General features: G+C 51.5%; 105 protein-coding genes, 1 tRNA gene and 1 pseudogene (1 of these 107 cut by a window edge). 55 read left to right on the top strand and 52 right to left on the bottom strand.

All coding sequences use genetic code 11. From position 1 onward, the window contains the following. Positions 1-73 precede the first annotated feature (73 nt). The gene (locus FDW92_RS21195) at positions 74-376 is read right to left on the bottom strand and encodes a YsaB family lipoprotein (RefSeq protein ID WP_042311680.1); all 303 of its coding nucleotides are present in this window, start codon (positions 374-376) and stop codon (positions 74-76) included. 172 nt (positions 377-548) lie between these two features. Here FDW92_RS21195 and FDW92_RS21190 point away from each other — a divergent pair, with 172 nt between their 5' ends. Continuing rightward, on the top strand, positions 549-1,544 hold the full coding sequence (locus tag FDW92_RS21190; RefSeq protein WP_042311996.1) for an acyltransferase: 996 nt from the start codon (positions 549-551) through the stop codon (positions 1,542-1,544). Here the strand turns inward: FDW92_RS21190 and yiaB are convergent. From yiaB to xylA, 3 genes are all read right to left on the bottom strand, one after another. Further along, on the bottom strand, positions 1,541-1,906 hold the full coding sequence (gene yiaB / locus FDW92_RS21185) for an inner membrane protein YiaB (protein WP_042311678.1): 366 nt from the start codon (positions 1,904-1,906) through the stop codon (positions 1,541-1,543). The two genes, FDW92_RS21190 and yiaB, sit on opposite strands and share 4 nt — an antisense overlap. A gap of 166 nt (positions 1,907-2,072) precedes the next feature. Then, complete coding sequence (gene xylB / locus FDW92_RS21180; protein ID WP_042311675.1) at positions 2,073-3,527, bottom strand: xylulokinase; 1,455 nt, start codon at positions 3,525-3,527, stop codon at positions 2,073-2,075. A 72-nt stretch (positions 3,528-3,599) separates the two neighbouring features. Further along, entirely contained in the window at positions 3,600-4,922 is a 1,323-nt protein-coding gene (xylA, locus tag FDW92_RS21175) for a xylose isomerase (protein ID WP_042311674.1), read from the bottom strand. Between the two features lie 357 nt (positions 4,923-5,279). Here xylA and xylR point away from each other — a divergent pair, with 357 nt between their 5' ends. Continuing rightward, positions 5,280-6,458 (top strand): D-xylose utilization transcriptional activator XylR, encoded by a 1,179-nt coding sequence (gene xylR / locus FDW92_RS21170; protein ID WP_042311672.1) that lies wholly within the window; start codon positions 5,280-5,282, stop codon positions 6,456-6,458. Positions 6,459-6,527: 69 nt separating this feature from the next. Here the strand turns inward: xylR and FDW92_RS21165 are convergent, their stop codons facing one another. Beyond that, a complete protein-coding gene (locus FDW92_RS21165; RefSeq protein ID WP_042311671.1) occupies positions 6,528-7,352 on the bottom strand; it encodes a protein bax in 825 nt (274 codons plus the stop codon). Between the two features lie 316 nt (positions 7,353-7,668). On the opposite strand from FDW92_RS21165, the gene malS reads away from it, so the two are divergent. Continuing rightward, positions 7,669-9,699, top strand: coding sequence for an alpha-amylase (gene malS / locus FDW92_RS21160; protein WP_137400696.1), 2,031 nt, complete (start codon positions 7,669-7,671; stop codon positions 9,697-9,699). A 134-nt stretch (positions 9,700-9,833) separates the two neighbouring features. Next, positions 9,834-11,126 (top strand): valine--pyruvate transaminase, encoded by a 1,293-nt coding sequence (avtA, locus tag FDW92_RS21155; protein WP_227255157.1) that lies wholly within the window; start codon positions 9,834-9,836, stop codon positions 11,124-11,126. Between the two features lie 35 nt (positions 11,127-11,161). Here avtA and FDW92_RS21150 read toward each other — a convergent pair whose 3' ends face one another. After that, on the bottom strand, positions 11,162-11,635 hold the full coding sequence (locus FDW92_RS21150; protein ID WP_042311665.1) for a 4Fe-4S dicluster domain-containing protein: 474 nt from the start codon (positions 11,633-11,635) through the stop codon (positions 11,162-11,164). A gap of 117 nt (positions 11,636-11,752) precedes the next feature. After that, a complete protein-coding gene (yiaJ, locus tag FDW92_RS21145) occupies positions 11,753-12,568 on the bottom strand; it encodes an IclR family transcriptional regulator YiaJ (protein ID WP_038642923.1) in 816 nt (271 codons plus the stop codon). 217 nt (positions 12,569-12,785) lie between these two features. On the opposite strand from yiaJ, the gene yiaK reads away from it, so the two are divergent. The 8 genes from yiaK to araD all read left to right on the top strand — a co-directional run bounded on the left by yiaK (position 12,786) and on the right by araD (position 20,359). Next, positions 12,786-13,784 (top strand): 3-dehydro-L-gulonate 2-dehydrogenase, encoded by a 999-nt coding sequence (gene yiaK, locus FDW92_RS21140; RefSeq protein ID WP_042311663.1) that lies wholly within the window; start codon positions 12,786-12,788, stop codon positions 13,782-13,784. An 11-nt stretch (positions 13,785-13,795) separates the two neighbouring features. Next, on the top strand, positions 13,796-14,260 hold the full coding sequence (locus FDW92_RS21135) for a YhcH/YjgK/YiaL family protein (RefSeq protein ID WP_042311660.1): 465 nt from the start codon (positions 13,796-13,798) through the stop codon (positions 14,258-14,260). A gap of 13 nt (positions 14,261-14,273) precedes the next feature. Then, the gene (locus FDW92_RS21130) at positions 14,274-15,206 is read left to right on the top strand and encodes a DUF4862 family protein (protein WP_042311658.1); all 933 of its coding nucleotides are present in this window, start codon (positions 14,274-14,276) and stop codon (positions 15,204-15,206) included. 26 nt (positions 15,207-15,232) lie between these two features. Then, positions 15,233-16,552 carry an MFS transporter gene (locus FDW92_RS21125; RefSeq protein WP_042311656.1) on the top strand — a complete coding sequence of 440 codons (1,320 nt, stop codon included), beginning with the start codon at positions 15,233-15,235 and terminating at the stop codon, positions 16,550-16,552. 100 nt (positions 16,553-16,652) lie between these two features. Further along, positions 16,653-18,155 carry an FGGY-family carbohydrate kinase gene (locus FDW92_RS21120; RefSeq protein WP_042311654.1) on the top strand — a complete coding sequence of 501 codons (1,503 nt, stop codon included), beginning with the start codon at positions 16,653-16,655 and terminating at the stop codon, positions 18,153-18,155. Continuing rightward, positions 18,155-18,817, top strand: a complete 663-nt coding sequence (gene ulaD / locus FDW92_RS21115) for a 3-keto-L-gulonate-6-phosphate decarboxylase UlaD (RefSeq protein ID WP_042311650.1) — start codon at positions 18,155-18,157, stop codon at positions 18,815-18,817. Before FDW92_RS21120 ends, ulaD begins: the two co-directional genes overlap by 1 nt. Beyond that, a complete protein-coding gene (locus FDW92_RS21110) occupies positions 18,810-19,670 on the top strand; it encodes an L-ribulose-5-phosphate 3-epimerase (RefSeq protein ID WP_042311646.1) in 861 nt (286 codons plus the stop codon). The genes ulaD and FDW92_RS21110 overlap by 8 nt, the downstream gene beginning before the upstream one ends. Then, positions 19,664-20,359 (top strand): L-ribulose-5-phosphate 4-epimerase, encoded by a 696-nt coding sequence (gene araD, locus FDW92_RS21105; RefSeq protein ID WP_042311643.1) that lies wholly within the window; start codon positions 19,664-19,666, stop codon positions 20,357-20,359. The genes FDW92_RS21110 and araD overlap by 7 nt, the downstream gene beginning before the upstream one ends. A 40-nt stretch (positions 20,360-20,399) precedes the next feature. Here the strand turns inward: araD and FDW92_RS21100 are convergent, their stop codons facing one another. Continuing rightward, positions 20,400-22,325, bottom strand: coding sequence for a methyl-accepting chemotaxis protein (locus FDW92_RS21100; protein WP_042311641.1), 1,926 nt, complete (start codon positions 22,323-22,325; stop codon positions 20,400-20,402). A 177-nt stretch (positions 22,326-22,502) separates the two neighbouring features. Next, positions 22,503-22,892, bottom strand: coding sequence for a helix-turn-helix domain-containing protein (locus tag FDW92_RS21095; RefSeq protein WP_042311638.1), 390 nt, complete (start codon positions 22,890-22,892; stop codon positions 22,503-22,505). A 423-nt stretch (positions 22,893-23,315) separates the two neighbouring features. Between FDW92_RS21095 and FDW92_RS21090 the strand changes: the two genes are divergently transcribed. Continuing rightward, positions 23,316-24,116, top strand: coding sequence for a winged helix-turn-helix domain-containing protein (locus tag FDW92_RS21090; protein ID WP_052511198.1), 801 nt, complete (start codon positions 23,316-23,318; stop codon positions 24,114-24,116). Beyond that, positions 24,106-24,579, top strand: coding sequence for a hypothetical protein (locus FDW92_RS21085; protein ID WP_137349121.1), 474 nt, complete (start codon positions 24,106-24,108; stop codon positions 24,577-24,579). Before FDW92_RS21090 ends, FDW92_RS21085 begins: the two co-directional genes overlap by 11 nt. Positions 24,580-24,583: 4 nt before the next feature. Here FDW92_RS21085 and FDW92_RS21080 read toward each other — a convergent pair whose 3' ends face one another. After that, on the bottom strand, positions 24,584-25,396 hold the full coding sequence (locus FDW92_RS21080) for an AraC family transcriptional regulator (RefSeq protein ID WP_042311635.1): 813 nt from the start codon (positions 25,394-25,396) through the stop codon (positions 24,584-24,586). Between the two features lie 252 nt (positions 25,397-25,648). On the opposite strand from FDW92_RS21080, the gene FDW92_RS21075 reads away from it, so the two are divergent. Next, positions 25,649-27,049, top strand: a complete 1,401-nt coding sequence (locus FDW92_RS21075) for an MFS transporter (protein ID WP_042311634.1) — start codon at positions 25,649-25,651, stop codon at positions 27,047-27,049. A 10-nt stretch (positions 27,050-27,059) separates the two neighbouring features. Continuing rightward, positions 27,060-29,015 (top strand): glycoside hydrolase family 127 protein, encoded by a 1,956-nt coding sequence (locus FDW92_RS21070; protein ID WP_042311633.1) that lies wholly within the window; start codon positions 27,060-27,062, stop codon positions 29,013-29,015. Between the two features lie 87 nt (positions 29,016-29,102). Here FDW92_RS21070 and FDW92_RS21065 read toward each other — a convergent pair whose 3' ends face one another. Further along, positions 29,103-29,843, bottom strand: coding sequence for a MipA/OmpV family protein (locus tag FDW92_RS21065; protein ID WP_038635252.1), 741 nt, complete (start codon positions 29,841-29,843; stop codon positions 29,103-29,105). Between the two features lie 121 nt (positions 29,844-29,964). Between FDW92_RS21065 and FDW92_RS21060 the strand changes: the two genes are divergently transcribed. Then, positions 29,965-30,915: a LysR family transcriptional regulator gene (locus FDW92_RS21060; protein WP_042311631.1), complete on the top strand. Its 951-nt coding sequence runs from the start codon at positions 29,965-29,967 to the stop codon at positions 30,913-30,915. A 16-nt stretch (positions 30,916-30,931) separates the two neighbouring features. Here the strand turns inward: FDW92_RS21060 and FDW92_RS21055 are convergent, their stop codons facing one another. The 9 genes from FDW92_RS21055 to FDW92_RS21015 form a co-directional block, all read right to left on the bottom strand. Continuing rightward, on the bottom strand, positions 30,932-32,068 hold the full coding sequence (locus FDW92_RS21055; RefSeq protein WP_042311628.1) for an HlyD family secretion protein: 1,137 nt from the start codon (positions 32,066-32,068) through the stop codon (positions 30,932-30,934). A gap of 5 nt (positions 32,069-32,073) precedes the next feature. Continuing rightward, complete coding sequence (locus tag FDW92_RS21050; RefSeq protein WP_042311625.1) at positions 32,074-32,397, bottom strand: DUF3302 domain-containing protein; 324 nt, start codon at positions 32,395-32,397, stop codon at positions 32,074-32,076. A gap of 331 nt (positions 32,398-32,728) precedes the next feature. Next, entirely contained in the window at positions 32,729-34,267 is a 1,539-nt protein-coding gene (gene aldB, locus FDW92_RS21045) for an aldehyde dehydrogenase AldB (protein ID WP_038635264.1), read from the bottom strand. Between the two features lie 92 nt (positions 34,268-34,359). Beyond that, positions 34,360-35,511: an L-threonine dehydrogenase gene (gene yiaY / locus FDW92_RS21040; protein WP_042311623.1), complete on the bottom strand. Its 1,152-nt coding sequence runs from the start codon at positions 35,509-35,511 to the stop codon at positions 34,360-34,362. A 188-nt stretch (positions 35,512-35,699) separates the two neighbouring features. Further along, positions 35,700-37,544: a selenocysteine-specific translation elongation factor gene (selB, locus tag FDW92_RS21035; protein WP_042311620.1), complete on the bottom strand. Its 1,845-nt coding sequence runs from the start codon at positions 37,542-37,544 to the stop codon at positions 35,700-35,702. After that, entirely contained in the window at positions 37,541-38,932 is a 1,392-nt protein-coding gene (gene selA / locus FDW92_RS21030) for an L-seryl-tRNA(Sec) selenium transferase (protein WP_042311619.1), read from the bottom strand. The genes selB and selA overlap by 4 nt, the downstream gene beginning before the upstream one ends. 98 nt (positions 38,933-39,030) lie before the next feature. Then, positions 39,031-39,639, bottom strand: a complete 609-nt coding sequence (locus FDW92_RS21025) for a glutathione S-transferase (protein WP_006687581.1) — start codon at positions 39,637-39,639, stop codon at positions 39,031-39,033. Between the two features lie 70 nt (positions 39,640-39,709). Beyond that, positions 39,710-40,846 carry an HlyD family secretion protein gene (locus FDW92_RS21020; RefSeq protein ID WP_042311616.1) on the bottom strand — a complete coding sequence of 379 codons (1,137 nt, stop codon included), beginning with the start codon at positions 40,844-40,846 and terminating at the stop codon, positions 39,710-39,712. A 2-nt stretch (positions 40,847-40,848) separates the two neighbouring features. Next, positions 40,849-41,211 carry a DUF3302 domain-containing protein gene (locus FDW92_RS21015; RefSeq protein WP_042311614.1) on the bottom strand — a complete coding sequence of 121 codons (363 nt, stop codon included), beginning with the start codon at positions 41,209-41,211 and terminating at the stop codon, positions 40,849-40,851. Positions 41,212-41,741: 530 nt separating this feature from the next. Between FDW92_RS21015 and mtlA the strand changes: the two genes are divergently transcribed. From mtlA to mtlR, 3 genes are all read left to right on the top strand, one after another. Next, a complete protein-coding gene (gene mtlA / locus FDW92_RS21005) occupies positions 41,742-43,658 on the top strand; it encodes a PTS mannitol transporter subunit IICBA (protein ID WP_038635284.1) in 1,917 nt (638 codons plus the stop codon). Between the two features lie 220 nt (positions 43,659-43,878). Further along, complete coding sequence (gene mtlD, locus FDW92_RS21000) at positions 43,879-45,027, top strand: mannitol-1-phosphate 5-dehydrogenase (protein ID WP_042311610.1); 1,149 nt, start codon at positions 43,879-43,881, stop codon at positions 45,025-45,027. Then, entirely contained in the window at positions 45,024-45,614 is a 591-nt protein-coding gene (mtlR, locus tag FDW92_RS20995) for a mannitol operon repressor MtlR (protein WP_005120486.1), read from the top strand. Before mtlD ends, mtlR begins: the two co-directional genes overlap by 4 nt. Positions 45,615-45,626: 12 nt before the next feature. Here mtlR and FDW92_RS20990 read toward each other — a convergent pair whose 3' ends face one another. Then, on the bottom strand, positions 45,627-45,833 hold the full coding sequence (locus FDW92_RS20990) for a hypothetical protein (RefSeq protein ID WP_003827334.1): 207 nt from the start codon (positions 45,831-45,833) through the stop codon (positions 45,627-45,629). A 292-nt stretch (positions 45,834-46,125) separates the two neighbouring features. On the opposite strand from FDW92_RS20990, the gene FDW92_RS20985 reads away from it, so the two are divergent. From FDW92_RS20985 to trmL, 6 genes are all read left to right on the top strand, one after another. Next, the gene (locus FDW92_RS20985; RefSeq protein WP_042311608.1) at positions 46,126-46,488 is read left to right on the top strand and encodes a YibL family ribosome-associated protein; all 363 of its coding nucleotides are present in this window, start codon (positions 46,126-46,128) and stop codon (positions 46,486-46,488) included. 260 nt (positions 46,489-46,748) lie between these two features. Further along, positions 46,749-48,404: an L-lactate permease gene (lldP, locus tag FDW92_RS20980; protein WP_042311606.1), complete on the top strand. Its 1,656-nt coding sequence runs from the start codon at positions 46,749-46,751 to the stop codon at positions 48,402-48,404. Continuing rightward, a complete protein-coding gene (gene lldR / locus FDW92_RS20975; protein ID WP_042311604.1) occupies positions 48,401-49,177 on the top strand; it encodes a transcriptional regulator LldR in 777 nt (258 codons plus the stop codon). Before lldP ends, lldR begins: the two co-directional genes overlap by 4 nt. Next, positions 49,174-50,364, top strand: a complete 1,191-nt coding sequence (gene lldD, locus FDW92_RS20970; RefSeq protein ID WP_042311602.1) for an FMN-dependent L-lactate dehydrogenase LldD — start codon at positions 49,174-49,176, stop codon at positions 50,362-50,364. Before lldR ends, lldD begins: the two co-directional genes overlap by 4 nt. Before the next feature lie 321 nt (positions 50,365-50,685). Next, on the top strand, positions 50,686-52,026 hold the full coding sequence (locus tag FDW92_RS20960; RefSeq protein WP_042311600.1) for an aromatic acid/H+ symport family MFS transporter: 1,341 nt from the start codon (positions 50,686-50,688) through the stop codon (positions 52,024-52,026). Positions 52,027-52,072: 46 nt separating this feature from the next. Beyond that, positions 52,073-52,546: a tRNA (uridine(34)/cytosine(34)/5-carboxymethylaminomethyluridine(34)-2'-O)-methyltransferase TrmL gene (gene trmL, locus FDW92_RS20955; RefSeq protein WP_003827329.1), complete on the top strand. Its 474-nt coding sequence runs from the start codon at positions 52,073-52,075 to the stop codon at positions 52,544-52,546. Between the two features lie 93 nt (positions 52,547-52,639). Here the strand turns inward: trmL and cysE are convergent, their stop codons facing one another. The 5 genes from cysE to FDW92_RS20930 form a co-directional block, all read right to left on the bottom strand. Then, entirely contained in the window at positions 52,640-53,461 is an 822-nt protein-coding gene (gene cysE / locus FDW92_RS20950; protein ID WP_016154965.1) for a serine O-acetyltransferase, read from the bottom strand. A gap of 78 nt (positions 53,462-53,539) precedes the next feature. Then, the gene (gpsA, locus tag FDW92_RS20945; protein ID WP_008786462.1) at positions 53,540-54,559 is read right to left on the bottom strand and encodes an NAD(P)H-dependent glycerol-3-phosphate dehydrogenase; all 1,020 of its coding nucleotides are present in this window, start codon (positions 54,557-54,559) and stop codon (positions 53,540-53,542) included. Next, positions 54,559-55,026: a protein-export chaperone SecB gene (gene secB / locus FDW92_RS20940; protein ID WP_003024155.1), complete on the bottom strand. Its 468-nt coding sequence runs from the start codon at positions 55,024-55,026 to the stop codon at positions 54,559-54,561. Before secB ends, gpsA begins: the two co-directional genes overlap by 1 nt. Before the next feature lie 46 nt (positions 55,027-55,072). Then, positions 55,073-55,324: a glutaredoxin 3 gene (grxC, locus tag FDW92_RS20935; protein ID WP_003024152.1), complete on the bottom strand. Its 252-nt coding sequence runs from the start codon at positions 55,322-55,324 to the stop codon at positions 55,073-55,075. A 52-nt stretch (positions 55,325-55,376) separates the two neighbouring features. After that, positions 55,377-55,808, bottom strand: a complete 432-nt coding sequence (locus FDW92_RS20930) for a rhodanese-like domain-containing protein (RefSeq protein ID WP_003024148.1) — start codon at positions 55,806-55,808, stop codon at positions 55,377-55,379. Positions 55,809-56,057: 249 nt separating this feature from the next. Here FDW92_RS20930 and gpmM point away from each other — a divergent pair, with 249 nt between their 5' ends. Genes gpmM through FDW92_RS20915 form a run of 3 tightly spaced genes read left to right on the top strand, consistent with a single transcriptional unit; the run spans position 56,058 to position 59,822 of the window. Beyond that, on the top strand, positions 56,058-57,602 hold the full coding sequence (gpmM, locus tag FDW92_RS20925) for a 2,3-bisphosphoglycerate-independent phosphoglycerate mutase (protein ID WP_042311597.1): 1,545 nt from the start codon (positions 56,058-56,060) through the stop codon (positions 57,600-57,602). A 33-nt stretch (positions 57,603-57,635) separates the two neighbouring features. Next, entirely contained in the window at positions 57,636-58,895 is a 1,260-nt protein-coding gene (envC, locus tag FDW92_RS20920; RefSeq protein WP_233639320.1) for a murein hydrolase activator EnvC, read from the top strand. A 3-nt stretch (positions 58,896-58,898) separates the two neighbouring features. Further along, positions 58,899-59,822, top strand: a complete 924-nt coding sequence (locus FDW92_RS20915) for a divergent polysaccharide deacetylase family protein (RefSeq protein ID WP_042311592.1) — start codon at positions 58,899-58,901, stop codon at positions 59,820-59,822. On the opposite strand, the gene FDW92_RS20910 is transcribed toward FDW92_RS20915, so the two are convergent. From FDW92_RS20910 to kbl, 3 genes are all read right to left on the bottom strand, one after another. After that, positions 59,823-60,860 (bottom strand): glycosyltransferase, encoded by a 1,038-nt coding sequence (locus tag FDW92_RS20910; RefSeq protein WP_042311591.1) that lies wholly within the window; start codon positions 60,858-60,860, stop codon positions 59,823-59,825. Between the two features lie 192 nt (positions 60,861-61,052). After that, positions 61,053-62,078 (bottom strand): L-threonine 3-dehydrogenase, encoded by a 1,026-nt coding sequence (gene tdh, locus FDW92_RS20905; protein WP_005120462.1) that lies wholly within the window; start codon positions 62,076-62,078, stop codon positions 61,053-61,055. A 9-nt stretch (positions 62,079-62,087) separates the two neighbouring features. Beyond that, positions 62,088-63,284, bottom strand: a complete 1,197-nt coding sequence (gene kbl, locus FDW92_RS20900; RefSeq protein WP_042311589.1) for a glycine C-acetyltransferase — start codon at positions 63,282-63,284, stop codon at positions 62,088-62,090. 214 nt (positions 63,285-63,498) lie between these two features. Here kbl and rfaD point away from each other — a divergent pair, with 214 nt between their 5' ends. From rfaD to FDW92_RS20865, 7 genes are read left to right on the top strand one after another with little or no spacing between them, the layout of a single operon-like run. Then, on the top strand, positions 63,499-64,431 hold the full coding sequence (rfaD, locus tag FDW92_RS20895; RefSeq protein WP_003827312.1) for an ADP-glyceromanno-heptose 6-epimerase: 933 nt from the start codon (positions 63,499-63,501) through the stop codon (positions 64,429-64,431). A gap of 9 nt (positions 64,432-64,440) precedes the next feature. Continuing rightward, positions 64,441-65,487, top strand: a complete 1,047-nt coding sequence (gene rfaF / locus FDW92_RS20890) for an ADP-heptose--LPS heptosyltransferase RfaF (protein ID WP_042311587.1) — start codon at positions 64,441-64,443, stop codon at positions 65,485-65,487. A gap of 3 nt (positions 65,488-65,490) precedes the next feature. Beyond that, positions 65,491-66,459, top strand: coding sequence for a lipopolysaccharide heptosyltransferase RfaC (gene rfaC / locus FDW92_RS20885; protein ID WP_042311585.1), 969 nt, complete (start codon positions 65,491-65,493; stop codon positions 66,457-66,459). Between the two features lie 16 nt (positions 66,460-66,475). Next, complete coding sequence (locus tag FDW92_RS20880) at positions 66,476-67,756, top strand: O-antigen ligase family protein (RefSeq protein ID WP_137400695.1); 1,281 nt, start codon at positions 66,476-66,478, stop codon at positions 67,754-67,756. Beyond that, a complete protein-coding gene (locus tag FDW92_RS20875) occupies positions 67,753-68,766 on the top strand; it encodes a glycosyltransferase family 2 protein (protein ID WP_042311583.1) in 1,014 nt (337 codons plus the stop codon). Before FDW92_RS20880 ends, FDW92_RS20875 begins: the two co-directional genes overlap by 4 nt. A gap of 1 nt (position 68,767) precedes the next feature. Next, complete coding sequence (rfaQ, locus tag FDW92_RS20870; protein WP_042311581.1) at positions 68,768-69,823, top strand: lipopolysaccharide core heptosyltransferase RfaQ; 1,056 nt, start codon at positions 68,768-68,770, stop codon at positions 69,821-69,823. Then, positions 69,824-70,768 (top strand): glycosyltransferase, encoded by a 945-nt coding sequence (locus FDW92_RS20865; protein WP_042311579.1) that lies wholly within the window; start codon positions 69,824-69,826, stop codon positions 70,766-70,768. It abuts the gene before it with no gap. A gap of 27 nt (positions 70,769-70,795) precedes the next feature. Here FDW92_RS20865 and FDW92_RS20860 read toward each other — a convergent pair whose 3' ends face one another. From FDW92_RS20860 to FDW92_RS20845, 4 genes are read right to left on the bottom strand one after another with little or no spacing between them, the layout of a single operon-like run. Further along, a complete protein-coding gene (locus FDW92_RS20860; RefSeq protein ID WP_042311576.1) occupies positions 70,796-71,806 on the bottom strand; it encodes a glycosyltransferase in 1,011 nt (336 codons plus the stop codon). A 46-nt stretch (positions 71,807-71,852) separates the two neighbouring features. Continuing rightward, positions 71,853-72,872 (bottom strand): glycosyltransferase, encoded by a 1,020-nt coding sequence (locus FDW92_RS20855; RefSeq protein ID WP_042311575.1) that lies wholly within the window; start codon positions 72,870-72,872, stop codon positions 71,853-71,855. A gap of 30 nt (positions 72,873-72,902) precedes the next feature. Then, positions 72,903-73,700 (bottom strand): lipopolysaccharide core heptose(I) kinase RfaP, encoded by a 798-nt coding sequence (gene rfaP, locus FDW92_RS20850; RefSeq protein ID WP_042311573.1) that lies wholly within the window; start codon positions 73,698-73,700, stop codon positions 72,903-72,905. Next, positions 73,693-74,817: a glycosyltransferase family 4 protein gene (locus FDW92_RS20845; protein ID WP_042311572.1), complete on the bottom strand. Its 1,125-nt coding sequence runs from the start codon at positions 74,815-74,817 to the stop codon at positions 73,693-73,695. The genes rfaP and FDW92_RS20845 overlap by 8 nt, the downstream gene beginning before the upstream one ends. 395 nt (positions 74,818-75,212) lie before the next feature. Here FDW92_RS20845 and waaA point away from each other — a divergent pair, with 395 nt between their 5' ends. Together waaA and coaD are read left to right on the top strand one after the other, a co-directional pair. Next, positions 75,213-76,490 carry a lipid IV(A) 3-deoxy-D-manno-octulosonic acid transferase gene (gene waaA / locus FDW92_RS20840; protein ID WP_042311570.1) on the top strand — a complete coding sequence of 426 codons (1,278 nt, stop codon included), beginning with the start codon at positions 75,213-75,215 and terminating at the stop codon, positions 76,488-76,490. Positions 76,491-76,498: 8 nt separating this feature from the next. Continuing rightward, complete coding sequence (coaD, locus tag FDW92_RS20835; RefSeq protein WP_003024099.1) at positions 76,499-76,978, top strand: pantetheine-phosphate adenylyltransferase; 480 nt, start codon at positions 76,499-76,501, stop codon at positions 76,976-76,978. Between the two features lie 48 nt (positions 76,979-77,026). On the opposite strand, the gene mutM is transcribed toward coaD, so the two are convergent. From mutM to radC, 4 genes are all read right to left on the bottom strand, one after another. Beyond that, complete coding sequence (mutM, locus tag FDW92_RS20830; RefSeq protein WP_042311567.1) at positions 77,027-77,836, bottom strand: bifunctional DNA-formamidopyrimidine glycosylase/DNA-(apurinic or apyrimidinic site) lyase; 810 nt, start codon at positions 77,834-77,836, stop codon at positions 77,027-77,029. A gap of 98 nt (positions 77,837-77,934) precedes the next feature. Then, the gene (rpmG, locus tag FDW92_RS20825; protein WP_003024094.1) at positions 77,935-78,102 is read right to left on the bottom strand and encodes a 50S ribosomal protein L33; all 168 of its coding nucleotides are present in this window, start codon (positions 78,100-78,102) and stop codon (positions 77,935-77,937) included. 20 nt (positions 78,103-78,122) lie between these two features. Then, a complete protein-coding gene (gene rpmB, locus FDW92_RS20820; protein WP_003024071.1) occupies positions 78,123-78,359 on the bottom strand; it encodes a 50S ribosomal protein L28 in 237 nt (78 codons plus the stop codon). A 218-nt stretch (positions 78,360-78,577) separates the two neighbouring features. Further along, positions 78,578-79,243, bottom strand: coding sequence for a DNA repair protein RadC (radC, locus tag FDW92_RS20815; RefSeq protein ID WP_042311565.1), 666 nt, complete (start codon positions 79,241-79,243; stop codon positions 78,578-78,580). A gap of 171 nt (positions 79,244-79,414) precedes the next feature. Between radC and coaBC the strand changes: the two genes are divergently transcribed. The 3 genes from coaBC to slmA all read left to right on the top strand — a co-directional run bounded on the left by coaBC (position 79,415) and on the right by slmA (position 81,784). Next, complete coding sequence (gene coaBC, locus FDW92_RS20810) at positions 79,415-80,635, top strand: bifunctional phosphopantothenoylcysteine decarboxylase/phosphopantothenate--cysteine ligase CoaBC (protein ID WP_094300993.1); 1,221 nt, start codon at positions 79,415-79,417, stop codon at positions 80,633-80,635. Continuing rightward, positions 80,613-81,071: a dUTP diphosphatase gene (dut, locus tag FDW92_RS20805; RefSeq protein WP_006687626.1), complete on the top strand. Its 459-nt coding sequence runs from the start codon at positions 80,613-80,615 to the stop codon at positions 81,069-81,071. The genes coaBC and dut overlap by 23 nt, the downstream gene beginning before the upstream one ends. Before the next feature lie 116 nt (positions 81,072-81,187). Further along, positions 81,188-81,784 carry a nucleoid occlusion factor SlmA gene (slmA, locus tag FDW92_RS20800; protein ID WP_003024060.1) on the top strand — a complete coding sequence of 199 codons (597 nt, stop codon included), beginning with the start codon at positions 81,188-81,190 and terminating at the stop codon, positions 81,782-81,784. Between the two features lie 64 nt (positions 81,785-81,848). Here slmA and pyrE read toward each other — a convergent pair whose 3' ends face one another. Together pyrE and rph are read right to left on the bottom strand one after the other, a co-directional pair. Next, positions 81,849-82,490 carry an orotate phosphoribosyltransferase gene (gene pyrE / locus FDW92_RS20795; RefSeq protein ID WP_020996052.1) on the bottom strand — a complete coding sequence of 214 codons (642 nt, stop codon included), beginning with the start codon at positions 82,488-82,490 and terminating at the stop codon, positions 81,849-81,851. A gap of 65 nt (positions 82,491-82,555) precedes the next feature. Then, the gene (gene rph, locus FDW92_RS20790) at positions 82,556-83,272 is read right to left on the bottom strand and encodes a ribonuclease PH (protein WP_003024054.1); all 717 of its coding nucleotides are present in this window, start codon (positions 83,270-83,272) and stop codon (positions 82,556-82,558) included. Between the two features lie 125 nt (positions 83,273-83,397). Between rph and FDW92_RS20785 the strand changes: the two genes are divergently transcribed. Together FDW92_RS20785 and FDW92_RS20780 are read left to right on the top strand one after the other, a co-directional pair. Beyond that, the gene (locus FDW92_RS20785) at positions 83,398-84,261 is read left to right on the top strand and encodes a YicC/YloC family endoribonuclease (RefSeq protein ID WP_042311560.1); all 864 of its coding nucleotides are present in this window, start codon (positions 83,398-83,400) and stop codon (positions 84,259-84,261) included. Positions 84,262-84,518: 257 nt separating this feature from the next. Beyond that, positions 84,519-85,136, top strand: a complete 618-nt coding sequence (locus tag FDW92_RS20780; RefSeq protein WP_038635410.1) for a trimeric intracellular cation channel family protein — start codon at positions 84,519-84,521, stop codon at positions 85,134-85,136. On the opposite strand, the gene ligB is transcribed toward FDW92_RS20780, so the two are convergent. Further along, positions 85,133-86,812, bottom strand: coding sequence for an NAD-dependent DNA ligase LigB (gene ligB, locus FDW92_RS20775; protein WP_042311558.1), 1,680 nt, complete (start codon positions 86,810-86,812; stop codon positions 85,133-85,135). The two genes, FDW92_RS20780 and ligB, sit on opposite strands and share 4 nt — an antisense overlap. 261 nt (positions 86,813-87,073) lie before the next feature. On the opposite strand from ligB, the gene gmk reads away from it, so the two are divergent. The 5 genes from gmk to recG are packed head-to-tail and all read left to right on the top strand — an operon-like array spanning position 87,074 to position 92,938. After that, entirely contained in the window at positions 87,074-87,697 is a 624-nt protein-coding gene (gene gmk / locus FDW92_RS20770; RefSeq protein ID WP_042311556.1) for a guanylate kinase, read from the top strand. 54 nt (positions 87,698-87,751) lie between these two features. Next, the gene (gene rpoZ / locus FDW92_RS20765; RefSeq protein ID WP_000135058.1) at positions 87,752-88,027 is read left to right on the top strand and encodes a DNA-directed RNA polymerase subunit omega; all 276 of its coding nucleotides are present in this window, start codon (positions 87,752-87,754) and stop codon (positions 88,025-88,027) included. An 18-nt stretch (positions 88,028-88,045) separates the two neighbouring features. Then, entirely contained in the window at positions 88,046-90,157 is a 2,112-nt protein-coding gene (spoT, locus tag FDW92_RS20760) for a bifunctional GTP diphosphokinase/guanosine-3',5'-bis pyrophosphate 3'-pyrophosphohydrolase (RefSeq protein ID WP_137400694.1), read from the top strand. A 4-nt stretch (positions 90,158-90,161) separates the two neighbouring features. Then, on the top strand, positions 90,162-90,851 hold the full coding sequence (trmH, locus tag FDW92_RS20755; RefSeq protein WP_042311553.1) for a tRNA (guanosine(18)-2'-O)-methyltransferase TrmH: 690 nt from the start codon (positions 90,162-90,164) through the stop codon (positions 90,849-90,851). Positions 90,852-90,856: 5 nt separating this feature from the next. Further along, the gene (gene recG / locus FDW92_RS20750) at positions 90,857-92,938 is read left to right on the top strand and encodes an ATP-dependent DNA helicase RecG (RefSeq protein WP_042311552.1); all 2,082 of its coding nucleotides are present in this window, start codon (positions 90,857-90,859) and stop codon (positions 92,936-92,938) included. A 39-nt stretch (positions 92,939-92,977) separates the two neighbouring features. Here the strand turns inward: recG and gltS are convergent, their stop codons facing one another. Beyond that, complete coding sequence (gltS, locus tag FDW92_RS20745) at positions 92,978-94,183, bottom strand: sodium/glutamate symporter (protein ID WP_042311549.1); 1,206 nt, start codon at positions 94,181-94,183, stop codon at positions 92,978-92,980. A gap of 225 nt (positions 94,184-94,408) precedes the next feature. On the opposite strand from gltS, the gene xanP reads away from it, so the two are divergent. After that, a complete protein-coding gene (xanP, locus tag FDW92_RS20740; RefSeq protein ID WP_038635433.1) occupies positions 94,409-95,800 on the top strand; it encodes a xanthine/proton symporter XanP in 1,392 nt (463 codons plus the stop codon). A gap of 121 nt (positions 95,801-95,921) precedes the next feature. Further along, on the top strand, positions 95,922-97,631 hold the full coding sequence (locus tag FDW92_RS20735) for an AsmA family protein (RefSeq protein ID WP_042311548.1): 1,710 nt from the start codon (positions 95,922-95,924) through the stop codon (positions 97,629-97,631). Positions 97,632-97,669: 38 nt separating this feature from the next. Here the strand turns inward: FDW92_RS20735 and FDW92_RS20730 are convergent, their stop codons facing one another. The 9 genes from FDW92_RS20730 to FDW92_RS20690 form a co-directional block, all read right to left on the bottom strand. Beyond that, positions 97,670-98,347: a D-lyxose/D-mannose family sugar isomerase gene (locus FDW92_RS20730; protein WP_042311546.1), complete on the bottom strand. Its 678-nt coding sequence runs from the start codon at positions 98,345-98,347 to the stop codon at positions 97,670-97,672. Positions 98,348-98,396: 49 nt separating this feature from the next. Further along, the gene (locus FDW92_RS20725) at positions 98,397-99,257 is read right to left on the bottom strand and encodes a ketose-bisphosphate aldolase (RefSeq protein WP_042311545.1); all 861 of its coding nucleotides are present in this window, start codon (positions 99,255-99,257) and stop codon (positions 98,397-98,399) included. Between the two features lie 80 nt (positions 99,258-99,337). After that, entirely contained in the window at positions 99,338-100,189 is an 852-nt protein-coding gene (locus tag FDW92_RS20720) for a class II fructose-bisphosphate aldolase (protein ID WP_042311544.1), read from the bottom strand. Positions 100,190-100,200: 11 nt separating this feature from the next. Beyond that, positions 100,201-101,292 (bottom strand): PTS fructose transporter subunit IIC, encoded by a 1,092-nt coding sequence (locus tag FDW92_RS20715; RefSeq protein WP_042311543.1) that lies wholly within the window; start codon positions 101,290-101,292, stop codon positions 100,201-100,203. A 26-nt stretch (positions 101,293-101,318) separates the two neighbouring features. Continuing rightward, positions 101,319-101,639, bottom strand: a complete 321-nt coding sequence (locus FDW92_RS20710; RefSeq protein ID WP_042311542.1) for a PTS fructose transporter subunit IIB — start codon at positions 101,637-101,639, stop codon at positions 101,319-101,321. A 19-nt stretch (positions 101,640-101,658) separates the two neighbouring features. Further along, positions 101,659-102,129, bottom strand: a complete 471-nt coding sequence (locus FDW92_RS20705; RefSeq protein ID WP_003024008.1) for a fructose PTS transporter subunit IIA — start codon at positions 102,127-102,129, stop codon at positions 101,659-101,661. A 26-nt stretch (positions 102,130-102,155) separates the two neighbouring features. After that, positions 102,156-103,709 (bottom strand): PRD domain-containing protein, encoded by a 1,554-nt coding sequence (locus tag FDW92_RS20700; RefSeq protein WP_042311540.1) that lies wholly within the window; start codon positions 103,707-103,709, stop codon positions 102,156-102,158. Between the two features lie 321 nt (positions 103,710-104,030). Further along, on the bottom strand, positions 104,031-106,349 hold the full coding sequence (yicI, locus tag FDW92_RS20695; RefSeq protein ID WP_042311538.1) for an alpha-xylosidase: 2,319 nt from the start codon (positions 106,347-106,349) through the stop codon (positions 104,031-104,033). 10 nt (positions 106,350-106,359) lie between these two features. After that, on the bottom strand, positions 106,360-107,742 hold the full coding sequence (locus FDW92_RS20690) for a glycoside-pentoside-hexuronide family transporter (RefSeq protein ID WP_038635456.1): 1,383 nt from the start codon (positions 107,740-107,742) through the stop codon (positions 106,360-106,362). Positions 107,743-108,032: 290 nt separating this feature from the next. Between FDW92_RS20690 and FDW92_RS20685 the strand changes: the two genes are divergently transcribed. Together FDW92_RS20685 and FDW92_RS23320 are read left to right on the top strand one after the other, a co-directional pair. Then, positions 108,033-108,127: transfer RNA gene (locus FDW92_RS20685), tRNA-Sec, on the top strand. A gap of 168 nt (positions 108,128-108,295) precedes the next feature. Beyond that, positions 108,296-108,424 (top strand): annotated as a pseudogene (locus FDW92_RS23320) (hypothetical protein); the annotation flags it as partial. A 136-nt stretch (positions 108,425-108,560) separates the two neighbouring features. On the opposite strand, the gene misL reads toward FDW92_RS23320, so the two are convergent. Next, positions 108,561-111,404, bottom strand: a complete 2,844-nt coding sequence (gene misL, locus FDW92_RS20680) for an intestinal colonization autotransporter adhesin MisL (RefSeq protein ID WP_042311536.1) — start codon at positions 111,402-111,404, stop codon at positions 108,561-108,563. 74 nt (positions 111,405-111,478) lie between these two features. Then, on the bottom strand, positions 111,479-112,096 hold the full coding sequence (locus FDW92_RS20675) for a helix-turn-helix transcriptional regulator (protein ID WP_042311535.1): 618 nt from the start codon (positions 112,094-112,096) through the stop codon (positions 111,479-111,481). 577 nt (positions 112,097-112,673) lie between these two features. On the opposite strand from FDW92_RS20675, the gene FDW92_RS20670 reads away from it, so the two are divergent. The 3 genes from FDW92_RS20670 to FDW92_RS20660 all read left to right on the top strand — a co-directional run. Then, entirely contained in the window at positions 112,674-113,447 is a 774-nt protein-coding gene (locus FDW92_RS20670; protein ID WP_042311989.1) for a transcriptional regulator, read from the top strand. After that, a complete protein-coding gene (locus FDW92_RS20665; protein ID WP_042311533.1) occupies positions 113,444-113,908 on the top strand; it encodes a hypothetical protein in 465 nt (154 codons plus the stop codon). Before FDW92_RS20670 ends, FDW92_RS20665 begins: the two co-directional genes overlap by 4 nt. Before the next feature lie 340 nt (positions 113,909-114,248). Beyond that, positions 114,249-115,343, top strand: the 5' portion of a protein-coding gene (locus FDW92_RS20660; RefSeq protein WP_042311531.1) for a C69 family dipeptidase. Its footprint extends 402 nt past the window's final position; the window shows 1,095 of its 1,497 coding nt (coding positions 1-1,095); its start codon is at positions 114,249-114,251; its stop codon lies beyond the right edge, outside the window.

The following is a 115,343-nucleotide window of genomic DNA, read 5'->3' as shown; positions in this document are numbered from 1 at the left end:
TGGATTTAAAGGAAGCGGTCAGTATACCCGCTGGCTGCAAGATATACAGTACGAAACGGGAAAAAGGGGGAACTTAGCGCATGGAAAGGTGCAAAAACTGCCCGTCTGCATCAAAAGAGCAGACAAAACTCTCTTTACGGAAGGTCGAACCACGCATCTCATAGCTGCCCTGGAATTGTTCCAGGCCGGAGATATCAATTTTCTGCGCGCCGGTGTTATAAAGCTCTGCCGCTTCACTTTTGCACAATGCCGCCATATCGAGCGAACGTGCGGCATTCACCTTTTGCGCCTTCTGCGCAGGTGCAGGCGGCTGTGTGTCGGCGCAGGCTACCAGCATGAGGGTAGCGATCGCGGGAAAGAAATACTTCATCATCATTTTATTACCGCCTGGTTTGCTGGTCAGTCTTATTATTAGTGTCTGGAAACAGATCCTATTTTGAGAATCTCATCAGACCATCTCAAGCTTTAGCGTAAAAACTCAGATTATTCCAGTGAGTTACGTACGCAAAATATCGGTCAGACTTTTTTTAATGGAGACAGAGGAACTGATGCAGCCCAAAATTTTCTGGATTGATAATCTGCGCGGAATAGCTTGTCTCATGGTTGTGATGATCCACACCACGACCTGGTACATCACCAATGCGCACAGCGTCAGCCCGTTGAATTGGGATCTGGCCAATGTGCTCAATTCCGCCTCTCGCGTCAGCGTCCCGCTGTTCTTCATGATTTCGGGCTATCTGTTTTTTGGTGAGCGCAGCGCCAAACCGCGCCATTTCACGCGCATCACGCTGTGCATTCTTTTTTACAGCAGCGTGTCGCTGGCCTATATTCTGTTGTTTACCTCGATCAATGCTGAGCTGTCGCTGAAAAACCTGCTGCAAAAACCGGTGTTCTATCACCTGTGGTTTTTCTTCGCCATCGCTGTCATCTACCTGGTTTCCCCGCTGATACAGGTGAAAAATATCAGCGGCAAGATGCTGCTGGCGCTCATGGTAGTGATTGGGGTGATTGCCAATCCCAACACCGTCTCGCAAAAAATTGGCGGTTTTGAGTGGCTTCCCATCAACCTGTACATCAGTGGCGATACCTTCTATTACATCTTGTACGGCATGTTGGGTCGGGCGATTGGCATGATGGATACGCAAAAGCGTGCGCTCACCTGGCTCTGTGCGGCGTTGTTCATCACCGCGGTGTTTGTTATTTCTCGGGGCACGTTGCATGAACTGCGCTGGCGCGGCAATTTTGCCGATACCTGGTACCTCTACTGCGGCCCGGCGGTGTTTATTTGTGCCGCCTCGCTCCTGACGCTGGTCAAAAATACGCTCAGCAAGCGCACTCTACCGGTACTGGGCCTTATTTCCCGCCACTCGCTGGGCATTTATGGCTTTCATGCGCTGATCATTCACGCGCTGCGCACCAACGGCCTTGAACTCAAAAACTGGCCACCGCTGGACATGCTGTGGATTTTTAGCGCCACGCTGGCGGGTAGCCTGCTGTTGTCCATACTCTTGCAGCGTATCGATACGCGCAGGTTGGTGAGTTAAGACTCACCCTTTTGTTCATTCGGCCCTGGACGCAGGAGTAAAACTTGTCCGGCCAAACACACAAAGAATGCTGCCAGGTATAGCCCCTTTTCGAGGGGCGTTAACGGTATATTCCATATCCCCACCAGCAGTAGCCCTAGCGTTATCAATGCCACCATCTGACACACGGAAGCGAAGCGTTCGTCGTTCTGATTGAGATTTTCAGCACGCTGATAAGCGTACGTCACAAACATTCCCGTCATCAGCGCACCCAGAAAATAGCCTTTGCCGCTTAATAACGGACATGCTCGCCATAAGCCGATAACGTAAATCAGTATGCCAGAGAAAAATAATATCCATGGCAACAGCCTGGTCGTCTTCATTGGGATCTCCTTATCCATCATGGATACAATATGAATAACCCGCTAAAGACAACACAGAAATATGCCACCACACTGGATTTTCAGAATAAATCCATTCGCATCAATTATTTATTTCATTGAAATATATATTTGATAAATCCCCTCTGCTATTCAGAGGGGAAAATCGTCAGGACATCAGCGGCTGTAATTGCTGATAAATACGACGGAAGGTTTCCCGACGCTGTAGGTAAAGCGCATGGCGCTCAGCATCAGGATAATGCGCCTGTTCCAGCGTAAGCTGAGGCAGTATGTCTGCTAACGGCTGCTGCGGATTCATAGCGATTTGCGCCAGTCGCGCCGCACCAAGTGCAGGGCCGACATCACCGCCGGTACGGTAATCCAGCTGCAATCCGCTGATGTCAGACAACATCTGACGCCAGTATGCGCTGCGCGCCCCGCCGCCAATCAAGGTAATGCTGGCAGGCTGCACGCCGCACGCATGCACCACATCCATACCGTCAGCCAGCGCAAAACCCACACCTTCCAGTACCGCTCGCGCCAGTTCTGCCGGACCATGCTGATGCGTCAGACCGAAAAATACGCCCTTCGCCTGCGGGTTATTATGCGGCGTACGTTCACCGGACAGATAAGGTAAAAACCAGACCGGCTCGGCGTCTTCATTCGCCTGTTGCGCTGCGGCGATCAACGCAGGTACGCTCGCCTGTCCGGTTAATTTCGCTGCCCAATCCAGGCAGGATGCTGCGCTCAGCATCACGGACATCAGGTGCCATCGTTCCGGCAAAGCATGACAAAAACTGTGTACCGCGCTTTCCGGTTTGCTGAGGAAGCCGTCGCTTACCGCAAAATAGACGCCGGATGTACCCAACGAAAGCATCGCCTGACCGGCATTCATCATGCCCACGCCAACCGCCCCCGCCGCGTTATCACCGCCCCCGGCAACGACCGCAACCTCACTCATTCCCCAGTTCCGGGCGACTTCTGGCAGCAATGTTCCGGTAATCGCACAACCTTCGTATAGCGCAGGCATATGCGCACGAGACAGCTTACAGGCCGCCAGCATGACATCACTCCAGTCACGTTTGGCGACATCCAGCCACATCGTACCTGCCGCATCAGACATATCGCTGGCAAAATCGCCGGTCATACGCAGACGCAGGTAATCTTTCGGCAACAGCACTTTATCAATCTGGCTGAAAATCTCCGGTTCGTGGCGCTGCACCCACAGCAACTTTGGCGCGGTAAAGCCAGGCATCATCAGGTTGCCAGTAATAGCACGAGACTGCGGAACCTTGTTCTCCAGCATTATGCACTCTTCACCGCAGCGGCCATCGTTCCACAGGATAGCGGGACGTAATACTTTCTGTTGCTTGTCCAGTAACGTCGCGCCGTGCATCTGGCCGGCAATCCCTAACGCTTTCACCTCACTGAGCGAATGCTGCTGGCCCAGCGCTTTTACGGCGCGATCCGTTGCCAGCCACCATTGTTCAGGGTCCTGCTCTGACCATAACGGATGCGGGCGCGAGACCGTGAGTTTCTCCGTTTGCGAAGCGATCACATCGCCCTGCTCATTCAGCAGAATGGCCTTTACGCCTGAGGTGCCTAGATCTATCCCGATATACATAGCGTATCGTTCCTTAAAGAAAGGCCCGGCAGCGCGTAGCTTTCCGGGCTTACGGACGTTCTCAGAAACCTGTTATTTGTCGAACAAATAATGGTTTACCAGATTTTCCAGCAGTTCCTGATGACCGCTCTGGTGCACTGGCGCCAGGTTATGTTGTTCAGCGTACTGCGCAATTTCCGTCAGCGTCATCTGCCCTTTCAGAATTTGCTGGCCCAGCTCACCATTCCAACCGGCATAGCGCTTGGCCACGCGCTGATCCAGGCCACCGTCCTCAATCATACGGGCCGCAATTTTCAGCGACAGCGCCATGGTATCCATTGCGCCAATATGACCATAGAACAGATCGTATTTATCGGTGCTCTGACGACGGACTTTGGCGTCGAAGTTCAGACCGCCGGTGGTGAAGCCGCCCGCTTTGAGGATTTCGTACATCACCAACGCATTCTCTTCTACGCTATTCGGGAACTGGTCAGTATCCCATCCCAGTTGTGCGTCACCGCGGTTGGCATCGACAGAGCCAAACAGACCCAGCGCGATAGCAGTGGCGATTTCATGATGGAAGGAGTGACCCGCCAGCGTGGCGTGGTTGGCTTCGATATTCAGTTTGATCTCTTTTTCCAGGCCAAACTGCTTGAGGAACCCGTAAACGGTCGCTGCATCGTAGTCGTACTGGTGTTTGGTTGGTTCCTGTGGCTTCGGCTCGATAAGTAAAGTGCCCTGGAAACCCGTTTTGTGTTTGTGCTCTACCACCAGTTGCATAAAGCGGCCAATCTGTTCACGTTCCTGACGCAGATCGGTATTCAGCAGCGTTTCATAGCCTTCACGACCGCCCCACAAAACATAGTTTTCGCCGCCTAGCTTATGCGTGGCATCCATCGCCGTGACCACCTGCGTGGCAGCCCAACTGAACACTTCCGGATCCGGGTTCGTGGCCGCGCCCGCGCCGTAGCGTGGATTGGTGAAGCAGTTTGCCGTTCCCCACAGCAGTTTCACACCACTCTGTTCCTGTTTTGCCGCCAGCACATCAACCATCTGCGCAAAGTTGTTTTTGTACTCTTTCAGCGACGCGCCTTCCGGCGAGACATCCACGTCATGGAAGCAGTAGTAAGGGACGTTCAGCTTGTGAAAGAACTCAAATGCGACATCCGCTTTGCGTTTCGCCAGCGCCAGTGCTTCTCCGGGCTGCTGCCACGGGCGATCGAAAGCGCCCATGCCGAACATATCCGCACCGTTCCAGCAGAATGTATGCCAATAGCAGGCGGCAAAACGCAGATGATCTTCCATGCGTTTGCCCAACACGATTTCGTCAGGGTTGTAATGGCGAAATGCGAGCGGGTTAGTAGATTTAGTCCCTTCAAAACGAACACGATCGAGTTGGTCGAAATAAGCCTGCATAATAAGCTCCATAATCAGGTAATACGGCGAGTAAACTGCGATATAGCTATACTGGAATTTCCTGATTTATTGCTCAATTACGTTATTTCACACCGCCATTAAGAGAATACCCAAACGTGCGCTGGCTCCCAAAAAATCGCATTGAAAAAAGAATTAAAAAAGCGATCGCGATCGAAGGTTCATCATTAAACAAAAAACCATAATGCGCAGATAAAAAATGGCAATTGTCATCCCGCGTTCAGTATGTGAATTTTGCGTAGAATCAGAAAATAAAAATTTGTCACGCTTCATCAAGCAGTCGTACCTGCGGTTTTGCTAGTATCGACAGGCCACGTTAACCTTCCAGGACAGGTTCTTATGTTTGATAAACGTCACCGCATCACTCTATTATTTAATGCCAATAAAGCCTACGACCGCCAGGTGGTAGAAGGGGTGGGTGAATATTTACAGGCATCGCAATCAGAGTGGGATATATTCATTGAGGAAGATTTCCGCGCCCGCATTGATAATATCAAAGACTGGTTAGGCGATGGTGTTATTGCTGATTATGACGACGATGACATTGCACAATTACTTGCCGATGTGGATGTTCCTATCATCGGCGTCGGGGGTTCCTACCATGCGGAAAAGGATTATCCGCCGGTACATTACATTGCCACCGATAACCACGCGCTGGTAGAAAGCGCTTTCCTGCATCTGAAAGAAAAAGGGATCAACCGGTTCGCATTCTACGGACTGCCCGCTTCAAGCGGCAAACGCTGGGCCGCTGAACGTGAATATGCGTTTTGCCAACTGGTCGCGAAAGAAAAGTACCGTGGGGTTGTCTATCAGGGATTGGAAACCGCGCCGGAAAACTGGCAGCACGCGCAAAACCGTCTGGCGGACTGGCTGCAGACTCTGCCGCCGCAAACCGGCATTATCGCCGTCACCGACGCGCGAGCGCGGCACGTCCTGCAAGCTTGCGAACACCTGCATATTCCAGTCCCGGAAAAACTGTGCGTGATTGGTATCGACAACGAAGAACTGACCCGTTACCTGTCGCGGGTGGCGCTGTCATCCGTTGCTCAGGGGGCCAGGCAGATGGGGTATCAGGCCGCTAAGCTTTTGCACCGCTTACTGGCGAGTGAAGAACTACCGCTGCAACGCATACTGGTCCCTCCAGTGCGCGTCATTGAACGCCGTTCAACTGACTACCGTTCATTGACCGATCCGGCGGTGATACAGGCGATGCACTTTATCCGCAACCATGCCTGCAAAGGCATTAAAGTCGAACAGGTACTGGATGCAGTGGGGATTTCGCGGTCGAACCTGGAGAAACGTTTTAAAGAAGAGGTCGGAGAAACTATCCATGCGGTGATTCATGCCGAAAAGCTGGAAAAAGCGCGCAGCCTGTTGATTTCGACCACGCTTTCAATCAACGAAATTTCACAAATGTGCGGCTATCCATCTTTGCAATACTTCTATTCCGTCTTCAAGAAAGAGTACGACACGACGCCAAAAGAGTATCGCGATGTGAATAGTGAAGTATTGCTATAGAGGGAATTGCCGGATGGCAGCTTCGTCTGATCCGGCCTACAAGATGATTTGTAGACCGGATTACACACGTTACATATGCGCGGCGATTAAGCGCTGGTTATCCTGATACATTGCGAACAGATAGTTGTTGTAGCTCTGTCCCTTAGTGGAATAACCCTTCAGCTTATGGATCATCGCAGTAGCGGTGACTTCCTGATCGGCTTTACGCAGTTGCGCGCGTGACTTACGGAAAGAAGAGTAAGCAGGGTGCGTATTCAGGTTAATGACATAGGCATTGACTGACTCTTTCACTGATTCAAACTGTGAGTAGCCTTTCACCTTACCCGGGGCATTGTTACAACGCCCTTTGCCACATTTCATGCCAAACAGGTTGTTGTTGCTCCGCGCCAGCTTCGATGTCCCCCAGCCGCTTTCAGCCGCAGCCATGGTTGCCACCATACTGGTCGGGATAATGTCTACACGCTCAAGCAGCGTATTCCACGGAATTTTACGCGTGTTACCTGACCAGCTCACCTTATAGCGCTTGGCGATGTCTTTCATCCGCGTACGCTCTGTCGGCGACCAGCGATTCTGGTACTGTTTTGAAATCAGCCAGTTACGATCCGCCGTAATGGCAGCATTTTGGCTGGTAATATAAGGCATAACCGTCCGGAGAAACGCTTTTTTCCTTGGTGTTCCGGAAGGGTATTTTCGCAAATCAGGAAGTGAACTACTCTTTGCACTATTGCGAGAATACTCTTGTTTACTGCTAACCTGTTTATTACTTGCCTTGATTACCTGGGGCTTGTGACTCGTTGTCGCCGTGTGTGTCTTTGCCAGCACCTCACCCGAAAATGCAACGGTGAGTAACATAAGAATCATTGCCCCATATCGTCGAATGGGAGTCAATATCATTAGGTCTCCTGGTCGGATTTATACATTCCAACACCTTATATTTTTCACAAAAATGAGAGATGAATCTCAAATCATATCAAAAATAACGGTCAAGAGCACCCAAAGGAATAGTCCAATTCTGAAACTATGTCACGCGTTAACGATTCGGGGCGCCATTAATTTGATGAAAATGTGGGGGTTATCGCAAAATTAGTTCATTTTTTGCGCGCATTAGCTCACCCTCACTTCTCCTCCTGGCGGAATCAGCTCAAAGGAGGAGTTTCCGGCCTGATTTCACTGGCAAACTGGCGAAAATCGCAGCATCAAGGACAGCATTATGAAACTTGCCGCCGTTGCGCTGGCGCTACTACCCGGAATTGCCATCGCCTCAACATGGACCTCTCAGGGACTTCCCACCTTCGAAGCGGAAGGTACGGGTAAATTCGTCAGCCATGCAGCGTTGACGAAGGGTACTCGTCCTTTAATTCTGAATTTTGACCAACAGTGCTGGCAGCCCGCTGACACGATAAAACTCAATCAGATGCTGTCGCTCAAACCGTGTGAAGGCGCGCCGCCGCAGTGGCGTTTATTCAAGGACGGCGATTACACGCTGGAAGTCGATACCCGCTCCGGCACGCCAACGCTGATGCTCTCAGTCAAAAGCGCCGCTGACCCCGTCAGTACTCAAATTCGCCAGTGTCCGAAATGGGATGGTTCGCCATTAACGCTCGACGTCAGTCAGACCTTCCCGGAAGGCACCGTAGTGCGCGACTACTATAGCAACCGAACGGCAACGGTAAAAAACGGGTCGATTACCCTGCAGCCCGCCGCAACCAGTAACGGGTTGTTGCTGCTGGAACGGGCGGAAACCAACGCCCCCGCCGCTTTCGACTGGCATAACGCGACGGTGTATTTCGTCCTGACGGACCGCTTTATGAATGGCGATCCGGGCAATGACCACAGCTACGGTCGGCGCAACGACGGTATGCAGGAAATTGGCACCTTCCACGGCGGCGATTTACGCGGTCTTGCCAGCAAACTCGACTATCTGCAACAACTGGGCGTCAATGCGCTATGGATCAGCGCGCCGTTTGAGCAAATCCACGGCTGGGTCGGCGGTGGCACCAAAGGCGATTTTCCCCACTACGCCTATCATGGCTACTACACTCAGGACTGGACCACGCTCGACGCTAATATGGGCAACGAAAACGATCTGCGCGCGCTGGTTGACGGCGCTCACGAGCGCGGTATCCGTGTCCTGTTCGATGTCGTGATGAACCATGCTGGTTACGCCACGCTGGCGGATATGCAGGAATATCAGTTTGGGGCGTTGTACTTATCAGGCGATGAGCTGAAAAACACGCTCGGCGAACGCTGGACGGACTGGAAGCCAGCCGCCGGGCAGAGCTGGCATAGCTTTAATGATTACATCAACTTCAGCGATAAAACCGGCTGGGAAAAATGGTGGGGCAAAAACTGGATCCGCACCGATATTGGCGATTACGACAACCCTGGTTTTGACGACTTGACCATGTCGCTGGCTTTCCTGCCCGATCTGAAAACCGAATCCACCACGCCTTCCGGCCTGCCTAATTTTTATCAGCACAAACCAGATACTCACGCCAAAGCTATCGCCGGCTACACGCCCCGTGACTATCTGACCCACTGGCTCAGTCAGTGGGTGCGCGATTATGGAATTGACGGCTTTCGGGTCGATACCGCCAAACACGTTGAGCTGCCCGCCTGGCAGCAGCTCAAAACACAGGCCAGCGCGGCGCTGGTCGAATGGAAGAAAGCCAACCCGGACAAAGCGCTGGATGATAAACCCTTCTGGATGACCGGTGAAGCCTGGGGTCACGGCGTCATGCAAAGCGACTATTATCGTCACGGTTTCGACGCGATGATCAATTTCGACTATCAGGAGCAGGCGGCGAAAGCCGTTGATTGTCTGGCAAATATGGATCTCACCTGGCAGCAGATGGCGGAAAAACTGCAGGGTTTCAACGTCCTGAGCTATCTCTCCTCCCATGATACCCAGCTGTTTCGCGAGGGTGGAGACAAAGCCGCCGAGCTATTGCTACTGGCGCCTGGGGCAGTACAACTGTTTTACGGTGACGAGTCGGCCCGGCCTTTTGGCCCCACGGGTTCCGATCCCTTGCAGGGTACGCGCTCAGAGATGAACTGGCAGGATGTGACCGGGAAATCTGCCGCCAGCGTCGCCCACTGGCAACGTATCAGCCAGTTCAGGGCCAGACATCCCGCCATTGGCGCCGGTAAACAAACCACGCTGACATTGAAGCAGGGATACGGATTCGTCCGTGAACATGGCAACGATAAAGTTATGGTGGTGTGGGCCGGTCAGCACTGATCCTGACGGGCTTCTCGTACTCGCTGATGCGAGAAGCCCAATTCACGATAAAACACCACCCCGACAAAAATCTGCAGCACAAAACATCAATCCAGCCTGATACCCCTGATTTGCACCCCGCCATAGGTAGCGTTATGGTTAGCCACTTTACTACTCAGTTCGACAGACCACCTGCTATGACATTCTCACTTTTTGGCGACAAATTTACCCGCCATTCAGGCATCACACGCCTGATGGAGGACCTCAACGATGGCTTACGCACACCAGGCGCCATCATGCTCGGCGGCGGTAATCCGGCGCAAATCCCAGAGATGAAAAATTACTTTCAGTCTCTGCTGGCAGATATGCTGGAAAACGGCAAAGCCACTGATGCGCTTTGCAATTATGACGGTCCACAAGGTAAAACCGAGCTACTGGCCGAGCTGGCGAAACTGCTACGTGAGAAGCAGGGTTGGGATATCGAGCCACAAAATATTGCACTGACAAATGGCAGTCAGAGCGCATTTTTCTACTTATTCAATCTCTTCGCCGGACGCCGCGCCGACGGAACAACACAAAAAGTGTTGTTCCCATTAGCGCCGGAATATATTGGCTATGCCGATTCCGGGCTGGAAGAAGAACTCTTTGTCTCTGCACGCCCAAACATCGAACTGTTACCAGAAGGGCAGTTTAAGTATCACGTTGATTTTGAACATCTGCACATCGGTGAAGAAACGGGGATGATCTGCGTGTCGCGCCCGACTAACCCGACAGGCAACGTGATCACCGACGAAGAGCTGATGAAGCTGGATCGGCTGGCCAACCAGCACGGCATCCCGTTGGTGATCGATAACGCGTATGGCGTACCGTTCCCTGGCATCATTTTTAGCGAAGCGCGACCGCTGTGGAACCCAAACATTGTGCTGTGCATGAGCCTTTCTAAGCTGGGTCTGCCAGGCTCCCGCTGCGGCATCATTATCGCCAATGAAAAAATCATCACCGCCATCACCAATATGAACGGCATTATCAGCCTTGCGCCCGGCGGAATGGGACCAGCGATGATGTGCGAAATGATTAAACGTAACGATCTTCTGCGCCTTTCTGAGACAGTGATCAAACCGTTTTATTACCAGCGCGTTCAGCAGACTATTGCGATCATTCGCCGCTATTTACCTGAAGATCGCTGTCTCATCCATAAACCAGAAGGGGCGATTTTCCTGTGGTTATGGTTCAAAGATTTGCCGATCACCACCGAGCTGCTGTATCAGCGCCTGAAAGCGCGCGGCGTGCTGATGGTTCCCGGTGACTACTTCTTCCCGGGGCTGGATAAACCCTGGCCGCATACTCATCAGTGCATGCGCATGAATTACGTTCCAGAGCCGGAGAAAATCGAAGCTGGCGTGAAGATTCTGGCGGAAGAGATCGAGCGCGCCTGGCTGGAAGGCTAACGCAAATCCCGACCCGAGCGTGGGTCGGGATCGCTTCACAGAGGCTGTGAACGCAGACGCTGTCGCTGCATACTGACAGCATCAATACACTGCAAGGCATTGGTCGGGCAGGCTTCTACACATGCAGGTCCCGTCTCGCGATGCCAGCACAAATCACATTTTATCGCCTGCGCCCGTGCCGTTCGTGCGACAACATTCATCGCCCCAAACGGACATGCGATCATGCAGCTTTTACAGCCAATACACTGCGCCTGTTCAACGAAGATATGCCCATGTTCACGACGAATAGCGTGCGTTGGGCACACATTAGCGCAGGGAGCATCTTCGCACTGATGACAGGCTACTGCCGTCGTAAAGGCATCGTCTTTAATCACCCGAATCCGCGGGATAAACGCCGCGGAGGAGACCGATGCGCAATCCTGATTTTCCTGATGTGCGACAACGCAGGCAACTTCGCAGGTACGACACCCAATACATTTTGCCGCATCCGCCATAATAAACTCGTTCATTGCCTCCTCCGTCAGAGTGAAAACCACAGATTGCCAGAGAGAGACTCCCTGCTGCCTTGATCGGACAGGGGAAACGGTTAAATTTTGTCAGGTGACTGAACGACGCCAGGCATGCGCCTAATCGCGAACGGTAAAGCCCAGCTCATTGGAAATTGCCTGAGCGGTTTCGCGCAGCGGCTTAAGTAAATTCTTTTCCCCTACCTGCTTCAGACGTGAGGTAGAAAGTGAAATCGACACCGAATACGGCACCCGACCGTGAATATCAAACACCGGCACGGCAATACAGGAAACCCCCAGCTCGTTCTCTTCTCGATCCATCGCCATACTGCTTTCGCGGATTTGCGCCAGTTCGTCATACATCGCCGGTAAACCGGTAATGGTATTGCGGGTCAGAGGCTGAATCAGATCCTGATGGCTCTCCCAGTAGGACGCCACGTAATCCGCATGCCCAAACGCCATATAGATTTTGCCCATCGCGGAGCAGTACAGCGGCATATGCTGGCCGATATAGGCGCGGGTACGCAGCATGCCCGTTGTCGGCTCGAGCTTATAGATCAAAATAGCGTGGTCATCTTCACGGCTGGAGAAGTTGATGGTTTCGCCGGTGGCAATATTCAGCGCTTCAAGGTGCGGCGCGGCGACATGGATAATATTCAGTGACGACAGCGCCTTCTGCCCAACGGCGATAAATTTAGTGGTCAGCCGATAGCTGCCCGCAGCGGGTGCGGGTGTGACATAGCCGCAGGACTGCAATCCTTGCAGGAGTCGATGCACGGTACTTTTGTTCAGCCCCGCCAGTTCAGACAGGTGGGCCAGCGGGCACCCATTCGGATAGTTGCTCAGGATCTCAATCAACATCAAACCACGGAACAGGCTCTGACTTCCTGCTGGCCTCTCTTTGTCTTGCGTCATTTCACTCTCTTTTGTGCCCATTTTTTCCGCTCCCCTTTTCGTCGCGCTCTGATGGTAGCGCAAAGTGTGTTTCAGTTCACGATCTGAACCAAAAAAACACAACTATTTGATTTTGCAGATTTTAAAAAACAGACCACCCCGTTGATCTGTTAAATTTTGATCGCTATATTTGAAATCAGATTTCGCATAGTGAAATTTAGAGATAAAAAAGCGATCAAATTTAAACAAGGAAACAGGAATGAAAGTCACCTTTGAACAGTTAAAAGATGCGTTCAATCGGGTACTGCTGGCACGCGGTATCGCCGTTGAAACCGCCGATGCCTGTGCCGAAATGTTCGCGCGCACCACCGAATCCGGCGTCTATTCGCATGGCGTCAACCGTTTTCCCCGCTTCATTCAACAACTGGATAACGGCGACATCATTCCTGAAGCCAAACCACTGCGCATCACCAGCCTGGGGGCGATTGAGCAATGGGATGCCCAGCGTTCGATCGGCAACCTGACGGCGAAAAAGATGATGGACCGGGCCATTGAGCTGGCCTCCGATCACGGTATTGGTCTGGTGGCGCTGCGTAACGCCAACCACTGGATGCGTGGCGGCAGCTATGGCTGGCAGGCCGCGGAGAAAGGGTACATTGGTATCTGCTGGACCAACTCAATTGCCGTCATGCCGCCGTGGGGTTCGAAGGAGTGCCGCATTGGTACTAACCCGCTGATTGTCGCCATCCCCTCCACGCCAATCACCATGGTTGATATGTCGATGTCGATGTTCTCCTACGGCATGCTGGAAGTGAATCGCCTGGCCGGTCGCGAACTGCCGGTAGACGGTGGCTTTGACGATGAAGGCAATCTCACCAAAGAGCCTGGCATTATCGAAAAAAATCGTCGCATTCTGCCAATGGGTTACTGGAAAGGTTCAGGTCTGTCGATTGTGCTGGATATGATTGCCACCCTGCTTTCTGACGGCTCTTCCGTTGCGGAGGTCACTCAGGATAACAGCGACGAATATGGCGTTTCGCAGATTTTCATCGCCATTGAAGTGGATAAGCTGATCGATGGCGCCACGCGCGATGCCAAACTACAGCGGATTATGGATTTCATCACCACCGCCGAACGCGCGGATGAAAACACGCCTGTTCGTCTGCCAGGCCACGAGTTTACAAAGCTACTGGAAGAAAATCGCCGTAACGGTATCACCATTGATGACAGCGTCTGGGCAAAAATTCAGTCGCTGTAAGGAGCAACACCATGATCTTTGGACATATTGCTCAGCCTAATCCGTGTCGTTTGCCCGCAGCGATTGAAAGGGCGCTCGACTTCCTGCGCACCACGGATTTCCGCAAACTGGAGCCGGGCGTGGTGGAGATAGACGGTAAAAATATCTTCGCGCAAATTATCGATTTAACCACGCGTGACGCTGCCGAAAATCGCCCTGAAGTACATCGCCGCTATCTGGATATTCAGTTTTTAGCCTGGGGTGAAGAAAAAATCGGTATCGCCATTGATACCGGAAATAACCAAATCAGCGAATCGTTATTAGAACAGCGCGATATTATTTTTTATCACGCCAGCGAACATGAATCTTTTATTGAAATGATTCCGGGAAGTTACGCCATATTTTTCCCGCAGGATGTTCATCGTCCAGCATGTCATAAAACTGTCGCCACGCCGATCCGCAAAATAGTCGTGAAGGTTGCTATTTCAGTTTTATAAAAGGAGCACAAAAATGAAAGCTAACACTACCGGTTATATTATCGGTGCGTACCCTTGTGCACCCTCATTTCACCAAAAGAGTGAAGAGGAAGAGAAGGACTTCTGGCGTCAACTCTCCGATACCCCGGATATTCGCGGACTGGAGCAGCCCTGCCTTGAGCATCTGCATCCGTTAGGTGACGAGTGGTTATTGCGCCATACGCCAGGCGAGTGGCAAATCGTGGTCACAGCGATTATGGAGACCATGCGCCGTCGTGGTAACAATAGCGGTTTTGGGCTGGCCTCCAGCAACGAAGAGCAGCGTCAGGCCTGTGTGGCGTATTACCGCCATCTGCACCAGAAAATCAACCATATTAATGCGGCCAGTGCCGGGAAAATAATCGCCCTTGAACTGCATGCCGCTCCACTGGCAAGCAACCCAAATGTCGCTCAGGCCACCGACGCGTTTGCCCGTTCGCTCCAGGAAATTACCCGTTGGGACTGGTCCTGCGATCTGGTACTGGAACATTGCGATGCTATGACTGGCCCCGCACCACGCAAAGGATTTTTGCCGTTAGAAAACGTACTGGACGCGATCGCCGGTTACGACATCAGCGTGTGTATTAACTGGGCGCGATCGGCGATTGAAGGGCAGGACCTCGCCCTACCGCTGGCCCACACGCAGCAGGCCAAACGGGCCGGGAAACTGGGCGCGCTGATGTTCTCCGGCACGACGCTGACAGGAGAATACGGCGAGTGGCAGGACCTTCACGCACCATTTGCCCCTTTCTGTCCGCAGAGCCTGATGACCACGGACCATGCCCGCGAATTATTCGCCTGCGCAGGAAGCGATCCATTGCAGTTTGCCGGTATTAAATTGCTGGAAATAAATGCCAATGCAGATGTGAACCATCGCGTAGCGATATTACGCGACGGCATCGCTGCATTAAACAAAGCAAAACTATAAAAATACGACCCTACGAGAATATTAATATGAACATGACCTCTCGCCCTACACTCAAAGATATACCCCGTCAGCGCTGGCTGCGGATTATTCCCCCGATTTTGATCGCTTGTATTATCTCTTATATGGACCGCGTTAATATCGCATTTGCGATGCCCGGCGGTATGGATGAAGAATTAGGTATTTCCGCCACCATGGCCGGTCTGGCTGGCGGGATTTTCTTCATCGGTTATCTGTTTTTACAGGTTCCCGGCGGAAAAATTGCCGTACACGGCAGCGGCAAGAAATTTATCGGCTGGTCGCTGGTTGCCTGGGCGGTTATTTCCGTACTGACGGGATTGATCACTAATCAGTATCAACTGCTGGTTTTGCGTTTCTTACTCGGCGTGGCCGAAGGCGGCATGCTGCCGGTGGTGCTGACGATGATCAGTAACTGGTTCCCCGACGCCGAACGCGGTCGCGCCAATGCGATTGTAATTATGTTCGTGCCTATTGCCGGGATCATTACCGCCCCGCTCTCAGGCTGGATAATCACCGTACTCGACTGGCGCTGGCTGTTCATCATTGAAGGTTTACTCTCCGTCGTCGTTCTGGTGCTGTGGGCCTATACCGTTTACGACCGACCGCAGGAAGCACGCTGGATCTCTGACGCCGAGAAAAATTACCTGGTAGAAACCCTGGCCGCCGAGCAAAAAGCGATTGCCGGAACAGAGGTCAAAAATGCCTCTCTGGGCGCGGTGCTGTCCGACAAAACCATGTGGCAACTTATCGCGCTGAACTTCTTCTATCAGACTGGGATTTACGGTTACACCCTGTGGCTGCCGACCATCCTCAAAGAGTTGACCCACAGCAGCATGGGGCAAGTTGGCATGCTCGCTATTCTGCCGTACGTCGGCGCGATTGCCGGGATGTTCCTGTTCTCTTCCCTCTCTGACCGGACCGGCAAACGCAAACTGTTCGTCTGCCTGCCGCTGATTGGCTTTGCCCTGTGCATGTTCCTCTCTGTAGCACTGAAAAATAACGTCTGGCTGGCTTATGCCGCACTGGTTGGCTGCGGATTCTTCCTGCAATCGGCTGCAGGCGTGTTCTGGACTATTCCGGCGCGTTTGTTCAGCGCGGAAATGGCCGGTGGCGCACGTGGGGTCATCAATGCGTTGGGTAACCTCGGCGGTTTCTGCGGTCCTTACGCGGTCGGCGTACTTATCACCCTGTACAGCAAAGATGCAGGCGTTTACTGCCTGGCCGTCTCACTGGCTCTGGCCGCGCTGATGGCGCTGCTGCTGCCAGCGAAATGCGACGCGGGCTCCGCACCGCTCAAAACACTGAACCCACATAAACGCACGGCGTAAAACAATGCCCGGGGGCGCTGCGCTTACCGGGCCTACAAAATCAATAAATACCCAAGGCCGGATACGCGCAGCGCCATCCGGCAAAAATGAGATAACTAAGATGAGTGATAGAGAGACCTTTTGGCTGGGGATCGATTGTGGCGGTACCTATCTGAAAGCCGGTTTGTATGATGCCAAAGGTCATGAGCATGGAATTAACCGGCAATCGTTGCAGACTGTATCGCCATTACCGGGTTACGCCGAACGCGATATGCACCAATTGTGGCAACAGTGTGTTGCCACCATTGCCGGGCTGTTGAAGCGCACTGGCGTATCCGGTGAACAAATCAAAGGCATCGGTATTTCCGCTCAGGGCAAGGGACTGTTCCTTCTCGATAAACAGGATAAGCCGCTGGGCAATGCCATTCTCTCTTCCGACCGACGTGCGATGGGCATCGTTCAGCGCTGGCAGCAGGATGGGATCCCCGAGCAGCTCTACCCGATCACCCGCCAGACATTATGGACCGGACATCCCGCATCCCTCCTGCGCTGGGTGAAAGAAAATGAACCGCAACGCTACGCGCAAATCGGCAGCGTCATGATGGGCCATGACTACCTGCGCTGGTGCTTAACCGGCGTGAAAGGCTGCGAAGAGAGCAACATCTCTGAGTCCAACCTCTACAACATGACGACAGGCCAGTACGACCCGCGTCTGACCCAGTGGCTGGGCATCAGTGAAGTCGACAATGCGCTACCGCCTATTGTCGGTTCAGCAGAAATATGCGGGGAAATCACCGCTCAAACAGCCGCCATAACCGGTCTGGCGGCGGGTACTCCCGTCGTCGGCGGTCTGTTTGATGTGGTTTCCACCGCACTCTGCGCCGGGATCGAAGATGAACACACCCTCAACGCGGTGATGGGAACCTGGGCCGTCACCAGCGGGATCGCTCACGGCCTGCGCAACCACGAAGCGCATCCTTACGTCTATGGCCGCTATGTCAATGATGGGCAGTACATCGTTCACGAAGCCAGCCCGACCTCTTCCGGCAATCTGGAGTGGTTTACCGCCCAGTGGGGCGAACTCTCTTTCGATGAGATCAACCAGGCCGTTGCCAGCTTGCCAAAAGCCAGTAGCGATCTTTTATTCCTGCCTTTTTTGTATGGCAGTAACGCCGGGATGGAGATGACCAGCGGTTTTTATGGCATGCAGGCTATACACACCCGTGCCTACTTGTTACAGGCCATCTACGAAGGCGTGGTTTTCAGCCATATGACCCACCTCAACCGTATGCGTGAGCGCTTTACCAAGGCGCATACCCTGCGCGTTACCGGTGGTCCGGCGCATTCCAACGTCTGGATGCAAATGCTGGCGGACGTCAGCGGTTTACGTATCGAACTGCCTCAGGTTGAAGAGACAGGCTGCTTTGGCGCAGCGCTCGCCGCCCGCGTAGGCACCGGTGTTTATCACAATTTCAGCGATGCCCAGCGCAGCTTACAGCACCCGGTACGTACCCTGTTGCCGGACGCCGCGGCGCATGCGAACTATCAGCGCAAATACCGCCAATACCAGAATTTAATTACCGCACTGCAGGGCTATCACGCCCGTATTAAGGAGCACGAATAATGAGTCGACCATTACTGCAACTGGCGCTTGACCACACGAATCTGCAAGCGGCCCAACGCGATGTCGCGCTGCTACAGGAAAGTGTCGATATCGTTGAGGCAGGCACTATTCTCTGCTTAACCGAAGGCCTTTCCGCCGTGAAAGCGCTGCGAGCACAGTGCCCGAATAAAATCATCGTCGCCGACTGGAAGGTGGCCGATGCGGGCGAAACTCTCGCACAGCAGGCGTTTGACGCAGGCGCCAACTGGATGACCATCATCTGCGCCGCACCGCTCGCTACGGTGGAAAAAGGCCATGGCGTCGCGCAGTCCTGCGGCGGCGAAATTCAGATGGAACTGTTCGGCAACTGGACCCTGGATGATGCCCGCGACTGGTATCGCGTCGGCGTTCGCCAGGCGATTTACCATCGTGGACGCGATGCGCAGGCCAGCGGTCAACTGTGGGGGGAAGCGGATCTGGCGCGGATGAAGGCGCTTTCTGATATCGGTCTGGAGCTGTCGATTACCGGTGGAATTACGCCCGCCGACCTGCCGCTGTTTCGCGACATCAACGTCAAAGCCTTTATCGCCGGACGCGCGCTGGCGGGAGCACAAAACCCGGCGCAGGTGGCCGCCGAATTCCATGCGCAAATCGACGCCATCTGGGGAGCAAAATATGCGTAACCATCCGTTAGGTATCTATGAAAAAGCGCTGGCCAAAGACCTCACCTGGCCGGAGCGGTTAGTGCTGGCGAAAAGCTGCGGTTTTGATTTCGTTGAAATGTCGGTAGATGAAACCGATGAACGTCTGTCGCGCCTTGACTGGACTCCTGCCCAGCGCGCATCGCTGGTGAGCGCGATGCTGGAAACCGGCGTGGCCATTCCTTCTATGTGTCTGTCGGCCCACCGCCGTTTTCCCTTTGGCAGTCGCGATGAAGCCGTCCGCGCCCGGGCACGCGACATCATGACCAAAGCCATCCGCCTGGCCCGGGATTTAGGTATTCGCACAATTCAACTGGCCGGTTACGACGTCTATTACGAAGAACATGACGAAGGTACACAGCAGCGCTTTGCCGAGGGGCTGGCATGGGCAGTTGAGCAAGCCGCCGCCGCGCAGGTGATGCTGGCGGTAGAAATCATGGATACCGCATTTATGAACTCGATCAGCAAGTGGAAAAAGTGGGATGAAATGCTCTCATCGCCGTGGTTCACCGTCTACCCGGACGTGGGCAACCTCAGCGCATGGGGTAATGACGTTACGGCTGAATTGACGTTGGGCATCGACCGTATCGCCGCGATCCATCTGAAAGACACGCTGCCGGTAACCGAAACCCATCCGGGCCAGTTTCGCGATGTCCCCTTTGGCGAAGGATGTGTGGACTTTGTGGGCATCTTCAAAACGCTGCATCAATTGAACTATCGCGGATCGTTTCTGATTGAAATGTGGACGGAAAAAGCAAAAGAACCGGTGCTGGAAATTATCCAGGCCCGACGCTGGATAGAAGACCGTATGCAGGAAGGAGGTTTCCCATGTTAGAACAACTGAAAGCCGAGGTACTGGCGGCGAATCTGGCGCTGCCGGCACATGGTTTAGTCACCTTTACCTGGGGTAATGTCAGCGCAGTAGATGAAACACGCAAGCTGATGGTGATCAAGCCATCCGGCGTGGAATATGACGTGATGACCGCCGATGATATGGTGGTGGTGGATATCGCCAGCGGCAACGTGGTTGAAGGCAGTAAAAAACCCTCTTCCGACACGCCAACTCATCTGGCGCTGTATCGCCGTTACCCTGAGATCGGCGGCATTGTGCACACGCACTCACGCCACGCGACAATCTGGTCGCAAGCGGGTCTTGATCTCCCGGCATGGGGCACCACGCATGCCGACTACTTTTACGGCACGATCCCATGTACCCGACTGATGACCATGGAAGAGATCAACGGTGAATATGAATACCAGACCGGCGAAGTGATCATTAAAACGTTTGAGCAACGGGACCTGAACCCGATGCAGGTTCCGGCGGTACTGGTGCATTCACACGGCCCGTTCGCCTGGGGTAAAAACGCCGCGGATGCTGTGCATAACGCAGTGGTACTTGAGGAGTGCGCCTATATGGGGCTGTTCTCACGCCAGTTGGCCCCGCAGTTACCGGATATGCAGCCTGAGTTACTGGATAAACACTATCTACGTAAACATGGCGCGAATGCCTATTACGGGCAGTAGCATAAGTGATAGCCGCTGCCAGTTAGCAGCGGCTAATTATTTAGAATTTAACCCAATTATTGTGATTACTTTCCTGCTTCACAGCTTCTACACTCATTTTTCGAATGCCCATTAGAGTCTGTGGGATGTTATTATATTCATGTAATACGTGGAAAACAGAAATAGCCTCTTCAAGCTTAAGCGCCTGTTCCTCTAACGAACTCGCTGCTGCAGAGGACTCCTCAACCAACGCCGCATTTTGTTGTGTAGTCGTATCCATTTCCGTCATTGCCTGAGCAATTTGAGTAACACCCCGACTTTGCTCACTGGTTGCCAGTGCAATATCCGCCATAATATCGCGCATCCGAATGACTGATTGCTCAATATCCGCAATCGCAATCCCCGAACGTTCAACCAATGCAAAACCGGAATCAACCTGTTTAACCGAATCAGTGATCAATTCCTCAATCTCTTTAGCTGATTGCGCGCTGCGCTGGGCAAGATTACGAACCTCTCCTGCAACAACTGCAAACCCTTTCCCCTGCTCCCCAGCGCGTGCTGCTTCAACGGCAGCATTCAACGCCAGAATATTCGTCTGAAAAGCGATCCCATTAATTACAGAGGTAATTTCCGAAATACGGTGTGAGCTAGTTCGGACGTTTTTCATTGATTCAATAACAACCTGAGAAATTTGGCATCCTTCATTGGCTTTTTTCGCTGCAAGTTCAGACAGCTTTAGCGCATCGTTGGCATTTGCTGCATTAAGTGCAATAGTTGAAGTTAATTCTTCCATACTCGCCGCAGTTTCAACCACAGCAGCCGCTTGTTCTTCTGTACGAGAAGATAAATCAATATTTCCCGATGCTATCTCTGATGAAGAGCGTGCGACACTATCTACACCTTCTCTCACGTCATGAATAATCGTTTTCAGATTGTTATTCATTGTATATATCGACTGCATTAATGAACCCAGTTCATCGCGTCGTTCAGTCTTCAGATCGTGAGTCAGATCCCCTTTGGCAATCTGTTCTGCCAAACGTAAAGTATCCTGAATTGGCAACGTTATCGAGCGCGTAATCAGCCATGCCAATAAAATCCCGATACCAATTCCCACTAAAGCCACAATCTCCATTTGCCATTCAACCGTAGTAGAAACTTCCACCACCCTTTGTTGCATAAGCGCATTAATATCATGAATTCCGTGCGCTAATTCAGCCGCATTTTTTGCCAGCTTACTGGATACTTCAAGCACCTCATTATTTAATTGGCGATAAGGCACAATATCACTGGCGTAACCTTTTATTTCCTTAATAATTTTGTCAAGATAGGATTGCCTCTCGCTTGATAATAATGATTTGAATCGCTCGCCAAGAGCCAGACTTTCATCAATACGGGTTTGTAGCGTATGCAATTTATTTTCTGTCGGTGACTTCAAATATTCACTGAGCAATGTATCCAAATCACTCATCGCAAAACTAAATTGAGATATCATCATCCCGAGTTCTGGCTGCAAAGCTATATCATAGCTCCAGCGGTTTAAGCTCGTTGATTTAGTGTAAAAATCCTGACTATCAAGCCGTTGTTGCATTGCTACCTTTTTCGTCATTAATGAGTCAAACACTTCCCAATCTTCGAAACAATTTTTCAGTGCGCGTTTGCTTCGATTAAGAATATCCAGACCACTTTCAGACCATGTGAAAGCAAACAAATTTTCAAGATGCTGTGACAATTGCGCCATAGCAACCTTATTTTGTTTAACATAAGCGGCATCTCCAGATAACTCATAGCTAATTCGGCTAAGTTTTGCTGCTGCCAAACTTTCGAGGAGTTTGATACTAACTGCATTTTTATCAACACGTTCCTGGATTTGCCTTAAGCCAAACAATCCTGAAGCCATAATAGAAATCATGATGATAAACATCGCAGAAAAACCTAATAGCATCTTTTTATTTAATTTTAAATTTAGAAAAAAGTACTTTATTTTCATATTTATGCCATCCAGTAGAAATGCCCAGAGAAGTGATTAATATTTTCCACTTGATACAGAAACCGGAGTAAGAAATGTTTACCCTGTAAAAAGACCCTGGGCATTACTGCCCAGGATAATATTTCGGAGGCGACATCACGCTCACGAAAAAAACTTTCCACAGGTGTCGGACTTATATTAAAAATCAACTAAACCATATAGCGGTTTTATATTATTCAGTCTTATAATGTAGCCACTGCCTTTAACATTAACAATGGTATCTGCAGGCAACCCTAAAAGGCTCAATTTTTTATTCAAATTACTTACTACTTTGCATAACCGTTGTGTTGAGGCACTTAAGTCATATTTTTCCCAGATATTGCTAAGTAATTCATCTCGCGATACATATCGATTCTCGGCGTTTATCAAAAGATAGATCAACAGACGAAACATCGTACTATTCAGAAATATACCACCAAATAAAATGATGCTATCCATCTTATGTACCGGAAGTCTAAATATTCTGGCTTCTTTAACATCGAAAAAAATTTCTCTACCAATCATAAATCCCTGTAATTGATATTTCATAGTTCAGCGACTCACTTTAACATCAGCCGATGATATCCAGACATTCTCATTCCTCCTTTACTTTCACACTGCAAGTGTAAAGTGATGAAAATTAATTTCAATATACATTCTGTGCACCCTTCCTCTAGCAACATTCCAGCCAAAATCAGAATAAAATGTAAAATAATATACCGGTTAATAAAATGATACTTTTTCAAGCAGCAAATTTACAGAATAAATCTCTAACAAATCGTACGCACTCATAATGACAATGCAAAACCAATTATTTATCTCAAATCACGGATAATAATTCTGTTTGAGTTTCACTGAAGCATTCTGTTGCGTGATAATCACTTCGTTGAGATTGACCTTAAGCCATTCCACTGAAACTGGGTAATGATGTTTGATGATTTATTCTGATTCAGAACGGACTCTCTTTGTTACATGTTGGGCATGAAAGTGAAAAATGTCATCATTATCAATAAATTAATTGTTTTTGAACCTGATAAAAATCGTCTAACTTCTCTAAAGGATTACCCAGAAAGAAACATCTCGCTGCACGCGCCAGTGTCTGCCTGCCTTTTACTGCTGCTACAGCATAACCATCAGCCCGTTACCCAGAAGTATCTGTTCAGTGAAGTATGGGAAAAAAATGGGGCGATTGTCTCCACCAATGCGATATATCAGAGTATTGCGTTGATCAGGAAAGCTCTCAGAGGAGTGGGTCTGGATGAGGAAATCATATTCACTCTGCCAAAAATAGGCTTCAAAGCTGAAGCTCATGTAGTGACAATTCCTTTCGATGAGTTCATGACCGCTCGCACTGCCCGGCAGGTTGCCGTTCCGGTAGAACTCTCCCCCCCGGCAACCGCTGCAAAAAAAAATGTATTCAAGAGTAATTTTCTTCAGCGAACTATATTCATACCACTTCTTGGTGGCATATTTTTACTATTTTTCATTCTCTACTCACATCAGCATGAAAACTCTTTTTATGCTCATTACATAGATATTGGTAAATTACATGGCTGCCAGGTCTACTCGTCATGGTCAGGCAAGGAGAAAAGTACTCAAGTCTTTAACCAGTTCTACGCCAAACAAAACTTAACCTGCCCACCAGCAAAGACTGTATATATGACACTTAATAACTCACAATCCGGAACGTCTATTCTGATATGCCGCGATAAAATAAACTCCTCTCTCGCAAAGTGCAAATCATTATTTTTCATGGAGAAATATGATGACTAAGAAAATTTCTTTATTCTTATGGATTATATTTTTAGCAGGACTGGCGGCCACATTTATCATCCGCTGGCGCACGTCTACCGCGCATAAATATTTTTCCTGTGAAGCCCAATTAACATTGCAGGACCAAATCTCATCTTATGAAGTACTCATGAACTTCACTTTTTCTGGTGATTCGGGTAAATATGAAGCAACCGGTATTTACAGAGATCGACAGGGTCATGAAATAAAAACCAGTAATAAAGTGACTTTTGATTATTGGCGTAAAGGGCAAAATCTTTACCTGTTCTCAAAATCAACAAACGAACTACCTAAAAGGGATATTCCTATCCTTAGCTGGAAACCTGATTTCTTCAGGAAACACAATCGAGGACTTGCCCTGCAAGTCATACAACAGAACGCCGATGGATATTTATTTCTCTACGACCATACCCCTTTATTCTATTGTACACGTAACAACAACTGATCGATTATGAGTTTATATGTTCCTTACAATAGCGCCGTTTCCAGGCCGCTGGAGTCAGGCTGGTATGCTTGCGGAAGATTTTGCGAAAATAGCCCACGTCGTTAAATCCACATCTCCGCGCCACTTCAGTGAGCGACAGCGAATCGCTGATTAACAGTTTTTCTGCCGCCCTCACCCGTTGACGATGCAACGCTTCGGTGAGTGTCAGCCGAAAAGCGCCGCGGAAAACACGTCCCAGATAGTCGGCATTGCAATGCAGTTCTCTCGCCAGCGTTGAAGCACCAATCGGCAGGTGGAACTGGGTGTGGATCATTTGTTGCGCTTTCCATGCCAGCGCATTCCCAGGGCTATCAACAGGTTGCTCACCGGCGGCCGCGGATATTTGCTGCAAAATCAACAACAGGATCAGTTCCAGCGCCATGCTGCGATGAATGTTCTCCTGCTCGCGTAAAAACTGGCGAAACAGCGAAATAATATATTGCGGCTCGCTCACCCTGGTATGCTGAGGAATCGCAAGTAACGGTTCTGTTGATGAAGCATCGTTTCCTGTCGTTAACTCAAAGTGCAGCCAGTAAAATTTTAAATCGGGTGGAAATTGCCCGACGCCAATATGTAAGCGATGCGGCCACAGCAGCAAACTTTCTCCGGCATTCACGCAAAAAACAGTATGGCCTTCGCGAATCGTTAATGTCCCTTTTTCGACAAAGATTATTTCCCAGGATTGCAATTGCCGTGCAGGATGACTGCCGACGCCACGAGAAATAAATAACCCGCCGTTTTGCACTTTAATCGGAAGAGACATGGACAATTCGAGCATATATATTCAAATTCCCGCTTTTTGCATTAATTAAACCGACATTTACCTTTGATTATTCACGATAAAATTGCTTTTCGCCGGATCGAAATCACATTTTCCCAATGAAGTCGGAATTGTCACCTTTTTATACTTTTCTCTTCCCTTGTTGACTCAAACATATCGTGCAAAATTAATCAGGTATTTTGCAAATTACATCCAAATAACCCGCAGCGTAGCGGGACACTTTCCGAACATCACTTCCGGGAGTTATTTATGACTTCGGCTCCGATTACGACATCTGATTTGGCACAGCGTGCACAAGACGACAAATTATCCCTGCGTGAAAAAATAGGTTATGGGTTAGGTGATGCAGGTGGGACGGTCATTACCTGCCTGATCATGAACTTCCTGACGTTCTTCTACACGGATGTCTTCGGGTTAACACCCGCGCTGGTCGGCACATTGTTTATTGCCCTGCGCGTGTTTGATGCGATTTCCGACCCCATTATGGGCGTTCTCGCCGATCGGACGCAAAGCCGCTGGGGACGCTTTCGCCCCTGGCAGCTGTGGGTCGCGGTTCCGATTGGCATTATCGGCGTGCTGACCTTTACCGTCCCAGACGCCAGCATGGGCGTAAAAATCGCCTGGGCATTCTGCACCTATCTGTTGCTCTCCGTCGGCTATACCGCCATCAACGTACCATACTGTGCGCTGATTAACACCATGACCACCCGCCACAATGAGGTGATCGCCTGCCAGTCCTGGCGCTTTGTGTTGTGCGGCGTGGCGGGATTCCTTGTCTCCGTCGGCCTGCCGTGGATGGTGGATGTGCTGGGCCAGGGCAATGCCGCGCAGGGTTACCAGTTCGGTGTCGGCGTGCTCTGCGCCGTTGCAGTGGTCATGTTCCTGTGCTGCTTCTTCTGGGTGCGTGAGCGCGTTCCGCTGGCGATGATGGGGAAATTTACCCTGCGCGAACATATTAGCGGTCTGCGCAAAAATGACCAGTTGCTGCTGATGCTGGTGATGTCGTTCCTGCTGATCAACGTCTTTAATATTCGCGGCGGCGGGTACATGTATTTCATTACCTATGTGCTGGAAGGCAGCACCGCTTACACGTCGCTGTTTTTCACCATGGTAACCTTTGCCTCTATCATCGGTTCAGTGCTCGTCAGCCCGCTGACCCGACGCATTGATACCGTCAAACTCTATTACTACACCAACCTGATGTTGGCCGCGCTGGCGGTGCTGATGTGGTTCCTGCCAACCGGCCCGGCTTATCAGACATTGTGGCTGGCGATTATCCTCGGTAACGGCATTATCCTGGGCTTCACGCTACCGCTGCACTTCTCGCTGATGGCCTTCGCCGATGATTACGGCGAGTGGAAAACCGGCGTGCGCTCTTCCGGCATGAATTTCGCCTTCAACCTGTTCTTCATCAAACTGGCCTGGGCCTCCAGTGCGGGGATCATCAGCCTGTTGTTTATTTTTGTCGCCTATCAGCCCGGCGCCGGTAATCAAACCGCCAGTTCGCTGCAAGGGATTACTGCCATGGAGACGCTGCTGCCCGCACTGTTCCACCTGCTGCTGGCGCTGTCTGTCCGCATCTGCAAACTCAATAACCCGATGATGTCGCGCATTGCTACCGATCTGCGTCAACGTCATGTACAGCCTTAAGGAGCACGAAATGAATGTACTGGAAGTCGACCTGCATAAGCTCACGGTCAGCGATCCGTTCCTCGGACAATATCAGCAGTTGGTGCGTGACGTGGTGATCCCCTACCAGTGGGATGCGCTCAATGACCGCATTACAGAAGCGGAGCCAAGCCATGCGATCGAGAATTTCCGCATCGCCGCAGGCCTTCAGCAAGGCGAGTTTTACGGGATGGTTTTTCAGGACAGCGACGTGGCGAAATGGCTGGAAGCCGTCGCCTGGTCGCTGTGCCAGAAGCCCGATGCGGAGCTTGAGAAAACTGCCGATGAAGTTATTGAACTGGTCGCCGCCGCCCAGTGTGATGATGGCTACCTCAATACGTATTTTACGGTCAAAGCCCCAGATGAACGCTGGACTAATCTCGCTGAGTGCCATGAGTTGTACTGTGCGGGTCATTTGATTGAAGCGGGCGTTGCTTTCTACCAGGCGACGGGAAAACGTCGTCTGTTAGAGGTGGTGTGCCGCCTGGCAGATCATATCGACAGCGTTTTTGGGCTGGGAAAGAATCAACTGCGCGGCTACCCCGGACACCCGGAAATCGAGCTGGCATTAATGCGTTTGTACGAAGTCACTCAGCAACCACGCTATATGGCGCTGGTAAATTACTTTGTTGAGCAACGCGGTGCGCAACCTCATTTTTATGACGAAGAGTACGAAAAACGCGGCCAAACGTCTTACTGGCACACCTACGGTCCGGCGTGGATGGTGAAGGATAAGCCCTATAGCCAGGCACACCAGCCTGTTTCAGAGCAGCAAGAGGCTATCGGTCATGCCGTACGTTTTGTTTATCTGATGACCGGCGTGGCGCATCTGGCACGCCTAAGTCAGGACGAAAGCAAGCGTCAGGATTGTTTGCGTCTGTGGAACAATATGGCCCAGCGTCAGTTGTATATTACCGGCGGGATCGGTTCGCAAAGCAGCGGCGAAGCGTTTAGCAGCGATTACGATCTACCCAACGATTCCGTCTATGCCGAAAGCTGCGCCTCAATCGGGCTGATGATGTTCGCCCGCCGGATGCTGGAAATGGAAGCCGACAGCCAGTATGCCGACGTGATGGAGCGCGCCCTGTATAACACCGTACTTGGCGGCATGGCGCTGGACGGGAAGCACTTCTTCTACGTTAACCCGCTGGAGGTGCATCCTAAATCTTTAAAATTCAATCATATTTACGACCATGTGAAGCCCGTTCGCCAGCGCTGGTTTGGCTGCGCCTGCTGCCCGCCCAATATCGCCCGCGTACTCACTTCTATTGGCCATTACATCTATACGCCACGTCAGGACGCACTGTATATCAACATGTATGTGGGCAATAGCATGGAAGTTCCTGTGGCAGACGGCGTGCTTAAACTGCGCATTAACGGAAATTACCCGTGGCATGAGCAGGTAACAATCGCCATTGAATCACCGCTGCCGGTCGATCATACCCTGGCGTTACGCCTGCCGGACTGGTGTACCGCGCCGCAGATTTTGCTGAATGGTCAACCGGTTGCACAAGATGTACGTAAAGGCTATTTGCACATCAGCCGAACCTGGCGGGAGGGGGATACGCTAAGCCTGACCCTGCCGATGCCCGTGCGTCGCGTATACGGAAACCCACTGGTGCGCCATGTTGCCGGTAAGGTCGCCATTCAGCGTGGGCCGCTGGTGTATTGCCTGGAGCAGGCCGACAACGGCGAAGAGTTGCATAACCTGTGGCTGCCAAAAGAGAGTGAGTTCAGGGTCTTTGAGGGTAAGGGACTGTTCAGCCATAAGATGTTAATTCAGGCGGAAGGCGTGAAGCAAAGTACCCACAATGCGGCACAACAAGCGTTGTGGCACTACGATATTTCACCAGCTTCGCGTCAGGCGCATACGCTGACGTTCATTCCGTGGTTTAGCTGGGCAAACCGTGGTGAAGGCGAAATGCGAATCTGGATAAACGAGCAGTAACGATGACGACGGATGGCGGCAGTTAGCCCCATCCGTCAAAGCATCATGAAAAGATTGCCCTCCTCCCTGAGGACAAACGGGTGAGAATCAGAAACGCCAGGTCAGACCGGACATCAAGGTAAAGCTGTCATCGCGATCAACCATCGGGCTATTTTTAATGTCATCCGGCAGCACGCTATAGTTGGCGCTGGCCAGCAGCGTCAGGTTGCTGGTCAACGCGTATTTAGCGGACAGGCCAACATACGGTGTCCAGCTGTCCCCTGGGGAGTAGCTTGATAACCCACTACGGCGGGATTCATTGCCAGAGATGCCGTAGTAATATTCGTTGAAGTTTTCGTCATAGTAGAGCACGCCAATCGCCGGCGTCAGCGTCAGCTTGCCCATTGGCATTTGGCGGAACATAGACATTTCCGCCACCCAGCCATTGCTGTTATCCAGCACATCCGCTGCGGCAGAGACCTTCACACTGCCCCATTTTTCATGGTGATACCATGCGGCACCCGCCATCGCGGTTGCATCACGCTTGTCCAGCTGCTTCATCGCATGATCGTCGTTATCACCGGGATCAAACTCAAGCGGCATGTAAGAAGCAGTAATGCTAAATTCATTACTTTCACTTTTTGAAAGAATATAGCCTAACGTTGTTTGCCTAAAATAAAATGATTCACTTTCATAACTGATAAGCGGTACTGCATGAACATTATCATTATATCCACGATAAGGAGATTCATTATATACAGCGCCACCGCCAATAGAAAACTCTGCGGCAGTTGCACTCGCCATAAAAGAAAAGGCGAACAGCGCCACAATATTGCGTTTAATTAACATGCCAACATTCCATTTTAAAATAAGCCACAAAGCGGGTGCATAATAATGCTTACAATTTCATCGATGCAACTTCCATATTTATATAGTAATATATACAAACATATATATATTGGGTTTGGCGATGAACAAATTACAACTCAAACACCGGGAACTGAAGATTATTTCGGTAATTGCTGCCAGTGAAAACATCAGTCATGCCGCTACGGTTCTCGGCATCGCACAGGCTAATGTCAGCAAGTACCTTGCTGATTTTGAATCAAAAGTTGGGTTAAAGGTCTTTGATCGCACCACCCGACAGTTGACCCTGACGCCCTTTGGTGTAGCGCTGCTACCTTACATCAATGACATGCTGGACAGAAACGATCAGCTAAATAGTTTCATCGCTGATTATAAGCATGAAAAACGTGGCAAGGTAACGGTATATGCACCAACCGGAATTATTGCTTACTTATCGCAACATGTTATTGCAAAAATTCAGGATATCGGTGGTATTACTCTCTCGCTGAAAACCTGCAATCTTGAACGGAAAGCATTTTATGAAGGTGTAGACTTCCCGGATGATTGTGACGTTTTAATTACCTATGCGCATCCTAAAGATGAATCACTGGTCGCCAGCTTTATTACCAAATATGCAGTGATGGCGTTTGCCAGCCCTGAATATATCAAACAGCATCCCATTAACAGCCCTGATGAGCTGGAAAATCATTCCTGTATTTTAATCGATTCCATGATGATTGATGAGGCCAATATCTGGCGCTTCAGCTCCGCGGGCGGCAAGGAAATGCATGATTATCGGGTGACCGGAAACTACGTCTGTGACAATACGCAATCCGCGCTGGCGCTGGCGCGTAATCATCTGGGCATTGTTTTTGCGCCTTATGCGAGTATACAAAAAGATGTTCAGTCCGGATTGTTGGTTCCCTGTTTCTCCGAACAGCACGAATGGTGGCTGGATTTGGTGGCGATTTTCCGCAAGCGTGAATATCAGCCCTGGCGTGTACAGTTTATTCTCGACGCAATGTTAGCGGAGATACGTCAGCAGCTTACTCAGACGCTACAGCTGTCTGAGTAAGCAAAATAGCCTGCACCTAGTGGTCGAGATACAGGTAATGCACCCAACTGGTCATCCGCAACAAGACTTTGCGCATGATTGACACATGTTCGAAGTGGTCAGAGTAAACGGCGACCTGGGCGTAAATCCCATCAGGTAACGCGCTCACGTCCGCATTGTCGTTCAGTTCAATCGTGGCGATCACCCCTTCTGAACCGGGCGTAGAGTTTAATGATTGCAACGCCCCGTTCGACTGGTATGTACCACCCGGTACAGCCGGGCTGATAGCAGCCAGTTTGCCGCTAAATACCTTCCCCGGCAGGGCGTTAAACACCACTTCTGCTTCATCGCCTGGCTCCAGTCGCAGCAGCGAGTTTTGACGGAACTGGGCGATAATTTGCCGTTTCTGTTCCGGGATAAACACCATCACCGGACGCATAGGCAGCGCGGCGGCATAGGTTCCGGGGCGCATCAGCACCTGCGTAACGTAACCATCGCTGGGCGCACGAACCACGGTCTGGTCAAGGTTAAACTCCGCTTCGGCGAGTTGTGCCTTCAGGCTGGCAATTTGCGAATTTTCACCCAGTACCAGGCTGTCTAACTGGCTCTGGATTTGCTGTTGCTCCGCAATAGACGATTTCACCGATGCTTCCTGCGCCAGATAGTTTTGACGAGCCGCATCGATATCGCGTTCAGAAAAAGGGTTGACCTTCGCCTGACTCCCCTGCGCATAGCGCTGGTAATCTTTTGCCAGCTTGTCACGCGTCGCCTTTGCCCGCTGCGTATTAGCTTTCATTTCGTCTAGCTGCGCAACCAGTGCCTGCTCTTTATGCTGAGCGGTGACAATGTCGGCTTTCAGACGATCAACCCGCGCCTGATAACGTCCTGGATTAAGTTTAAACAGAACTTCGCCTTTTTTGATCAGCGTATTCTTCTTATCCGTCACTTCCGTTACAACACCCGTGACCTGCGGCACCACGGGAATAGAAATTACCGCTTTTTGCGCCTTAAAGGTATACGGATGGTTATAATTCATCAGTAATATAAGTCCGCAAACAATGAAAATACCACCCAATGCCGCAGTGGGTACCGTCCATTTATTTACAGGAATTTTAAAAATTTTAAATATCGACCATGCGCATGCCACATAGGTCAGAACAATCAGTAAATCCATCGATATTACTCCGCCGGAGAGGTCTTAACCTCACCCAGTTTCTTTTCCAGATCGGCAACCCGCGCCTGAAGCTGGATCAGGGAAGAATCCGCGCTCTGCATACCCCACCCGCGCTCCGGGCGATAAAGCGTTGCCCAGATCCATAAAAAGGGCCAAATAACATGTAAGGTAAACAAGCTAACCCAGCCCGCAACATGTATAGCGTCGGCATGAGGATGGTTACGTTTCTTTGCAATAAGATAGGGAATATCATGCAGAATAATAATCCCGTAAAAAATGACCAGGAATACAAAAATAAGCACTCCTAATGCAAAATAATCAAGGAACATATTTGCCTCAGGGATTTAAATTAAAGAACTTGGCTGCTATTTATTTAAAAAATAGAGTTGATAATAGTAGTGGAATGACCAGATTGGATGCAATGGGGTTATTTATATAACGATATATGACTTTCTATATACCCGTCGTCTTTCGAACTGCTTCTTTGTTGGCTGCGTACGTTCACCCCAGTCACTTACCGGAGTAAGCTCCTGGGGATTCCCTCTCTTACCGCCTCGAAGCAACACGAAATCCATAGGGTATATTTTTCATACTTTAAGCTGCAGGACATAACTTGATGCCCGGTACGCTAAATGCGACCGGGCAGTAAGTGACGGGATATTAAAACAGCCCCAGCGGTTTATCCGAGTAGCTCACCAACAGGCATTTGGTTTGCTGATAGTGCTCAAGCATCATTTTGTGTGTCTCGCGCCCAATGCCCGACTGCTTATAGCCGCCGAACGCCGCATGTGCCGGATAAGCATGGTAGCAGTTGGTCCAGACACGCCCCGCCTGAATCCCGCGGCCCATCTTGTACGCGAGATTTCCGTTACGGCTCCAGACGCCAGCGCCAAGTCCATATTGGGTGTCATTGGCAATTTCCAGCGCTTCGTCCATAGTTTTAAAGGTCGTAACAGCCAGTACCGGGCCGAAGATCTCCTCCTGGAAAACCCGCATGTTGTTCTTGCCAAACAGAATGGTCGGTTCGAGGTAGTAACCCTCCTTTAACTCACCATCCAGCTGCTTACGCCGTCCACCGGTCAGGACATCCGCCCCTTCTTTCTTACCAATATCGATGTAATTCAGGATGGTTTCCAGTTGACCATGTGAAACCTGCGCCCCCATTTGCGTCACGCTGTCTAACGGGTTGCCGCTACGGATACTCTCCACCCGGCGGATGGCTCTTTCCATAAAGCGTTCGTAAATGGATTCCTGCACCAGCGCGCGGCTCGGACAGGTACACACTTCGCCCTGGTTAAAGGCAAATAGCGCAAAGCCTTCCAGCGCTTTGTCAAAGAACGCATCTTCTTCATCCATCACGTCCGCGAAGAAGATATTGGGCGATTTCCCACCCAGCTCCAGCGTGACGGGAATAATGTTCTGCGTGGCATACTGCATGATCTGCTGGCCGACTTCCGTTGAGCCGGTAAACGCCACTTTTGCGATACGTTTAGACGTCGCCAGATACTCACCGATTTCCCCACCCGCGCCGTTTACCACGTTCACGACACCAGGCGGGAGCAGATCGCCGATGACCTCCATCAGCAGCAGCACAGACAGCGGCGTCAGGCGCGCAGGTTTAAGCACCACGCAGTTACCCGCCGCCAGCGCGGGCGCCATCTTCCAACTGGCCATTAGCAGCGGGAAGTTCCACGGGATAATTTGCCCGACCACGCCAAGAGGCTCATGGAAATGATAAGCCACGGTCTCACTATCAACCTCGCTGATCCCCCCTTCCTGCGCACGAATACAGGAGGCGAAATAGCGGAAATGGTCAATCGCCAGCGGCACGTCTGCCGCGCTGGTTTCACGGATGGGCTTACCGTTATCCCAGGTTTCTGCCGTCGCCAGCAGCTCCAGGTTTTGTTCCATACGATCGGCGATTTTGAACAGAATCGCCGCTCTGTCCTGTACGGATGTTTGCGCCCATTTATCTTTTATTTTGTGCGCGGCATCCAGTGCCAGATCGATATCCTTCTTACCGGAAGAGGCCACTTCGCACAGCAATTGCCCGGTGACCGGCGTCAGGTTTTGGTAATACTCGCCGTCCACCGGCGCGACCCAGTCTCCGCCGATAAAGTTATCGTATCGGGCTTTTAACTTCAGAGGGTAACCATACTCGCCGGGATAAATACGCGTTGAAGGGGGGTTATTGGTCATGACCGTCTCCTTGCTGTAGGGGTACTACAAGGGTAGACGGGGCTGGCGAATAATTCGCCAGCCTTTTACTGCTTTACGACAGGTATCACGAATTACATCGCAGCACGATAAATCGCCATGATTTCTTCATGTGTCGCCTGAATCGGATTAGTGAAACCACAGGCATCTTTCAGGGCATTGGTCGCCAGAACAGCAAAATCTTCTTCCTTCACGTTCAGCTCACGCAACCCGGCCGGAATATTCACTTTCTGCGCCAGTTCACGGATCGCCGCGATACAGGCTTCCGCCCCTTGCTCTGCACTCAGTCCAGCAACGTTAACGCCCATCGCAGTCGCGCAATCACGCAGACGAGCGGCAGCAACTTTGCTGTTGAAAACCTGCACATGCGGCAGCAGCACGGCGTTACATACACCGTGTGGCAGATCGTAGAAGCCACCCAACTGGTGCGCCATGGCGTGCACGTAACCCAAAGAGGCGTTGTTAAATGCCATACCTGCAAGGAATTGCGCATAAGCCATGGCTTCACGCGCCTGAGCATTGCTGCCATCTTCAACGGCAACTGGCAGGTTTTCCGCAATCATGGTGACCGCTTTCAGCGCACACGCATCGGTAATCGGGGTCGCAGCAATAGAAACGTAGGCTTCGATAGCGTGGGTCAACGCATCCATACCGGTGGCCGCCGTCAGAGATTTCGGCATACCGACCATCAGCGAGGAGTCATTGACCGACAGCAGCGGAGTGACGTGCTTGTCGACAATCGCCATTTTAATATGGCGTTCTTCATCGGTAATGATGCAGAAACGGGTCATTTCAGATGCTGTACCCGCCGTGGTGTTAATGGCAATCATCGGCAACTGCGGTTTTGCAGAGCGGTCAACGCCTTCGTAATCACCGATATAGCCACCGTTAGCGGCCACCAGCGCGATGCCTTTCGCACAATCGTGTGGCGAACCACCGCCGAGAGAAATAACGCTATCACAGTCGTTTTCTTTCAGCATTTGCAGGCCAGCAGCAACGTTGCTGGTCGTGGGGTTAGGATGCGTACCATCGTAAATTACGCTGAAAATACCATGTTCCTGTAATGCCTTTTGAATCTCACCAGCCATACCTAATTTGGTCAACATGGCATCCGTGACAATTAGCGTGCGGCGAAAACCATATTCAGCCATGGTTTTCATCGCATCTTTTAATGAATCAGCGCCGATTACATTCACGGAAGGAATAAAAAATGTTGAAGCAGCCATTGTACGATCCTTAATTACTCAAAAGAGTCAGGAAGCATACGTGTGAAATTTCCAACAAAATATGATCGAGGTTGTTATTTTAATAACATTCAGAATAAAAAAGCACATTAGGTTCATAATCTAATGTGCTGATTTCAATCAATATATATATTGTATTAATTCATTTGATTTCTGAATTAATTGTTTCATTATTTTTCAGGAAACAGTAATGCATCGCGTAATAAATGATCATTTCCGCGACGACGCGTAAAACCAATCCGGTCAAAATATTCCAGAATCTGGATAGCTAATTTACGCCCCACATTAAGCCTGTCGCGAAAATCGGCGGCGCAGGTCGATCCTTTCTCCTGATCCAGTTCGCGGATCATGTTGGCGAAGGCCACAATCCGATCGTTACGGTAATAACGATCTTTCACGATCGCAGTAATAATGCCTTGCTGCGCCGCTTGTCGTAATGCCACGCGCATCATTTGCTCATCCGTTCCCGTTTGTTTTGCCAGGTCGCGCACCCACCACGGCTCATCGCCAAAAAGCGGTTCTGCTTTTTGCCAGATAGCCTGCTGTTCATCGCTGAAACCCGCCTTGTGATCCGGCAAATGCAGCCAACCGTGATGGCTATGGATAGCGCCGCTCTCGCGCATCTTTTCAATCAGCAGCAATACCAGCGCTTCATCTTCCATCGGCAACGCCATACGACGCAGGCGTTCGCGCCCTGGCCCTGGCTCATCACGGTGCTGTTCGTGATAGGTCGCCAGCGTATCGAGGACTTTTCGCTGCCAGCGCGCGGCAACGGGCGCATTCAACAGGCTGTACCCCGCCTGAATAAAACCATGTTGCTCAATCAACGGGCGCATCCCATTGCCGTTGAGCTGGCGCGCCCAGGCAAAGTCAGGAATATTCACCGCCCCACGCGTCAGATGCAGCGCCAGGGCGTCGCCGTCGCTGCGTGCATTTTCGAGCGCCGACAGCCACTGCAGATATTCCGGTTTACGCTTTCCGCGGCGCGGTGGGTTGAGCGTGACGACGCGTGCGCCAGCCAGCGTCGTGCGGGCAGAAATATCGCGCAGCACCAGGCGGTCGTTATCGGCGAGCCACAACGGTGTATCAAACACCAGTTCCGCCAGCGTTCCTTCAAGCAGTGAGATGCGCCCGGTGACATGGCTGGCCGCGTGGTGAATATGCAGCGGTTGCCACTGCGTCAGCGGCGCGGCATGTTCTAAAGAGACAATCACGCGGTTAAAAGCCTCTGGCGGGACATCGGAAAGCAGCCAGTCGCCGCGGTTAAGCTCTTCTTTTTGCGCATCACCGGCAATATTCAGCGCAATACGCTGCCCGGCATGAGCATGCTCAGTGGCCTGGTTTTGCGCATGCAGGCTACGTACGCGCATTGGCTTGTTGACGCCCGTCAGCCACAGCGTATCCCCGACATTCACTTCACCGCTGAGCGCCGTCCCGGTCACCACCAGCCCTGCGCCCTTGACCGTAAAAGCACGGTCAATCGCCAGGCGGAAGCTGTGATCGCGGGCATGCTCGCGTGAGGTTAATTGCAATAAATGGTCGCGCAGTTCTTCGATCCCACGGCCTTCACTGGCGGCAGTCACAAACAGAGCCGCATCGGCAAAACCATAGTTTTCCAGCGTGGTGCGTACCTCTTCACGCACCGTATTGATGCGTTCCTCATCCACGCGATCGGCTTTTGTAAGCGCCACGGTGATTTGCGGATTGCCCGTCAGTTGCAGAATTTGCAAATGTTCACGCGTTTGCGCCATCACGCCGTCATCACAGGCGACGACCAGCAGCGCGTGGTCGATACCGCCTACACCCGCCAGCATGTTGGACAAAAACTTTTCGTGTCCGGGAACATCAATAAACCCCAACACCTGCCCATCCGGCTGCGGCCAGTAGGCATAGCCGAGATCGATGGTCATGCCACGCTTTTTTTCCTCCGGCAGACGGTCGGCATTCACGCCCGTAATTGCCTGTAATAACGTTGTTTTTCCGTGGTCAACGTGTCCGGCGGTTGCAATAATCATTTCAGCATCATCTCCATAAACCGGGTCTCGTCTTCAAGGCAGCGCAGATCCAGCCACATGCGGCCATCATAAATTCGCCCAATGATCGGCACGGGCAGCGCACGCCAGCGGGCGGCCAGTGCGTCGAGGCGGCTACCGCGCCCGTCATGCGGGGTAAAGGTCAATGCCGCGCTGGGTAACCTGTCAACGGGTAACGAACCGCTACCAATCTGCGACAGGCAAGGCATCACATTCAAAGCAAACTCGTCGCTGTAACGATCGGCAAGCTGCGCCTGTAATTGCTGGGCCTGCGCGTAAATCGCCTCTTGCGAGCGGGTGAGCTGGCGTAACGTCGGCAACTTCGCCGCCAGCGCTTCCGGGTGCAGATACAGACGCAGCGTTGCTTCCAGCGCCGCCAGCGTCATTTTATCTGCCCGTAACGCACGTTTCAGCGGATGGCTCTGTAGGCGAGCGATCATCTCTTTTTTACCAACGATAATTCCGGCCTGCGGCCCCCCCAGCAGTTTGTCGCCAGAGAAGCTCACCAGACTCACGCCTGCGGCAATCAGTTGCTGCGGCATCGGCTCCTGCGGCAAACCATACTGACTGAGATCGACCAGTGAACCGCTGCCGAGATCCGCCACCACCGGAACATCCAGCTCCCGGCCAATGGCGGCCAGCTCAGCCTCATCCACCGACTTCGTAAAGCCTTCGATGCTGTAATTACTGGTGTGCACCTTCATCAGCAGGCCGGTATTTTCATTCACCGCCTGGCGGTAATCTTTCGCGTGGGTGCGGTTGGTGGTCCCCACTTCGCGTAGCGTACATCCGGCCTGACACATCACATCAGGAATACGAAACGCGCCGCCAATTTCCACCAGCTCACCGCGCGAAACGACCACCTCTTTGCCGTTAGCCGTGGCGGCCAGCATCAGCAGAACCGCTGCCGCATTGTTATTCACGATACAAGCGTCTTCGGCCCCCGTCAGGCGACAGAGTAAATCCGCCAACGCCCGATCCCGATGTCCGCGCCCGGCATCATCCAGGCTGTATTCCAGCGTCACCGGCGTGCGCATCGCCTGCACCACCGCATCGATGGCTTCCTCGGCCTGCGACGCACGACCCAGGTTAGTATGCAGCACCGTTCCGGTCAGATTAATCACTGGACGCAACGCGCTTTGCGATTCACGTTCCAGCCGGGCTCTGGCTTCTTGCGCCCAGTCCTCACACCATGCCGGGAGCGCGTGGGCGTCGCGAATGGCTTCTCTGGCTTCGTCGAGCATGTGACGCAGCAGGTCAACTACCCGGGTATGACCGTTGGATTCACGTAAGGCGGAGAAAGCGCTATCGCGCAATAGACGATCGATAGCAGGAAGCTGGCTGTAGAGTGAACGCATGTCGGTTGTCATGAAAGGGCCTGGCTGTTGGTGGCCCTCTCCACCGCGGAGAGGGCTATCGATATAGGAAGGATTGTATCGTGACTTTGCTCAGGCGGACATAACGTGTATCAAGCCTTTGGCGGTTCCGTACGGGCAAAACTTTCGCGTTGAAAGAGCGTTTCCACCAGTTTGACCAGACGCGGGCGGTCCACACACCAGCCGGGCGCGACCCGACGGAAATTGAGATAGCCGACAGCGCAGGCAATCGCAATGGTGGCCAGGTTAACCGTATCAGTTTTCAGCGTACCGTCCGCCAGATAGCCTTCCAGCACATCCAGACTGCGGGTGATCTTCTCCCGCTGGCGTAACAACTCTGTTTCTGACTGCTGTGCGGCGGGGCGAGCCTGTTCGCGTACCGAGACTAAACCGGCATCCATAATGCCGTCTGCCAGCGCCTCCAACTGCCGTACCTTCAGCGCCGCCAGCGGTTCACGCGGCAACATAGCTGGCGCAATATCCAGCAGCTCTATGTATTCCGCGATGATTGGAGAATCAAACCAATACTCACCCTCATCAGTAACCAGCGCGGGCACTTTTCCTAACGGGTTATAGCGCGCCACGCCGCTATCCGCGTTGTAGGGGAGTTCATTTACAAATTCGAAGGTGATGCCCTTTTCCAGTAACAGAATAGAAATTTTACGCACAAAAGGGCTGGTATAGCTGCCAATGAGTTTCATGCCGGGTCCTTTTTGCCAACAAAAATATCAGTATGGCTCAGGACAGCGCAAATGGCAGGTGATGACGTTCTCAATGATCCAAATAAAGATAATGCATCCAGCTGGTCATGCGCAGCAGCACTTTACGCATCACCGACACGTGGGCGAAATGGTCGGAATAGACCGCCACCTGGGCATAGATACCGTCCGGCAGCGCCTCCACATCGGCATTCGGATCCAGTTCAATGGTTGCCAATACGCCATCGGTCCCCGGCACCACCGTTAAGGACTGTAATGCCCCCTGCGCCTGATAAGAACCTCCCGGCACAACGGGAAGGATACTGGTTAGTTTGCCGCTGAACACCTGGCCTGGCAGCGCGTTGAATACCACTTCGGCTTCATCGCCCGGCTCAAGACGCAGCAGTGAGTTCTGGCGAAATTGCGCCACGATTAGCCGTTTTTGTTCAGGAATAAATACCATAACTGGTCGCAGAGGCAACGCGGCGGCGTAAGTCCCCGGGCGAATAAGCACCTGCGTCACGTAACCGTTGCTGGGCGCACGCACAACGGTCTGCTCAAGATTATATTTGGCTTCGGCAAGCTGGGCGCGCAGGGAGGCGACCTGGGATTGCTCACCATTGACCATACTGTCTAACTGGCTCTGAATCTGGGTCTGTTCCGCTACTGAGCCTTTCACCAGCGCATCCTGAGCCAGATAGTTCTGGCGGGCATTGTCGATATCACTTTCGGAAAACGGGTTAACCTTCGCCTGACTACCCTTCAAATAACGCTGATAATCTTTATACAGGCGGTCACGTTCCGCAGACACGCGAGTGGTATTCGCGACCGCTTCCAACAGTTGCGCTTTCAAATTGTCGATATTGTGGGTCGCGGTGACCAGGTCAGCCTGGAGTCTGTCAACCCGCGCCTGATAACGCACAGGATCGAGTTTAAATAACACTTCGCCTTTTTTAATCAGCTGATTATTTTTATCTGTCACCTCACTAACAATTCCTGTGACCTGTGGGGTGACGGGAATTGAAATAACCGCTTTTTGCGCCGTAAAGGTATATGGATGGTTATAGTTCATTAATAAGATGAGTCCCGCAACAATAAACACCCCACCTAATGCTGCGGTGGCAAGCGTCCACTGGTTTACCGGAATACGGAATATTTTAAAGATGGCCCAGGCGAATGCCACATAAGTCAGGACAATTAACAAATCCATGATTAAATCTCCGGAAAGGTGGAGTTATCGATTCTTTTTTCCCCATCCAGCTTTTTTTCCAACTGGGCGATGCGCGCTGCCAGCACGGCTATCTCAGGGTCAGGTTCCTTTCCGGTCGGCGTGATGTGCGACTGCATTCCCCACCCCTTTTCGGGCTGGTAGAGCGTGGCCCAAATCCACAGGAACGGCCAAATAACATGCAACGTAAAAAGACTTACCCACCCTGCCGTGTGGATAGCATCGGCGTGGGGATGGTTGCGCTTTTTAGCGATGTTATAGGGAATGTCATGGATGGCGATGATTCCGTAAAACAGAACCAGAAAAACGAAGATCAGCACGCCTAACGCGAAATAATTTAGAAACATACCTGCCTCGAATTCACGCTAATTAGAGTTTTTTTATGCCGGCAGCCGTATGCATCCTGGCTGATGCTTTGAACATAACTGCAGTTTGCGGTTTTCGCCATACCATAAAAAAAATATTTTTTCTGGTTTTAAGTTGCTTTATTTGGCAAGAAAAATGTGAGTTCCAGAACCCGTCGCAGATCACATTTGGTTAAACCGAGACAAAAATACTTTGTGAATCACATCACAAAAATCCAACAAACAGCAAATACAAAAACGTGAACAAGTTCACATTTAACCGCCATTTTTAGCGATTTCTTGCGCTGTGATGTTTTTTTGTACCGGTGTTTTGTGATTGGAGTCACATTAACTAGCGCCACACACCCTATATTTACGTGACAAACATCACATAAAAGGCCGTCGACTGGACAGTTGAACGATTCAGTGCCAGATTTCGCAGTATCTACAGGGTCCGGCTACCTCCTGCCGCTACATTAACAAACCTCGGGCTTTCAGCCTGCGCGATAGCAAACATAAGAAGGGGTGTTTTTATGTCATCCGATATTAAGATCAAGGTGCAAAGCTTTGGTCGATTCCTCAGCAATATGGTGATGCCAAATATCGGCGCGTTTATCGCGTGGGGTATTATCACCGCATTATTTATTCCGACAGGGTGGTTGCCGAACGAAACGCTGGCGAAGCTGGTCGGTCCGATGATCACCTATCTGCTGCCGCTGCTGATCGGTTATACCGGTGGTAAGTTGGTAGGCGGTGAGCGTGGCGGCGTGGTTGGTGCTATCACCACCATGGGCGTTATCGTCGGTGCGGATATGCCGATGTTCCTTGGCTCCATGATCGCAGGCCCGCTGGGCGGCTACTGCATCAAGAAATTCGATAACTGGGTAGACGGTAAGATCAAATCCGGTTTTGAGATGCTGGTGAATAACTTCTCCGCAGGCATCATCGGTATGATCCTCGCCATCCTGGCTTTCCTCGGCATTGGCCCATTGGTTGAAGGTCTGTCCAAAATTCTGGCGGCAGGCGTTAACTTCATGGTTGTCCATGACATGCTGCCGCTGGCGTCTATCTTCGTTGAACCGGCAAAAATCCTGTTCCTCAACAACGCCATCAACCACGGTATTTTCTCACCGCTGGGTATTCAGCAGTCCCATGAGATGGGCAAATCCATCTTCTTCCTGATTGAAGCTAACCCAGGTCCGGGTATGGGCGTCCTGCTGGCGTACATGTTCTTTGGTCGCGGCAGCGCTAAGCAGTCTGCGGGCGGCGCGGCTATCATCCACTTCTTGGGTGGTATCCACGAAATTTACTTCCCGTACGTGCTGATGAACCCACGTCTGATCCTGGCCGTTATCCTTGGCGGTATGACTGGCGTATTCACCCTGACCATCCTGAACGGCGGTCTGGTTTCTCCGGCTTCTCCGGGTTCTATCCTGGCCGTACTGGCGATGACGCCGAAGGGGGCTTACTTCGCTAACATCGCCGCTATCTGTGCCGCCATGGCGGTCTCCTTTGTGGTCTCAGCCATTCTGCTGAAAACCAGCAAAGTGAAAGAAGAAGACGATATTGATGCGGCGACCCGTCGTATGCAGGACATGAAAGCGGAATCTAAAGGCGCATCTCCGCTGGCGGCTGGCGACGTAACCAACGACCTGAGCCATGTACGTAAAATCATCGTGGCTTGCGATGCCGGTATGGGTTCCAGCGCCATGGGCGCAGGCGTATTGCGTAAGAAAGTGCAGGATGCGGGTCTGTCTCAGATTTCCGTCACCAACAGCGCGATTAACAATCTGCCGCCGGATGTGGATCTGGTCATTACCCACCGTGACCTGACCGAACGTGCGATGCGTCAGGTGCCTCAGGCACAGCACATCTCGCTGACTAACTTCCTCGACAGCGGTCTGTATACCAGCCTGACCGAACGTCTGGTCGCTGCACAGCGCCACAACGTGAACGAAGAGAAAGTCCGCGATCATCTGAAAGACAGCTTTGATGAGGGTGATACCCACCTGTTCAAGCTGGGTGCGGAAAATATCTTCCTTGGCCGGAAAGCCTCTAACAAAGAAGAAGCGATTCGCTTTGCCGGTGAACAACTGGTGAAAGGCGGCTATGTTGAGCCGGAATACGTCGATGCCATGCTGGACCGCGAAAAACTGACGCCGACTTACCTCGGTGAATCCATCGCAGTACCGCACGGTACGGTAGAAGCCAAAGATCGCGTGCTGAAAACCGGCGTGGTGTTCTGCCAGTACCCGGAAGGCGTACGCTTCGGTGAAGAAGAAGACGATATTGCCCGTCTGGTCATTGGTATCGCCGCACGTAACAATGAGCACATCCAGGTCATCACCAGCCTGACCAACGCGCTGGATGATGAATCCGTGATCGAACGTCTGGCCCATACCACCAGCGTGGATGAAGTTCTGGAACTGCTGGCAGGTAAAAAAGCTTAACAGTTAAGTATCCCCAAAATAGTTCGAGCTGCAGGAAGGCGGCAACACAGTGAATCCCCAGGAGCGTACATAAGTACGTGACTGGGGTGAGCGAGGAGAGCCAACGCATCTGCAGTTCGAAATATGAAGGCGATATCCTCTCCCTTGTGGAGAGGGTTAGGTTGAGGGAAAAGCCTCACCCCAGCCCTCTTGGGTAAAAACATTAATGAAGGTTAATACTATGAAAGCATTACATTTTGGCGCAGGTAATATCGGTCGTGGCTTTATCGGCAAACTGCTGGCGGACGCGGGGATACAGCTGACGTTTGCGGATGTAAACCAGGTCGTGCTCGATGCCCTGAATGCCCGTCATAGCTATCAGGTTCATGTTGTAGGTGAAAACGAGCAGGTTGATACCGTTTCCGGCGTCAACGCCGTCAGCAGCATCGGCGATGATGTCGTCGACCTGATTGCCCACGTTGATTTAATCACCACTGCCGTGGGTCCGGTTGTGCTTGAGCGTATCGCTCCGGCCATCGCTAAAGGGCTGGTAAAACGCAAAGCGCAGGGCATCTCTACCCCGTTGAATATCATTGCCTGTGAAAACATGGTGCGCGGAACCACACAGCTGAAAGGCCACGTCATGAACGCGCTGGCAGATGAAGACAAAGGCTGGGTTGAAGAACATGTTGGCTTTGTCGATTCCGCCGTGGATCGCATCGTGCCGCCATCTGCTTCTGCGACCAACGATCCGCTGGAAGTTACCGTTGAAACATTCAGCGAGTGGATTGTCGACCAAACGCAGTTCAAAGGCGAGCTGCCAAACATCCCGGGAATGGAATTAACTGATAACCTGATGGCATTTGTCGAACGTAAACTCTTCACGCTGAACACCGGGCATGCTATAACCGCGTACCTCGGAAAATTGACCGGTCATCAGACCATCCGTGACGCGATTCTCGACGAGAAAATCCGCGCAGTGGTCAAAGGTGCGATGGAAGAGAGCGGCGCGGTACTGATCAAACGCTATGGCTTTGATGCAGCTAAACATGCAGCATACATTCAGAAAATCCTCGGTCGTTTTGAAAACCCGTATCTGAAAGATGATGTTGAGCGCGTAGGACGTCAGCCGCTGCGTAAACTGAGCGCGGGCGACCGCCTGATTAAACCGCTGCTGGGCACGCTGGAGTATGGTTTGCCGCACGTTAATCTGGTTACCGGTATTGCTGCTGCAATGCACTATCGCAGTGAAGAAGATCCGCAGGCACAGGAACTGGCCGCGCTGATTGACGAAAAAGGTCCACAGGCCGCGCTGGCGCAGGTATCCGGTCTGGATGCCAACAGTGATGTGGTGGCGGAGGCGGTTAACGCATATAACGCGACCAAATGATAGAGAATGTGGCGCAGGTCAGCCTGCGCCCGAATGACAGATTGTCAGATATGCAGGCAATAATGGAACAAACGCAGGCCTTTGAAAATCGTGTGCTTGAGCGTCTGAATGCTGGCAAAACCGTACGCAGCTTCCTCATCACCGCCGTAGAACTGCTCACTGAGGCGGTGAATATCCTTGTGCTTCAGGTATTTCGCAAAGATGACTATGCGGTGAAATATGCCGTAGAACCGTTGCTCGACGGCGACGGTCCATTAGGCGATCTTTCGGTTCGTTTGAAGCTAATCTATGGTCTGGGCGTACTCAGCCGCCCGGAGTATGAAGATGCGGAGCTTCTGATGGCGCTGCGGGAAGAGCTGAATCACGACGGCAATGAATATGCGTTTACCGACGACGAGATTCTCGGGCCGTTTGGCGAGCTTCACTGCGTGACGGCACTCCCGCCGCCGCCACAGTTTGATACCTCAGACTCAGGTTTGCACGCCATGCAGATCCAGCGCTACCAGCAAATGGTACGCTCCACGATGGTACTTTCCCTGACCGAGCTGATTTCTAAAATCAGCTTAAAAAAAGCCTTTCAAAAATAAGTCCATGCAGGCTTATTTCTCTTCCTGCTGCGGTCGATACAGCTGTCGATAGTACGCCAGACGTTGCAGATACAGCTGCGCATTCTCCTGCGGTATTTCAGAAGGGACAACGTTGCGCGGCGGTGTTTTATTCAGATACTCGCGAAAAGCCTGGCTTGAGGCCATGAAATCAACAGTCTTATCAATAAGGACCGAAACATTCTCACCTATTTTCGCCATAATCTTCCCTCCTCCATGTATTAACCACGCTTAGCCTGCGCGGTTGATCATTTAAGTTTAGGATCGGTTGGGCGATTATATTGAGGAAAACGTGCTTCGCTATCAACCCGCCAACAGAAAGCGCCATGGCCGATCTTATTGCTTAAAATTCCTTATCAATCAAAAGCGTAATATTATCATTAGCTGATTAATACTTGCGGCATTTGATTATTTATCTTCGATTTGTTGTGAAGAATCCCGCTCTGCGCGCATACTATAGGATATACATTCTATTTTTATCAGAAGCTATCCTATGAAAGAAGTCGAAAAAAACGAAATTAAACGCCTGAGCGATCGTCTGGACGCTATCCGCCATCAGCAGGCTGACCTGTCGCTGGTTGAAGCAGCAGACAAATATGCCGAGCTGGAAAAAGAGAAAGAAACCCTGGAAACCGAGATCGCGCGCCTGCGTGAAGTCCACGGCCAGAAGCTGAGCAAAGAAGCGCAAAAGCTAACGAAACTTCCCTTCCGCCGTGCCATTAGCAAAAAAGAACAGGCCGACATGGGCAAGCTGAAGAAAAGCGTACGTGGCCTGATTGTCGTCCACCCGATGACCGAACTTGGCCGTGAAATGGGCCTGAAAGAGATGACAGGCTTTGCAAAAACCGAGTTCTGATCTCCTGCCGGGCAACATCCGTTTGCCCGGTCTTTCCTGCCCCGCCAATTGGCCCTACCAATTATAACCAGATCCTACCATCACCTCACATTTCATTAAAATTCGCGTACAATACCGTTGCCAATAAATAACATCTGATTAACCATTCATTGTCATTACCCCTACACAACAATATTGGCAGGGCCACTTTTACACATAATGTGACGAAGAGATGAGCAAAGACTCATTTCATTATGTCTAAGGCCCCCAGGAGACCTGCAATGAATCTCTGGCAACAGAACTACGATCCGGCCGGTAACATCTGGCTTTCCAGTCTGATCGCATCGCTCCCAATCCTGTTCTTTTTCTTCGCCCTGATTAAGCTCAAGCTGAAAGGCTATGTTGCGGCGTCATGGACGGTAGTGATCGCTCTGGCTGTCGCCCTACTGTTCTACAAAATGCCGGTCGATCACGCTCTGGCCTCGGTGGTATACGGCTTCTTTTATGGTTTGTGGCCGATTGCCTGGATAATCATCGCAGCAGTATTCGTTTATAAAATCTCGGTAAAAACCGGGCAGTTCGACATCATCCGTTCATCAATACTCTCCATTACCCCAGACCAGCGTCTGCAAATGCTGATCGTCGGTTTCTCCTTTGGAGCATTCCTTGAGGGGGCGGCAGGCTTTGGCGCACCGGTCGCCATTACCGCCGCGCTGCTGGTGGGTCTGGGCTTTAACCCGCTGTACGCGGCCGGGCTGTGCTTGATCGTGAATACCGCGCCAGTCGCCTTTGGCGCAATGGGCATTCCGATTCTGGTTGCCGGCCAGGTTACCGGACTGGACAGCTTTGAGATTGGCCAGATGGTCGGTCGTCAGTTGCCGTTCCTGACGATTATCGTGCTGTTCTGGATTATGGCGATTATGGATGGCTGGCGCGGCGTGAAAGAAACCTGGCCTGCGGTAATGGTCGCTGGCGGCTCGTTTGCTATCGCCCAATACCTCAGCTCGAACTTTATCGGGCCGGAACTGCCGGACATCATCTCTTCGCTGGTCTCACTGGTGTGTCTGACGCTGTTCCTGAAACGCTGGCAGCCGGTACGTATCTTCCGCTTCGGCGATATGGGCGCTTCGCAGGTCGATATGGACCTGTCGCGCACCCGCTACACTGCGGGGCAAATCATCCGCGCCTGGTCCCCGTTCCTGTTCCTGACCGCCACCGTCACGCTGTGGAGCATACCGCCGTTTAAAGCGCTGTTTGCGCCGGGTGGCGCGATGTACCACTGGGTGGTCAATATTCCGGTTCCGTTCCTCGACAAGCTGGTAGCCCGTATGCCACCGGTCGTACACGAAGCCACAGCCTACGCGGCGGTGTACAAATTTGACTGGTTCTCCGCGACCGGTACCGCGATTCTGTTTGCCGCTCTGCTGTCTATCGTCTGGCTGAAGATGAAGCCGTCCGCTGCGCTGCAGACCTTTGGCAACACGCTGAAAGATCTGGCGCTACCAATCTATTCCATCGGGATGGTGCTGGCATTCGCGTTTATCTCTAACTACTCCGGGCTGTCATCAACCCTGGCGTTGGCCCTGGCGCACACTGGCAGCGCGTTTACTTTCTTCTCGCCGTTCCTCGGCTGGCTGGGGGTATTCCTGACCGGGTCCGATACCTCATCTAACGCCCTGTTTGCCGCCCTGCAGGCCACCGCAGCTCAGCAAATCGGCGTTTCGGATGTGCTGATGGTGGCGGCAAATACCACCGGCGGCGTGACCGGCAAGATGATCTCTCCACAGTCTATCGCTATCGCCTGTGCGGCAGTGGGATTAGTGGGGAAAGAGTCTGATCTGTTCCGCTTTACCGTGAAACATAGCCTGATTTTCACCTGCATGGTGGGAGTGATTACCACCCTGCAGGCCTATGTCTTAACCTGGATGATTCCATGATAGTGATGCCCAGACGCCTGTCCGACGAAGTCGCTTCTCGTGTGCGGGCGCTGATTGAAGAACAACAGCTGGAGGCGGGCATGAAGTTGCCCGCTGAGCGCCAGTTGGCCGTACAGCTCGGCGTGTCGCGCAACTCGCTGCGCGAGGCGTTAGCAAAGCTGGTGAGTGAAGGCGTGTTGATCAGCCGTCGCGGCGGCGGGACGTTTGTTCGCTGGCAGCATGAAGCCTGGTCTGAACAAAACATCGTTCAGCCGCTGAAAACCCTGCTGGCGGACGATCCTGATTACAGCTTCGATATTCTGGAAGCCCGCCACGCCATTGAAGCCAGTACCGCCTGGCACGCAGCCATGCGGGCCACCAGCGCCGACAAAGAGAAGATCAGACTCTGTTTCGAGGCTACGCAAAGCGAAGATCCAGATCTCGCCTCACAGGCGGACGTGCGCTTTCATCTCGCCATTGCGGAAGCCTCGCATAACGTGGTGCTGTTACAGACCATGCGCGGTTTCTTCGACGTATTGCAGTCTTCGGTAAAACAGAGCCGCCAACGTATGTATCTTGTGCCGCCCGTATTTTCACAGCTTACAGAACAACATCAGGCCGTGCTGGACGCCATTGTCGCCGGTGATGCTGATGGCGCGCGTAAGGCCATGATGGCGCACCTCAGCTTTGTCCACACCACGATTAAACAATTTGACGAAGATCAGGCCCGCCAGGCGCGTATCACCCGCCTGCCCGGTGACCCTGGTGAGAATAGCAGGGAGAACAACACATGATTATTTCAGCAGCCAGCGACTATCGCGCCGCAGCCCAACGTATTTTGCCCCCTTTCTTGTTCCACTACATTGACGGCGGCGCGTATGCAGAGCGCACTCTGCGCCGCAACGTCGAAGACCTGTCGGAAGTGGCGCTGCGCCAGCGTGTGCTGAAGAATATGTCCGATCTGAGCCTCGAGACAAAGCTGTTCAACGAAACGCTCTCCATGCCCGTGGCTCTCGCGCCTGTCGGCCTGTGCGGAATGTATGCGCGCCGGGGCGAAGTGCAAGCCGCCGCTGCCGCTGACGCCAAAGGCATTCCGTTTACGCTTTCCACGGTTTCCGTATGTCCAATTGAAGAAGTCGCTCCGACCATCAAGCGTCCGATGTGGTTCCAGTTATATGTTCTGCGCGATCGTGGCTTTATGCGTAACGCCCTGGAACGCGCCAAAGCGGCGGGCTGCTCTACGTTGGTCTTTACCGTCGATATGCCAACACCTGGCGCACGCTACCGTGACGCCCATTCCGGGATGAGCGGTCCCAACGCCGCGCTGCGCCGTTACTGGCAAGCGGTTACCCATCCGCAGTGGGCATGGGACGTGGGCCTGAACGGTCGCCCACATGACTTAGGTAATATCTCAACCTATCTTGGCAAACCTACCGGCCTTGAGGATTACATTGGCTGGCTGGCGAATAACTTCGATCCGTCGATTTCCTGGAAAGACCTCGAGTGGATCCGTGAATTCTGGGACGGCCCGATGGTGATCAAAGGGATCCTCGATCCGGAAGATGCCCGCGATGCCGTCCGTTTCGGCGCGGATGGCATTGTCGTTTCTAACCACGGTGGCCGCCAGTTAGATGGCGTGCTGTCTTCTGCTCGCGCGCTACCCGCCATTGCCGATGCGGTGAAAGGCGACATCACCATTCTGGCAGACAGCGGGATCCGTAACGGTCTGGACGTTGTGCGCATGATTGCACTGGGTGCGGATAGCGTGCTGCTGGGGCGTGCTTATCTGTACGCGCTCGCCACCCACGGCCAGGCCGGTGTGGCGAACCTGTTGAACCTAATCGAGAAAGAGATGAAGGTGGCGATGACCTTAACCGGTGCGAAATCGATTAACGAAATCAGCCGCGATTCTCTGGTACAGGAGCTGGGTAAGAGCCTGCCTGCTGCATTAGCGCCTCTGGCTCAGGGTAGCGCTGCGTAACACTCTCTCCCGTAAAAATCGTGTTTTCTGCATGGTCGGCCTGTTCTCAGTCCGGCCATTTTTTATGCAAAAATAACGACCAGTTAACATTTACAACCAATATATTTGACAACTTTTTATCCACCTGCCAAATGTATATACAAGCTAATACAAGGGCATTTTATACAGATACCCAAATAATTCGAGCTGCAGGAAGGCGGCAACGCAGCGAATCTCAGGAGCGTACATAAGTACGTGACTGGGGTGAGCGAGGAAAGCCAACGCACATGCAGCTTGAAGTATGACGGGTAGATAACAACCATCATAACGGGCGAGGGTGACATGGCTTATTCCGGTAAAGTGAATATCCAGCAGGCGATAGACGACAGTCCTTTTTCACGCTTTCATTGGGTGATTATTGTCCTGGGCTTTCTGGTGTTAGCCATTGACGGCTTCGATACCGCGGCGATGGGTTATATTGCGCCCACGCTCTCTGCCGACTGGGGCATCCAGAAGCAGGATCTCGGGCCTGTTTTAAGCGCCGCATTATTGGGTCTCTCATTTGGCGCATTATTAGCCGGACCGATTTCCGATCGGATGGGCCGTAAGCGCGTTCTGGTCTTTTCCTGTTTGTTCTTTGGTCTCGCCAGTCTCGGCACCGCCTATGCACAGACGCTGAATATGTTGACCTTCTGGCGCTTTCTCACCGGGCTTGGACTCGGCGCGGCAATGCCTAATGCCATTACCCTTGTGTCAGAATTTGCGCCCAAACGCTGCCGTTCGATGGCAATAAACACCATGTATTGCGGCTTTCCGTTAGGGGCTGCGGGCGGTGGCGTCATCTCCTCCTGGCTGATCCCCAACTACGGCTGGCACAGCGTGCTGCTCGCTGGCGCAATCGCCCCGCTGACGCTCACTGTGCTGTTAGTGCTGTTCCTACCGGAGTCGGTTAAGTATTTGGTGCACCGTGGTAAAAGCGTTGCGCAGGTGAAACGTATTGCCCAACGCTTTATGTCGGGCAGTCTGGAACAGGTCACCCAGTTTTATCTGGATGAAGACAAGGTTACGGTCAAAAAAGGCAGCGTGGCGCAATTGTTCAGTATGCCCTGGCTGCCGGGCACGCTGATGCTGTGGCTGACCTACTTTATGGGGCTGGTTATCTATTACGTACTGCTGAGCTGGATGCCAACCCTGATGTTGGGCATGGGCTATCCACTGGCGGAATCGGCCTGGTTAACCTCACTGTTTACCTTCGGCGGTACGGCGGGGATCCTGCTGGCCGGTTGGTTAATGGATCGCTGGGAAGCACATAAAGTGGTGTCACTCGGCTTTATCCTGACGATGCTGTTTGCCCTCGCCCTCGGTTTTGAGCATAACCATATCATCCTGTTCGGCGCCCTGATCTTCCTGATGGGGATTACCATGAACGGTGCGCAGTCCGGGCTACAGACGCTGGCTGCGACGTTCTATCCTACCCACTGCCGCGCGACGGGTATTGCGTGGATGCAGGGAGTGGGCCGATTCGGCGGCGTGGCCGGAACGATGATGAGCGCCCAGCTGCTTTCCCTGCAATGGCAGGCTGATAGTATCTTAATGTTCCTTAGCCTTCCCGCGCTGCTCGCTGCTGCGGCGACAATTTACAAACTGCAACGCTATAAACCGCACGCGCTGACCGTCGCATAGTACCCGCTCTTTCTGCTATTCTGCCCCCCGTTATTAAGGGGGCAGTATGCTTAACATCGTTTTATTCGAACCAGAAATCCCGCCAAATACCGGCAATATTATCCGTCTTTGCGCCAATACCGGCTTTCGTCTGCATATTATTGAGCCGATGGGCTTTACCTGGGACGACAAGCGCCTGCGTCGTGCGGGGCTGGATTATCATGAATTTACCGCCGTGCTGCGCCACCCTGATTACGCCGCCTTCGTCGCCGCAGAAAACCCGCAGCGTCTGTTTGCCCTGACCACCAAAGGTACGCCAGCGCACAGCGCGGTAAGTTATCAGGATGGGGATTATCTTATGTTTGGCCCGGAAACACGCGGTCTGCCAGCCAGTATCCTCGACGCTCTGCCGGCCGAACAAAAAATTCGTATTCCGATGATGCCGGACAGTCGTAGCATGAACCTGTCAAATGCGGTGTCGGTGGTGGTGTATGAGGCCTGGCGCCAGTTGGGATATCCTGGCGCGGTATTGCGTAGTTGATTTGTCGGATGGCGGCTGACGGCTGACGCCTTATCCGACCTACAAATACCACGTAGGCCCAGTAAACGCAGCGCCACCGTGCATGGCTCGAAATCAGATGCCGTCGCCGTACTCGAACGTATGATGTATCCCGTTGAAATGCTGATCCATATCCATGGACGGCTTATCGCTGTCAGGTTTGCCGACAATGCGTGCCGGAACGCCTGCGGCGGTAGTGTGTGGCGGTACGGGTTGTAAAACGACGGAACCCGCGCCAATCTTTGCGCCGCGCCCGACTTCAATGTTGCCGAGAATTTTCGCGCCCGCGCCAATCATCACCCCTTCACGAATTTTTGGATGACGATCGCCGCCCGCTTTACCGGTCCCGCCAAGCGTAACGGATTGCAAAATAGAGACATCGTTTTCAATTACAGCGGTTTCACCCACCACAATACCGGTGGCGTGATCGAGCATAATCCCACGGCCAATTTTTGCCGCCGGATGAATATCTACCTGGAAAGAAACAGATACCTGATTTTGCAGGAAGATTGCCAGCGCCTGACGCCCCTGATGCCATAGCCAGTGGCCGATGCGGTAGGCCTGAAGCGCATGAAAGCCCTTCAGATACAGAAGTGGGGTGGAATATTTGTCGACGGCCGGGTCGCGCGTGCGTACCGCCTGGATATCACAAGCCGCCGAAGCAATCATTTCAGGATCGGCCGCGTATGCCTCTTCCACGACTTCGCGAATCGCAATGGCAGGCATGATTGGAGACGCGAGCTTATTCGCCAGCATATAGCTCAGCGCGCTGCCGAGGTTTTCATGCTTGAGCAGCGTTGCGTGGTAAAAACTGGCCAGCATAGGCTCACATTCCGCCAGTGCCCGGGCTTCCGCTTTAATGTTTTTCCAGACGATATCCAGTTCTTCACACGGCATTGCGTACTCCAGAAGGTAGCAAAACGACCGACCCGTTCTTCGCGGGTCGGGTCGTTATTATTCAACAGTTCCTTACAGCTAGTGGCGACTCAGCTCGTCCTTGCGCGCACGGCCTAATAACGTTAATGCTGCCTCGCGCGCGTTTTTTCCGCAATACAATACTTGATAAATTTCCTCGGTTATTGGCATCTCAACACCAAAACGGTGCGCCAATTCACGAACTTCTTTCGTATTGCGGTAGCCTTCCACCACCTGACCAATCTTGTCCTGCGCACCCTGCACGTCCATCCCCTGGCCGAGCATCATGCCAAATCGACGGTTGCGCGACTGGTTGTCGGTACAGGTCAGCACCAGATCGCCTAAACCCGCCATTCCCATAAAGGTGGCAGGATCGGCACCCAGCGCCGCGCCAAGACGCGACATTTCGGTCAGTCCACGGGTGATCAATGCGGTTCGCGCATTTGCGCCAAAACCGATGCCGTCAGACATCCCCGCACCAATCGCAATGACGTTTTTCACCGCGCCGCCAAGCTGCACGCCAATGAAATCCGGGTTGCTATAAACGCGGAAGCTTTTGCCGCAGTGCAGCAACTGCTGGAGATCGTCAGCGAAAGTATCGTCCGTTGAGGCCAGAGAAATCGCCGTCGGCATACCCGCCGCCAGCTCTTTGGCGAACGTCGGGCCGGAGATGACCGCCAGCGGAATAGAATCCCCCAGCGCTTCACGCGCCACATCCTGCAGCAGACGCCCTGTTTCCGCTTCCAGACCTTTTGTCGCCCAGACCAGACGCGCATCAGGACGCATCAGCGGTTTGATGTTACGCAGCACTTCGCCAAAGACGTGGCTCGGCACCACCACCAGAATATTACGGCTGGCGGCCAGCGCAGTGGCTAAATCACTTTCCAGGCGCAGCGTGTCGGGAAAAGGCACATCAGGGAGGAACGCGACGTTGCAGCGATCATGCTCAAGGGTCGCGATATGTTTTGGATCATGGCCCCACAGCACAACCTGATGGCCATTTCTTGCCAGGGTAATGGCAAGAGCGGTGCCGTACGAGCCGGCACCAATCACAGTCATTGAAGCATTACTTTGGTTCATCAGGCATCCTGATGTTCTTCAGTACCTTCGCCAGCCTGCTGCTGTAAATAGTTCATGAACAGCGCATCAAAGTTGACCGGCGCAAGGTTCAGTTGCGGGAACGTACCGCGTGAAACCAGGCTGGTGATGCATTCGCGGGCATACGGGAACAGAATGTTCGGGCAGTATGCGCCCAGGCAATGCGCCATCTGAGTCCCTTCGATACCACTGATGGAGAAAATACCGCCCTGCTGAACTTCACACAGGAACGCCGTTTCTTCGCCAAGAGAAGCCGTTACGGTGACACGCAGCACTACTTCATACACGTCATCTGCCAGTTGGGTAGATGCGGTATCAAGATCAAGTTTAACCTCTGGCTGCCAATCTTTCTGGAAAACATGCGGTGCATTTGGCGCTTCGAAAGATACATCCTTGGTATAGATACGTTGGATCTGGAAAGCCATTTCAGTGTTATTTTGTTCTGACATGTTTAGAAAACCCTTAGTGTTGTCCTTTAAATACTTTCAGTACGCCTTATCGCAGCAGGGGATCCAGTCCACCACGCGCATCCAACGCATACAAGTCGTCACAACCGCCAATGTGCTGTGCATCAATAAAAATCTGCGGAACCGTCGTACGGCCACTGCGTTTGATCATCTCTTCACGCTTTACGGCATCGCCGTCAATCGGAAGTTCCTGGAAACTCACACCCTTGCTGTTCAACAGCGCTTTTGCGCGATGGCAAAACGGGCAGGTTGCTTTGGTATAGATCTCAATATTGGCCATGACTTATCTCCAGTGTTCTTTTTACCCAGCGGCATGAAAGAAGACGGGTAAATTACTTGCCGCGAACCAGTGGCAGATTCTCACCACTCCAGCCCGCTACGCCGTCTTTCAGTACGGATACCTGCTCAAAACCGGCTTTAATCAGCGCAGTTGCTGAATCCTGGCACTGCATGCCTGAACCATCAACCACAATCACAGGTTTGTTTTTGTGTTTTTCAAGTTCGCCAAAATTGTTGGCTTTGATTTCGCTCGGCAGCAGGTTAGTGGAGCCTGCTATATGGCCTTTGCGGAAGTCGTCGCGCTGGCGTAAATCCACAACAACGGCGTCTTCTTTGTTGATGAGACGTGTAGCTTCGCCGCGAGTAATCACCTTCACTTTTGAGGTCAGGCTCTTAAACGTGGTAAATAATACAGCCGCCAGTAACGCAATCCAGGCGATACTCAAGACAGGGTGGCGACTAACAAATTGCATAATTTCTTGCATGGGGGGTAACAACTCCCGACTCAGTGATTAAAAAAACCAGGAAAGGAGTATACCTGCGCGTTGGCGCAAATACAGCCAGAGCGTGCATTGGATTGCATTTTTGCGGGGCGCTACGGAAAAAAAAATGTAAATCGGTGTTCCCCCTGGCACGCGATCCCCCATTATTTGATCTTCGGGGGCTACTTTATCGATTCAGCTGTAGTAAAATTACGCAATTATTTTTTATCTATTGAGTGTGAGGTTGTCGCAATGTCGGTTTCTAAAAAACCTATGGTACTGGTGATTCTGGATGGCTACGGCTATCGCGAAGACAGCCAGGATAACGCCATTTTTAGTGCTAAAACCCCGGTAATGGATGCGCTGTGGGCAAAACGTCCGCATACCCTGATTGATGCGTCTGGTCTGGAAGTCGGCCTGCCCGATCGCCAGATGGGCAACTCCGAAGTGGGTCACGTCAACCTGGGCGCGGGCCGTATCGTGTATCAGGACCTTACCCGTCTGGATGTCGAAATCAAAGAACGTACTTTCTTCGCTAACCCGGTGCTGACCCACGCGGTCGACCAGGCAAAAAATGCCGGAAAAGCGGTACACATCATGGGTCTGCTCTCTGCTGGCGGCGTTCACAGCCATGAAGATCACATCATGGCGATGGTAGAACTGGCCGCTGAACGCGGTGCGGAAAAAATCTATCTGCACGCTTTCCTTGATGGTCGTGATACCCCGCCGCGCAGCGCTGAACATTCCCTGCAGAAATTCGAAGAGAAATTTGCCGCCCTGGGCAAAGGTCGCGTAGCGTCCATCATCGGTCGTTACTACGCCATGGACCGCGACAACCGTTGGGATCGCGTAGAACAGGCTTACGATCTGATGACGCTGGCAAAGGGCGAGTTCCAGTTCGCTACGGCGGTTGAAGGCCTGCAGGCTGCTTATGCCCGCGACGAAAACGACGAATTCGTCAAAGCGACCGTGATCCGTGCCGAAGGTCAGGCAGATGCAGCTATGGAAGACGGCGATACGCTGATTTTCATGAACTTCCGTGCTGACCGTGCGCGTGAAATCACTCGCGCATTTGTTAACGCTGATTTCGACGGCTTCGCCCGTAAGAAAGTCGTTAACCTCAACTTTGTGATGCTGACCGAATACGCGGCAGACATCAAAACTGCGGTTGCTTACCCACCAGCATCTCTGGCCAACACCTTTGGCGAGTGGATGGCGAAGAACGAAAAAACGCAGCTGCGTATTTCCGAAACTGAAAAATATGCGCACGTAACCTTCTTCTTCAACGGCGGTGTAGAAGAGCCGTTCAAAGGCGAAGACCGTATTCTAATCAACTCTCCGAAAGTCGCTACCTACGATCTGCAGCCGGAAATGAGTTCTGCTGAACTGACCGAGAAGCTGGTTGCAGCGATTGAGAGTGGTAAATACGACACCATCATTTGTAACTATCCGAACGGCGACATGGTTGGCCACACCGGGGTGATGGAAGCAGCGGTTAAAGCGGTTGAAGCGCTGGACCATTGCGTTGAGCAGGTAGCGAAAGCCGTTGAATCCGTTGGCGGACAGCTGCTGATCACCGCAGACCACGGTAACGCAGAGCAAATGCGCGATCCGTCTACTGGCCAGGCGCATACCGCGCATACCAACCTGCCGGTTCCGCTGATTTATGTCGGTGGTAAAAACGTAAAAGCGGTCGAAGGCGGTAAACTTTCGGATATCGCCCCGACGATGCTGACACTGATGGGTATGGAAATCCCGCAAGAGATGACTGGTAAGCCGCTGTTCATCGTGGAATAATCCCTCCCCATGAGGGGAAAGGCGATTAATACCATCACTCGGGCCGTGAAACTGCCAAAGTTTTCAGTCAGGCCCTTGTTCTACGCCAGCGCGCTTAGCGCTGGCGTATTGCTGTGCGCCTTTTCCGCCCACGCGGACGAACGCGATCAGCTCAAATCTATTCAGGCCGATATCGCGGCAAAAGAACGCGCGGTACGCCAACAGCAACAACAACGTTCCACTCTCCTCGCTCAGCTTAAAGCTCAGGAACAGGCTATTGCCGTCGCCGCAAGGCAACTGCGCGAAACACAAAACTCACTGGCACAGCTGAACGCACAAATCGCTGAGATGAACGCCGCGCTCGCGAAGCTGGAAAAGCAGCGGGCAGCGCAAGAGCGCAGCCTGGCAGCACAGTTAGACGCCGCGTTTCGCCAGGGTGAACACACCGGTATTCAGCTCATCCTCAGCGGCGAAGAAAGCCAGCGCGGACAGCGCCTGCAGGCCTATTTCGGCTACCTGAACCAGGCGCGGCAAGAAACTATCGCGCAGCTGAAACAAACCCGCGAAGAGGTCGACTCGCAAAAAGCCGAGCTGGAAGATAAGCAGAGCGAACAGCAGACCCTGTTGTACGAACAACGCGCTCAGCAGGCTAAGCTGGAGCAGGCGCGTAACGAACGCCAGAAAACACTGTCGGGTCTGGAATCATCAATTCAACAGGGCCAGCAGCAACTGGGCGAAATGCGCGCTAACGAATCCCGTCTGCGCAACAGCATTGCTCGCGCCGAAGCCGCGGCCAAAGCGCGCGCGGAACGTGAAGCGCGCGAGGCGCAGGCCGTACGTGATAAGCAGAAGGATGCGTCACGAAAAGGCTCGACCTACAAGCCGACCGAAAGCGAAAAATCACTGATGTCCCGTACCGGTGGCCTGGGTTCGCCGCGCGGCCAGGCATTCTGGCCCGTTCGTGGCCCAACGCTGCATCGTTATGGCGAACAACTGCAGGGTGAGCTACGTTGGAAGGGTATGGTTATTGGCGCATCCGAAGGCACCGAAGTTAAAGCCATTGCCGATGGTCGCGTCATTCTGGCGGACTGGCTGCAGGGCTATGGCCTGGTGGTGGTGGTTGAGCACGGTAAAGGCGATATGAGCCTGTACGGTTATAACCAGAGCGCGCTGGTCAGCGTCGGTACGCAGGTTCGCGCCGGACAGCCTATTGCACTTGTGGGTAGCAGCGGCGGTCAGGGCAGGCCCGCACTCTATTTCGAAATTCGTCGCCAGGGTCAGGCGGTCAATCCACAGCCGTGGTTGGGAAGATAAGTTTTGCCTCAATTTCGTCGTCAATTACTCTCTCTTGCCAGCGTGCTGGCCTTCGTAACACCTGTTTTTGCTGGCAAACTCGCCATCGTTATTGATGATTTCGGCTATCGTCCACAAACTGAAAACCAGGTACTGGCGATGCCTTCCACCATCTCGGTTGCCGTTCTCCCTAATGCCCCACACGCGCGTGAAATGGCGATTAAAGCGCATAACAGCGGGCATGAAGTGTTAATCCATCTGCCGATGGCGCCGCTGAGCAAACAACCGTTAGAGAAAGATACTTTGCGCCCGGAAATGAGCAGCGAAGAGATTGAACGCATTATTCGCGACGCGGTAAGCAAAGTGCCGAATGCCGTGGGGCTGAACAACCATATGGGTAGCGCGATGACTTCCAGCCTGTTTGGCATGCAGAAGGTGATGCAGGCGCTGGAACGTTACGATCTCTACTTTCTGGACAGCATGACCATCGGCAACAGCCAGGCCATGCGCGCAGCGTCAGGAACCGGTGTGAAGGTCATCAAACGCAAAGTCTTCCTGGATGACACGCAAAATGAAGCTGACATTCGTCGTCAGTTTACTCGCGCCGTCGATCTTGCGCGCCGCAACGGCTCAGCGATCGCCATTGGACACCCTCATCCTTCCACGGTGCGAGTATTACAGCAGATGCTTTATAATCTGCCAGCCGATATTACGCTGGTTCGTCCGAGCAGCCTGCTCAATGAACCGCAGGTCGATACCTCCAGACCTAACCTCACGCAACCGAATAACGGCGCACCGCGTAATCCTTTCCGCGGTGTGAAATTGTGCAAACCTAAACAGCCGTTAGAACCCATTTACGCCAGTCGATTCTTCACCGTACTCGGTGAAAGCATCACCCAAAGCACGCTGGTGCAGTATATGCGCCTGCAGTGGCAGGGCTGGCAATAATCAGTCGTTAAGATCCAGCGTTAAATGGGCCAGGCGGCGCGGCGTCAGTGATTTATCGCGCCACTGGCTAAAGCGGATGGCCCACAGCAGCACCTGATAACCCAGCTTAACGCTGCAGATATTACTTACCATCCGTTTGAACATACCCGACACAAATACTTCAGCAATCATACGCTGGCGGATTTTTTCATCCGGCTCTTTACGTATGCAATGACAAACGCGTAGCGCTTCGTAAATCACCTGCTGTTTGAATTCCGGGTAAATGGGAATGCGCCCGGCGTACTCGTGATTCATCTTGTCGAGCAGGCGGGTAATTTTGATGTAGTGGCGCTGATAGGCGAGGTTCTTCAGCCCGGTACGCGGCAGACGACTCACGGACGCGCCGTGCAGAAAGTATTTGTACAATGGAACTTCCGTATAGCGCGCGCGTTTGGCGTTAAACATAAATTCCGTGGTCCAGATGATATCCTGGTGGTGCAGGCCAGACAGGAAGGTCAGCCCCGCGTCGCGGATCGTCTGATGACGATATACGCCCATCCAGACAACATGCCGCCAGCGGCGGCTGGCTAACGCTTTTCTTAACCAGTCCGGTCCGGTCATCACGTCAGTAGAACGTATACGATCGGGAGGAATGGATGCCCAGGTTTTGCCGGTTTCGGCGAAACACCAGTCAGCGTTGCACTGCGCCACATCCAGATTGTCCTGCAGCGCCATATTCATCAACGTTTCATACATTTCCGGATAAGCAATATCATCACCGTCAACGTACGCGATGTACTCGCCCCTGGCGACTTCCATCCCGGTATTACGCGCCGCTGAGACTCCCCCGTTCCGCTGATGCAGTAGATGAACATGCGGATAACGATCCGCATATGCCTGTGCGAGCTGCGCAGAGTTATCCGTAGAGCCATCATTAACAATGATGATCTCCAGATTTTTCCACGTTTGCGCAATCAGCGAATCCATACACGCAATGAATGGTTCACCCGTATTGTAGAGCGGCATAATGACGCTCAATAGGCCGGGGGTATAGGTCATGTCAAATCCTGCCAAACAGTATAATTAACGGCAATTTCTAACATATTTAGCGGTAAATCTTCAGAGAAAATTTCTCAAAACTTTAGCGGAAAATGCGCCGGATGAGTGAGTGCAGCAAACAAAAAAATCCCCGGAGAGTTAACGATAGTCAACATCCGGGGATTACATACAGAATCCACTACGTGGATACGGTTAATCCCAGCTCAGGATCACTTTCCCTGACTGGCCTGAACGCATCGCGTCAAAGCCTTGCTGGAATTCATCGATCGAGAATCGATGGGTGATGATTGGCGACAAATCCAAACCAGACTGAATCAGTGCAGCCATTTTGTACCAGGTTTCAAACATCTCGCGACCGTAGATACCTTTAATAAACAGCCCCTTAAAGATAACCTTTGTCCAGTCGATAGACATATCTGACGGAGGGATCCCCAGCATAGCAATACGCCCACCGTGGTTCATGGTGTCCAGCATGGTGCGAAACGCTGGCGGCGCGCCGGACATCTCCAGGCCTACATCAAACCCTTCGGTCATGCCCAGCTCAGCCATCACGTCGGTCAGATTCTCTTTCGATACGTTGACCGCGCGGGTGATGCCCATTTTGCGTGCCAGCTCAAGACGATACTCATTCACGTCGGTGATCACCACGTGGCGTGCGCCAACGTGCTTCGCGACCGCCGCCGCCATAATACCGATTGGACCCGCGCCGGATACCAGCACATCTTCTCCCACCAGATCGAACGACAGCGCAGTGTGCACCGCATTACCGAACGGATCGAAGATAGACGCCAGATCATCGGAGATATTGTCCGGAATTTTAAACGCGTTAAATGCCGGGATCACCAGGTATTGTGCAAAACAACCAGGACGGTTTACACCGACACCGGTCGTATTGCGGCACAGGTGAGTACGCCCACCACGGCAGTTACGGCAATGCCCGCAGGTGATATGGCCTTCGCCAGAAACGCGATCGCCGATTTTAAAGCCTTTAACTTCCTGACCGATGCCAACAACTTCGCCGACATATTCATGCCCCACGACCATCGGCACCGGGATGGTTTTTTGCGACCACTCATCCCAGTTATAAATGTGAACGTCAGTCCCGCAGATGGCTGTTTTACGGATTTTAATCAGCAAATCGTTATGGCCGACTTCCGGTTCAGGAACGTCGGTCATCCAAATGCCCTCTTCCGCTTTCAGTTTGGATAACGCTTTCATTTCACATCCTCAGGCAATAACGCCCAGTTGTTTACCAATGCGTGTGAACGCCTCAACAGCACGCGTAATCTGCTCAGGGGTATGCGCTGCAGACATCTGAGTACGGATACGCGCCTGGCCTTTTGGAACCACTGGATAGAAGAATCCAGTAACGTAAATCCCCTCTTTTTGCAGTTCACGGGCAAACTCTTGCGCCACCACCGCATCACCCAGCATAACCGGGATAATCGCGTGGTCCGCACCGGCTAACGTAAAGCCTGCGGCAGACATTTGCTCGCGGAACTGCCGCGCGTTCGCCCACAGGCGATCGCGCAGTTCGCTACCTTCCTCGACCATTTCCAGCACTTTAATGGAAGCAGCCACAATCGCCGGAGCCAGTGAGTTGGAGAACAGATACGGACGTGAACGCTGGCGCAGCCACTCCACCACTTCCTTACGGGCTGCGGTATAGCCGCCGGATGCGCCGCCAAGCGCTTTGCCCAGCGTGCCGGTGATGATGTCGACACGGCCCATCACATCACAGTATTCATGCGAACCACGGCCATTTTCGCCGACGAAGCCAACCGCATGGGAATCATCGACCATCACCAGCGCATCGTACTTATCCGCCAGATCGCAGACGCCTTTCAGGTTCGCGATCACGCCATCCATAGAGAACACGCCATCGGTGGCGATCAGGACATGACGGGCCCCCGCTTCACGCGCTTCTTTCAGACGCGCTTCCAGCTCGACCATGTCGTTGTTGGCGTAACGGAAACGCTTTGCTTTACACAGACGAACGCCGTCAATGATTGAAGCATGGTTCAGGGCATCGGAGATGATCGCGTCTTCTGCGCCCAACAGCGTTTCAAACAGGCCGCCGTTGGCGTCAAAGCAGGAAGAGTAAAGGATGGCATCTTCCATACCGAGGAAATCCGCCAGTTTTTGCTCCAGTTGCTTATGGCTGTCCTGGGTCCCGCAAATAAAGCGTACCGAAGCCATACCAAACCCGTGAGAATCCATACCCGCTTTTGCCGCTGCAATCAGTTCCGGGTGGTTAGCCAGCCCCAAATAATTGTTCGCACAAAAGTTAATGACGTGGCTTCCGTCTGCCACGGTGATATCCGCCTGCTGGGCAGATGTAATAATGCGCTCTTCTTTAAACAATCCTTCCGCACGTGCGGTTTCGAGATCGTTGGTTAACTGTTTGTAAAAATCCCCACGCATTTCAATTCTCCAGACTGGGCAAATTTCAGCACATATTACCCAAAGCTATACATTGATACGAGATGACGCATCATCACTTCTTCAAAATGAAGCATAAATCACGCGTACCCGCACAGCTTATCGGTGAATGGCTGAAGCCTGGACCATGTAGTGATATGATAGAAGTATTCGTGTCTGAGATTGTCTCTGACTCCATAATTCGAAGGTTACATTTATGATCATCGTTACCGGCGGCGCGGGCTTTATCGGCAGCAACATCGTTAAGTCCCTGAATGATAAAGGCATCACCGATATTCTGGTGGTGGACAACCTGAAAGACGGCACTAAATTTGTTAACCTGGTGGACCTGAATATTGCTGACTACATGGACAAGGAAGACTTCCTGATCCAGATTATGGCTGGCGAAGATTTCGGCGATATCGAAGCGATTTTCCACGAAGGCGCATGCTCCTCCACCACCGAGTGGGATGGCAAGTATATGATGGATAACAATTATCAATACTCCAAAGAGCTGCTGCACTACTGCCTGGAGCGTGAAATTCCGTTCCTGTACGCCTCTTCCGCCGCGACTTACGGCGGTCGTACATCTGATTTCATCGAATCCCGTGAATATGAGAAACCACTGAATGTCTATGGCTACTCAAAATTCCTGTTCGACGAATACGTGCGCCAGATCCTGCCAGAAGCCAACTCTCAGATTGTTGGCTTCCGCTATTTCAACGTCTACGGACCGCGTGAAGGCCACAAAGGCAGCATGGCAAGCGTCGCTTTCCACCTCAACACCCAGCTTAACAATGGCGAAACACCAAAACTGTTCGAAGGCAGTGAAAACTTCAAACGTGATTTCGTTTATGTTGGCGATGTGGCAGCGGTAAATCTGTGGTTCCTCGAAAATGGGGTTTCCGGCATCTTTAACCTCGGTACCGGTCGCGCGGAATCTTTCCAGGCCGTTGCCGACGCAACGCTGGCGTACCATAAAAAAGGCAGCATTGAGTACATTCCATTCCCGGAAAAACTGAAAGGTCGTTATCAAGCGTTTACCCAGGCAGATCTGACTAACCTGCGCGCAGCGGGCTATGACAAGCCGTTTAAGACCGTTGCCGAAGGCGTAACGGAATATATGGCCTGGCTAAACCGCGACGCGTAAGAAGTTAGCATGAAAATACTGGTGATCGGCCCGTCCTGGGTGGGCGACATGATGATGTCGCAAAGTCTCTATCGCACGCTCAAGGCGCGCTATCCCCAGGCGATAATCGACGTGATGGCACCGGCGTGGTGCCGTCCGCTGCTGTCGCGTATGCCTGAAGTCAACGAAGCCATCGCAATGCCGCTGGGACATGGCGCGCTGGAGATCGGCGAGCGCCGTAAGCTTGGTCATAGCCTGCGTGAGAAACGCTATGATCGCGCCTGGGTGCTGCCTAATTCGTTTAAATCCGCTCTGGTGCCATTTTTTGCTGGCATTCCCCATCGTACCGGCTGGCGTGGCGAGATGCGCTACGGCCTGCTAAACGATGCGCGCGTGTTGGATAAAGAAGCATGGCCGTTGATGGTCGAGCGCTATGTGGCTCTGGCCTATGATAAAGGCGTGATGCTGACGGCCAAAGATTTGCCGCAGCCTCTGCTATGGCCGCAGTTGCAGGTCAGCGAAGGTGAAAAATCACTGACCTGTAGTCAGTTTTCTCTTTCTGCCGAACGTCCGATCATCGGTTTTTGCCCAGGTGCGGAATTTGGTCCGGCGAAACGCTGGCCACATTATCACTATGCGGAACTGGCGAAACAATTGATCGATGAAGGTCATCAGATTGTGCTGTTTGGCTCGGCAAAAGACCACGAAGCCGGAAATGAGATCCTCGCTACGCTGAGCCTTGAACAGCAGGCCTGGTGCCGTAATCTGGCGGGTGAGACACAGCTGGAGCAGGCGGTCATTCTGCTCGCCGCCTGCAAAGCGGTTGTTACCAATGATTCTGGATTAATGCACGTTGCCGCCGCGTTGAATCGACCTCTGGTAGCATTGTATGGTCCAAGTAGTCCGGACTTTACCCCGCCGTTGTCGCACAAAGCGCGAGTCATCCGCCTGATTACGGGCTACCACAAGGTGCGTAAGGGCGATACAGCAGAAGGTTATCACCAGAGCCTGATCGACATCACTCCTCAGCGCGTACTGGAAGAACTGAATGACCTGTTGTTACAAGAGGAAGCCTGACGGATGCGGGTTCTGATCGTTAAAACATCGTCTATGGGCGATGTGCTGCATACGTTGCCCGCATTAACCGATGCGCAGCAGGCCATACCGGATATTCACTTTGACTGGGTGGTGGAAGAAGGGTTCGCTCAGATCCCCTCCTGGCATTCGGCCGTTGACCGCGTGATACCGGTGGCGATCCGCCGCTGGCGTAAAGCGTGGTTTTCCGCGCCGATTAAAGCCGAGCGTAAAGCGTTTCACGATGCCGTCCGTTTACAGCAGTATGACGCGATAATTGATGCCCAGGGGCTGGTAAAAAGCGCAGCGCTGGTTACCCGTCTGGCACACGGGGTCAAGCATGGTATGGACTGGAGCACCGCCCGTGAACCGCTAGCGAGCCTGTTTTATAATCGCAAGCACCATATTGCCAGACAACAGCACGCCGTAGAACGTACGCGTGAATTGTTCGCAAAAAGTCTGGGATATACCAAACCGCAATCGCAGGGTGATTACGCTATCGCTCAGCATTTTTTGACGGAAGTAAATGCTGATACAGCGCAGTATGCGGTGTTTCTGCATGCCACGACCCGTGATGATAAGCACTGGCCGGAAGCCAACTGGCGGGAGCTGATTGGCCTGTTAAACAATGCAGGCATACGCATTAAACTGCCCTGGGGAGCCGCACATGAAGAAGCGCGTGCCAAGCGACTGGCGGAAGGGTTTACTTATGTTGATGTCCTGCCACGGATGAGTCTGGAGGAGGTCGCCCGCGTTCTGGCGGGGGCCAAATTTGTAGTGTCGGTTGATACAGGCCTAAGCCATTTAACCGCCGCATTGGATCGCCCCAATATAACGCTGTATGGCCCAACGGATCCGGGACTGATTGGGGGATATGGGAAAAACCAATATACACAACAGAGCCATTCCGGAAAATTGCAGGATCTGGATGCTAGTTTAGTCAACGCATCGCTGGTTGATAATAATTTGCTTTAACTTTAAGAGATGAACCATGCTTCACCAACACATGTTTTCTCGCTTTATATATAGTATAAAAAATAATCCATTTGATTTTATATACTTCTTATTTTATGTCGGGATACTTGCTACACTCGGGATGGTGCTAGTCAATCCAGATGAAGCGCTGAAAATATTTATTTTTTCCACGGCTCTGTCTCTGCCTCTTATAGGTAAAAACTTAAAGCATGTATGCAGTAACAAAAAGAATCTGGTTTTGCCTTTTATGTTGCTACTCTTCGGTTTGCTGCAGATTATTTGGGTAGAAATATTTAAACAACCAGGCTCAGCCTTTACCGGAGCCTACCGCTCATATCAGAACGGTGGCAAAGTGATGCTGTTTGCCGCACTGGTGATGACCGCGCTAACATCGCGAGCACCGTGTGCCAATAAAACCCGCATAACCAGTATCTGGGTGATTCTTACGGCAATCGGTTTGTATCTTTTTGCGGGATATCAACTTGCCGGAGCAGCCGAACCTTTAAACTACCGCGTAGCACTTGGTTTTGAACACCAAACCGGCACAGCGTATGCGCTGACACTGATCGGCTTATTGGCGTCTCAGGCCATTATCAACCTGCGTATGAAACATACCGTTTCACTGTATCTGTTACATTTTTTGATCTCGCTGGCGGTTATCATTACCACGCAAACTCGGGCGGCGATTTTGGTATACCCGATCCTGAGCATCGGCCTGTTTCTCATACACCATCGCCACAACCGTGCCATGTTGTTTAAAGCATTATTGGGCTTCATGATACTGGTAGGTCTGGCGGCCATCCCTTTAAAGCCAGTACTTGAACATCGCTACCAGAATTTTATGCTGGATGTGCACTCTTACAGCCAGAACAATAGCAATACCTCTATTGGTGCGCGACTTGCGATGCAACGAGCAGGTATTGAGGCAGGGAAAGTACATCTCGGAGGGCAGTCACTTGAACAACGTGGTGCAGAAATTCAGCGACTTGCTGTAGAAGATAACTCGCTGCAAGGGGCAATTAAGTTCCTTGACGTCCATCTGCATAACGAAATCGTTGATACCTTTTCGCTGAAGGGCATCCCTGGTGTGATTGTGCTACTCTTGCTCTATACTGCCATGTTTTTAACAGCTTACTGGCAACGCAGTCCTCTGTTGTTCGTCATCTCAGGCGCTATCGCTATCTATGGCTTGAGTGATTTATTATTGTATGCCAAAGGTGAAGCCTTGAGCAGTGTGCTGGCGTTATGTGTAGCAGCAATGCTGAGCTCGAAATTCAACGAGAGAACAATGCCATGATTAACGCTTCAGGTTATTTGCTGAGCATAATTATACCTACTTATAACAATGCTGAACTCATCACAGCTACGTTGACATCGGTCCATCAGAGCATCACTGACGAGGTGGAGATAATAATTGTTAATGATGGTTCAACAGATTTAACGGAAGAGCGCATCAAGGCATTTTATCATGAGCATAACTGCAACAATGTAAAATATATAAGCCAGAAAAATCAAGGTGTTGCAATCACCCGCAACGTCGGATTGACCCAGGCAACGGGAAAGTATATTGGTTTTGTCGACAGCGATGACATTGTCTGTGCTGATTATTTCACTATCCTTCTCCCTAAACTTAGGGAGGGAAAATATGATATTGTGGAATTCAATTTAACTCGAAATATAAACAATCTGTATCAGAATAAACCTGGCGCAAAGAATACCCTGGCTCAACACGAAATTATTTTGGCTGATGATAACTATGCTCCCCTGTTGCCAACTTTTCGTGCCGGGCAATGGCATCTCATGACAAAAATTTTTCACCGCGACATTATTGGCAACGATCGATTCGAAGAACATCGTCGATATGAAGACATGATTTTTTGTCCCTTCCAATACTTTAAGTGTCATAACATATTAAAGATAGAGAATAAATTATATTACTATCGGGTAAATGAAAAAAGCATTACCGAAAATATTATTGATAGCGATGCGGACAGCATCTTCTTTGCTATGCGAAAAATGTATAACTATGTGAATGAAAATAACGAGAAACGTACCGTCGCCACATTAATGATCATCAATTGTTTTCTGGAAGGCCGCAAACTTTTACGCAAGAAAAAAGGCTACTATCGTTATAACGAAAGTATGTTGAATGACATTCAGAATGCGCTTGCGTGCTGCGATACAAAAATCGTTAAGAATAAAATAATCCTTAAGATGAAATACCCGCATATTGATCGTTCAATTTCTGAAATTAGATATAAGATACTATCCGCTTGCAAAAGTTTATTTTTTCGAAAGGGATTTTAACATGTTTGATAAAGTCGACCGTGTTCTTATTTGCAAGCTCAAATTCTATGGTGATGTTCTGTTAACAACACCTGTTATTGCCAGCATTCAGGCTCGTTATCCTCATGCTAAAATCGATCTGCTTCTTTATAAAGATACAAAATCAATTTTGGCAGCAAATGAAAGTATCAATAATTTTTATCTCATTGAGAAAAAGAAAGGCCTTTTAGATACAGTAAAAAATTATCTTTCAGTGCGTCAACAGCTGAAAAAAAATCACTATGACCTGATCATTAACCTAACCGAGCAATGGCCGATTGGCGCTCTTGTTGCCTCCTTACGTCGCCCCTCAATTGCATTTGAGCGTGATAAGAAACAATGGAACAATCTTTTTTCACGTGTTACACCGATGACTGGCACGCACATAGTTGAACAAAATCTATCCATTTTAAAGGGTATCGGGTTTAGCGAAGCAGATCTGAAAAAAGAGATGTCACTGCACTATCGCCAGGATGATTACCACCATTTGCTTTCCCAACTTCCGGCATTATCTTCACAAAAATATGTCGTTATTCAACCTACTGCCAGACAAGAATTTAAATGTTGGGATGATGATAAATTCGCCCATGTGATTGACCATCTGCATCAGCGTGGTCTGCATGTTTACCTCACCTGTGGGCCAGCACAAAGTGAGCAACAGCAAGTCCAGCGCATTGCTGAACTGTGTCAATCTGCCCCTGACCTGGCGCTGGCAGGCAAAACAACTTTCCTGCAGTTGGCTGCGTTAATCGACCATGCCGTTCTTTACATCGGGGTCGATTCTGCGCCTATGCATATGGCGGCAGCATTAGGAACACCTCAGGTCTGTCTGTTTGGCGCGACCAATTATCAGCAATGGAGACCATGGTCAGATAACGCCGTGTTGATTTGGGCTGGTGATTACCATCCAATGCCCTCCAGAGATGAACTCGACAGGTCAAAAAAATATTTAACATGGATACCGGAGCAAGCCGTGATTGACGCTATCGATAGGGTACTTCATGATAGTGGCAATGATAAAGGTAATGAGAAAGCATAAATGGACAACAAAAATAACGTTATTAATATTGCTTACTGCACAGATGCTAATTATCTGGAATATGTAGCAGTGTCCATTATGTCTGTCATAATGAACAACCCAGGACAAGACCTGTCATTTTTCGTTTTTGTCTATGACGTCTCGGACGACGAAATCAATAAACTGCGCTCAACCAGTGATAAAATTCAGGTTATCAATATTGATAAAGAGGAGATTGAAAAGTATAACAATGACTTTGCAATCAAACATCTGAACCGTTCGACCTATATGCGCCTTGCCGTTCCGCGCTTACTAAAAGATAAAGTTGAGTACTTTATCTATTTAGATGCCGATACTCTGTGTTTTGATAAACTCAATGATATTAACAGTATTGATATCAGTAACGTCATTTGCGCAGTCAGCCACGACTCGCTCGATATCCATGATACAAAAAATGCTAAACGCCTGGGTCTCAGTACAGGTCATTACTTCAATGCCGGTTTTTTGTATATTAATATCGCAAATTGGATTAAGTTCGACATCGAAAACAAAGCAAACACTGTACTATTTGAACAGGGAAAAAGTCTACCTTACTTTGATCAAGATGCTCTGAATATCGCAATGGATGGCAATGTCAAATTTATTGATAATCGATGGAATTTTTTGTTTAACTGGTTTAACGACCAACAAAAAGATAGCTTCTTCTATCAAAAAGATATCCTGCCACGCATTATCCATTTCACCGGTGGACGAAAGCCATGGTATAAAGAGCATACTGGGCTTTCACAGCAACTGTATCTTTTCTACCATCATTTCACACCCTGGCAGACCACAGAAATGCGCTCTTATGCCCCACGAATGAGGCCTACTGATTATCGGGTTTACTCACGTCAGGAAGCCAAAAGGGGAAATTACTGCGCTTCTATCAAATGGTATCTGAAATATCTCAAAACGAAATTGCGCTAAATAAAAAACTCCCTTTCGGGAGTTTTTTTACTTACTTTGTAACTTTGCACGTAAATAGCCGATATAGCTAATTACTGAAGCAACATATTTTCCTTGTAGCCTTTCATGCCGTGATTTCTTTTTATATTGCTTTGGTGTTCTGGCTGGTAACAAAGGAACATCAGCCCATGGAGAAGACTTCCACGCTTCAACAAAAAACTGTGCTGAAGGATAGTTAGCCCATGAATTCCATGGTTTGGTCACGCCGATATAGTGGATCAGAATAGTTTCAGGCGTTATATACTCTTTATACTTTGAAAGATCTTTGCTCTTAAGCTCTTGTTTAATACCATATATTGCATCATAAATTCGTGGTAAGAAAATAGTTTTTCCCAAAAACAGGATATTTAAAACATCCTGGTCAAGAAACGCAAATTTCTTAGTTTTATCTAACAGAGTAGAAAATGCTTTAGAGAAAAATTGTTGCTCCTTCCATTCCTTTAAATTAGCAAAAATAACCCCAGCATTAAAATATTGCTCATTAAACTCTGGAACATTAAGACGAGTAGCTGCATATGAACGACTATCATCAACATCCTGGATAACTGCAGCTACATGATGCTCAAATTTGATATTTGTTAAATCAATCAACGACCCCTTACATACCACATCGGCATCAATATAGAGCAAACTATCGATTTTTTCGCTAAGATATTCAAATGCAATAAATCTAAAATAAGTAGCATGAGACCAGGCATTTCCGCATGGCAAGACCTTTAGTCCTTCAGCATTCATTACATAGACAGTTATATTAGTAGCAAATTGCTTTGCTAGTTTTTCAAGCCGTTGCCGATAATCTAAATCAATATAATCAGTAAAAAGGTGGAAATGAATGCTGATATCTTGATTATGTAGTAAAACGGATGACATCGAAACTGCCGCTCCGAACATAAAATTCTGATCAACCCCCCATGCAATATTCAACTGAGGGGTATGATCTGTTGGAGCACCAAAGATCTCGATGGTATCCTTGATAGACTGATGACAATCAAAATTCATGTACTACACCTTTTTTATGCTATCTGAAAATTATCTGCACAACAAACTAGTGCGACCGTGCATTATGTAGTTTATTTTTTATATACATAACATGACTTAACACAGAACGAATATATTTCCGCTGCACTCTTTCATGTCGTGACTTACGTTTATACAACTTGGCTGTATTTGCATTTAACAGAGACTTTTCTGCCCATGCGGATTTCTGATATGCTTCAATAAAAAACTTAGCCACCGGGTATTTAGCCCATGAATGCCATGGTTTAGTGACGCCCACATAGTGAATTAATACCGTATCGTCGGTAATGAAATCCTGATAAATCTTATCGTTTTTATTTTTGAGTTCCTGATCGACCCCATAGATACAGTTAAAGTCTCTTCTCAGGAAAATAACATTGCCGACAAACAAAATATTGAGCACGTCCTGGTCGAAATAAAGTAATTCCTTTTGGCGTTTGTCTAATATAGAAAATGCTTTGGTTAACAACTGCTGCTCACGCCATACTTCGAGATTCGCAAATACAACACCCGAATTAAAATACCCCTTACTCAGTTCAGGGATACCGAGTCTGGTACCGGATTTAATTCGCACTTCATCAACATCATTAATGACAGCTGCATATTCCCCGCAGAAATTAATCTCAGTAAGTTCCCGTAGAGAACCTTTACAAATGACATCGGCATCCAGATACAGTACCGAGCTTAATTCGGTGCTTAAATATTCAAATGCAAAGTAACGATAGTACATTGCATAAGTCCAGGCTTTCGTGCTCGGCAGTTCACGAAAGGCCGCATTATCGAAAACAAGGACAGTCACTGTCGTACTGTACATTTGCGTTAGGCGTTTTATGCTTTCCAGATAGTCGTCATCGATATAGTCAGTGGCGATATAAAAATGGATATCAATATCAGGATTATTCACTAATACTGAGGTCATAGAAATGCCGGATCCAAACAAAAAATTACGATCGACACCATACGCAACGCTTAGTTTTTTACTCTTGCCATGCGTCGAGCTGTCGATGATATGTTTTTGAATGATCAACTTCTGGAAATCGATGTTCATAATAAAATAGCCTCAAACTTCATGTGTAATTTATAGCGCTTTTCTTATTGTTCTTTGTCTTATTTTTTGCGCTTTTGTGACAGCCTGTTCAAACAACCTGACTTCCTGACGAAAGATTTCACGTAATGGCATCGAAAAATAGACACGTAAAAAACGGTAGATATCTCTGGACGTTAGCCCAATCTCCAGTGAGGAGAAATAGAGCCCGATCAAATCCTTATCCCGCCAGCGGCGTGGTACCCGCTGACGTATTTGCGCACGATGCAGATCAATCACAGAGAGTTTGATCTCCGCAACATCTGCTGGCATCGGCTGTTGGAGCAGGAAATGGCAAATATAACAATCCCGATGATTTACTCCACCTCGATGCATTTTACCCACCATTTCCGCCACGCGGGTAATAATGGTCCGTTTTAATACAAAATCGGGCCGTTCAATTCCCCAGTTGGCGCAAAAATCTTCAAGGCTGATGGCAGGAGAAAGATCCTCAGTGATAATAAATGAGGTTCGCTCTAACGGATTCAGCCCTTTCTGTCCAAAAGCAACACCCGTCATTGTATCCACATTCAATGCTTGTAAACGGTGAATCGCCAGCCATTCCCGGTCCGCGCCAAGCACAGGCATGCGCAGAGAAATAAGGTTCTTCAACACTTCTTTAAGCGTGGTCCCATGATGATATTTAAGAAAGTAACCTTTTCCCATCATCTCAAAACGCAGGGTACGCCGTGTTTCCAGAGCGCGAAAAATCTCGCCATCCAGCTTAGTGACCTCTGTGAACGGGTCTTTTCCTTGCCATTGCGTGACAAATGGCTCTTTCAATTCAATCATTTTCGAGACCTAAAATGATATCTGCAGCTTTATCTGCCAGGCTGTAGAGATCTTCTGTATCAGCAAAATGTCGCGCATTTTCAGCCCAACGACTTCTCTGCTCATTATTTTGCAGCGCATCGAAAAGTGCTGTATTCAAATTTTCCTGCGCAAAAGGTTCAGGAATCACCACACCGCATTGGGCGGCAATGATATACCCTGCGTAGCCGCATACCTCAGTGGTTAATACTGGCAGCCCGGCAACTACGGCTTCTAGCAAGACGATACCAGCGGCTTCCTGAACTGCCGGGTGAAGCAATAAATCGGCAGCAGACATCAATTCAGCGACATCATCTCGCCCTGAGAAGAATTGAACTTGCTTTTCAATACCCAATTGGCGGGCCTGAGCACGATAACGATCGGCCTTATCCTGACCAACAACCATCAACTGAGTACGGTGACGTATAGTCTCAGGTAAAGAAGCCAACGCCTGTAAGCTTCTTGGCACACCTTTGCGTTTGAAATCAGAGCCGACCTGCAGAAGCAGGAACTGATCGAGAGCAATACCATTCTTTTCTCTGACAATCTGCCTGCTGTTTTCAGGTTGCAGGCTGTATTTTCTGTCTGGGTAGATACCTGGCGGCAGAATACGAAAACGCTGGCTCTCGGTATGATAATGCTGTTTGAAATCACCGATTTGCTTATCGGTTAACATCAAAAGCGTGGTACCAGAACCTTGTTGAAACGTCGCTTTTTCAAATGCAGAGTAGTGCCGATACCGACGCGTCAACTTATAGAAGAAGCCCTTCTCGCGAGCGACCTTTTCCGCATAACAAACGTCGGCAGCGTAATACACATCCAGCCCAGGCATTTTATTAAAACCAACGATACGATCGACGGGATGCTGGCTTAAATAATTTTGAACCCACTGATAATATTGCTCGTTTTTCCCATGGTTAGTTCTGGCTGTGACGGGTACGAGTATAATTTCCAGTCCTTCCGGACGTTCGCCCTGCCATGACTGGGTAAACACCTGGACATGATGACCTCGTGCAGCAACCGTGAGCGCTACTCGCAGAAAATCACGCTGTAACCCACCATAGGGGAAATACTTGTACAAACAAAAAGCAATATTCATGCATTAATATCCGCATCGCGTCGCCAGGCATAGCAGGTCTGATACATCCAAAGTTTACCGCCCATGTTTTCGAAATGTTTCTGCCGGCTAGCTACCTGAAATTGCGCAGTAGTATATCATTTATTATCACGCATTCCGAAACGAATATTTTTTGAACAGAATAAATAAATAAACTTTTAAAAACAAAAAGATATAAAATTAGTGCTTTCACCTTAAAACACACGCCGCACAAGACGTTAAGCCACGTCAGTACGATCATAAGCATTTTTAAAATAGCCGTAGGCTAAAACAGTGCCCGACGATTCCATCGTTTTGCTGCAACCTGGATAAAAATGATGGTAAAGCCATAGTTAAATACATAGAATCCCCAGCACATTCATAAGTTAGCTACCATTATGCTCGAATTGCTTTACACCGCCCTTTTCTACCTTATTCAGCCTTTGATCTGGATACGGCTTTGGGTGCGCGGACGTAAGGCTCCGGCCTACCGTAAACGCTGGGGTGAACGCTACGGTTTTTACCGCCGTCCGCTAAAACCAGACGGCATCATGCTTCACTCAGTTTCTGTGGGCGAAACGCTGGCAGCTATTCCATTAGTCCGCGCTCTGCGACATCGCTATCCCGACTTGCCGATCACGGTAACCACCATGACGCCAACCGGCTCTGAGCGCGTACAATCCGCTTTTGGTACTGACGTTCAGCACATTTATTTGCCATACGATTTACCGGATGCACTGAACCGTTTCCTGAATAAAGTTGACCCCAAGCTGGTGTTAATCATGGAAACCGAGCTGTGGCCAAATCTGATCGCGGCACTCCATAAGCGCGGTATTCCTCTGGTCATCGCCAACGCACGGCTTTCTGCGCGTTCAGCTGCTGGCTACGCAAAATTAGGCAAATTTGTTGGTAAGCTACTGCGTCGAATTACGTTGATTGCAGCACAGAACGAAGAAGATGGCGCTCGTTTTATTACGCTTGGCGCCAGAAGCAACCAGGTCACCGTCACCGGCAGCCTGAAGTTTGATATTTCCGTCACGCCACAGCTGGCCGCAAAAGCGATTACCTTGCGTCGTCAATGGGCACCTCATCGCCCGGTGTGGATTGCAACCAGCACGCACGATGGTGAAGAAAGCATTATCATTGCTGCCCATCAAGCGTTATTAAATCAGTTTCCTAATCTTTTATTGATCCTGGTTCCCAGACATCCGGAACGCTTCCCGGATGCCATTAACCTCGTACGTCAGGCTGGGCTAAGCTATACCACACGTTCTTCTGGCGAAGTTCCATCCTCAGATACTCAGGTCGTTATCGGCGACACCATGGGCGAGCTGATGTTGCTGTACGGCATTGCCGACCTTGCTTTTGTCGGTGGTTCACTGGTTGAACGTGGGGGACACAACCCACTGGAAGCCGCGGCACACGCTATTCCGGTGCTGATGGGGCCACATACCTTTAATTTTAAAGATATTTGCGCCCGTCTCGAACAGGCAAGCGGATTGATCACCGTCACCGACGCAACCACGCTGGTGAAAGAGGTCTCTTCTTTACTGACCGATGCCGATTATCGTAATTTTTATGGCCGTCATGCAGTTGAAGTCCTGTATCAAAATCAGGGCGCGCTACAGCGCCTGCTGCAACTGCTGGAACCTTATCTGCCACCCAAAACGCATTGAGGCAAATCATGCAAAAACGGGCGATTTATCCAGGAACCTTTGATCCCATAACTAACGGCCATCTTGATATCGTGACCCGTGCAACCAGCATGTTCGATCACGTGATCCTGGCGATTGCCGCAAGTCCCAGTAAAAAACCGATGTTTACCCTTGAAGAGCGCGTCGAGCTGGCGCAACAGGCAACGGCGCATCTCGGCAATGTGGAAGTTCTGGGATTCAGCGACTTAATGGCAAATTTTGCCCGTGATAATCAGGCTAACATTCTGATCCGAGGCCTGCGCGCGGTAGCAGATTTTGAGTATGAAATGCAGCTGGCCCATATGAACCGCCATTTAATGCCGCAACTGGAAAGCGTCTTTCTGATGCCGTCTAAAGAGTGGTCATTTATCTCATCGTCACTGGTGAAAGAAGTCGCCCGCCATCAGGGTGATGTGACACACTTTCTGCCGGAAAACGTCCATCAGGCGTTAATGAGTAAACTAAAGTAATGCGTCTTGCCGGATAAGACATAAAGTTTACCCGGCCAGCAACGAATGTTATTTCTGACAGCGACGGCAGTAGAACGTTGTGCGCTGGGCGTGTTTTGTCGCAATGATTGGCGCGCCACATACGCGACAGGGTTCACCTTCTCTCCCATAGACCTGCAACTCCTGGGCAAAATAGCCCGGCTTACCGTCGCTTTGCAGGAAGTCCTTCAGCGTCGTTCCACCCTGTTCAATCGAACGCAGTAAAACCGCCTTGATGACGCGCACCAGCAGTTCGTACTCATCCTGCGACAAAGATGACGCCAGGCGGTCAGGATGGATGCCAGCGGCAAACAGCGACTCGCTGGCATAGATATTACCGACCCCCACCACCAGCTTGTTATCCATCAGCCAGGGTTTAATCGCGGTTTTCTTCTTCGCGCATTTCTGCTGCAGATAACTGGCGTTGAAATCGTCGCTCAGTGGCTCAGGGCCAAGATGAGCGAGAACATTGTGTCCATCCAATTCGGGAGTCCACAACCAGGCGCCAAAACGGCGAGGATCGGTATAGCGCAGGACTTTGCCGTTACTCATCACTAAGTCAACGTGGTCATGCTTTTCTGCAGGAAGCTCTTCAGGAAGGATACGCAAACTCCCCGACATCCCCAGATGAATGATTACCCAACCATCCGGCAACTCCAGCAGCAGGTATTTAGCGCGCCGCTGTACGCTGAGGACAGGTTTATCACTCAGACGATAGATTTCCTCTGATACCGGCCAACGCAAACGACCGTTACGCACAGTCGCGTGCATAATCGTTGCCCCAACCAGATGCGGCTCAATACCGCGGCGGCTGGTTTCGACTTCAGGTAATTCAGGCATAGTATCTCCGGCGATGTATCAGGTCACATTAATATGGGGACGGCCAGAAAACAAAAAACCCCGCCGAAGCGAGGTTTTTTATTACATCAAAGCGAAAATTATTTGATTTTCGCTTCTTTGTAGAGAACGTGCTGACGGACAACTGGATCGAATTTTTTCAGTTCCAGTTTTTCCGGCTTAGTACGTTTGTTCTTCGTAGTGGTATAGAAGTGACCAGTACCAGCAGAAGAAACCAGCTTGATTTTCTCACGAATACCTTTAGCCATGATTTATTTCCTCTTAGTACTTAGTACTTTTCGCCACGGGCACGCAGTTCAGACAGAACTGTTTCGATGCCTTTCTTATCAATAACACGCATACCTTTAGCAGATACACGCAGGGTGACAAAACGCTTTTCGCTCTCAACCCAGAAACGGTGAGAGTGCAGGTTAGGCAGGAAACGGCGTTTAGTCGCGTTCAGTGCGTGGGAACGGTTGTTACCGGTCACCGGACGCTTGCCAGTAACTTGGCAGACTCGGGACATGTCTATTCTCCAAAAATCAAATTAGCTCGAGCTTCGTATGGGGTATCGGCGCCTCGTCAGGCTTTACAGCCCGGTCATCGCATAGTTCTAAGTGAACTCTCGATTGCCAGGCCCAAATGCCAAACCCGAGATTCTCAAAGGTGGCGTAGTATACGCTGACCCGGCGTTATGCTCAAGTCCCGAACAGACAAAGATCCCGATGGATCGCGTAAAGTGCGTTAAATCCAACCGCGTTCCGCAAAAGAAACGTACTCTCCGCGCCCAATGACCAGATGATCAAGCACCCGGATATCCATGAACTGACAGCATTTCACAACACGCTCGGTGATGAGTTTATCTGCTTTACTCGGCTCTGCACAACCCGAAGGGTGATTATGCGCAAGGATCACCGCTGACGCATTCATTTTTATCGCTTCACGCACAATTTCTCGTGGATGCACCTCAACATGGCTAAGCGTACCGGAAAAAAGTTTGCTGTGTTTAATCACGTGATGTTGAGAATCCATAAAGATCACCAGAAAGATCTCGCGTTCCTCTTGCGCGAGCTGACTTTGCAGAAATTCTCGCGCCATTTCCGGGCTAAGTAACGCGCGCTCTTCCATCACTCGCACGTTATGGTAGCGCCTTGCCAGTTCGGCAATCCCTTTAAGCTGCGCATACTTCGCCAGGCCAATACCGTGAACGTGGCTAAACGCCATATAGTCTGCTGATAACAGGCCATACAGCGAACCAAAATGCTGGATCAACTCTTTTGCCAGCGTCAGCACATCTTTACCCAGAATCCCGGTGCGTAAAAAAAGCGCCAGTAGCTCAACATCGCTAAGTGAACCAGCCCCCTGCGCCAATAGCTTTTCCCGGGGCATCATACGTCCTGTATTTTCCATGCCTCCCCCTCCTTTCTCGTCCGCATAGTGGCATAACGCCTGTCGCGAATCGACGCTCTGTTATCACTTCTTCGTAGCGGCTCGCAAACTGAAGCGCGGGCAAAAGCACGACTCATTGCGGATTGTGATAAAATATCCGCCTTCTGGTGAAACCCAACAGGAAAGATCATGATGAGCCTGGCCGGTAAAAAAATCGTACTTGGCGTCAGTGGCGGCATTGCTGCGTACAAAACCCCTGAACTGGTGCGTCGTTTGCGGGAACGCGGCGCTGACGTCCGCGTGGCGATGACCGAAGCGGCAAAAGCGTTTATTACTCCCCTGAGCTTACAAGCGGTTTCGGGTTATCCCGTTTCCGACAGCCTGCTTGACCCCGCGGCCGAAGCCGCGATGGGCCACATTGAGCTGGGGAAATGGGCCGACCTGGTTATCCTGGCCCCTGCTACGGCAGACCTGATTGCCCGCGTCGCCGCAGGTATGGCTAACGATTTGGTTTCAACGATCTGTCTGGCAACGCCTGCTCCTGTTGCTGTGCTGCCAGCCATGAACCAGCAGATGTACCGTGCTGCCGCGACCCAGCACAATCTGGGCATTCTTGCCTCGCGAGGTTTGCTCATTTGGGGCCCTGACAGCGGTAGCCAGGCATGTGGCGATGTCGGTCCTGGCCGCATGCTGGATCCGTTGACGATTGTCGATATGGCCGCAGAACATTTCTCGCCTGTCAACGATCTGCAACATCTCAACATCATGATTACGGCGGGCCCGACGCGTGAACCGCTGGATCCCGTGCGTTACATTTCCAATCACAGCTCCGGAAAAATGGGATTTGCGATCGCAGCCGCTGCCGCAAAACGCGGGGCAAACGTCACGCTGGTGTCGGGACCTGTTTCGTTACCCACACCGCCATTTGTGCAGCGCATTGATGTGATGACCGCACTGGAGATGGAAGCCGCCGTGCAATCTGCGGTGCAACAACAGCATATTTTTATCGGCTGCGCCGCAGTCGCTGATTATCGCGCCGAGACCGTCGCCCCCGAAAAAATCAAAAAACAGGCGACGCAGGGTGATGAATTAACAGTAAAAATGGTCAAAAACCCGGATATTATCGCCGGTGTTGCCGCACTGGATGCTAATCGTCCTTTTGTCGTTGGGTTTGCCGCCGAAACAAATAATGTGGAAGAATATGCCCGGCAAAAACGCATCCGCAAAAACCTTGATGTGATCTGTGCGAACGACGTTTCGTTATCAAATCAAGGATTTAACAGCGACAGCAACGCATTACACCTTTTTTGGCAGGATGGAGATAAAGTCTTACCGCTTGAGCGTAAAGAACTCCTGGGCCAATTATTACTCGACGAGATCGTGACCCGTTATGATGAAAAAAATCGACGTTAAGATTCTGGACCCGCGCGTAGGGCAACAATTTCCGCTCCCGACGTACGCCACTTCTGGCTCTGCCGGACTTGACCTGCGTGCTTGTCTTGATGACGCCGTAGAGCTGGCGCCGGGTGCAACCACGCTGGTGCCAACCGGGTTAGCCATCCATATTGCCGATCCCTCTCTGGCGGCAGTGATGTTGCCACGTTCCGGGCTGGGTCATAAGCACGGCATCGTACTGGGCAACCTGGTCGGTCTGATTGATTCCGACTATCAAGGACAATTGATGGTGTCTATCTGGAACCGTGGTCAGGACAGCTTCACGATTGAACCGGGCGAACGTATCGCACAGATGGTATTTGTACCGGTCGTGCAGGCTGAATTTAATCTGGTGGAAGAGTTTGAAGCCACCGATCGTGGCGAAGGTGGCTTCGGCCATTCCGGGCGCAAGTAACCCGCAGAAAAGTATCCCACAGCGTAATAACGCAATAACACACCGCAAACAGCCGTTTGCGGTCGCTGTGTGGATGCCTGCCTGGCAAGAGCTTATTTTCAGGGGTATTTTGTAACATGGTAGAAAAGCAAACTGCGAAAAGGAATCGTCGCGAAGAAATACTTCAGTCTCTGGCACTGATGCTTGAGTCCAGCGATGGAAGCCAACGCATCACGACAGCGAAACTGGCAGCCTCTGTAGGCGTTTCCGAAGCGGCCTTATATCGCCATTTTCCCAGCAAGACCCGCATGTTCGATAGTCTGATTGAGTTTATCGAAGATAGTCTGATTACCCGTATCAATTTGATCTTAAAAGACGAAAAGGACACCAGCGCACGTCTGCGTCTGATCGTTCTGCTGATTTTAGGCTTCGGTGAACGTAACCCCGGTCTGACGCGCATTCTGACCGGGCATGCGCTCATGTTTGAACAGGATCGTCTGCAAGGCCGCATTAACCAGCTTTTCGAACGTATTGAGGCCCAGTTGCGCCAGGTTCTGCGCGAAAAAAGAATGCGTGAAGGTGAAGGTTACACCGTGGATGAAACGCTGCTGGCCAGCCAGTTACTGGCTTTCTGCGAAGGTATGTTGTCCCGGTTTGTACGTAGCGAATTTAAATATCGTCCAACGGATGATTTTGACACCCGCTGGCCGCTGGTTGCTGCTCAATTGCAGTAGCGGCTTCGTTTTGTCCGGCCTACGTAACCCGTAGGCCGGATACGCGCAGCGGCATCTACAGTTCTTATACGCCGTATGCTTCGCGATACGCCCGCACTGCTACCAGGTGTTCTGCCATTTCAGGCTTCTCTTCCAGATACGCAATCAGGTCTTTCAGGGTAATGATAGAAATCACCTTGCAACCATAATCACGCTCTACTTCCTGAATCGCCGAAATCTCGCCCCGACCACGCTCCTGACGATCGAGAGAAATCAATACCCCAGCAAGCGTAGCGCCATTAGCCTGAATAATCTCCATCGACTCACGAATAGCCGTACCTGCGGTGATAACATCATCTACCAGCATGACACGCCCCTCAAGTGCGCTACCTACCAGATTACCGCCTTCGCCATGGGTTTTCGCCTCTTTGCGGTTAAAGCAGTACGGCATATCTTTATCGTGGTGTTCCGCAAGTGCTACAGCCGTAGTAGTCGCAATCGGAATACCTTTGTACGCAGGGCCAAACAGCAGATCGAACTCGATGCCGGAATCCACCAGCGCTTCGGCATAAAAACGGCCTAACAGTGCCAGATCGCGCCCGGTATTAAACAGCCCGGCGTTGAAGAAATAGGGGCTTTTGCGCCCGGATTTCAGCGTAAATTCGCCAAACTTTAGTACCTGCTTGCTAAGCGCAAACTCAATAAACTGGCGCTGATACGGTTTCATGGATTCGCTCCTCATCTCACTTTATTACAGACAAAAAAAAGGCGACTCTTCAGTCGCCTTTAAAATCAATTTTCTAACGCCGCCTTCTGCGTCGCTACAATGGATTCGATTCCCCCTCGGGCCAAGGCCAGTAGGGTGAGAAGTTCTTCATGGCTGAACGGCTCACCTTCCGCCGTGCCCTGCACTTCAATAATTCGACCGTCTTCAGTCATCACCACGTTCATGTCAGTTTCTGCCGCTGAATCCTCAACGTACTCCAGATCACAGAGCGCTTCACCATTGACAATCCCCACGGAAACCGCGGCAACCATCCCTTTCATCGGGTTAGTTTTCAGCTTACCGCTCGCCACCAGCTTGTTCAGCGCATCAGCCAACGCAACGCATGCGCCAGTAATCGATGCAGTACGCGTACCGCCATCTGCCTGAATAACATCACAGTCCAGCGTAATAGTGAATTCACCGAGCGTCTTCAGGTCAACGGCGGCGCGCAGCGCACGAGCGATCAGGCGCTGGATTTCCATGGTACGGCCGCCCTGCTTACCTTTCGCCGCTTCACGGGCGTTACGGGTGTGCGTGGCGCGTGGCAGCATGCCATATTCTGCGGTGATCCAGCCCTGGCCCTGACCTTTCAGAAAACGTGGGACGCCTTCATCAATAGAAGCGGTACACAGCACTTTGGTATCACCAAATTCGACCAGCACGGAGCCTTCAGCGTGTTTTGTATAATTACGGGTCAGGGTAACGGGACGCACCTGATTGGCACTACGACCTGCTGGACGCATGATAAAATCTCCGGCTTGAAACGAATGTGGCTGCGCATTATACGGACTTCCGACGGTTATTCCTATCCTGACAAGACGTGGATGGCTATAATCCTCCCATCTCATCTTTAAAAACAGGAACGTCTATGATCCGCAGCATGACCGCCTACGCCCGGCGTGAAATCAAGGGTGAATGGGGTAGCGCAACCTGGGAAATGCGCTCGGTAAACCAGCGTTATCTGGAAACTTATTTTCGCCTGCCGGAACAGTTCCGTAGTCTCGAACCCGTGGTTCGCGAACGCATTCGCTCGCGTCTGACGCGCGGTAAAATCGAATGTACACTGCGTTTTGAGCCGGATGCCAGCGCGCAAGGCGAGCTGATCCTGAATGAAAAGCTCGCTAAACAGCTCGTGAGCGCTGCTAACTGGGTCAAAATGCAGAGTGATGAAGGTGAAATTAATCCGGTTGATATCCTTCGTTGGCCAGGGGTAATGGCAGCGCAGGAGCAAGACCTGGATGCCATCGCCGCCGAAATCCTCGCTGCGCTTGACGGTACGCTGGATGACTTTATCGTTGCGCGTGAAACCGAAGGTCAGGCGCTGAAAGCGTTGATCGAGCAGCGTCTGGAAGGCGTCAGCGCTGAAGTGACGAAGGTACGTGCGCACATGCCGGAAATTCTGCAATGGCAGCGCGAGCGTCTGGTAGCCAAACTGGAAGACGCACAGGTGCAACTGGAAAATAACCGTCTTGAGCAAGAGCTGGTGCTGATGGCACAGCGTATCGATGTGGCTGAAGAACTGGATCGCCTGGAAGCTCACGTCAAAGAAACCTACAACATTCTGAAGAAAAAAGAGGCGGTTGGCCGTCGTCTGGACTTCATGATGCAGGAATTCAACCGTGAGTCGAACACCCTGGCATCCAAGTCTATCAATGCTGAGGTGACTAACTCCGCAATTGAACTGAAAGTTTTGATCGAGCAAATGCGCGAGCAGATTCAGAACATCGAGTAAGCCATTACTCAACGTAGCCCGCCAGTAAACGGCGGGACTACGTATTTTTCCCGGCGTTTCGCTTCCGCTCCTTTACTTCGAATTACATTTTCTCATCGTTTATTATCATCCACCACATTTTAAACAGCATGCCATAACGCATTTCTGACATATTCACATTAGCTGTAGTTATTAAAATCGTTTCACCTTAGAAAATCTCAATCGTGACAATGCGCACAAATCGATAACCTTAGCCCCCAGCACATCAGGGGGAATACATGCTGTTACACGTTTTATATTTAATTGGTATTACTGCCGAAGCCATGACAGGCGCGCTTGCGGCGGGGCGTCGCCGTATGGATACATTTGGCGTTATTATTATTGCCACTGCGACCGCCATCGGCGGTGGTTCGGTACGCGACATTCTTCTCGGCCACTATCCGCTTGGCTGGGTAAAGCATCCTGAATACGTCATTATCGTGGCGGCCGCTGCGGTACTCACCACCATTATTGCCCCTGTCATGCCCTACCTGCGTAAAATATTCCTTGTACTGGATGCGCTGGGCCTGGTGGTCTTTTCTATTATTGGCGCACAGGTGGCACTGGATATGGGCCACGGGCCGATTATCGCCGTGGTCGCTGCGGTCACTACCGGCGTCTTCGGTGGCGTGTTACGCGACATGTTCTGCAAACGCATTCCATTAGTGTTCCAGAAAGAACTGTATGCTGGAGTTTCTTTTGCCGCTGCCGTGCTTTACATCGTGCTGCAACATTACGTCTCCAGCCACGATGTGGTGGTTATCTCTACCCTACTCTTCGGCTTTACCGCCCGGTTACTGGCGCTGCGCCTGAAGTTGGGCCTGCCAGTATTTTATTATCGCCATGAAGGTCATTAAGGCATAAAGCCCGTAATACGCTGAGCAGCCAGCCAGTTGCTCAGCGCTATGACCTCCCTGGTCTCCAGCCACTGAATGATCTGTCGTGCCCGGCGGTCCCCCATTAAAGGGAGCTGCCGCCAGCTTTGCTCATCACGGTCCTGCAATTGTTGCCACGAAGCATCCCGACTGGCATTCAGGGTTGCCTGTGTTAACGGTATTCCCATGGCAAGAACCCAACGTGTGAACGGAAGATGGCGCGACAGGTTGAACTGATGCCACATCTTCTCCCCTTTGCTTACGCCTAATGTGGACTGGAGCTGCTCCTGAGTTAATCCGAGCCAGGAAAAGATATGTTCAAAGTGATACGCCTGATGAAGGTCACGCCATCCCGCTTCACCAATACCTTCTAATTCCAGCACTTCTTTCGCGCCCAGCCAAACCAGTCTGGCAATAAACTGCTCATAACACGCCGGCGTGGCATAAAAGCAGGTCATTGAATTGAAGCGCCCCTCAGGCGGCGCTGGCTTAGTGCGCTGAGTGCTGCGCCAGACCACTTCGTCGATACGAGGGATCCCCTGTCCGGCCAGGCTTATCAGGATCCGATCTCCAGGCGCGATATCCCATTCATTCCAGCGACGTACAGAGCCAATATTCACGCGTTGCACGCGCTTATCATCCAGCATGACGGGTGCCAGCAGCGCGACTACGGCAATTTTCCCACTTTTACCGACTGAAAACTGAATATCTGTGACCTCGGATACCTGAGCCACGGGCGGATATTTCCACGCCGCCAGCCAGTCTCCCTGCCCGGGTAACCAGTATCGCGCTTGCGGTTCTTTCCCCGATCGCACCACGACGCCATCCGTCACAAAAGGGAGTGCCGAAGTCCACCATCGGGCACGGGCATGCTCGACATCGTCCGCATTTTTCACGGGCTGGGTATAGCGTTGCGTGAAACTGAACCCGGCAGAAGTGAGTTGTTCCAGCCTTTCCGACATGACCGCCGGACCATCAGGCCAGGCCCAGATAAAAATAGCCAATGAGCGTAACAATTCCGGGTTGCTCTGGCGCATCATCATTCCAGCGACCTTTGAACGTGCGTTCATTCCCCCGCTCTGTTGCTGGATATGCCCTTCCTGCTGTAAAAAAATCTCGCCCTGCAACGTACTGTTCGCCAGCAGACCTTTGGTTGTGTGTGGTACGGAAGGGATCTGAAGAATCTTTTGCGTCCAGTCTTCACCTTTCAGGCCATTACCTCGGCTAATCGCTCTTACCAGATTGCCATTGCGATAGACCAGCGTTACCGCCACGCCGTCGACCTTTGGTTGTACCCAGAGATCGCTGCGCACACGCATCCATTGCTGTAACGCTTGCTTATCTGCCAGCTTACGGACCCCCGTGTGAGGCACTGGATGCGGGACTGTGCCACTTATTGGAGGCGCAGACAGATCTGGTGGAGCATCATCGCCAAAACAGCGCTGCCATTGGATGAGTTGCGCACTGAGCTGGTCATAAACGCCGTCATCAACGGCGCTGACACCCTGTTTCCAGTAACTGTCATTCCACCGTGTTATCTGCTGCTGTAATCGTGAAATTTCCTCGCCTGCCCGGGCTGGAGACCAGACCGGGCATACCGCCCAGACAGGCAAATTCCAGACCAGTAAAACTATGCCAAGGCATTTCCATCGCCTCATATTGCCTCCGTTAACCAATGTGCTTCCCGGCAGGTATAGCGCGGAGTGCAACCGAAACAGAGCGACAAAAATTCATCCTGCGAGCAGCCTTCCTGACATTTTGACGTATTGCTGCAAATTGCCGGTAAAACGGGAAACGGGTACGCAAAACGCAATAAACATGCGCAAAAAGTGTGACAAAGGCTACGTCACATAGCGGCTACGTGTATAATAAGCCCGTATGTAGGCTCTCTTTCGACAATCACATACATTAAGATACTCATGGCTCAAGGCACGCTTTATATTGTTTCTGCCCCCAGTGGCGCGGGTAAATCCAGCCTGATTCAGGCTTTATTAAAGACCCAACCGTTGTATGACACCCAGGTTTCTGTTTCGCACACCACGCGCGCACCGCGCCCGGGGGAAGTGCACGGTGAACACTATTTCTTTGTGAACCATGACGAATTCAGAGCCATGATTGGCAGAGACGCGTTCCTGGAACACGCTGAGGTTTTCGGTAATTACTACGGCACCTCGCGTGAGACCATTGAGCAAGTATTAGCATCCGGCGTAGACGTCTTTTTAGATATCGATTGGCAAGGTGCGCAGCAAATTCGTCAAAAAATGCCGCATGCGCGCAGTATTTTTATTTTGCCGCCATCTAAGATTGAGCTGGACCGCCGTCTTCGTGGTCGAGGTCAGGATAGCGAAGACGTGATCGCAAAACGTATGGCGCAAGCTGTTGCAGAAATGAGCCATTACGCCGAATATGATTATCTTATTGTGAACGATGATTTCGATACCGCCCTGGGCGATTTGAAAACCATCATTCGCGCCGAACGTCTGCGCATGAGCCGCCAAAAGCAGCGTCATGACGCTTTAATCAGCAAACTGTTGGCAGACTGAACCCACATTCAGTATCATGCCCAGTCATTTCTTCACCTGTGGAGCATTTTAAGTATGGCACGCGTAACTGTTCAGGACGCTGTAGAGAAAATTGGTAACCGTTTTGACCTGGTACTGGTCGCCGCGCGTCGCGCTCGTCAGATGCAGGTAGGCGGAAAGGATCCGCTCGTACCGGAAGAAAACGATAAAACTACCGTTATCGCGCTGCGCGAAATCGAAGAGGGTCTGATCAACAACCAGATCCTCGACGTGCGTGAGCGCCAGGAACAGCAAGAGCAGGAAGCCGCTGAATTACAAGCCGTTACCGCTATTGCTGAAGGTCGTCGTTAATCACAAAGCGGGTCGCCCTTGTATCTGTTTGAAAGCCTGAATCAGCTGATTCAAAACTACCTGCCGGAAGACCAGATTAAGCGTCTTCGGCAGGCGTATCTCGTTGCACGTGACGCTCACGAGGGCCAGACACGTTCAAGCGGTGAACCTTATATCACGCACCCCGTAGCGGTAGCCTGCATTCTGGCCGAGATGAAACTCGACTACGAAACGCTGATGGCTGCGCTGCTACATGACGTGATTGAAGATACCCCAGCCACCTACCAGGACATGGAACAGCTTTTTGGTAAAAGCGTTGCAGAGCTGGTAGAAGGGGTATCTAAGCTTGATAAGCTTAAGTTTCGCGATAAGAAAGAGGCGCAAGCTGAAAACTTTCGCAAGATGATTATGGCGATGGTGCAGGATATCCGCGTCATTCTCATCAAACTTGCCGACCGTACCCACAATATGCGCACGCTGGGCTCATTACGCCCCGATAAGCGCCGCCGCATCGCCCGTGAAACCCTCGAAATCTACAGTCCGCTGGCGCACCGTTTAGGTATTCATCACATTAAGACCGAGCTGGAAGAGCTGGGTTTTGAAGCACTGTACCCGAACCGCTATCGCGTGATTAAAGAAGTGGTAAAAGCCGCCCGCGGCAACCGCAAAGAGATGATCCAAAAAATCCTCTCAGAAATCGAAGGGCGTTTGCAGGAAGCAGGCATTCCGTGTCGCGTAAGCGGTCGCGAGAAACACCTGTACTCTATCTACTGCAAAATGGTACTCAAAGAGCAGCGTTTTCACTCGATCATGGACATTTACGCTTTCCGCGTCATCGTTCATGACTCCGATACCTGCTATCGCGTACTCGGTCAGATGCACAGCCTGTACAAACCGCGTCCAGGCCGCGTGAAAGACTATATCGCCATTCCCAAAGCGAACGGATACCAGTCTTTGCATACCTCAATGATCGGCCCGCACGGCGTGCCTGTTGAAGTACAAATTCGTACCGAAGACATGGACCAGATGGCGGAGATGGGGTTCGCGGCACACTGGGCGTACAAAGAGCATGGCGAAACCAGCACCACGGCACAAATCCGCGCCCAACGCTGGATGCAAAGCCTGCTGGAACTGCAGCAAAGCGCCGGTAGCTCGTTTGAATTTATTGAAAGCGTTAAATCTGATCTCTTCCCGGATGAGATTTATGTTTTCACACCGGAAGGGCGCATTGTCGAGTTGCCTGCCGGTGCGACGCCTGTCGACTTCGCCTACGCCGTACATACCGATATCGGTCATGCCTGCGTTGGCGCACGTGTCGACAGACAGCCTTATCCGCTTTCCCAACCGCTGTTTAGCGGTCAGACCGTTGAAATCATTACTGCACCAGGCGCCCGGCCGAATGCGGCATGGCTCAACTTTGTCGTCAGCTCGAAAGCGCGTGCAAAAATTCGCCAACTGCTGAAAAACCTTAAGCGCGATGATTCCGTCAGTCTGGGGCGTCGACTGCTTAACCATGCCCTGGGTGGTAGCCGTAAACTGGCTGAAATCCCGCAGGAAAGTATCCAGCGTGAGCTTGAGCGTATGAAGCTCGCCACACTTGACGATCTGTTAGCGGAAATCGGTCTGGGCAACGCCATGAGCGTGGTGGTTGCGAAAAACCTTCAGCAGGGCGAAGCATCGGCGAACGTTCCTGCGCAATCTGGTCATGGTCATCTGCCGATCAAAGGCGCAGACGGCGTACTGATCACCTTTGCCAAATGCTGTCGTCCAATCCCTGGCGATCCGATCATTGCCCACGTCAGTCCGGGTAAAGGTCTGGTGATTCACCATGAGTCCTGCCGTAACATTCGTGGCTACCAGAAAGAGCCAGAGAAATTTATGGCGGTGGAATGGGATAAAGAGACAGAGCAGGAGTTCATCACCGAAATTAAGGTGGATATGTTTAACCACCAGGGTGCTCTGGCGAACCTGACGGCGGCAATCAACACGACGACCTCCAATATTCAAAGTCTGAATACTGAAGAGAAAGACGGCCGTGTTTATAGCGCCTTTATTCGCCTGACCGCTCGCGATCGCGTGCATCTGGCGAATATTATGCGCAAAATCCGCGTCATGCCGGACGTGATTAAAGTCACCCGCAACCGAAACTAGAGATATGAACTCAAAACGCTATGAGCGCATTTGCGAAATGCTTGCCAGGCGTCAGCCCGATCTGACCGTCTGCATGGAGCAGGTCCATAAACCTCATAACGTTTCTGCGATCATTCGTACCGCAGACGCTGTCGGCGTACATGAAGTCCACGCCGTCTGGCCGGGTAGTCGTATGCGTACCATGGCCTCTTCTGCCGCGGGCAGTAACAGCTGGGTGCAGGTTAAAACCCACCCGACCATTAGCGATGCGGTCACGCAGTTAAAAAGCCAGGGCATGCAGGTTCTGGCGACCCACCTCTCTGATAAAGCCGTCGATTTCCGCGAAATTGATTACACGCGACCGACTTGCATCCTGATGGGCCAGGAAAAAACCGGTATCACTCAGGAAGCACTCGCTCTGGCGGACCAGGACATCATCATTCCGATGATTGGCATGGTGCAATCGCTGAACGTTTCGGTTGCCTCTGCGCTGATTCTGTACGAAGCACAGCGCCAGCGACAAAATGCTGGCATGTACCGACGAGAAAACAGTATGTTGCCGGAAGATGAACAGCAGCGCTTGCTGTTTGAAGGCGGTTATCCGGTGCTGGCGAATGTCGCTAAGCGCAAAGGACTTCCCTACCCTCACGTAAACACGCAGGGCGAAATTGAAGCCGATGCAACGTGGTGGGCCACTATGCAGTCTGCGAAATAAACGCGATGAAAGGCCGTTTACTGGATGCCATCCCGCTCAACTCTCTGACGGGCGTTGGCGCAGCACAAAGCAGTAAACTGGCGAAAATTGGCTTGCACACCGTGCAGGACCTCCTGCTCCACCTCCCTCTGCGCTACGAAGACCGTACTCATCTGTACCCCATTGGTGAACTGCTGCCGGGCGTCTATGCCACCGTTGAAGGCGAAGTGCTGAACTGCAATATCACTTTCGGTGGCCGCCGGATGATGACCTGCCAGATAAGCGATGGCTCCGGCATTCTCACTATGCGCTTCTTCAACTTCAGCGCAGCAATGAAAAACAGCCTCGCCACCGGGCGTCGGGTACTGGCCTATGGCGAGGCTAAACGTGGCAAGTACGGCGCAGAAATGATCCATCCGGAATACCGCGTACAGGGCGATCTCAACACGCCGGAACTGCAGGAAACGCTCACACCGGTGTATCCGACCACGGAAGGCGTTAAGCAGGCAACGCTGCGCAAACTGACCGATCAGGCGCTGGATCTGCTCGATACCTGCGCCATTGCCGAGTTGCTCCCTCCGGAATTACTACAAGGCATGATGAGCCTGCCGGAAGCGTTGCGCACACTGCACCGCCCGCCGCCGACGCTACAGCTTAGCGATCTCGAAACCGGGCAACATCCGGCACAGCGGCGCCTGATTCTGGAAGAACTCCTGGCGCACAATCTCAGCATGCTGGCGCTTCGCGCCGGGGCGCAACGTTTTCACGCCCAACCGCTGAGTCCTGACAATCGGCTGAAAGATCAACTGCTGGCGGCGCTCCCCTTTAAGCCAACCGGCGCACAGGCCCGGGTCACAGCCGAAATTGAACGCGATATGGCGCTGGATGTTCCTATGATGCGCCTGGTGCAGGGCGACGTTGGTTCCGGTAAAACGCTGGTGGCAGCACTTGCCGCCCTGCGCGCAATTGCGCATGGTAAGCAGGTGGCGCTGATGGCCCCCACTGAATTGCTGGCTGAGCAGCACGCAAATAATTTCCGCACCTGGTTCGAACCTTTGGGCGTTGAAGTGGGCTGGCTGGCGGGTAAGCAAAAAGGTAAAGCACGCCAGGCACAGCAGGAAGCCATCGCCAGCGGTCAGGTGCAGATGATTGTCGGCACACACGCAATTTTTCAGGAACAAGTTCAGTTCAACGGGCTGGCGCTGGTGATTATCGACGAACAGCACCGTTTTGGCGTGCATCAGCGTCTGGCGCTGTGGGAGAAAGGCCAGCAGCAGGGTTTCCACCCGCACCAACTCATTATGACCGCCACACCGATCCCGCGTACGCTGGCCATGACCGCCTATGCCGATCTCGACACGTCTGTCATTGACGAACTGCCGCCAGGGCGTACGCCGGTCACCACGGTGGCTATCCCCGACACCCGCCGTAGCGACATCATTGACCGTGTGCGCAACGCCTGTACCCACGAAGGGCGTCAGGCGTACTGGGTTTGTACGTTAATCGAGGAGTCTGATTTGTTAGAAGCTCAGGCGGCAGAAGCCACGTGGGAAGAACTTAAGCTTGCCTTACCAGAGTTGAATATTGGTCTGGTGCATGGGCGCATGAAGCCCGCCGAGAAGCAGTCGGTGATGGCCGCCTTTAAGCAGGGTGAATTACATCTGCTGGTCGCCACCACGGTGATTGAAGTGGGTGTGGACGTGCCAAACGCCAGCCTGATGATCATTGAAAACCCGGAGCGATTAGGCCTGGCGCAGCTGCACCAGTTGCGTGGCCGCGTAGGCCGCGGCGCCGTGGCTTCCCACTGCGTCCTGCTCTACAAATCGCCGCTGTCAAAAACGGCGCAGAAACGCCTGCAGGTTCTGCGGGACAGCAATGACGGGTTCGTGATTGCACAAAAAGATTTAGAGATCCGCGGACCCGGCGAGCTGTTAGGTACGCGCCAGACCGGAACGGCAGAATTCAAAGTAGCGGATTTATTGCGCGATCAGGCTATTATTCCGGAAGTTCAGCGTATAGCCCGCCATATTCACGAACGTTATCCGCAACAGGCTGCCGCGCTGATAGAGCGCTGGATGCCGGAAACCGAACGTTACTCCAACGCATAATCGACTTATCGCGGCGGATGTTACTCCGCCGCACAGCCGTTATTGCGCAAAAATCGGCAGCAGCAGATACAGTTTAATCACTAACGCGTTGACGATATCAATAAAGAACGCCCCCACCATCGGCACCACCAGGAACGCCATATGGGATGGCCCAAAGCGTTCGGTAATTGCCTGCATGTTAGCAATCGCCGTTGGCGTCGCGCCGAGGCCAAAACCGCAGTGGCCGGCAGCCAAAACAGCGGCATCATAGTTTTTACCCATCATGCGCCAGGTAACAAATACCGCGTACAACGCCATAAAAATCGTCTGCACGACCAGTATCGCCAGCATCGGCAACGCCAGAGATGCCAGCTCCCACAGTTTCAGGCTCATCAGCGCCATCGCCAGGAACAGCGACAGGCTCACGTTGCCCAGCACTGAAACCGCCCGTTCAAACACCCGATAAAAGCCCATGAGCGCCAGGCCATTACTGAGGATCACACCAACAAACAGCACGCAGACGAAAGTCGGCAGTTCGAGCACCGTTCCGACCAGCATTTGCGCAACGATTTTACCCACCGTCAGACAGATAGCGATCAGCGCGATAGTTTCAATCAGCACCAGCGAAGTGATTATGCGTCCCACATCCGGCTTTTCAAACGCGGTCGGCACAGCCTGATCGTCCGGCATACCGTCAGGCGTGGTGGAGTGTTTAACCAGATAGCGTGCCACCGGGCCACCAATCAGTCCCCCCAACACCAGACCAAACGTTGCGCAAGCCATTGCGACTTCAGTCGCATTGGCAAAACCGTAGCGCTCAATAAACAACTTACTCCACGCAGCCCCGGTTCCGTGTCCGCCAGAAAGCGTTATCGAACCTGCAATCAGGCCCATCAACGGATCCAGGCCCAGCAGGCTCGCCATACCGATACCGATGGCGTTCTGCATCAACAGCAGTCCCACAACGACAATCAGAAAAATACCCACCACGCGGCCACCGGCGCGCAGGCTGGCGATATTAGCGTTCAGGCCGATGGTAGCGAAGAACGCCAGCATCAGCGGATCGCGCAGGGTCATATCGAAGTTTACTTCCCAGCCCATGCTTTTTTTCAGCACCAGCAACGCAATCGCCACCAGCAATCCACCGGCTACAGGTTCGGGAATGGTGTATTTTTTCAGGAAGGAGACAGACTGGACGAGCTTACGTCCCAGCAGCAAAACAAGGGTTGCCGCAACCAGAGTAGATAACGTATCGAGATAAAACATTTACAGCTCCATTAGTGCGTTTAGCACAATCACGCACGATGCATTCCAGACCGATTTTTAGCTCTTATTGAGTTTTCGGGGTGGATTTTAAGCAGAAAATGATGAAAAGTTATATAAAAAAGTTTGTTTATCCGTTTTAAATATTAAGAATAACTGCTGGCAAACGTTTGCTTTTCCGCCCTGGTCAGATAAAATCACCGCTTTTCCACCATGGGATTGCCTCTGATGTCCGTTAACGCCGTAGAGTCAACAAATGCGCAACCGGTTGCGCAGACTCACAACAGTGAACTGATTTACCGTCTTGAAGATCGCCCCCCGCTAGCCCAGACCCTGTTTGCCGCCTGTCAGCACCTGCTGGCCATGTTCGTTGCGGTGATCACCCCGGCGCTGTTAATTTGCCAGGCGCTCGGTTTACCGGCTCAGGATACTCAACACATTATCAGTATGTCGCTGTTCGCTTCCGGCGTAGCTTCTATCATTCAGATCAAAGCCTGGGGGCCGGTTGGTTCCGGACTGTTATCTATTCAGGGCACCAGCTTTAATTTTGTTGCGCCGCTGATTATGGGTGGCACGGCGCTAAAAACCGGTGGCGCAGATGTCCCAACCATGATGGCGGCCCTGTTCGGTACGCTGATGTTGGCGAGCTGTACTGAAATGGTAATCTCGCGTGTACTGCATCTGGCGCGGCGGATTATTACCCCGCTGGTCTCAGGCGTGGTGGTGATGATTATCGGCCTGTCGCTGATTCAGGTGGGTCTGACGTCGATTGGCGGTGGTTATGCCGCAATGAGTGATAACACCTTTGGCGCACCGAAGAATTTACTGCTGGCCGGCGTCGTGCTGGCGCTGATCATCCTGCTTAACCGCCAACGCAACCCGTACCTGCGTGTTGCGTCCCTGGTGATTGCGATGGCGGCAGGCTACCTGCTGGCCTGGTTTATGGACATGCTGCCGCAAAATACCGCACCGGTAAGCCAGGACCTGATCATGGTGCCAACGCCGTTGTACTACGGCCTCGGCATCGACTGGAGCTTACTGCTGCCGCTGATGCTGGTCTTTATGATTACGTCGCTGGAAACCATCGGTGATATTACGGCGACCTCCGATGTTTCCGAACAGCCCGTTTCTGGTCCGCTGTACATGAAACGCCTGAAAGGTGGCGTGCTGGCGAACGGTCTGAACTCGTTTGTTTCCGCTGTGTTCAATACCTTCCCGAACTCTTGTTTTGGACAGAACAATGGGGTCATTCAGTTAACAGGCGTAGCCAGTCGTTACGTCGGTTTTGTGGTGGCGCTGATGCTGATCGCACTGGGCCTGTTCCCGGCAGTCAGCGGTTTTGTACAGCATATTCCTGAACCGGTACTGGGCGGCGCAACCCTGGTAATGTTCGGTACTATCGCCGCATCTGGTGTGCGTATTGTGTCTCGCGAGCCGCTGAACCGCCGCGCTATTTTGATTATTGCGCTGTCGCTGGCCGTTGGCCTGGGTGTCTCCCAGCAGCCGCTGATTCTGCAATTTGCCCCGGATTGGGTGAAAAATCTGCTCTCTTCTGGCATTGCCGCAGGCGGTATCACCGCTATCGTTCTGAATCTGGTGTTCCCACCAGAGAAGCAATAAGCAAAATGCGGCGTTGGTTCTGAATCAACGCCGCTGTAACGCTCTTTCACCATTCCCGCCTTGAGCATTGCCTCTAAATCGTGCATAACTTGACTATGTGCACTTCGCGGGATGGAAGACCATGAAATTTATTGGAAAGCTGCTTCTTTACGTGCTGATCGCCTGTGCAGTGGCGATTCTCGGCCTTTATTTTCTACTGCAAACCCGTTGGGGCGCAGAGCACGTCAGCGCCTGGGTCTCGGAGAACAGCAGCTATCATCTGGCATTTGATGCTATCGATCACCGGTTTTCTTCCCCTTCCCATATTCTGCTGGAAAACGTCACCTTTGGTCGCGATGGTCAGCCCGCAACGCTGGTCGCTAAAACGGTCGACATCGGGCTGAGCAGTCGCCAAATCACCGACCCGTTGCACGTAGACACTATCCTTTTGCAAAACGGCACGCTGAATCTGTCCCAACAAACCGCACCGCTGCCGTTCCAGGCCGATCGCCTGCAGTTACAGGATATGGCGCTCAACAGCCCCGGCAGCGAGTGGAACCTGAGCGCCCAGCGCGTGAACGGCGGCGTGATTCCCTGGAGCCCTGAGGCAGGTAAAATTCTCGGCAGCAAAGCACAAATTCAGCTCAGCGCCAGCTCATTGACGCTGAACGATGTCCCCACCACCAACGTATTGATTGAAGGCAGCATTGACCATGGTCGGGTGATGCTAAGTAATATTGGCGCAGACGTCGCGCGTGGCGCATTAACCGGCGTGGCGCAGCGCAATACCGACGGTAGCTGGGTGGTAGAGAATCTGCGCCTGAACGATATCCGGCTGCAAAGTGATAAATCGCTGGCCGACTTTTTTGCGCCGCTAACCACTATTCCATCCTTGCAAATTGGTCGTCTGGAAGTGACGGATGCCCGTCTGCAAGGTCCTGACTGGGCGGTCACGGATCTCGATCTGAGCTTGCGCAACATGACGTTTAGCAAAGATGACTGGCAAACACAGGAAGGAAAACTGTCGATGAACGCCAGCGAGTTTATCTACGGTTCACTGCATTTCTTCGATCCGATTCTGAACGCCGAGTTCTCGCCGCAGGGCATTGCGCTGCGCCAGTTCACGACCCGCTGGGAAGGGGGAATGCTCAGAACATCCGGAAACTGGATCCGTAACAACAAAGCGCTGGTTCTCGACGATGCCGCAATTGCCGGCCTGGAATATACGCTACCGGAAAACTGGAAACAGCTATGGATGAAGCCTCTGCCAGCCTGGCTAAACAGCCTGACGCTGAAGAAATTCAGCGCCAGCCGTAATCTGGTGATCGACATCGACCCGGCCTTCCCGTGGCAACTCACCGCACTGGACGGTTACGGCGCTAACCTCGGACTGGTACAGAATAATCAGTGGGGGATCTGGAGCGGTAACGCCACGCTCAACGCTGCTGCTGCCACCTTTAACCGCACCGACGTGCGCCGTCCTTCGCTGGCGCTAACGGCGAATGGCAGTACCATCAATATCAGCGAACTAAGCGCCTATACAGAAAAAGGGCTGCTGGAGGCCACCGCCAGCATTTCGCAACTGCCTCAGCGCCAGGCACAGGTCAGCCTGAACGGGCGCGGCGTGCCAATGACCATCCTGCAACAGTGGGGCTGGCCCGCACTGCCGCTTTCCGGCGACGGTAACATTCAGCTCACCGCCAGCGGCAACATTCAGGCCGATACGTCGCTCAAGCCCACAGTCAACGGCCAGTTACATGCGGTGAATGCAGAGAAACAGCAGGTCACGCAGACCATGCAGGCGGGTGTGGTATCAGGTAGTAACGTTGTCGCCCCACCCGTTGCGCAGTGATTATTGCCCGGTGGCGCTTCGCTTACCGGGCCTATCGCTCATAAACGCATATATTCACTGCATAATAACCATTTCACCGGCTCGTCTTCTTCTATCGTCGGGAAACGACCGCCTGGTTCAAGGAAGTGATTGTCATGCTGGTCGTCATTGACCATCGAGATTTCCCAGCCCAGCACAAAAGCTTTCTCAGCCCAGAAACGATGATACAACCGCGGCGGCAGACACACGCCCTGCCCCGGTTTTAGCACCAACGTATCACCAGATTTAACGGTACGCCGCTGACCATCGACGCTAACATCAACAATGCGCTGGGGATCATACCCGTCATCGGGCGTGGACCATGCCAGCTGCATACACAAATCACCGCCGCCGCGGTTAACGATATCTTCCATCTTATGGCGATGAAAATGCCACGGTGTTTGTTGATCCTGCTGAATTTGCAGCATCTTTTCGGCATACGGTTTGGGGTAACCCGCTGAACCCATCAGACCATTGCGCAACGTCAGTAACGTCAGCCCCGTTTGCGCAAAATCTCCGCGCCCAAAGTCAGTAACGTCCCAACCCAGCTGGAGATCGCGCACTTCACGCCACAAAGTGGCGTCCTGTTGCCGCCAGGCGTCGACCGTAAAATACGCAAAATCTGGCAGACAGACCCGAAAAGTCTCGGCGATGGCATGTGCTTTATCGATGACATAATTAATGTGTGAACGCTTCATTGCACTTTTCCTTGTTGCGAAAGAGGCGGGTCTCCCCGCCTGCATGCCGTTAGTAAAGTGACGCTTTGCCAGTTGAGCCAAACAGTTTCATTTTGTGGCGAATCACGTCCCGCGCAGCGCTGATGGCTTCCGGGTAGATGACGTTCGGGTCCCACCAGGTCTCTTTTGCCAGGATTTCTCGGACTTTCTGGAAGTAGGCGTATTTCATATCGCTGGAAATGTTGATTTTGCCCACGCCGAGCGTGACGGATTCAGCGATTTCCGCATCCGGGTTCGCTGAACCGCCATGCAGCACCAGTGGAATGTCCACCCGCCCGGCGATATCGCGCAGGATGTTCATTTGCAGCTCTGGCTGCATCCCTTTCGGGTAGATCCCGTGCGCGGTACCAATCGCCACTGCCAGCGTATCGGCCCCGGTACGGGCGATAAAATCCTGCGCCTGGGCGGGATCGGTGTAAGTAACCTTCGACACACCGCCTTCCACGGACGTTCCGGTCTGGCCAATCGTTCCCAGCTCGCCTTCAACCGAAACGCCCACCGCATGCGCCAGCTTGACCACTTCACGGGTTAACGCCACGTTTTCTTCATACGGCAGCAGCGAGCCATCAATCATCACCGAGGTAAAACCACACTGAATCGCCCGCAGGACATGCTCTACCGAAGCGCCGTGATCCAGATGCAAAGTAAAGGGGACCGGGCTACGCAGGGTGATATCTCGCACATAGCTAAAGAACGCATCGCCGAGGAAATCATGTTCGCTGGGGTGAATGGAGATAATCGCCGGGGTGTTGGTCGCTTCCGCTTCTTCTACCACTGCACGTACAAAGCAGCTATCCGCCACGTTGAATGCGCCGACGGCAAAACCGTGCTGACGGGTCGGTTGCAGTAATTCTTTCATCGAAACTAACATGTTAATTCTCCAGTTTCAGGGTGTAGAAAGCCCTGCCAGTGCGTCATCGCAGAGGCATAAAAGGCGTTACAGAAAATGAATCAGGCTTTGCCGATAGCGCCGCTGGCCTGTAGATACGGAATAATGGCTTCCTCGCAGGCCTGCTCCATCAGAGCCAGGGCATCAACAAGTTCGCAGGATGTGTCGCGACATAGGGTATGCAATAGCGCGGCCTTTCCGGCTTCGAAAACCGCCGCGCCAACGTTAATCTTGGCAACGCCGAACGTCGGGCAGCGCTGTAGCTGGTCAAACGGCGTCCCGCTACCGCCATGCAGCGCCAGCGGCACCGTTGATAAACGGGCGATTTCCTCCAGCCGTTGGAAATCAATGGCTGGCGTTACGCCCGGCGCGTACATACCGTGCGCCGTACCGACCGACACCGCCAGTAAATCAATCCCGGTCTGTTGGATAAATGGCTCCACGTCAGCGGCCTGAGTCATCAAATCAGCGTTAGCGGCATGGTCATAACGCGGGGCGTCAGCCAGGTGGCCCAACTCGCCTTCCACGCACAGAGAAACGCTGGCTGCGAGCTCGACCACCGCCCTGGTCTGGCGAATGTTTTCTTCCAGGGCAAAGGCGGAGGCGTCGATCATTAACCCACTGAATCCGGCGCGAAAAGCCTGGCGGATGCGTACAGGATCCTTTCCATGATCTAACGCCAGCGCGATCGGTACCGAAGCTTCCTCTGCCAGCGTTTTAACCACCGCCGCCGCTATCGGTGCCGGAAAATGGTCCAGGTGCCCCTGATACAGATTCAGAATGATGGGCGCACGGTGTTTCTCTGCTACCCGCACCGCCGCACGGGCGCTTTCCAGGTTCATACAGTTGATAGCCAACAGCGCATACTGCCCGCGCCAGGCTTTCGTCACCATGCTTTTCATATCGGCAAACATACGGCCTCCGGTTATTCCAGGGTGAAGGTGATCTCTTCGTCTTTCAGCTTTTGATCGCTGAGCTCATCAAACTCTTCGTCACGCTCGGTTACCGGTTTCTTCCACAGCGAGAGCATAACGCCGCAAATCACTGTCCCGATCCCCAGCGCCAGGCAAAACAGCAGTGGATGCGTAAAGAGTGGAACCACAAACATGCCGCCGTGCGGTACCGGGCTTTCGACACCCCATACCATAATCAGGCCACCCGCTATCGCCGAGGCCACCACACAGGAGCCCACTACGCGCAGCAGATCACGCGCCGCAATCGGAATAACGCCTTCGGTTATCATGCAGATCCCCATCGGGAATGCCGCTTTCAGCGCCTCACGTTCCGCACGGGTATACTTGTGGCGCGTGAGCAGGAAGGAGAGCGTAATACCGAACGGAGGGATTATCGAACCGACAAACTTCACCGCTTCGGGGCCATACACGCCGCTGACCAACATGCCGTCAGCGAACAGCGACATGGTTTTATTCACCGGCCCCCCGAAGTCGAACGTCGCCATTGCGCCGAGAATGGCGCCCATCAGGAAGCGTGACCCGCCTTGCATGGACTCCAGCAGATGAATTAGCGCGTCCTGCAGCCAGGCTATCGGCTTGCCAATCAGCGTCATCATCAGCAACCCGCCGATGACGGTGCTCAATACGGGCAGCACCATGATGGGCATCAGACCCTGCATCGACTGCGGTAAACGGATATAGCGTTTAAGCAGCAGGACGGTATAGCCAACCAGAAAGCCGCCCAGCATCCCACCAATAAAACCGGTATGAATTTCGCCGCAGACAAAGCCGACAATCAGACCCGGCGCGAATCCGGGGCGATCGGCAATGGAGTACGCAATCGCCGCGCTTATCAGCGGCACGATTAACCCCATCCCCCAGCCGCCAATCTGGTTGAGCATCCAGGGTATAGTTCCTGTTTTTTCGCCTACGTTAGTGCCACCAAGTATTTGCCCGAGAGCAATACAGATCCCGGCGGCTACAATTAACGGGATCATCCACGAAATCCCCGTTAATAAATGTTTTTTTATTTCCTGAGATAGCGGAATTTTATTTTCACTCATGTGAAATCCCTCCAGAATGAGGATCGCTACTGGTTAGTATTAACTAATGATTTTTCGACCTTTTCAAGAAACTGAATGGGCGATTTTATGACGATTTCGGTTTTTACTCGCACAATACGTTTATTTGAGAATCGTTCCTCCCCTTTTATTTTGACATCGACGGCAAGAATCACGACATCCGCGGCAGAAATATCATCTGCCAGCAGTTCGTTTTCCGTTCCGATGGTGCCCTGGGTTTCAACTTTTATATTATGCCCAAGCGCTTTAGCGCCTTTAATTAATTTTTCGCGGGCAATATAGGTGTGCGCAATACCCGCCGTACAGGCGGCAACACAAACAATATTCATAACATGCTCCACATTTTATTTAGCAGACATTGGATTCAGCATATTGACTAAACAGCTCAATAATTTTTTGTGGACTACTTTCAACTAAGAGTTGTTCAATAATGTCATCATCCGCTAGCGCGCCGGCAACCTGCGAGAGCAGACGAATATGGGTCGTGTTTTGATCTTCAAGACGTACGGCAAACAGAATGATGCAGCGCACATTGCTGCCGTCCAGGGTTTCCCAGGGAATATCCTGGCGGGTACGACCAATTGCCAGGGTGGTATTAACTACCGCCGAGGATTTCCCGTGGGGGATCGCAATATGATTTTCGAATCCGGTCGAGCCTTCGGACTCGCGCTGCCAGACATCCTGGATAAATGTTTCCCGACAGCTAATTGCCCCATCCTTTTGCAGAATATCAGTAAGTTCCTCAATAGCCTCCGTTTTGTTCGTAGCCTTCATATCCAAAATAACGCGATTTGTATTGAGAATTTTCGTGATGTCCATCAATCATACCTCATGGAGTTCAGACATTAATTTTCAACGACCAGCGACGTCGCCCGATGTAATTTTTCCGTAATAACCGTTTCCGTTACCCGCTTAATATCCGCATCATTGAAAAAGGCGGTGACATACACGACCGGCATAGCAATGGCGGGCAAATTAATGGTCGATACCACCAGCTCAATATCGTCCGTCAGTACGGAGGGCAAACTGCCAGCTGACACCACGCCGACAATCGTCCAGTCCGGAAAGGCGCGCAGAATGCGGCTTTTAAGTAAATGCGAGGTGCCAATCCCGGTTGAGCAGACTAACAACACCCGCTTACGCGCTATCTGGCGCTCCATTGCGGCCTGAAAATGGACGGTTAAGTATCCCACTTCATCTTCCGAAACGGCCCGCTCTCCCCAACCGCTAAATACCCTATTCACTGCACATTGGGTCAGACGCCAGACGTCCTGCAACTCGCCTTTAATATCCTCCAGCAGCGGATTACGAATGCGGATCTGGTAGTTCAGGCGGTTAATCAGCGGCTTAATATGGATTAGCAATCCGTCATACAGCGCAGTATCCTGGCTGAGATCGCTGTCGACCATCTCGGCGAAGATGGCAATCAGTCGATGGGTAATCAAGCGCGCTTCGTCGCTGGAGTGCATATGACCAATTACGCTCACATCATTATGTTCTTCAATCACCACGCCGGACGAGATAATGTATTGATAGATAAACCAGACTTCGTCTTCCGGCAGTGGGTGAGCGATGCGTTTTTCGATATGCTGAATCATACGACTGGCAATAGAAAAAATATTCTCGTCGCATGAGGTGATGTTTTCATCTTTTCTCGGCAGCGCATTTCCGCGCGTGATGCGGTACATCATGATCAAAATATGGGTGAAGATATTGACGTAATAAGGCTCCCCCAATGACCAACACAGGTCGTTCTCCATTTCCTGCAGCAGCGTCTGGACAAATAAAACGTCTTCCTCGCCGAAGTAATGCACTAACGCTTTATAGCTGCCGGGATCAAGACGCGAATACACCATGCTGCCGGGTTCATTATGGTTAATCACACCGTTAATCAGCGATGCCATCGCCTGGCGCACGCTGCTCTCACTACCTTCAATGTGCGTGCCGCTTTGACTGCGGATCAGCGATAACCCCAATGGCGCTATCCAGGATTCAATCACTTTCAGATCGTTAACAATCGATGCGCTACTGATGAAATAACGTTCAGATAATTTACTGATCGACGTTTCATGCGGCGTTTCGCTTAATAATTGCGATGCTATTTTGACGCGCCGCGAATTATTCATCATGCCGTCAGTATCATCACCCTCGCTCCCTAATAACTGATCCAGATACAACAGATCAGTAATATTATCGGCGCTTAATATTACGCCTGCGCCAGTACGCTTATCGATGGCTATTTTCCATTCCGCTAACCATGGTTCCAGTAACCGCAGATCGCGCTGGACTGTTTTCTCTGAAACAGCCAAATATTCGGCAATTTTCAGTAGCGTGACATATTCCTTCCGGGACAGGAGGAATTTTAATAATCTGTTTTGTCGCGAGGTAATCATTTGCATTATTTACCCTTATCACACACCAGATTAAATATCTAAAGAAGCGTTTATGCTCCACGTGTAATCCGTGATGATAAATATAAGAGGACTGCGATGCGCCAACAATACTAAATCGTGTCCTGTATTCCGGACAGAAATAAGACAAAACGGGGAAATAGTGAGATATTTACGGCGCAGATCACATTTTTTACGGGAATTAGAGTGATAGCGCTCGCAAATATGGGTAGGTAATTTTTTAAGTCAGAATATTTTTGATTTTCAGATCTGGAACGCTGCTCGCATCGTGGGCCGGATAAAATGCATCCGGCACCACGTCGGCTACATTTACAGGGTAATCGTCAGCCCGTCACCTTCAGGGGTCACCACTACGCCCCACTCGTTGCTGGCATGTGAACCGCCCTTCACGCTGCTAACTTGCGGGATATTACGCAGGCACAACGTCCAGTTATGCGCTTCACCGCGACCTTGTACGGTAATGCTGTTACCCGTGCGTATCGCTTTCAGCGTGAAGATAACCGAGCCGTCCATCGATGGTACTTCACAGACCGCTTCCCTACCTTCTTGCAGATGGAACAACTGGAATGCGGTCTCTTCATGCCACGCGTAGTCCGGCTTCTGGTTATTACTGCCCAGCGCCAGTAAGGTATTGTCGCGCACGTACACCGGCAGGCTCAGGAAATCGTGCTGCTGTTTATGCCAACGGCTGCCCCGAATTTCGTCGTTGTGCCACAGATGCGTCCAACGCCCTTCCGGCAGGTAGAACTGCACATCACCGACTTCGGAAAACACTGGCGCCACCATTACCGAGTCACCCAGCATATACTGGCGGTCGAGATAATCGCATGCAGGATCGTCCGGGAACTCCAGCATCATTGCGCGCATCATCGGCGTTCCGAGCTCATTGGCGCGCGCTGCTTCGCGATACAGGTACGGCATCATGCGGCACTTCATTTCGGTGAAGTAGCGCACCACGTCGCAGGACTCTTCGTCGTACGCCCATGGCACACGGTAGGATTTGCTGCCATGCAGACGGCTGTGGCTGGAGAGCAGCCCGAATGCACACCAGCGCTTATAGACGTCCGCAGGGGCGGTGTTTTCGAAGCCGCCGATGTCATGACTCCAGAAGCCAAAGCCGGAGAGACCAATGGACAGGCCGCCGCGCAGGCTTTCGGCCATCGATTCATAGTTGGCGTAGCAGTCGCCACCCCAGTGCACCGGGAACTGTTGTGCGCCCACGGAGGCTGAACGGGCGAACAGCACCGCCTCTTCTTCACCGACGGTCTCTTTCAGCACGTTCCACACCAGCTCATTGTAAATATAGGCGTAGTGGTTGTGCATTTTCTGCGGGTCAGCCTCGTTGAACCAGCGCACGTCGGTCGGAATACGCTCGCCGAAATCAGTTTTGAAGCAGTCCACGCCCATCTCTACCAGGCCTTTCAGCTTATCGGCATACCATTCGCAAGCTTCCGGGTTGGTGAAGTCATAAATCGCCAGCCCCGGCTGCCATTTATCCCACTGCCAGACGGAACCGTCCGGGCGCTTGAGCAGATAACCTTTCTCTTTCAGCTCCTTGAAAACAGGTGATTTCTGGCCGATGTACGGGTTGATCCATACGCAGACCTTCAGGCCTTTTTCTTTCAGGCGGCGGATCATGCCTTCCGGGTCCGGGAAGGTCTGCGGGTCCCACTCAAAGTCGCACCACTGGAAAGCCTTCATCCAGAAGCAGTCGAAGTGGAAAACGTGCAGCGGCAGGTTGCGCTCCGCCATGCCGTCGATAAAGCTGTTTACCGTCGCTTCGTCGTAGTTGGTAGTGAACGAGGTGGTGAGCCACAGGCCAAATGACCAGGCTGGCGGCAGCGCCGGACGACCGGTAAAGCGGGTATAGCGATCCAGCACCGCTTTCGGCGTCGGGCCGTCGATGACGAAATATTCCAGATACTCGCTTTCGACGCTGAACTGCACTTTCGACACTTTCTCAGAACCGATTTCAAACGACACGCACTGCGGATGGTTCACCAGCACGCCGTAGCCACGGTTGGTGATATAGAACGGGATATTCTTGTAAGACTGCTCGGTACTGGTGCCGCCATCGCGGTTCCAGGTCTCTACCGTCTGCCCATTACGTACCAGCGCGGTAAAGCGCTCGCCCAGCCCGTACACCGTTTCACCGACGCCCAGATCCAGGCGCTCGAACATGTAATTGCGTCCGCTGTTGACGTCCTGTACATAGCCGTTGTTTTTCAACTGGCTGCCGGTAATACGTTCACCGTTGCGCAGGAAATCCAGCGACCAGAGCTCGCCTTTGGTGACGCGAACGCTCAAATTACCGCTCTTCAGCTCAGCGAACTCAGAGGTGTTCTGCATCTCAACCTTTACGTCCTGCTGCACGTTCAGCGGGTAATGCGGACCGGTATCCAGCGCACCCTGGAAGTGCTCCATCCGGACACCTACCACGCCTTCCTGCGGCGAGAAAAGGCGCAGCGTGAACAACGGGGTATCGAGTTGCCAGGTCCGTTCACGCACGTCACGCGGCGCAACGTAGACCAGCATCTCATTACCTTGCTGTTCAACCTCGAACACCTGGATTGGATTAATCACATTCAGACCAGGATGAATCAGCCAGTTTCCGTCGCTAATTTTCATAATCGGTTCCTTAGTTCTGTAATTCTTTCGTCGTAAAATCCTGCTGATTACGGTGTGCCCCCTGTGCCAGTTGACGCATAATTTCAGTCAGATACGGGGTTTTCAGGGTGTAGAAGCGTTTGGCGATCACAGCACTCAGCAGGTAACAAATAGCCGGAATAAGGGTGAACAATGCAATGATGATGGTGATGGTGGCGCTGTTTTGCGTTTTCGCCGCGGCATCGTAGCCACCGCCTGCCAGCATCCAGCCGATCAGCGCCCCGCCAAGCGCCAGACCCAGTTTGAGCACGAACAACGTTCCCGCAAAGCTGATCCCCGTCAGACGTTTGCCGTTACACCACTCCCCGTAATCGACGGTGTCGGACATCATGACCCACTGGATTGGCGTCACGAGCTGATGCAGGACGCCAATCACGAAGATAAAGACAAACATGGTGATGTTGGCGTGCATCGGTACGAAGAACATCGCCACGCTGATGACGGCCAGCAGGGCGTTCGTCCACCAGAAGACGCTAACTTTGCATTTCCAGTCGGTCAGTGGTTTTGCCAGCGCAGAGCCAATCAGGTTGCCGACACAATAGGTGGTGAGGAAGGCGACAAATACTTCCGGTGTGCCCAAAATCCAGGTAACGTAATACATCATCGCGCCGCCGCGAATGCAGACCGCCATAATGTTGAGGATGGTGAGTAAGCCGACAATACGCCACTGGTCGTTCTGCCAGATGTCGCGCAGGTCTTCACGCATTGAATTGTTGGTTGGCGGCGCTTCAACACGTTCTTTGGTGGTGAAGAAGCAGAATGCGAGCATCAGGAACGCCACAACCGAGAGCACTGCGATTCCTCCCTGGAAGCCCAGGGCCTTGTTTTCACCGCCAATCAGCTTTACCAGCGGCATCATCAGGACGGTGGAGAGCATGCCGCCCGCCGTCGCCAGCACAAAGCGCCACGATTGCAGGGAGATACGTTGCGTCGGGTCATTGGTGATCACGCCGCCCAGCGCGCAATAAGGGATATTCACCACGGTATAAAGCAGGGTTAACAGCGTATAGGTGATGACGGCATAAATCATTTTGCCGTGCAGGCTGAAGTCGGGCGTGCTGTAGGCGAGAACACAAACCAGACCAAACGGCAGCGCGCCAAACAGCACCCACGGACGAAACTTCCCCCAACGTGAACGGGTACGGTCAGCAAGCAGCCCCATGCAGGGGTCTGAGATGGCATCCAGCGCGCGGGCCAGTAAGAACATCGTGCCGACAAATCCGGCCGGGATACCAAAGATATCGGTATAAAAGAACATCATATATAACATGACGTTATCGAAGATGATGTGGCTGGCGGCATCGCCCATGCCGTAACCAATCTTCTCCTTAACAGACAGAATCTCACTTTTCATTACGCATCCTTGTTGGCACTTTCACACGCACTGGTACCGGTTACAGTTCTTGTAAACCATCCCTGTGAGCGCGGGTATTCCGATATCTCGTTATCAAATTACGATTCTTGTTTTCTGTGATCGGAGTAGCGTCTAAAAATATGTCTAATTGTAAGTGATGGATTTTGTAGAGATTTATTTGAAAGGGGTCATGGTAAGGAGAAACGGAAGTTAAAAAAGTGAGTGAGGGGGTGTGGAAACCCGAGGAAGTAGCTATAATGCGCCCCGCCTCCATGTAGCAATCGAGGCGCGGAAGATCGTCATCTCCGGTGAGGTGGCTGGACTTCAAATCCAGTTGGGGACGCCAGCGTTCCCGGGCAGGTTCGACTCCTGTGATCTTCCGCCAAAGTTCCTCAAGTAAGTTCTTCTTAAATCACATCTCTTTTTAGCTTTCTTTATCCTGTGTTGATCTCTGGCATACTACGTTGACTGCTGCGCGATTAGTCAGATTGAAACGGAGGCGACATTTCGAATAAACACCTTCCACAATCCCCGACAGGCGAATTTATTATGTTTGCCAGTGATGAATGGTTGTATCGTCCTGATGGTCTACGGCGAACAGGAACAACGGCTGCAGGATGAGCTGCAAGAAGCAAATCAGAAGTTAAAAAGAATTGAGAGCACGCTGGCGACTCTCCATTGAATTGCGAGTTAACATGTAAGTGGCGCTTACATGTTAACCTGATGCCGGATGGCGCTGACGCTTATCCCGGACTACGATTCCAAAAAAATAAAGCCGCCGATCGGTGAATCAGCGGCTTTTTCATTACTCACTTACATTAGAAATTATATTTTACGCCGAGCATACCGCGGGTATCACTGTAGCCTTTGTCGCCAACCTGTTGGGCCACATTGCTCCACACGTTGAGGCGCGGAGTGATTTGACCTTCAACCCCCACTTTCAGCTCGCCGATATTCTTCGTGCCGCGCATGTCGTTTCTCACATCGTCCATCTTCACGCTGGCAGACTGCGTGTTATGGATCCAGTTGGCTTCGACAAACGGCTGGAACTCGCGAGATTTGCCGTCGTCGATGGCGTTGTGGCCGTTGATAAAGGCTTTCACGCCCAGACGAGTCATCAGGTTGCCATCGGTGTCATCCTTCACGCGGGTCCCGTTCGCTTCGCGATGGCTGTCGGCCTGCACGTCCATCCACACCACTTGCGCTTTCGGTTGCAGCCAGTAGCTATTGCGCTCGCTTTCGCCAAGTTTGAAGCTGTAACCAGCTTCAACAGAAGCGGTTATCCCGCTGGATTTGTATTTCTCTGTCGCCTGCTCCTGGCCCATCACTTTGTTATCAAACCAGTTGTACAGCGCCCAGGTATCCACGTAGGTACCGGTCTTGTCGGCGTCATTGGCATACCAGGTGCCGTACAGTCCCACACTGTAACCGGTGACCTGACCACGAGAGTGGTAACCGGTCAGGCTGGACTGCGTGCGGTTCTGGCTGTTGGCATAACCTGCCATCGCGCCAATATGCCAGCGGTCGAGGCCGTCGCTACTCCACTGCGCCAGATCGCCGCCTAACTGTAAGACGTAGCTGTTACTTTGGGTTTTCAACTGCCCACTACCGTCTTTGAAGCGGGTATGCGCGCCAACGTTACGCATCCACAGGCTGGTAACTTTTTTCTCACCGGTCAGCATGTCAACGTACTGGGTTTCCCCCAGGCGATCATGCAGTCGGGTCATGAACAGCGTGTTAGCGGCATAATTGTTCGCCAGATAGCTGCCGGCTTCCGGACGATACTGTTGCTCTGTGACCGGCGGAACATGAGGCTCTTCCGGTCCAGGAATAACCGGGTCCACAGGATCGGTCGGGTCAGGGTTAACTGGATCAGGGATAATCGGATCCACCGGATCCGGGTCAACGGGGTCGGGGTCGATGGGATCAACCGGGTCCGGGTCTACGGGATCAGGGTCAACAGGGTCCACCGGATCGGGCGGAGCAGAAATAAAGCTGGTCAGATACCAGTTGTTGCCCTTCTGCACAACGTTATAGTCGTACGCCCCGGCAACAATACGGCTCGCTTTTTCAAATGTGCCGTCAGAATTGCCAGCAACCTCAATTATCTCAATACCTTCAACAGTCTGCGCCCCGGTACCGCCAATGTTGTTCACCGCCACAAAGGCATTACCCGTCGTGTTACCAAGCACTGTCAATTTATTGGTTTCGGAGGCATCGTCATTCAGGACGGTATTGAAAACCAGTTTGCCGCCATTCCCGGTAAAATCTTCATTAATCGTAAGCGTCTGCCACGGTTCGCCGTCAACATGGCCAAAGTTAACCACTGCCCCGCTGTTCAACGTCAGGTCGGTCAGCGTTGAGCTGTTGGTCATATTCCAGGTCGCATCGCTCATTTGCAGAGAGATTACCCCCGTCCCGGCGGTCGCGCTGGTGATATAAGACGCCCCGTTCCATAACGAATTATCGGTCATGTTGAGCTTAATCGTACTGTTTTGCTGGGGCAAACTACTGGTCGCGGCTATCGCTCCGGCAGCATGAAGATCGCCGTCGATAAGAAAGCGTCCACCGGTGGATCCGTCTACGGTACCGCCCGTTTCGGTGCTGATGGCATAGCTTTCAGTACTGTGGTCGCCCACCATAGTAATGGCGGCACCACCGGCCAGATTTATCGCCCCGCGTGAGATCGCAAACAGTCCGCGTGGTGCTTTGCTGTATGAAGCCGCTTTTCCAGAACTGTTCACGCTAATCGTCGCGTTATCGCCCAGGTTCACGGTCGCGTTGGTGGAATAGACCGCATGCGCACTCGCGCCGTTAACCGTAATAGTGGCGTTATTGCCCAGTTCCGTTTTGGAAGATGAGGCGGCATAAATGCCCGTGGAAGAGGTACCCGATGTCTCAATGGTGGCGTCATTGCCAAGCAGGATCGAGGAACCGCTCTGCCCGGAGCGAATGCCTTCAGAGCCGTCGCCGGTCGTCACAATGTGCGCACGATCGCCAACAACAATCGTATTTTTGGCAAGCGTCGCATCTCGCATGGCATTGGCGGTGATACCACGCCCCTGGTTACCCGTCGTTTTGATGTACAGATCGTCACCGACGTAGATTTTAGCCGAGCCTATCCAGCCCTGGCCTATCGCGTTATAACCGGCGTTAATACCATCACCATCCTGACCATCCACATAAATACTGGTGCGATCTCCGGTGATGATAAAGACCGGGTTATCCGGCGTATTGGCCCCGTGCGTGCGAATACCGTCAACATCTTTTCCATTATTGGCGGCATTTTTCGACTGGGTGCGGATCGTCAGATCGTCACCGAAAATAACGCCCGGGCTACCCGTCGCGCTGTTCTGAATAACAGTAACAGAGTGCTCAAAAGCTTCTGCACCGGGTCCATTCAACGTTAATCCATTACCATAAACGGGAATGGTGCCAGCACTCCACTGATAAACATAATTTGGCATGGCGCTGGTTTTAGCGAAATTGGCATTGGCCTGCGCTGGGATTATTGCCTGCAATTCCGGGGGCAGACTGCTAACCAGACCGCTGGAAGGAAGACTATCAACATCAACCCAGGCTGCATGGGCTGAAAATACCATAGACGTTAATGCGGCTGAAACCGCGATGGCAATACGAGAGTAAGATTTGGGATTTGGCATATTAGCCTCCTGCTATCAGGCGTAGAGCGTCCACCACATCTCAAGGATGTGAAATAATAAAAATCAGAAATGCGTTATAAAATATTCGATAGTATTTGATGAATACTATGGCCCAACTTATCTTCAAGCCGGAGCTTATAGACATATATTTTCTTAATATCAATATTATCTATTTGGGTAATTTGCTGAATACTTTTTCCTGAGACAAATCGCTTCAGTAATATCATTTCTGTATAGTTGAGTGAGCGTCCACGTTTACTGTTAGCGAGATGACCCGTAAATAATCGTCTCATTTTCTGATGCTGTACGTCATCATCATCATCAGAATATATAATGCCTTGTATTTTATTGCTTTTCGACAGCCAGTAGTTGGCTAACGGCGCCAGGTTCCGGTCCGCTATCAAAACAATATGCATGCCGCTATACGCCAGACGGTCAACCCATTGCGGGTCGGCGAACAGGCGCAGGTTTGGGAAGGAGAAATCCACAAAAATAAACCCGCGCGACAAATGATTTTGATTATTAAGTAGAAGTTTTTCAATAACTCCTCTTTGCAGAAAGCCATTTCCCTCCGGCCAGATCGCAAAAGCGGCACGGTGACAGTACCTGGCGCGTACCGCAGTATCCGGAAATAATTGACAGGATAATTCACAGCTTATGCAACGAATACTCTGTGATGGGGATCTCTTCATCAATAATGACTCCTGTTATTTTTCCATAAATATTTCATCGGTAAATAAATGTGTCAATCCGACACGCATGACATTCCTTGTCAGTTAATAACAGCAACCCTAAAAAAATGTAATAAACTCTTGATGCGCTAATATGTACATACGGTAAACAATGCCATACCGCTAAGTTTTTTTATGTTTTATCTCAGAATAACAATCTGGGCATTAGGAATTTTATGCATAAATTAAAATCCTAGGATAAATCTTAAAAAAGCACTATTTGCTAAAAAATAACCGATGTAAAGGTTACTTGTTAATTACACAATTCAGATAACTTAATCACCCTAGTCGCTCTGTGGATAAATATAATGATAACCCAGATAAAACTGTAATGAATTCTCATTATTTAACATTAGCTAATTCCAACCTAAGAAATTAGGTTAATAACTTCTTGTATTTGAAGGGTTTTTATCCCCTAAGTGAAATTCTTATCTTCGATCATGTACAAAGAGTGAGGCGTCTTATCGATTTGGATGTAAAATTTAAGGGGTGTGCAAGGACACGCTGTGATACGTTTTGGTTACTGAGGGCTGGGCAATTGTATCTTATCAATCAGTTGGTCGAATTTAATCCTGATAGCAAAAGTCTGGTCAATCGTCAGACCGGGCGCACAATACAACTCCAGCTCCCTGCTTCGCTCTGTTTTCTCTATTTAATTACTCACGCAAGTGACATTGTTTCCCAGAACACGTTGATGATAGTGGGTTGGGGAGAGAGAAATAATGTCACCACCACCAACACGTTCTACCAGGCAATTCTGACGTTACGTAATGCGCTGGCGGAAGTGGGACTACCGCGCGATACGGTGAAAACTATTTCCCGCCGTGGGCTAAGATTGAATGAAAATGCTCAGGTCGAAGTGATACCGGATCCTCAGAGTGACGTTTCCCAGTCACCGGTTATTGAGGAGCGCGCGCCTGCAAAGGTAATTCTAACCGCACCACAACAAACGACGCAGATCTCCTGGTGGAACATTTTATTTAGCGTTAGTGTTGTTATCGCCACTCTGGTTATCTGGCTGGTGTGGTATCAGACTCGCCCGGTTATGCCATTTAGTAAGTTTGTCTCTGTTTCCATGCAGACCCCTTCGCGGCAAAACTGCAAAATTTATTACTCTCCAAATGAGTACGACCAGCATGGCTATTTCAATCTGATGCAGCTTCATCCTTTACTCTGTGAAAACAACAAACACGTATTTCTATCCGGCTACCTCAAAGCAGAGAGGATGGTAGCATTTGTATGCGATAAAGATGCGCGGATTGATGCCCACGCATTTTGTACTACCCATTATTACTGGATGCGCGGGCAATGAAAAAAACACGCCAAATAATCTTGCTCACTATTGGCCTGGTTACCCTACTCGGTTCAGGTAGTTGGCTATGGTATTCACGTTATGCCGAAAAGCCGCTAAATTGCGTTGGAAACGTTGAATGGAATATTGGCAGCAACCGCTTTGCTGGAACGGTTTCATTTCGGATGTACAACCAGGAAGGATTATCGACAATTACCGGTAAGCTGTACGGGCGTAATATCTCAGACATCAGCAGGAACATCTATTTCAGCTACACCCAACAGCGTGATGCGCGGGTGTTACAGGCTATGCAAGTTGTCAAAACCTTCGCCGACACGGCCGATGAAGCGGATATCAACAATACGTTGCCCGGGTTTTATCGGCAGACCGGACGCAGCCTGAGCCTGGTTATGGAGGAGTATAAGGGCGCATGGATTTTCGCCAGTTCCAATGTTCCCTCGCTGTATTGCCGCAAAAGGTAACGTCATATCCGGAAACAAAAAGCACGGTGCTGCCACAGGATTCACATTTGTCATCATTAACTTACGCGACACAGGTCACTGAATCCACTAATAAGCCATTCTATTCTTCACCGCGAATCAGGAAACATCCTGAATATCAGGATATTCGTTGCGTAATAATTAAGCGAAATGGACATGTTATTTTGTCCAGAAGACTTCAATCTACGAATGAATATTTGGAGAAGACGTGGGCAGGGGCGTTTATCTCTCTCGCGAGTAATGTCTGAGCGTTCAGGCGTTATCGCATTTCAGGAAACGGTATGTTTCCGGTGTATTTTGGCGTACATATGAGGGATACGTAATGTTTACTTTTAAAAAGTGCCTGATTGCACTTTCAATAAATTTGGCGGTTGTTTCATCAGGTTTTGCTTGTACGACCCTGCTGGTCGGCAATGAAGCATCAGCGGACGGCTCCATGTTGGTCGCCCGTAGCGCAGACAGCGATGCCCTGAAAGCACAGCATTTTGTCATTCATCCGGCAAAACAGAATCAGACCGGGGTATACAGCACCAAAGCACATAATGGCGCGAATGATTTTACCTGGCCACTGCCGAAAAACTCTCTGCGTTATACCACCGTCCCAAACTGGAAAACTCAACTGCACGGCGCAACCGGATTTAACGAACTGGGCGTCGGCGTGAGTGGGACAGAGTCTATTTTTGCTTCACCAAAAGCGCTGGCCGCCGACCCATACGTTGAGGATAAAGGGATCACTGAAGACGATATCCCGGATGTTCTGCTGTCGCAGAGCAAAACCGCACGTGAGGCCGTTGCGCTGCTGGGACATATTGTTGAAACCGTCGGTGCTGGAGAAGGATTTGGCGTTGCCGTGGTCGACGATAACGAGATTTGGTACCTGGAAACCGGCAGCGGCCACCAGTGGATGGCGCAGCGCCTGCCCAATAACCAATATTTCGCCACCGGTAATCAGGGCCGCCTACAGGATTACGATCCTAAAAACCCGGACATGATGGCGTCAAAAAATCTGATTCAATTCGCAACGGAAAAAGGCCTGTACGAACCGGAGAAAGATGGCAAATTCAACTTCGCCAAAGCCTATACCCGTGATGACGAGCGTGACCGTACGTATAACGATCCCCGCGTATGGACCATCCAGAAAACGTTCAATCCTTCCGTAAATCAGGATATGGCCAAAGGACGTGAATTCCCGGTCTTCATGAAGCCAGAGAAGAAAATGACGCTGGACGATGTGAAAGCCGTGCTGCGTAGCCACTATGAAGGCACCAGTCATGACCCGTACACCAATGGCCTGAACGGTAAAGAGCCATGGCGTCCGGTCAGCGTCTTCCGCACCTATGAAGCGCATGTCATGCAGGTACGTCCGTGGTTGCCAAAAGAGATCGGTGAAACAACCTACATTGGTCTGGGTATGGCC

The organism is Citrobacter sp. wls706 (assembly GCF_005281305.1).
Classification (GTDB): domain Bacteria; phylum Pseudomonadota; class Gammaproteobacteria; order Enterobacterales; family Enterobacteriaceae; genus Citrobacter; species Citrobacter werkmanii.
Note: the sequence above shows the minus strand (reverse complement) of the source record. Positions and strands in the feature narration are given on the sequence as shown.

Coding starts and splice junctions, on each gene's coding strand:
- FDW92_RS21195 (WP_042311680.1), bottom strand. CDS start 376: ATGATGATGAAGTATTTCTTTCCCGCGATCGCTACCCTCATGCTGGTA.
- FDW92_RS21190 (WP_042311996.1), top strand. CDS start 549: ATGCAGCCCAAAATTTTCTGGATTGATAATCTGCGCGGAATAGCTTGT.
- yiaB (WP_042311678.1), bottom strand. CDS start 1,906: ATGAAGACGACCAGGCTGTTGCCATGGATATTATTTTTCTCTGGCATA.
- xylB (WP_042311675.1), bottom strand. CDS start 3,527: ATGTATATCGGGATAGATCTAGGCACCTCAGGCGTAAAGGCCATTCTG.
- xylA (WP_042311674.1), bottom strand. CDS start 4,922: ATGCAGGCTTATTTCGACCAACTCGATCGTGTTCGTTTTGAAGGGACT.
- xylR (WP_042311672.1), top strand. CDS start 5,280: ATGTTTGATAAACGTCACCGCATCACTCTATTATTTAATGCCAATAAA.
- FDW92_RS21165 (WP_042311671.1), bottom strand. CDS start 7,352: ATGATATTGACTCCCATTCGACGATATGGGGCAATGATTCTTATGTTA.
- malS (WP_137400696.1), top strand. CDS start 7,669: ATGAAACTTGCCGCCGTTGCGCTGGCGCTACTACCCGGAATTGCCATC.
- avtA (WP_227255157.1), top strand. CDS start 9,834: ATGGTTAGCCACTTTACTACTCAGTTCGACAGACCACCTGCTATGACA.
- FDW92_RS21150 (WP_042311665.1), bottom strand. CDS start 11,635: ATGAACGAGTTTATTATGGCGGATGCGGCAAAATGTATTGGGTGTCGT.
- yiaJ (WP_038642923.1), bottom strand. CDS start 12,568: ATGGGCACAAAAGAGAGTGAAATGACGCAAGACAAAGAGAGGCCAGCA.
- yiaK (WP_042311663.1), top strand. CDS start 12,786: ATGAAAGTCACCTTTGAACAGTTAAAAGATGCGTTCAATCGGGTACTG.
- FDW92_RS21135 (WP_042311660.1), top strand. CDS start 13,796: ATGATCTTTGGACATATTGCTCAGCCTAATCCGTGTCGTTTGCCCGCA.
- FDW92_RS21130 (WP_042311658.1), top strand. CDS start 14,274: ATGAAAGCTAACACTACCGGTTATATTATCGGTGCGTACCCTTGTGCA.
- FDW92_RS21125 (WP_042311656.1), top strand. CDS start 15,233: ATGAACATGACCTCTCGCCCTACACTCAAAGATATACCCCGTCAGCGC.
- FDW92_RS21120 (WP_042311654.1), top strand. CDS start 16,653: ATGAGTGATAGAGAGACCTTTTGGCTGGGGATCGATTGTGGCGGTACC.
- ulaD (WP_042311650.1), top strand. CDS start 18,155: ATGAGTCGACCATTACTGCAACTGGCGCTTGACCACACGAATCTGCAA.
- FDW92_RS21110 (WP_042311646.1), top strand. CDS start 18,810: ATGCGTAACCATCCGTTAGGTATCTATGAAAAAGCGCTGGCCAAAGAC.
- araD (WP_042311643.1), top strand. CDS start 19,664: ATGTTAGAACAACTGAAAGCCGAGGTACTGGCGGCGAATCTGGCGCTG.
- FDW92_RS21100 (WP_042311641.1), bottom strand. CDS start 22,325: ATGAAAATAAAGTACTTTTTTCTAAATTTAAAATTAAATAAAAAGATG.
- FDW92_RS21095 (WP_042311638.1), bottom strand. CDS start 22,892: ATGAAATATCAATTACAGGGATTTATGATTGGTAGAGAAATTTTTTTC.
- FDW92_RS21090 (WP_052511198.1), top strand. CDS start 23,316: ATGTTGGGCATGAAAGTGAAAAATGTCATCATTATCAATAAATTAATT.
- FDW92_RS21085 (WP_137349121.1), top strand. CDS start 24,106: ATGATGACTAAGAAAATTTCTTTATTCTTATGGATTATATTTTTAGCA.
- FDW92_RS21080 (WP_042311635.1), bottom strand. CDS start 25,396: ATGCTCGAATTGTCCATGTCTCTTCCGATTAAAGTGCAAAACGGCGGG.
- FDW92_RS21075 (WP_042311634.1), top strand. CDS start 25,649: ATGACTTCGGCTCCGATTACGACATCTGATTTGGCACAGCGTGCACAA.
- FDW92_RS21070 (WP_042311633.1), top strand. CDS start 27,060: ATGAATGTACTGGAAGTCGACCTGCATAAGCTCACGGTCAGCGATCCG.
- FDW92_RS21065 (WP_038635252.1), bottom strand. CDS start 29,843: ATGTTAATTAAACGCAATATTGTGGCGCTGTTCGCCTTTTCTTTTATG.
- FDW92_RS21060 (WP_042311631.1), top strand. CDS start 29,965: ATGAACAAATTACAACTCAAACACCGGGAACTGAAGATTATTTCGGTA.
- FDW92_RS21055 (WP_042311628.1), bottom strand. CDS start 32,068: ATGGATTTACTGATTGTTCTGACCTATGTGGCATGCGCATGGTCGATA.
- FDW92_RS21050 (WP_042311625.1), bottom strand. CDS start 32,397: ATGTTCCTTGATTATTTTGCATTAGGAGTGCTTATTTTTGTATTCCTG.
- aldB (WP_038635264.1), bottom strand. CDS start 34,267: ATGACCAATAACCCCCCTTCAACGCGTATTTATCCCGGCGAGTATGGT.
- yiaY (WP_042311623.1), bottom strand. CDS start 35,511: ATGGCTGCTTCAACATTTTTTATTCCTTCCGTGAATGTAATCGGCGCT.
- selB (WP_042311620.1), bottom strand. CDS start 37,544: ATGATTATTGCAACCGCCGGACACGTTGACCACGGAAAAACAACGTTA.
- selA (WP_042311619.1), bottom strand. CDS start 38,932: ATGACAACCGACATGCGTTCACTCTACAGCCAGCTTCCTGCTATCGAT.
- FDW92_RS21025 (WP_006687581.1), bottom strand. CDS start 39,639: ATGAAACTCATTGGCAGCTATACCAGCCCTTTTGTGCGTAAAATTTCT.
- FDW92_RS21020 (WP_042311616.1), bottom strand. CDS start 40,846: ATGGATTTGTTAATTGTCCTGACTTATGTGGCATTCGCCTGGGCCATC.
- FDW92_RS21015 (WP_042311614.1), bottom strand. CDS start 41,211: ATGTTTCTAAATTATTTCGCGTTAGGCGTGCTGATCTTCGTTTTTCTG.
- mtlA (WP_038635284.1), top strand. CDS start 41,742: ATGTCATCCGATATTAAGATCAAGGTGCAAAGCTTTGGTCGATTCCTC.
- mtlD (WP_042311610.1), top strand. CDS start 43,879: ATGAAAGCATTACATTTTGGCGCAGGTAATATCGGTCGTGGCTTTATC.
- mtlR (WP_005120486.1), top strand. CDS start 45,024: ATGATAGAGAATGTGGCGCAGGTCAGCCTGCGCCCGAATGACAGATTG.
- FDW92_RS20990 (WP_003827334.1), bottom strand. CDS start 45,833: ATGGCGAAAATAGGTGAGAATGTTTCGGTCCTTATTGATAAGACTGTT.
- FDW92_RS20985 (WP_042311608.1), top strand. CDS start 46,126: ATGAAAGAAGTCGAAAAAAACGAAATTAAACGCCTGAGCGATCGTCTG.
- lldP (WP_042311606.1), top strand. CDS start 46,749: ATGAATCTCTGGCAACAGAACTACGATCCGGCCGGTAACATCTGGCTT.
- lldR (WP_042311604.1), top strand. CDS start 48,401: ATGATAGTGATGCCCAGACGCCTGTCCGACGAAGTCGCTTCTCGTGTG.
- lldD (WP_042311602.1), top strand. CDS start 49,174: ATGATTATTTCAGCAGCCAGCGACTATCGCGCCGCAGCCCAACGTATT.
- FDW92_RS20960 (WP_042311600.1), top strand. CDS start 50,686: ATGGCTTATTCCGGTAAAGTGAATATCCAGCAGGCGATAGACGACAGT.
- trmL (WP_003827329.1), top strand. CDS start 52,073: ATGCTTAACATCGTTTTATTCGAACCAGAAATCCCGCCAAATACCGGC.
- cysE (WP_016154965.1), bottom strand. CDS start 53,461: ATGCCGTGTGAAGAACTGGATATCGTCTGGAAAAACATTAAAGCGGAA.
- gpsA (WP_008786462.1), bottom strand. CDS start 54,559: ATGAACCAAAGTAATGCTTCAATGACTGTGATTGGTGCCGGCTCGTAC.
- secB (WP_003024155.1), bottom strand. CDS start 55,026: ATGTCAGAACAAAATAACACTGAAATGGCTTTCCAGATCCAACGTATC.
- grxC (WP_003024152.1), bottom strand. CDS start 55,324: ATGGCCAATATTGAGATCTATACCAAAGCAACCTGCCCGTTTTGCCAT.
- FDW92_RS20930 (WP_003024148.1), bottom strand. CDS start 55,808: ATGCAAGAAATTATGCAATTTGTTAGTCGCCACCCTGTCTTGAGTATC.
- gpmM (WP_042311597.1), top strand. CDS start 56,058: ATGTCGGTTTCTAAAAAACCTATGGTACTGGTGATTCTGGATGGCTAC.
- FDW92_RS20910 (WP_042311591.1), bottom strand. CDS start 60,860: ATGACCTATACCCCCGGCCTATTGAGCGTCATTATGCCGCTCTACAAT.
- tdh (WP_005120462.1), bottom strand. CDS start 62,078: ATGAAAGCGTTATCCAAACTGAAAGCGGAAGAGGGCATTTGGATGACC.
- kbl (WP_042311589.1), bottom strand. CDS start 63,284: ATGCGTGGGGATTTTTACAAACAGTTAACCAACGATCTCGAAACCGCA.
- rfaD (WP_003827312.1), top strand. CDS start 63,499: ATGATCATCGTTACCGGCGGCGCGGGCTTTATCGGCAGCAACATCGTT.
- rfaF (WP_042311587.1), top strand. CDS start 64,441: ATGAAAATACTGGTGATCGGCCCGTCCTGGGTGGGCGACATGATGATG.
- rfaC (WP_042311585.1), top strand. CDS start 65,491: ATGCGGGTTCTGATCGTTAAAACATCGTCTATGGGCGATGTGCTGCAT.
- FDW92_RS20880 (WP_137400695.1), top strand. CDS start 66,476: ATGCTTCACCAACACATGTTTTCTCGCTTTATATATAGTATAAAAAAT.
- FDW92_RS20875 (WP_042311583.1), top strand. CDS start 67,753: ATGATTAACGCTTCAGGTTATTTGCTGAGCATAATTATACCTACTTAT.
- rfaQ (WP_042311581.1), top strand. CDS start 68,768: ATGTTTGATAAAGTCGACCGTGTTCTTATTTGCAAGCTCAAATTCTAT.
- FDW92_RS20865 (WP_042311579.1), top strand. CDS start 69,824: ATGGACAACAAAAATAACGTTATTAATATTGCTTACTGCACAGATGCT.
- FDW92_RS20860 (WP_042311576.1), bottom strand. CDS start 71,806: ATGAATTTTGATTGTCATCAGTCTATCAAGGATACCATCGAGATCTTT.
- FDW92_RS20855 (WP_042311575.1), bottom strand. CDS start 72,872: ATGAACATCGATTTCCAGAAGTTGATCATTCAAAAACATATCATCGAC.
- rfaP (WP_042311573.1), bottom strand. CDS start 73,700: ATGATTGAATTGAAAGAGCCATTTGTCACGCAATGGCAAGGAAAAGAC.
- FDW92_RS20845 (WP_042311572.1), bottom strand. CDS start 74,817: ATGAATATTGCTTTTTGTTTGTACAAGTATTTCCCCTATGGTGGGTTA.
- waaA (WP_042311570.1), top strand. CDS start 75,213: ATGCTCGAATTGCTTTACACCGCCCTTTTCTACCTTATTCAGCCTTTG.
- coaD (WP_003024099.1), top strand. CDS start 76,499: ATGCAAAAACGGGCGATTTATCCAGGAACCTTTGATCCCATAACTAAC.
- mutM (WP_042311567.1), bottom strand. CDS start 77,836: ATGCCTGAATTACCTGAAGTCGAAACCAGCCGCCGCGGTATTGAGCCG.
- rpmG (WP_003024094.1), bottom strand. CDS start 78,102: ATGGCTAAAGGTATTCGTGAGAAAATCAAGCTGGTTTCTTCTGCTGGT.
- rpmB (WP_003024071.1), bottom strand. CDS start 78,359: ATGTCCCGAGTCTGCCAAGTTACTGGCAAGCGTCCGGTGACCGGTAAC.
- radC (WP_042311565.1), bottom strand. CDS start 79,243: ATGGAAAATACAGGACGTATGATGCCCCGGGAAAAGCTATTGGCGCAG.
- coaBC (WP_094300993.1), top strand. CDS start 79,415: ATGAGCCTGGCCGGTAAAAAAATCGTACTTGGCGTCAGTGGCGGCATT.
- dut (WP_006687626.1), top strand. CDS start 80,613: ATGATGAAAAAAATCGACGTTAAGATTCTGGACCCGCGCGTAGGGCAA.
- slmA (WP_003024060.1), top strand. CDS start 81,188: ATGGTAGAAAAGCAAACTGCGAAAAGGAATCGTCGCGAAGAAATACTT.
- pyrE (WP_020996052.1), bottom strand. CDS start 82,490: ATGAAACCGTATCAGCGCCAGTTTATTGAGTTTGCGCTTAGCAAGCAG.
- rph (WP_003024054.1), bottom strand. CDS start 83,272: ATGCGTCCAGCAGGTCGTAGTGCCAATCAGGTGCGTCCCGTTACCCTG.
- FDW92_RS20785 (WP_042311560.1), top strand. CDS start 83,398: ATGATCCGCAGCATGACCGCCTACGCCCGGCGTGAAATCAAGGGTGAA.
- FDW92_RS20780 (WP_038635410.1), top strand. CDS start 84,519: ATGCTGTTACACGTTTTATATTTAATTGGTATTACTGCCGAAGCCATG.
- ligB (WP_042311558.1), bottom strand. CDS start 86,812: ATGAGGCGATGGAAATGCCTTGGCATAGTTTTACTGGTCTGGAATTTG.
- gmk (WP_042311556.1), top strand. CDS start 87,074: ATGGCTCAAGGCACGCTTTATATTGTTTCTGCCCCCAGTGGCGCGGGT.
- rpoZ (WP_000135058.1), top strand. CDS start 87,752: ATGGCACGCGTAACTGTTCAGGACGCTGTAGAGAAAATTGGTAACCGT.
- trmH (WP_042311553.1), top strand. CDS start 90,162: ATGAACTCAAAACGCTATGAGCGCATTTGCGAAATGCTTGCCAGGCGT.
- recG (WP_042311552.1), top strand. CDS start 90,857: ATGAAAGGCCGTTTACTGGATGCCATCCCGCTCAACTCTCTGACGGGC.
- gltS (WP_042311549.1), bottom strand. CDS start 94,183: ATGTTTTATCTCGATACGTTATCTACTCTGGTTGCGGCAACCCTTGTT.
- xanP (WP_038635433.1), top strand. CDS start 94,409: ATGTCCGTTAACGCCGTAGAGTCAACAAATGCGCAACCGGTTGCGCAG.
- FDW92_RS20735 (WP_042311548.1), top strand. CDS start 95,922: ATGAAATTTATTGGAAAGCTGCTTCTTTACGTGCTGATCGCCTGTGCA.
- FDW92_RS20730 (WP_042311546.1), bottom strand. CDS start 98,347: ATGAAGCGTTCACACATTAATTATGTCATCGATAAAGCACATGCCATC.
- FDW92_RS20725 (WP_042311545.1), bottom strand. CDS start 99,257: ATGTTAGTTTCGATGAAAGAATTACTGCAACCGACCCGTCAGCACGGT.
- FDW92_RS20720 (WP_042311544.1), bottom strand. CDS start 100,189: ATGTTTGCCGATATGAAAAGCATGGTGACGAAAGCCTGGCGCGGGCAG.
- FDW92_RS20715 (WP_042311543.1), bottom strand. CDS start 101,292: ATGAGTGAAAATAAAATTCCGCTATCTCAGGAAATAAAAAAACATTTA.
- FDW92_RS20710 (WP_042311542.1), bottom strand. CDS start 101,639: ATGAATATTGTTTGTGTTGCCGCCTGTACGGCGGGTATTGCGCACACC.
- FDW92_RS20705 (WP_003024008.1), bottom strand. CDS start 102,129: ATGGACATCACGAAAATTCTCAATACAAATCGCGTTATTTTGGATATG.
- FDW92_RS20700 (WP_042311540.1), bottom strand. CDS start 103,709: ATGCAAATGATTACCTCGCGACAAAACAGATTATTAAAATTCCTCCTG.
- yicI (WP_042311538.1), bottom strand. CDS start 106,349: ATGAAAATTAGCGACGGAAACTGGCTGATTCATCCTGGTCTGAATGTG.
- FDW92_RS20690 (WP_038635456.1), bottom strand. CDS start 107,742: ATGAAAAGTGAGATTCTGTCTGTTAAGGAGAAGATTGGTTACGGCATG.
- misL (WP_042311536.1), bottom strand. CDS start 111,404: ATGCCAAATCCCAAATCTTACTCTCGTATTGCCATCGCGGTTTCAGCC.
- FDW92_RS20675 (WP_042311535.1), bottom strand. CDS start 112,096: ATGAAGAGATCCCCATCACAGAGTATTCGTTGCATAAGCTGTGAATTA.
- FDW92_RS20665 (WP_042311533.1), top strand. CDS start 113,444: ATGAAAAAAACACGCCAAATAATCTTGCTCACTATTGGCCTGGTTACC.